General features: G+C 56.9%; 98 protein-coding genes, 5 tRNA genes, 1 other RNA gene and 1 pseudogene (1 of these 105 running past the window's edge). 44 read left to right on the forward strand and 61 right to left on the reverse strand.

Annotated elements, in window-relative coordinates; translation table 11 throughout:
- On the reverse strand, positions 1-64 hold the beginning of the coding sequence (gene grpE / locus ACWKV9_RS20690) for a nucleotide exchange factor GrpE (RefSeq protein WP_483837996.1). Its footprint begins 503 nt before the window's first position; only the first 64 of its 567 coding nucleotides appear in the window; the start codon lies at positions 62-64; its stop codon lies off the left edge, out of view.
- 264 nt (positions 65-328) lie between these two features.
- Between grpE and recN the strand changes: the two genes are divergently transcribed.
- Positions 329-2,002: a DNA repair protein RecN gene (gene recN, locus ACWKV9_RS20695; protein WP_483837997.1), complete on the forward strand. Its 1,674-nt coding sequence runs from the start codon at positions 329-331 to the stop codon at positions 2,000-2,002.
- A 61-nt stretch (positions 2,003-2,063) separates the two neighbouring features.
- Here the strand turns inward: recN and fur are convergent, their stop codons facing one another.
- Positions 2,064-2,471: a ferric iron uptake transcriptional regulator gene (gene fur / locus ACWKV9_RS20700; RefSeq protein ID WP_483837998.1), complete on the reverse strand. Its 408-nt coding sequence runs from the start codon at positions 2,469-2,471 to the stop codon at positions 2,064-2,066.
- A 98-nt stretch (positions 2,472-2,569) separates the two neighbouring features.
- Between fur and ACWKV9_RS20705 the strand changes: the two genes are divergently transcribed.
- Positions 2,570-3,094, forward strand: coding sequence for an outer membrane protein assembly factor BamE (locus ACWKV9_RS20705; protein ID WP_483837999.1), 525 nt, complete (start codon positions 2,570-2,572; stop codon positions 3,092-3,094).
- Positions 3,095-3,172: 78 nt separating this feature from the next.
- Here ACWKV9_RS20705 and ACWKV9_RS20710 read toward each other — a convergent pair whose 3' ends face one another.
- Genes ACWKV9_RS20710 through ACWKV9_RS20720 form a run of 3 tightly spaced genes read right to left on the reverse strand, consistent with a single transcriptional unit; the run spans position 3,173 to position 5,331 of the window.
- A complete protein-coding gene (locus ACWKV9_RS20710) occupies positions 3,173-3,481 on the reverse strand; it encodes an RnfH family protein (RefSeq protein ID WP_483838000.1) in 309 nt (102 codons plus the stop codon).
- Between the two features lie 4 nt (positions 3,482-3,485).
- Positions 3,486-3,920, reverse strand: coding sequence for a type II toxin-antitoxin system RatA family toxin (locus tag ACWKV9_RS20715; protein ID WP_483838001.1), 435 nt, complete (start codon positions 3,918-3,920; stop codon positions 3,486-3,488).
- A gap of 7 nt (positions 3,921-3,927) precedes the next feature.
- Positions 3,928-5,331: a sodium-dependent transporter gene (locus ACWKV9_RS20720; RefSeq protein ID WP_483838002.1), complete on the reverse strand. Its 1,404-nt coding sequence runs from the start codon at positions 5,329-5,331 to the stop codon at positions 3,928-3,930.
- A gap of 117 nt (positions 5,332-5,448) precedes the next feature.
- Between ACWKV9_RS20720 and smpB the strand changes: the two genes are divergently transcribed.
- A complete protein-coding gene (gene smpB / locus ACWKV9_RS20725) occupies positions 5,449-5,931 on the forward strand; it encodes an SsrA-binding protein SmpB (RefSeq protein WP_483838003.1) in 483 nt (160 codons plus the stop codon).
- Positions 5,932-6,043: 112 nt separating this feature from the next.
- Here smpB and ACWKV9_RS20730 read toward each other — a convergent pair whose 3' ends face one another.
- Positions 6,044-6,811, reverse strand: a complete 768-nt coding sequence (locus tag ACWKV9_RS20730; RefSeq protein WP_483838004.1) for a GntR family transcriptional regulator — start codon at positions 6,809-6,811, stop codon at positions 6,044-6,046.
- Positions 6,812-7,213: 402 nt separating this feature from the next.
- Between ACWKV9_RS20730 and ACWKV9_RS20735 the strand changes: the two genes are divergently transcribed.
- The 7 genes from ACWKV9_RS20735 (at position 7,214) to ACWKV9_RS20765 (ending at position 16,261) form a co-directional block, all read left to right on the forward strand.
- Entirely contained in the window at positions 7,214-8,914 is a 1,701-nt protein-coding gene (locus ACWKV9_RS20735; RefSeq protein ID WP_483838005.1) for a lactate permease LctP family transporter, read from the forward strand.
- Positions 8,915-8,983: 69 nt separating this feature from the next.
- On the forward strand, positions 8,984-10,129 hold the full coding sequence (lldD, locus tag ACWKV9_RS20740) for an FMN-dependent L-lactate dehydrogenase LldD (protein ID WP_483838006.1): 1,146 nt from the start codon (positions 8,984-8,986) through the stop codon (positions 10,127-10,129).
- A 65-nt stretch (positions 10,130-10,194) separates the two neighbouring features.
- Positions 10,195-13,005 (forward strand): FAD-binding and (Fe-S)-binding domain-containing protein, encoded by a 2,811-nt coding sequence (locus tag ACWKV9_RS20745; RefSeq protein ID WP_483838007.1) that lies wholly within the window; start codon positions 10,195-10,197, stop codon positions 13,003-13,005.
- Positions 13,006-13,214: 209 nt separating this feature from the next.
- A complete protein-coding gene (locus ACWKV9_RS20750; protein ID WP_483838008.1) occupies positions 13,215-13,499 on the forward strand; it encodes a hypothetical protein in 285 nt (94 codons plus the stop codon).
- Positions 13,500-13,611: 112 nt separating this feature from the next.
- Positions 13,612-14,003: a transfer-messenger RNA gene (ssrA, locus tag ACWKV9_RS20755) on the forward strand.
- A 134-nt stretch (positions 14,004-14,137) separates the two neighbouring features.
- Positions 14,138-14,650, forward strand: coding sequence for a hypothetical protein (locus tag ACWKV9_RS20760; protein ID WP_483838009.1), 513 nt, complete (start codon positions 14,138-14,140; stop codon positions 14,648-14,650).
- A 267-nt stretch (positions 14,651-14,917) separates the two neighbouring features.
- Positions 14,918-16,261 carry a site-specific DNA-methyltransferase gene (locus ACWKV9_RS20765; RefSeq protein WP_483838010.1) on the forward strand — a complete coding sequence of 448 codons (1,344 nt, stop codon included), beginning with the start codon at positions 14,918-14,920 and terminating at the stop codon, positions 16,259-16,261.
- On the opposite strand, the gene ACWKV9_RS20770 is transcribed toward ACWKV9_RS20765, so the two are convergent.
- The gene (locus ACWKV9_RS20770) at positions 16,247-17,158 is read right to left on the reverse strand and encodes a hypothetical protein (RefSeq protein ID WP_483838011.1); all 912 of its coding nucleotides are present in this window, start codon (positions 17,156-17,158) and stop codon (positions 16,247-16,249) included. The genes ACWKV9_RS20765 and ACWKV9_RS20770 overlap by 15 nt on opposite strands.
- Before the next feature lie 690 nt (positions 17,159-17,848).
- Here ACWKV9_RS20770 and ACWKV9_RS20775 point away from each other — a divergent pair.
- Positions 17,849-18,013, forward strand: a complete 165-nt coding sequence (locus tag ACWKV9_RS20775) for a DUF6124 family protein (protein ID WP_483838091.1) — start codon at positions 17,849-17,851, stop codon at positions 18,011-18,013.
- 290 nt (positions 18,014-18,303) lie between these two features.
- On the opposite strand, the gene ACWKV9_RS20780 is transcribed toward ACWKV9_RS20775, so the two are convergent.
- The 3 genes from ACWKV9_RS20780 to ACWKV9_RS20790 all read right to left on the reverse strand — a co-directional run bounded on the left by ACWKV9_RS20780 (position 18,304) and on the right by ACWKV9_RS20790 (position 21,601).
- The gene (locus ACWKV9_RS20780) at positions 18,304-19,257 is read right to left on the reverse strand and encodes a retron St85 family RNA-directed DNA polymerase (RefSeq protein ID WP_483838012.1); all 954 of its coding nucleotides are present in this window, start codon (positions 19,255-19,257) and stop codon (positions 18,304-18,306) included.
- Entirely contained in the window at positions 19,254-20,189 is a 936-nt protein-coding gene (locus tag ACWKV9_RS20785) for a retron St85 family effector protein (RefSeq protein WP_483838013.1), read from the reverse strand. The genes ACWKV9_RS20780 and ACWKV9_RS20785 overlap by 4 nt, the downstream gene beginning before the upstream one ends.
- Positions 20,190-21,139: 950 nt before the next feature.
- Complete coding sequence (locus ACWKV9_RS20790) at positions 21,140-21,601, reverse strand: hypothetical protein (protein ID WP_483838014.1); 462 nt, start codon at positions 21,599-21,601, stop codon at positions 21,140-21,142.
- 280 nt (positions 21,602-21,881) lie between these two features.
- On the opposite strand from ACWKV9_RS20790, the gene copM reads away from it, so the two are divergent.
- The 5 genes from copM (at position 21,882) to ACWKV9_RS20815 (ending at position 24,888) form a co-directional block, all read left to right on the forward strand.
- The gene (gene copM, locus ACWKV9_RS20795; RefSeq protein ID WP_483838015.1) at positions 21,882-22,226 is read left to right on the forward strand and encodes a CopM family metallochaperone; all 345 of its coding nucleotides are present in this window, start codon (positions 21,882-21,884) and stop codon (positions 22,224-22,226) included.
- A 272-nt stretch (positions 22,227-22,498) separates the two neighbouring features.
- The gene (locus tag ACWKV9_RS20800) at positions 22,499-23,680 is read left to right on the forward strand and encodes a sugar transporter (RefSeq protein WP_483838016.1); all 1,182 of its coding nucleotides are present in this window, start codon (positions 22,499-22,501) and stop codon (positions 23,678-23,680) included.
- Between the two features lie 195 nt (positions 23,681-23,875).
- Entirely contained in the window at positions 23,876-24,013 is a 138-nt protein-coding gene (locus ACWKV9_RS20805; RefSeq protein ID WP_483838017.1) for a hypothetical protein, read from the forward strand.
- A gap of 67 nt (positions 24,014-24,080) precedes the next feature.
- Entirely contained in the window at positions 24,081-24,359 is a 279-nt protein-coding gene (locus tag ACWKV9_RS20810; protein WP_483838018.1) for a hypothetical protein, read from the forward strand.
- Between the two features lie 256 nt (positions 24,360-24,615).
- Complete coding sequence (locus tag ACWKV9_RS20815; RefSeq protein ID WP_483838019.1) at positions 24,616-24,888, forward strand: hypothetical protein; 273 nt, start codon at positions 24,616-24,618, stop codon at positions 24,886-24,888.
- Between the two features lie 319 nt (positions 24,889-25,207).
- Here the strand turns inward: ACWKV9_RS20815 and ACWKV9_RS20820 are convergent, their stop codons facing one another.
- From ACWKV9_RS20820 to ACWKV9_RS20845, 6 genes are all read right to left on the reverse strand, one after another.
- Positions 25,208-25,522, reverse strand: coding sequence for an isochorismate lyase (locus ACWKV9_RS20820; protein WP_483838020.1), 315 nt, complete (start codon positions 25,520-25,522; stop codon positions 25,208-25,210).
- 501 nt (positions 25,523-26,023) lie between these two features.
- Positions 26,024-28,309, reverse strand: coding sequence for an Orn/Lys/Arg family decarboxylase (locus ACWKV9_RS20825; protein WP_483838021.1), 2,286 nt, complete (start codon positions 28,307-28,309; stop codon positions 26,024-26,026).
- The gene (gene potE / locus ACWKV9_RS20830) at positions 28,306-29,715 is read right to left on the reverse strand and encodes a putrescine-ornithine antiporter (RefSeq protein WP_483838022.1); all 1,410 of its coding nucleotides are present in this window, start codon (positions 29,713-29,715) and stop codon (positions 28,306-28,308) included. The genes ACWKV9_RS20825 and potE overlap by 4 nt, the downstream gene beginning before the upstream one ends.
- A 375-nt stretch (positions 29,716-30,090) precedes the next feature.
- Positions 30,091-30,927 carry a regulatory signaling modulator protein AmpE gene (gene ampE, locus ACWKV9_RS20835; protein ID WP_483838023.1) on the reverse strand — a complete coding sequence of 279 codons (837 nt, stop codon included), beginning with the start codon at positions 30,925-30,927 and terminating at the stop codon, positions 30,091-30,093.
- A 10-nt stretch (positions 30,928-30,937) separates the two neighbouring features.
- Positions 30,938-31,492 (reverse strand): 1,6-anhydro-N-acetylmuramyl-L-alanine amidase AmpD, encoded by a 555-nt coding sequence (gene ampD / locus ACWKV9_RS20840; protein ID WP_483838024.1) that lies wholly within the window; start codon positions 31,490-31,492, stop codon positions 30,938-30,940.
- 259 nt (positions 31,493-31,751) lie between these two features.
- Positions 31,752-33,995, reverse strand: a complete 2,244-nt coding sequence (locus tag ACWKV9_RS20845) for a DUF1631 domain-containing protein (protein WP_483838025.1) — start codon at positions 33,993-33,995, stop codon at positions 31,752-31,754.
- A gap of 372 nt (positions 33,996-34,367) precedes the next feature.
- Between ACWKV9_RS20845 and nadC the strand changes: the two genes are divergently transcribed.
- Positions 34,368-35,216 (forward strand): carboxylating nicotinate-nucleotide diphosphorylase, encoded by an 849-nt coding sequence (gene nadC / locus ACWKV9_RS20850; RefSeq protein ID WP_483838026.1) that lies wholly within the window; start codon positions 34,368-34,370, stop codon positions 35,214-35,216.
- Positions 35,217-35,551: 335 nt separating this feature from the next.
- Here nadC and ACWKV9_RS20855 read toward each other — a convergent pair.
- From ACWKV9_RS20855 to ACWKV9_RS20865, 3 genes are all read right to left on the reverse strand, one after another.
- Positions 35,552-35,627, reverse strand: a tRNA-Thr gene (locus ACWKV9_RS20855).
- Between the two features lie 42 nt (positions 35,628-35,669).
- Positions 35,670-37,091 carry an O-antigen ligase family protein gene (locus ACWKV9_RS20860; protein ID WP_483838027.1) on the reverse strand — a complete coding sequence of 474 codons (1,422 nt, stop codon included), beginning with the start codon at positions 37,089-37,091 and terminating at the stop codon, positions 35,670-35,672.
- A 73-nt stretch (positions 37,092-37,164) separates the two neighbouring features.
- Positions 37,165-37,608: a pilin gene (locus ACWKV9_RS20865; protein ID WP_483838028.1), complete on the reverse strand. Its 444-nt coding sequence runs from the start codon at positions 37,606-37,608 to the stop codon at positions 37,165-37,167.
- 224 nt (positions 37,609-37,832) lie between these two features.
- Between ACWKV9_RS20865 and pilB the strand changes: the two genes are divergently transcribed.
- From pilB to yacG, 5 genes are read left to right on the forward strand one after another with little or no spacing between them, the layout of a single operon-like run.
- Entirely contained in the window at positions 37,833-39,527 is a 1,695-nt protein-coding gene (gene pilB / locus ACWKV9_RS20870) for a type IV-A pilus assembly ATPase PilB (protein ID WP_483838029.1), read from the forward strand.
- A 2-nt stretch (positions 39,528-39,529) separates the two neighbouring features.
- Entirely contained in the window at positions 39,530-40,747 is a 1,218-nt protein-coding gene (locus tag ACWKV9_RS20875) for a type II secretion system F family protein (protein WP_483838030.1), read from the forward strand.
- A gap of 3 nt (positions 40,748-40,750) precedes the next feature.
- On the forward strand, positions 40,751-41,623 hold the full coding sequence (locus tag ACWKV9_RS20880) for a prepilin peptidase (RefSeq protein WP_483838031.1): 873 nt from the start codon (positions 40,751-40,753) through the stop codon (positions 41,621-41,623).
- Positions 41,620-42,243: a dephospho-CoA kinase gene (coaE, locus tag ACWKV9_RS20885; protein ID WP_483838032.1), complete on the forward strand. Its 624-nt coding sequence runs from the start codon at positions 41,620-41,622 to the stop codon at positions 42,241-42,243. The genes ACWKV9_RS20880 and coaE overlap by 4 nt, the downstream gene beginning before the upstream one ends.
- A complete protein-coding gene (yacG, locus tag ACWKV9_RS20890) occupies positions 42,240-42,443 on the forward strand; it encodes a DNA gyrase inhibitor YacG (RefSeq protein WP_483838033.1) in 204 nt (67 codons plus the stop codon). The genes coaE and yacG overlap by 4 nt, the downstream gene beginning before the upstream one ends.
- Before the next feature lie 29 nt (positions 42,444-42,472).
- Here yacG and ACWKV9_RS20895 read toward each other — a convergent pair whose 3' ends face one another.
- Positions 42,473-43,159: an energy-coupling factor ABC transporter permease gene (locus tag ACWKV9_RS20895; protein WP_483838092.1), complete on the reverse strand. Its 687-nt coding sequence runs from the start codon at positions 43,157-43,159 to the stop codon at positions 42,473-42,475.
- Between the two features lie 218 nt (positions 43,160-43,377).
- Entirely contained in the window at positions 43,378-44,022 is a 645-nt protein-coding gene (locus ACWKV9_RS20900; RefSeq protein ID WP_483838034.1) for a hydrolase, read from the reverse strand.
- A 153-nt stretch (positions 44,023-44,175) separates the two neighbouring features.
- On the opposite strand from ACWKV9_RS20900, the gene ACWKV9_RS20905 reads away from it, so the two are divergent.
- Positions 44,176-45,072, forward strand: coding sequence for a LysR family transcriptional regulator (locus tag ACWKV9_RS20905; RefSeq protein ID WP_483838035.1), 897 nt, complete (start codon positions 44,176-44,178; stop codon positions 45,070-45,072).
- Between the two features lie 128 nt (positions 45,073-45,200).
- Here the strand turns inward: ACWKV9_RS20905 and ACWKV9_RS20910 are convergent, their stop codons facing one another.
- The 4 genes from ACWKV9_RS20910 to ACWKV9_RS20925 form a co-directional block, all read right to left on the reverse strand.
- Complete coding sequence (locus ACWKV9_RS20910; protein WP_483838036.1) at positions 45,201-46,154, reverse strand: 2-hydroxyacid dehydrogenase; 954 nt, start codon at positions 46,152-46,154, stop codon at positions 45,201-45,203.
- Positions 46,155-46,184: 30 nt separating this feature from the next.
- Positions 46,185-46,949, reverse strand: a complete 765-nt coding sequence (locus ACWKV9_RS20915) for an SDR family oxidoreductase (protein WP_483838037.1) — start codon at positions 46,947-46,949, stop codon at positions 46,185-46,187.
- Positions 46,950-46,989: 40 nt separating this feature from the next.
- Entirely contained in the window at positions 46,990-47,685 is a 696-nt protein-coding gene (locus tag ACWKV9_RS20920; protein ID WP_483838038.1) for a fumarylacetoacetate hydrolase family protein, read from the reverse strand.
- A gap of 176 nt (positions 47,686-47,861) precedes the next feature.
- Entirely contained in the window at positions 47,862-49,205 is a 1,344-nt protein-coding gene (locus tag ACWKV9_RS20925; RefSeq protein WP_483838039.1) for an MFS transporter, read from the reverse strand.
- Between the two features lie 383 nt (positions 49,206-49,588).
- On the opposite strand from ACWKV9_RS20925, the gene ACWKV9_RS20930 reads away from it, so the two are divergent.
- From ACWKV9_RS20930 to ACWKV9_RS20945, 4 genes are all read left to right on the forward strand, one after another.
- Positions 49,589-50,491 carry a helix-turn-helix transcriptional regulator gene (locus ACWKV9_RS20930; protein WP_483838040.1) on the forward strand — a complete coding sequence of 301 codons (903 nt, stop codon included), beginning with the start codon at positions 49,589-49,591 and terminating at the stop codon, positions 50,489-50,491.
- Between the two features lie 701 nt (positions 50,492-51,192).
- Positions 51,193-51,822 carry a DUF1780 domain-containing protein gene (locus tag ACWKV9_RS20935; RefSeq protein WP_483838041.1) on the forward strand — a complete coding sequence of 210 codons (630 nt, stop codon included), beginning with the start codon at positions 51,193-51,195 and terminating at the stop codon, positions 51,820-51,822.
- Between the two features lie 55 nt (positions 51,823-51,877).
- Positions 51,878-52,051 carry a DUF3094 family protein gene (locus ACWKV9_RS20940; RefSeq protein WP_483838042.1) on the forward strand — a complete coding sequence of 58 codons (174 nt, stop codon included), beginning with the start codon at positions 51,878-51,880 and terminating at the stop codon, positions 52,049-52,051.
- A 63-nt stretch (positions 52,052-52,114) separates the two neighbouring features.
- Complete coding sequence (locus tag ACWKV9_RS20945; RefSeq protein ID WP_483838043.1) at positions 52,115-53,413, forward strand: NAD(P)/FAD-dependent oxidoreductase; 1,299 nt, start codon at positions 52,115-52,117, stop codon at positions 53,411-53,413.
- 173 nt (positions 53,414-53,586) lie between these two features.
- Here ACWKV9_RS20945 and ACWKV9_RS20950 read toward each other — a convergent pair whose 3' ends face one another.
- Together ACWKV9_RS20950 and ACWKV9_RS20955 are read right to left on the reverse strand one after the other, a co-directional pair.
- A complete protein-coding gene (locus ACWKV9_RS20950; protein ID WP_483838044.1) occupies positions 53,587-54,987 on the reverse strand; it encodes a diguanylate cyclase domain-containing protein in 1,401 nt (466 codons plus the stop codon).
- 156 nt (positions 54,988-55,143) lie between these two features.
- Positions 55,144-56,091, reverse strand: coding sequence for a LysR family transcriptional regulator (locus ACWKV9_RS20955; RefSeq protein WP_483838045.1), 948 nt, complete (start codon positions 56,089-56,091; stop codon positions 55,144-55,146).
- Positions 56,092-56,236: 145 nt separating this feature from the next.
- Here ACWKV9_RS20955 and ACWKV9_RS20960 point away from each other — a divergent pair, with 145 nt between their 5' ends.
- The 5 genes from ACWKV9_RS20960 (at position 56,237) to pstS (ending at position 62,276) form a co-directional block, all read left to right on the forward strand.
- Positions 56,237-57,535, forward strand: a complete 1,299-nt coding sequence (locus ACWKV9_RS20960) for an MFS transporter (protein ID WP_483838046.1) — start codon at positions 56,237-56,239, stop codon at positions 57,533-57,535.
- A gap of 31 nt (positions 57,536-57,566) precedes the next feature.
- Positions 57,567-58,751: an L-rhamnonate dehydratase gene (gene rhmD, locus ACWKV9_RS20965; RefSeq protein WP_483838047.1), complete on the forward strand. Its 1,185-nt coding sequence runs from the start codon at positions 57,567-57,569 to the stop codon at positions 58,749-58,751.
- A 13-nt stretch (positions 58,752-58,764) separates the two neighbouring features.
- Positions 58,765-59,565, forward strand: coding sequence for an aldolase/citrate lyase family protein (locus ACWKV9_RS20970; RefSeq protein ID WP_483838048.1), 801 nt, complete (start codon positions 58,765-58,767; stop codon positions 59,563-59,565).
- A gap of 30 nt (positions 59,566-59,595) precedes the next feature.
- On the forward strand, positions 59,596-61,029 hold the full coding sequence (aldA, locus tag ACWKV9_RS20975; protein WP_483838049.1) for an aldehyde dehydrogenase: 1,434 nt from the start codon (positions 59,596-59,598) through the stop codon (positions 61,027-61,029).
- Positions 61,030-61,238: 209 nt separating this feature from the next.
- On the forward strand, positions 61,239-62,276 hold the full coding sequence (gene pstS / locus ACWKV9_RS20980; RefSeq protein WP_483838050.1) for a phosphate ABC transporter substrate-binding protein PstS: 1,038 nt from the start codon (positions 61,239-61,241) through the stop codon (positions 62,274-62,276).
- A gap of 112 nt (positions 62,277-62,388) precedes the next feature.
- Here the strand turns inward: pstS and ACWKV9_RS20985 are convergent.
- From ACWKV9_RS20985 to rluD, 7 genes are all read right to left on the reverse strand, one after another.
- A tRNA-Pro gene (locus tag ACWKV9_RS20985) sits at positions 62,389-62,465 on the reverse strand.
- A 95-nt stretch (positions 62,466-62,560) separates the two neighbouring features.
- A tRNA-Lys gene (locus ACWKV9_RS20990) sits at positions 62,561-62,636 on the reverse strand.
- 7 nt (positions 62,637-62,643) lie between these two features.
- Positions 62,644-62,720: transfer RNA gene (locus ACWKV9_RS20995), tRNA-Pro, on the reverse strand.
- A 21-nt stretch (positions 62,721-62,741) separates the two neighbouring features.
- Positions 62,742-62,817, reverse strand: a tRNA-Asn gene (locus ACWKV9_RS21000).
- Between the two features lie 336 nt (positions 62,818-63,153).
- Positions 63,154-65,718 carry an ATP-dependent chaperone ClpB gene (gene clpB / locus ACWKV9_RS21005; RefSeq protein WP_483838051.1) on the reverse strand — a complete coding sequence of 855 codons (2,565 nt, stop codon included), beginning with the start codon at positions 65,716-65,718 and terminating at the stop codon, positions 63,154-63,156.
- A gap of 819 nt (positions 65,719-66,537) precedes the next feature.
- Complete coding sequence (gene pgeF / locus ACWKV9_RS21010; RefSeq protein ID WP_483838093.1) at positions 66,538-67,266, reverse strand: peptidoglycan editing factor PgeF; 729 nt, start codon at positions 67,264-67,266, stop codon at positions 66,538-66,540.
- An 8-nt stretch (positions 67,267-67,274) separates the two neighbouring features.
- Positions 67,275-68,237: a 23S rRNA pseudouridine(1911/1915/1917) synthase RluD gene (rluD, locus tag ACWKV9_RS21015; protein WP_483838052.1), complete on the reverse strand. Its 963-nt coding sequence runs from the start codon at positions 68,235-68,237 to the stop codon at positions 67,275-67,277.
- A gap of 151 nt (positions 68,238-68,388) precedes the next feature.
- Between rluD and bamD the strand changes: the two genes are divergently transcribed.
- From bamD to ACWKV9_RS21045, 6 genes and pseudogenes are all read left to right on the forward strand, one after another.
- Complete coding sequence (gene bamD / locus ACWKV9_RS21020; RefSeq protein WP_483838053.1) at positions 68,389-69,405, forward strand: outer membrane protein assembly factor BamD; 1,017 nt, start codon at positions 68,389-68,391, stop codon at positions 69,403-69,405.
- A gap of 137 nt (positions 69,406-69,542) precedes the next feature.
- Complete coding sequence (locus ACWKV9_RS21025) at positions 69,543-69,782, forward strand: PP0621 family protein (RefSeq protein ID WP_483838054.1); 240 nt, start codon at positions 69,543-69,545, stop codon at positions 69,780-69,782.
- Complete coding sequence (locus ACWKV9_RS21030; protein WP_483838055.1) at positions 69,772-71,364, forward strand: sensor histidine kinase; 1,593 nt, start codon at positions 69,772-69,774, stop codon at positions 71,362-71,364. The genes ACWKV9_RS21025 and ACWKV9_RS21030 overlap by 11 nt, the downstream gene beginning before the upstream one ends.
- Before the next feature lie 2 nt (positions 71,365-71,366).
- On the forward strand, positions 71,367-72,707 hold the full coding sequence (locus ACWKV9_RS21035; RefSeq protein WP_483838056.1) for a sigma-54-dependent transcriptional regulator: 1,341 nt from the start codon (positions 71,367-71,369) through the stop codon (positions 72,705-72,707).
- 78 nt (positions 72,708-72,785) lie between these two features.
- A complete protein-coding gene (locus ACWKV9_RS21040; RefSeq protein ID WP_483838057.1) occupies positions 72,786-73,382 on the forward strand; it encodes a nucleotidyltransferase domain-containing protein in 597 nt (198 codons plus the stop codon).
- Positions 73,369-73,783 (forward strand): annotated as a pseudogene (locus ACWKV9_RS21045) (hypothetical protein). Before ACWKV9_RS21040 ends, ACWKV9_RS21045 begins: the two are co-directional and overlap by 14 nt.
- Here ACWKV9_RS21045 and thiO read toward each other — a convergent pair.
- From thiO to pilV (ACWKV9_RS21100), 11 genes are all read right to left on the reverse strand, one after another.
- Complete coding sequence (thiO, locus tag ACWKV9_RS21050; protein WP_483838058.1) at positions 73,762-74,889, reverse strand: glycine oxidase ThiO; 1,128 nt, start codon at positions 74,887-74,889, stop codon at positions 73,762-73,764. The pseudogene ACWKV9_RS21045 and the gene thiO overlap by 22 nt on opposite strands.
- Positions 74,890-74,916: 27 nt before the next feature.
- Positions 74,917-75,345, reverse strand: a complete 429-nt coding sequence (locus ACWKV9_RS21055) for a type IV pilin protein (protein ID WP_483838059.1) — start codon at positions 75,343-75,345, stop codon at positions 74,917-74,919.
- 12 nt (positions 75,346-75,357) lie between these two features.
- On the reverse strand, positions 75,358-78,489 hold the full coding sequence (locus tag ACWKV9_RS21060) for a pilus assembly protein (protein WP_483838060.1): 3,132 nt from the start codon (positions 78,487-78,489) through the stop codon (positions 75,358-75,360).
- Positions 78,476-78,997: a pilus assembly PilX family protein gene (locus ACWKV9_RS21065; protein WP_483838061.1), complete on the reverse strand. Its 522-nt coding sequence runs from the start codon at positions 78,995-78,997 to the stop codon at positions 78,476-78,478. The genes ACWKV9_RS21060 and ACWKV9_RS21065 overlap by 14 nt, the downstream gene beginning before the upstream one ends.
- A gap of 14 nt (positions 78,998-79,011) precedes the next feature.
- Complete coding sequence (locus ACWKV9_RS21070; protein WP_483838062.1) at positions 79,012-79,716, reverse strand: PilW family protein; 705 nt, start codon at positions 79,714-79,716, stop codon at positions 79,012-79,014.
- A complete protein-coding gene (gene pilV, locus ACWKV9_RS21075; RefSeq protein ID WP_483838063.1) occupies positions 79,713-80,231 on the reverse strand; it encodes a type IV pilus modification protein PilV in 519 nt (172 codons plus the stop codon). Before pilV (ACWKV9_RS21075) ends, ACWKV9_RS21070 begins: the two co-directional genes overlap by 4 nt.
- Positions 80,231-80,701 (reverse strand): GspH/FimT family pseudopilin, encoded by a 471-nt coding sequence (locus tag ACWKV9_RS21080; protein ID WP_483838064.1) that lies wholly within the window; start codon positions 80,699-80,701, stop codon positions 80,231-80,233. Before ACWKV9_RS21080 ends, pilV (ACWKV9_RS21075) begins: the two co-directional genes overlap by 1 nt.
- 237 nt (positions 80,702-80,938) lie before the next feature.
- A complete protein-coding gene (locus ACWKV9_RS21085) occupies positions 80,939-81,373 on the reverse strand; it encodes a type IV pilin protein (protein WP_483838065.1) in 435 nt (144 codons plus the stop codon).
- Positions 81,370-81,891, reverse strand: coding sequence for a PilX N-terminal domain-containing pilus assembly protein (locus ACWKV9_RS21090; RefSeq protein ID WP_483838066.1), 522 nt, complete (start codon positions 81,889-81,891; stop codon positions 81,370-81,372). The genes ACWKV9_RS21085 and ACWKV9_RS21090 overlap by 4 nt, the downstream gene beginning before the upstream one ends.
- Complete coding sequence (locus ACWKV9_RS21095; protein ID WP_483838067.1) at positions 81,888-82,580, reverse strand: PilW family protein; 693 nt, start codon at positions 82,578-82,580, stop codon at positions 81,888-81,890. The genes ACWKV9_RS21090 and ACWKV9_RS21095 overlap by 4 nt, the downstream gene beginning before the upstream one ends.
- On the reverse strand, positions 82,577-83,020 hold the full coding sequence (gene pilV / locus ACWKV9_RS21100; RefSeq protein ID WP_483838068.1) for a type IV pilus modification protein PilV: 444 nt from the start codon (positions 83,018-83,020) through the stop codon (positions 82,577-82,579). The genes ACWKV9_RS21095 and pilV (ACWKV9_RS21100) overlap by 4 nt, the downstream gene beginning before the upstream one ends.
- Positions 83,021-83,254: 234 nt before the next feature.
- Between pilV (ACWKV9_RS21100) and ACWKV9_RS21105 the strand changes: the two genes are divergently transcribed.
- The gene (locus ACWKV9_RS21105) at positions 83,255-83,764 is read left to right on the forward strand and encodes a GspH/FimT family pseudopilin (RefSeq protein ID WP_483838069.1); all 510 of its coding nucleotides are present in this window, start codon (positions 83,255-83,257) and stop codon (positions 83,762-83,764) included.
- A 4-nt stretch (positions 83,765-83,768) separates the two neighbouring features.
- Here ACWKV9_RS21105 and ispH read toward each other — a convergent pair whose 3' ends face one another.
- The 6 genes from ispH to murJ all read right to left on the reverse strand — a co-directional run bounded on the left by ispH (position 83,769) and on the right by murJ (position 91,193).
- Complete coding sequence (gene ispH / locus ACWKV9_RS21110) at positions 83,769-84,716, reverse strand: 4-hydroxy-3-methylbut-2-enyl diphosphate reductase (RefSeq protein WP_483838070.1); 948 nt, start codon at positions 84,714-84,716, stop codon at positions 83,769-83,771.
- Between the two features lie 82 nt (positions 84,717-84,798).
- Positions 84,799-85,266 carry an FKBP-type peptidyl-prolyl cis-trans isomerase gene (locus ACWKV9_RS21115; protein WP_483838071.1) on the reverse strand — a complete coding sequence of 156 codons (468 nt, stop codon included), beginning with the start codon at positions 85,264-85,266 and terminating at the stop codon, positions 84,799-84,801.
- On the reverse strand, positions 85,259-85,765 hold the full coding sequence (gene lspA, locus ACWKV9_RS21120) for a signal peptidase II (protein ID WP_483838072.1): 507 nt from the start codon (positions 85,763-85,765) through the stop codon (positions 85,259-85,261). Before lspA ends, ACWKV9_RS21115 begins: the two co-directional genes overlap by 8 nt.
- Positions 85,758-88,589, reverse strand: a complete 2,832-nt coding sequence (gene ileS / locus ACWKV9_RS21125; RefSeq protein ID WP_483838073.1) for an isoleucine--tRNA ligase — start codon at positions 88,587-88,589, stop codon at positions 85,758-85,760. Before ileS ends, lspA begins: the two co-directional genes overlap by 8 nt.
- A complete protein-coding gene (gene ribF, locus ACWKV9_RS21130) occupies positions 88,586-89,536 on the reverse strand; it encodes a bifunctional riboflavin kinase/FAD synthetase (protein ID WP_483838074.1) in 951 nt (316 codons plus the stop codon). Before ribF ends, ileS begins: the two co-directional genes overlap by 4 nt.
- A gap of 118 nt (positions 89,537-89,654) precedes the next feature.
- A complete protein-coding gene (murJ, locus tag ACWKV9_RS21135; RefSeq protein WP_483838075.1) occupies positions 89,655-91,193 on the reverse strand; it encodes a murein biosynthesis integral membrane protein MurJ in 1,539 nt (512 codons plus the stop codon).
- Positions 91,194-91,444: 251 nt separating this feature from the next.
- Between murJ and rpsT the strand changes: the two genes are divergently transcribed.
- The gene (rpsT, locus tag ACWKV9_RS21140) at positions 91,445-91,723 is read left to right on the forward strand and encodes a 30S ribosomal protein S20 (protein ID WP_037015424.1); all 279 of its coding nucleotides are present in this window, start codon (positions 91,445-91,447) and stop codon (positions 91,721-91,723) included.
- Positions 91,724-91,913: 190 nt separating this feature from the next.
- Here rpsT and ACWKV9_RS21145 read toward each other — a convergent pair whose 3' ends face one another.
- From ACWKV9_RS21145 to rplU, 5 genes are all read right to left on the reverse strand, one after another.
- On the reverse strand, positions 91,914-92,384 hold the full coding sequence (locus tag ACWKV9_RS21145; protein ID WP_483838076.1) for a CreA family protein: 471 nt from the start codon (positions 92,382-92,384) through the stop codon (positions 91,914-91,916).
- Between the two features lie 29 nt (positions 92,385-92,413).
- Positions 92,414-93,532 carry a glutamate 5-kinase gene (gene proB / locus ACWKV9_RS21150; RefSeq protein ID WP_483838077.1) on the reverse strand — a complete coding sequence of 373 codons (1,119 nt, stop codon included), beginning with the start codon at positions 93,530-93,532 and terminating at the stop codon, positions 92,414-92,416.
- Between the two features lie 84 nt (positions 93,533-93,616).
- A complete protein-coding gene (gene cgtA, locus ACWKV9_RS21155; protein WP_483838078.1) occupies positions 93,617-94,840 on the reverse strand; it encodes an Obg family GTPase CgtA in 1,224 nt (407 codons plus the stop codon).
- A 273-nt stretch (positions 94,841-95,113) separates the two neighbouring features.
- A complete protein-coding gene (gene rpmA, locus ACWKV9_RS21160; RefSeq protein WP_268798113.1) occupies positions 95,114-95,386 on the reverse strand; it encodes a 50S ribosomal protein L27 in 273 nt (90 codons plus the stop codon).
- 36 nt (positions 95,387-95,422) lie between these two features.
- Positions 95,423-95,734, reverse strand: coding sequence for a 50S ribosomal protein L21 (rplU, locus tag ACWKV9_RS21165; RefSeq protein ID WP_483838079.1), 312 nt, complete (start codon positions 95,732-95,734; stop codon positions 95,423-95,425).
- Between the two features lie 242 nt (positions 95,735-95,976).
- On the opposite strand from rplU, the gene ACWKV9_RS21170 reads away from it, so the two are divergent.
- Together ACWKV9_RS21170 and ACWKV9_RS21175 are read left to right on the forward strand one after the other, a co-directional pair.
- A complete protein-coding gene (locus tag ACWKV9_RS21170) occupies positions 95,977-96,945 on the forward strand; it encodes a polyprenyl synthetase family protein (RefSeq protein WP_483838080.1) in 969 nt (322 codons plus the stop codon).
- 256 nt (positions 96,946-97,201) lie between these two features.
- Positions 97,202-97,444 carry a PA4570 family protein gene (locus ACWKV9_RS21175; protein WP_483838081.1) on the forward strand — a complete coding sequence of 81 codons (243 nt, stop codon included), beginning with the start codon at positions 97,202-97,204 and terminating at the stop codon, positions 97,442-97,444.
- 87 nt (positions 97,445-97,531) lie between these two features.
- On the opposite strand, the gene bamJ is transcribed toward ACWKV9_RS21175, so the two are convergent.
- The 5 genes from bamJ to ACWKV9_RS21200 form a co-directional block, all read right to left on the reverse strand.
- Positions 97,532-98,149, reverse strand: a complete 618-nt coding sequence (gene bamJ, locus ACWKV9_RS21180) for a BamJ family beta-barrel-assembly machinery protein (protein ID WP_483838082.1) — start codon at positions 98,147-98,149, stop codon at positions 97,532-97,534.
- A gap of 114 nt (positions 98,150-98,263) precedes the next feature.
- On the reverse strand, positions 98,264-98,572 hold the full coding sequence (locus ACWKV9_RS21185; protein ID WP_483838083.1) for a DUF6482 family protein: 309 nt from the start codon (positions 98,570-98,572) through the stop codon (positions 98,264-98,266).
- Between the two features lie 218 nt (positions 98,573-98,790).
- On the reverse strand, positions 98,791-99,279 hold the full coding sequence (locus tag ACWKV9_RS21190; RefSeq protein ID WP_349799603.1) for a TIGR00645 family protein: 489 nt from the start codon (positions 99,277-99,279) through the stop codon (positions 98,791-98,793).
- A gap of 183 nt (positions 99,280-99,462) precedes the next feature.
- The gene (locus ACWKV9_RS21195) at positions 99,463-99,795 is read right to left on the reverse strand and encodes a PA4575 family protein (protein ID WP_483838084.1); all 333 of its coding nucleotides are present in this window, start codon (positions 99,793-99,795) and stop codon (positions 99,463-99,465) included.
- A gap of 181 nt (positions 99,796-99,976) precedes the next feature.
- Positions 99,977-102,409 (reverse strand): Lon protease family protein, encoded by a 2,433-nt coding sequence (locus ACWKV9_RS21200; RefSeq protein WP_483838085.1) that lies wholly within the window; start codon positions 102,407-102,409, stop codon positions 99,977-99,979.
- Positions 102,410-102,686: 277 nt separating this feature from the next.
- Between ACWKV9_RS21200 and ACWKV9_RS21205 the strand changes: the two genes are divergently transcribed.
- On the forward strand, positions 102,687-103,175 hold the full coding sequence (locus ACWKV9_RS21205; RefSeq protein ID WP_483838086.1) for a DUF3015 domain-containing protein: 489 nt from the start codon (positions 102,687-102,689) through the stop codon (positions 103,173-103,175).
- Between the two features lie 75 nt (positions 103,176-103,250).
- Entirely contained in the window at positions 103,251-105,110 is a 1,860-nt protein-coding gene (locus ACWKV9_RS21210; RefSeq protein ID WP_483838087.1) for an Lnb N-terminal periplasmic domain-containing protein, read from the forward strand.
- The last annotated feature ends 205 nt before the right edge of the window (positions 105,111-105,315 follow it).

Here is a 105,315-nt window from a genome sequence, read left to right on the forward strand (position 1 = left end):
CGGACGTTCCAGCTTCACCAGCCTGATCCTGAGTCTGCGTATCCGAGTTCTGTTCGTCAGCCATAGGTCTCTCCTTCTAATAACGTCCGTGAGCTCAACTCACGCTTCTGTCGGCTATATGGGGCCGTAATTTTTCGCTTCAAGGGTTCAAGCCCCGGATGGGACGAATGTCCCTACAAATTTTCTGACATGGCTTTTTTTCGGTCACAACGTCCATCGGTGCTAAACAAGAGGTGACCGCTGATCGATTTGAGCCAACTTCGACCATTGTCAGCCCAATCAAAAACACTGTATAAATAACCAGACAAATCGCTTGGGAGCTGCCCTTATGCTGGTGCACCTGTCCGTACATAACTACGCCATCGTTGAACACCTCGATCTGGAACTGGATCGCGGCATGAGTGTGATCACGGGTGAAACCGGTGCGGGCAAGTCGATCATGCTCGACGCCCTCGGCCTTACCCTGGGTGATCGCGCCGACAGTGGCGTAGTCCGCCCAGGTGCCGACAAAGCCGATATCCTTGCAACTTTTGATCTGGTCGATATCCCGGAAGCGCGCACATGGCTTGCAGAGCGCGACCTCGATAACGACGGCCCCTGCATTTTGCGTCGCGTGATTACCGCCGAAGGCCGATCCCGCTCGTACATCAACGGTACGCCCTGCCCCCAGGGCGATCTGAAATCGCTGGGCGAACTGCTCATCGACATTCACAGCCAGCACGAACATCAATCGCTGCTCAAGACCGACACCCATCGCCGCCTGCTGGACGCTTACGCGGGCGCTAACGATCTGGCGCGTCAGGTTCAATTGGCCGCGCAACGCTGGCGTCAGACCCGCCAGGAGCTTGAGCGCCTGGCCAATTCCGGTGATGAACAACGTTCTAAACATCAGTTGCTCAGCTATCAACTCGAAGAGCTGGAAAGCCTGAGTCTGGGTGAGGACGAACTGACACATCTGGAACAGGAACAAAAAAACCTGACCAACGCCGAAAGCCTGCTGAGTATTTGTCGCCAAGTAGTGGAGCAGTGCAGTGAGAGCGACTCTGGCAACGTCTTGAACGCGCTGACGGCCAGCCTGAATCGTCTCAGCAGCGTGGACAACTCACCCGACGCCCTGAGCGAGGCAACCAATCTGCTGTCCAGCGCACAGATTCAGGTGGAGGAAGCGGTCGGCGAGATCAATCGCTTCCTGGATCGCTTCGATGCCGACCCCGCTCGATTGCAGCAAGTGGAAGAGCGTCTGGATGCGATTTATACGCTGGCTCGCAAGCACCGGGTTCAACCGACTGAAGTGTCAGCACTGCATCAGAAATTGCTGGACGAGATCGAAACGCTCAACGCCAATGATGAAGCGATCGAGCGCCTCGAAAATGAAGTGGCTTCTTATGCACGGCATTATCAGGAAAAAGCTCGCGAACTGAGTGATCTGCGTCACCGTGCAGCGCCTGAACTGGCGATGGCCGTCGAGCAAGAAATTCAGCGTTTGGGCATGCCAGGGGGGCGATTCAAGATCGAGTTGCGCCCCAACAGCGAAAAAGAGCTACTGCCTAACGGGCTGGAGCAGGTCGAACTGCTGGTAAGCGCCAACCCGGGGCAACCACTCAAAGCGCTGGCTAAAGTTGCATCAGGCGGTGAGTTGTCTCGCATCAGTCTCGCCATTCAGGTCATTACCGCCCAGACGTCTCGCGTGCCGACGCTGGTGTTTGACGAGGTCGACGTCGGCATCGGCGGGCCAACTGCGGAGATTGTCGGGCAGTTACTGCGTAGGCTTGGCGAACGAGGGCAAGTCATGACAGTGACTCACCTCCCCCAGGTCGCAGCTCAAGGGCATCAGCATTTATTCGTGCACAAGGTCCGCGAGCAGGATGCCACCCGCACGGCGGTATCCAAGCTCAGCAAAAACGAGCGCGTCGAGGAGGTAGCACGCATGCTGGGCGGTATCGACCTGACCAAGGAATCCTTGGCGCACGCCAAGAAGATGGTGGTCACGGCCAAGTCCTGACACTGGCCGGACACAATAAAGGCGACCCGAGGGTCGCCTTTATTTTGTACGGGAAAACGGCTTACGCCTTTTTCGTGCGCACGTAGAGCACCAGATTGTGGTCAACCAGCTCAAAGCCGTGCTTGACGACGATGGCCTTCTGCAGCTTCTCGATTTCTTCGTCGAAGAATTCGATAACTTCGCCATTCTCCACGTTGACCATGTGGTCGTGGTGGCCGCCGTCTGCCAGTTCAAACACAGCATGGCCGCCGTCGAAATTGTGGCGAACCACCAATCCGGCCGCTTCGAACTGCGTCAGAACACGGTAAACCGTCGCAAGACCGACGTCTTCGCTGGCCTCCATGAGTGCTTTGTAAACGTCTTCCGCACTCATGTGACGTTGCTCTGCAGAATCGAGCATTTGAAGGATTTTGACCCGCGGCAGGGTCACTTTAAGTCCAGCTTTGCGTAGTTCGCTATTTTCTACCATGGTCAGCTTTCTCGCAGACGCTGCTTCGCAGCTTCTCTTAATGCAGGTATGATCGGGGTTTACGTTGTCCCAGCCAAGATAGTGGAAGTCGCCCACCGATGCAAAACACCAAGCTCCTGCTAACCAGTTTCACCCTCGTGGGACTGCTCGCACTCGCCGGTTGTTCATTCCCCGGGGTTTACAAAATCGACATCCAGCAGGGAAATGTCGTCACGCAGGACATGATAGACCAGTTAAGGCCCGGAATGACCCGTCGGCAAGTGCGGTTTATCATGGGTAATCCTCTGCTGGTCGACACTTTCCACGCAGATCGCTGGGATTACCTCTACAGCCTGCAACCTGGAGGCGGTGAGCGCCAGCAGGAGCGAATTGCGCTTTTCTTCAATGGCAATGACCAGCTCGCCAGCCTGTCTGGTGACTTCAAGCCAGGAGTGAGTCGCGACGACGCCATCCTCGGGAAAGGCGCGGCCACCCCCGCAGCGCCCGAAAACCAAGGCGAGCAGCCTAAAGCCGAAGAGCCGCCAAAACCTGGCTCACTGCTTGAGCAGATTCAGAACGACGTCGACAAAGTTGAGACTGTTCCAGTCCCAACCCAGGAACCGCTCGACACGAATCCGCGCTAAAGCGCACGAAATCGCGTTACAAAAAAAGCCCGGCATGCCGGGCTTTTTTGCGTCTTCACTATCGCGTCGATGAAAAAATTACATCGCGCCTCGGTCCTTTTTTGCCTGCGCGGCCTTCGAGGCCCGCAATCGGCGTATTTCTTTCGGGTCGGCTAGCAGTGGACGATAAATCTCGATTCGGTCACCTTCGCCCAGTCCCTTTGTCTCCGGGCTACTTATGCTTCTGCCGAAAATCCCCACCGGACAGTGCTCTAAATCCAGCTCGGGAAAGTGCGCGCCGATCCCGCTAAGGGTCAAAGCCTGACGAACCGTTGCGTCGGATGGCACGTCAACCTTGAGCAGGACCTGCCGACTTACCGAGGCGTAGACGACTTCAATACTGATCATCGTTTCAGCCGTGCAGCTCTTTAGCCCGCTGGCAAAACGCATCTACCAAGGTGTTCGCTGCCTGATTGAACAACGGCCCAAGGGTCGCGCGAATGATCGGGCCAGCGTAATCGAACGACAGATCAAGGCTGATCTTGCAGGCCTTCTCGCCTAACGCCTTGAATGTCCAAACGCCGTGCAACTGGCTGAACGGGCCCTCTTCGAGATTCATCTCGATGGTCTGTCCGGGCGTCAGCGTGTTACGTGTCACGAAGTGCTGACTCAAGCCGCCTTTGGCAACTTCAACTCGAGCGCGCATTTGCGTGTCAGTGTCCTCAAGCACCGTGGTACCGGAGCACCAGGGGAGAAACTCAGAATAGCGGGACACGTCGTTGACCAGGTCATATAGAGCCTGAGCGGGGTACGGCAGCAAGGCCGAACGTTGAATATGCGTAGTCATGTCAGCGTTATTTCCAAAGCTGAGCGGCAAACACAACCAGAATGCCGATCGGCGCCACATAGCGCATCAAAAAGAACGTCAAAGCGAAAAGTACCGGACTGCGGATCGACAACTCGTCGCGCACAGCCTCCCGGCCCATCACCCAACCTGCGAAAACCACAAAGCACAAGCCACCCAGAGGCAACATGATGCGTGAAGTGAAGAAATCGATCACTCCAAAAAAGTCCAGGCCACCGGCCGCGCCCCATTGGTAGAGGTGAAACGCGCCGCCATCGTTCACGAAGAATTTGGCCTGCTGCCAGATGTTGAACGAGAACACAGTACCCAGTCCGACAAACCAGCAAATGAACGACAGCCAGAAGGTCACCCAACCGCGGCGCACTTTTGTGCGCTCCACGAGGTAGGCAACCATCGGCTCAAGCAACGAAATGGCTGAACTCCAGGCCGCCACCGCGACCAGTACAAAGAACACCACGCCCATCAATTGACCGAATGCCACATTGCCGAAAGCGAATGGCAGCGTGACGAACATCAGACCCGGCCCTTCCCCGGGGTTAAGCCCGGCGGCGAAGACAATCGGGAACAGCGCAAGCCCGGCCAGCAAGGAAACGAAGGTGTCGAGCAACGCCACACCGACGACGGTGGCACTGATCGAAGCGTCTTTAGTCATGTACGCGCCGTAGATCATGATCGACCCCACGCCCACGCTCAGCGAAAAGAAGGCATGCCCCATGGCTGGCAACAAACCGTCCAGCAGCTTCTCGGGCTTGAAGTCGAACATGAAATGCACGCCTTCCATAAAATGCCCGGTGGTCAGGCTATACCCCAGCAGAATTACCATCAGGATGAAAAGCAGCGGCATCAGAATCCGAAGACTGCGCTCGAGGCCTGCGTTCACGCCTTTGGCGATGGTGATCGCCGACAGCAGCATGAACAGCGTATGCCACCCCACCAGCCGCCACGGATCAGCGATCATCGCGCCAAAGAAGCCGCCCACCTGATCCGCCGTCACCCCCTGAAAGTCGCCCTTTCCTACATCAAGGATGTATTCCAGAGACCAACCGCCGACCACGCTGTAAAAAGAAAGAATCAGCAGCGCAGTGATCATTCCGGCGAAAGCACCCCACGACCACTTCGTCGAATGCCCTGCCTCGCGCGCCAACACTTTCAGTGCATTGGCCGGACTTTGCCGGGAGCGGCGACCGATCAGTGTCTCGGCGATCATGACCGGAATACCGATCAGCGCGATACACGCGAGAAAAACCAGCACAAATGCACCGCCGCCGTAGACGCCGACCATGTAGGGGAATTTCCATATACTGCCCAAACCTACCGCAGAGCCTGTGGCGGCCAGGATGAATACCCAGCGACTCGCCCAGCTACCGTGGACAGAAACCTTGTCCGTCGACATCGTTGACACGTCCAACACGCAAAAAAGATCGCGCATTGTCCGGGATTCAATCAACCTGCTCAAGCACGCAGGTTGACCGTAGCCGACAACGCAGCGAGTCCCTATAATGCGTCGCCTATGGCTAAGCTCAAGAAACATCCCACAGGGACCATCGCGCAAAATAAAAAGGCGCGTCACGATTACTTCATCGAACACAAGTTCGAGGCCGGTCTGGTCCTGGCTGGCTGGGAAGTAAAAAGCTTGCGTGCCAACAAGGTGCAGCTGGTGGACAGCTACGTGCTGCTCAAAGACGGCGAGGCATGGCTGATGGGTAGTCATATCTCACCGTTGACGACAGCCAGTACTCACGTCATCGCTGACCCGACACGCACCCGTAAACTGTTGCTCAACCAGCGGGAGCTCGAAAAGCTCACAACCTCGGTTCAGCAAAAAGGCTACGCCTGCGTCGCCCTCGCCCTTTACTGGAAGCAGCACTTGATCAAGTGCGAAATTGCTCTGGGCAAAGGCAAGAAGGAGTACGACAAGCGCCACACCGAACGCGAACGCGACTCGGACCGTGAGCTACAGCGTGCCGTGCGCAGCAAGGGCAAGGATGATTAAGCCCTGACTTGCTGCTCGATTCTGTAGAAGCGAACTTGTTGGCGAGGCGTTGCGTAAGACTCACCGCGTAACGCCTCTCGCTAACAAGTGGTCTCCTACAGAAGATGCGAACTCAAATCCCATTACGCCGCTCGGCTCTTGCCGTGCGCTGAACCTGCTGCCTGACCTCTTCTAACACCTCTTGCACGTACAGCAAGTGCCGGCTCGACACCTCACGCGCATCGTCCGCACGCCCCTCAATGATCGCCAGATACAACTCACGATGCTGACTGATCAGCATGTCGCGAGTTTCTGCGCGCTGCTTGTACATGCCGCCGATGTTGGTGACGACGTTGCGCGTCAGCAGATCGAACAAGCCGCGAATGGTGTGCAGCAGCACCGCGTTATGACTGGCTTCGGCAATCGCCAGATGAAAGCTCGCATCGGCGGCACCTTCCTCAGCGCGACTCACTTCATCGGCGCGGCTGTAGCAGTCCTGTAGCGCGTCGAACGCCTCACGCAGGCGAGCCCGGTCTACGTCGGTCGCACGGATGGCCGCGTAATAGGCGCACGACGCTTCAAGCGTATGGCGAAACTCCAGCAGGTCGCGCTGAGCCTCGGTGCTGCTTTCGAGTAAATGCATGAGGGGATCGCTGAACGTTGATCCCAAATTCTCGACCACATAATTGCCGCCACCCTGCCGGCTAATCAACAGTCCTTTTGCCGTGAGCTTCTGGATCGCTTCACGAAGAGAAGGCCGAGACACGCCGAATTGTTCAGCCAGCGTGCGCTCGGCAGGTAGGCGCTCACCCGCCCTGAGCGTGCCCTCCAGAATCATTCGTTCGAGCTGTTCAACGATATCGTCAGACAAACGCCGTTGGCGCACCTGATCAAAGCCCATAACCACTCCAAATCCCCGACAATTTTCGGGGGCGCATATTCTGGCTGATTGTGGCTATACATTCACCCGGCAGAGGCTGCGTAAAACAGCGATTCAGCAGAAAAGCCGCCCAACTGCGACAAAAGTTCTAGAGCCACAAATTGACACAACAACACCAAGGCTTTTAACCTAGCGCCTAGACATTGTAAATTGGTATTACCAATTTTTACGATGCCGGCGATTGGTGGTTATCAGCACCGCTCGCCGCAGGTCATTCGCGACGGCGTAAGACTTGAGCTGGTGAGCTGTGCGACTCGTTCGTCAGCGCCAGCAGGACGACAGCGCAGCTGGAGTCGCCTGCAGGAGCCGCGCACGTACGACATGGACACCGGGCCTAACCAACAACAATTAGGGGCCTCACACATGCAAACCTGGCAACAGCTCTACACACCGCTTGGCAGCCTGTGGCTTTCCGCCCTCGCCGCCCTTGTCCCCATCGTGTTTTTCTTCCTCGCTCTGGCCGTGTTCCGGCTCAAAGGGCACGTTGCCGGCACCATCACCCTCATCCTCGCGGTTCTGGTTGCCATCTTCGCGTTTCAAATGCCCGCCGGTATGGCCATCGCGTCTGCGCTCTATGGCTTTTGCTACGGCTTATGGCCTATTGCGTGGATCATTATCGCGGCCGTGTTCCTCTACAAACTGACGGTGAAAAGCGGGCAGTTCGAAATCATCCGCAGCTCGGTCATGTCCATCACCGATGACCAGCGCATCCAAGTGCTGTTGATCGGCTTCTGCTTCGGCGCGTTCCTTGAAGGGGCTGCCGGTTTTGGCGCACCGGTGGCGATCACTGCCGCCTTGCTCGTAGGCCTGGGACTCAACCCTCTGTACGCAGCGGGCTTGTGCCTGATCGCTAACACTGCGCCAGTGGCATTCGGTGCACTGGGGATTCCGATCATTGTCGCTGGGCAGGTGTCTGGGCTGGACGCGTTCAAGATCGGCGCGATGGCGGGCCGTCAATTGCCGCTGCTGTCGGTTTTCGTGCCGTTCTGGCTGATGTTCATGATGGATGGCGTTAAAGGCGTCAAGGAAACCTGGCCCGCAGCGCTGGTGGCTGGCGGTAGCTTCGCAGTCGTGCAGTTTCTGACATCCAACTACATTGGCCCGGAACTGCCGGACATCACCTCGGCGCTCGTCAGCCTGGTTTCGCTGACACTGTTCCTGAAAGTCTGGCAGCCAGCCCGCGCTGGCGAAACCCAAGTGGCGAGCACATCCGGCGGCGCAGCAGTCATCGTAGGCGGCGGACCTGGCGGTTTTGGCCAGCCACGTTCTACTCAGAAATCCCCTCACTCCATCGGCACTATATTCAAAGCGTGGTCTCCGTTCCTGATCCTCACGGTGATCGTGACGATCTGGACACTCAAGCCGTTCAAAGCGTTGTTTGCTGCCGGTGGGCCGCTTGAAGCGTGGACGATGAACATCGCGATTCCGCTTCTGGACAAGATGGTCATCAAAGGCGCGCCGATTGTCGCGACTCCGACTCCAATGCCTGCGGTGTACAAATTCGACCTGATCGCCGCATCCGGCAGCGCGATTCTGTTCTCAGCGCTCCTGGCGATGATCGTGCTGCGCATCACCCCTCGCATCGGTCTGACCACTTTCAAAGAAACGCTGATCGAGCTTCGCTGGGCCATTGTGTCCATCGGCATGGTGCTGGCATTCGCCTTCGTCATGAACTTCTCGGGCATGTCCTCGACGCTCGCACTGGTCCTGGCAGGCACTGGCGCGGCATTCCCGTTCTTCTCGCCGTTCCTTGGCTGGCTGGGCGTGTTTCTGACCGGCTCCGATACCTCGTCGAACGCCCTGTTCGGTTCGCTGCAAGCCACCACTGCTCACCAGGTGGGCGTCAGCGACATTTTGATGGTTGCGGCGAACTCCAGCGGCGGCGTGACGGGCAAGATGATTTCCCCGCAATCGATCGCAGTCGCCTGTGCGGCGACGGGTCTGGTAGGTAGAGAGTCCGACCTGTTCCGCTTCACGCTCAAGCACAGCATTTTCTTCGCCACCATCGTCGGCTGCATTACCTACGCCCAGGCCTACTGGTTCACGGGCATGTTGGTTCACTAATGAGACGAGCGCCGGGTGTGCTCATGCGCGCCCGGCTGCTGCCCCGCCCACTCAACGATGCGAGACCCCATGATCATTTCTGCCTCCACCGATTATCGTGCTGCGGCGCAACGCAAACTGCCGCCGTTTTTGTTCCACTACGCCGACGGTGGCGCCTACGCCGAGCACACCCTGCGCCACAATGTTTCGGATCTGGCCGGCATTGCCTTGCGTCAGCGCGTCCTGAAAAACATGTCCGAGCTCAGCCTGGAAACTTCGCTGTTTGGCGAAAAAATGAGCATGCCGATAGCGCTGGCGCCGATCGGGCTGTGCGGCATGTACGCCCGCCGTGGCGAAGTTCAAGCCGCGCGTGCCGCCGCAGCCAAGGGCATCCCCTTTACCTTGTCTACCGTTTCGGTCTGTCCGATCGAAGAAGTCGCGCCGGCCATCGACCGCCCCATCTGGTTTCAGTTGTACGTGCTCAAGGATCGCGGCTTCATGCGCAATGCCCTTGAGCGCGCCAAAGCCGCCGGGGTCAAAACCCTGGTGTTCACCGTCGACATGCCGGTCCCCGGCGCGCGTTATCGCGATGCCCACCACGGCATGAGCGGCGCAAACGGTCCGATGCGTCGCGTACTGCAAGCCATGACTCACCCGCAGTGGGCTTGGGACGTCGGCGTGAACGGCCGCCCACACGACCTCGGCAACATCTCGACCTACCGTGGCAACCCCACCGGCCTCGCCGATTACATTGGCTGGTTGGGGAACAATTTCGATCCGTCGATTTCCTGGAAAGACTTGGAGTGGATTCGCGAAGCGTGGGACGGCCCAATGCTAATCAAGGGCATCCTCGACCCCGAAGACGCGCGCGATGCAGTGACGTTCGGCGCCGACGGCATCATTGTTTCCAACCACGGCGGCCGGCAGCTTGACGGCGTGCTGTCCAGCGCCCGCGCACTGCCCGCCATCGCCGACGCAGTGAAAGGCGAACTGAAGATCCTCGCCGACTCCGGCATCCGCAGCGGCTTGGACGTGGTGCGGATGATCGCCCTGGGCGCTGATGCCGTGCTGATTGGGCGTGCGTTCATTTACGCCCTCGCGACCCACGGCGAAGCTGGCGTGAAAAACCTGCTGGACCTGTTCGAAAAGGAAATGCGCGTGGCGATGGTGCTGACCGGCGCCAAATCCATCAGCGAAATATCCCGCGATTCGCTGGTACGTGAACTGGGCGTCTGAGCCCGGAAAACTGAGCCACTACGTACGCGGCACGCCAGATGCCGCGGCGCCAAGAGGAAAACCGTATGAGCCTGCCCGCCTCCTTCCTGGCCGATGTCCAGCGGTTGATCCCGCAGAACCGCCGCTTCGATGATCCGCTGTCGACATTGGCGTTCGGTACCGACGCCAGTTTCTACCGACTGATCCCCAAGCTGGTGATTCGCGTTGAATCCGAAGATGAAGTGGTGGCCCTGCTCAAACTGGCGCAGGCCGACAGGGTGCCAGTTACCTTTCGCGCTGCCGGCACCAGCTTGTCCGGCCAGGCCATCAGCGATTCGGTGCTGATCGTGTTGGGCGATAACTGGAACGGGCGCGAAGTGCGCGGGGATGGTGGTCAAATTCGCTTGCAGCCCGGCGTGATCGGCGCGCAGGCCAATGCCTGGCTGGCGCCGTTCGGACGCAAGATCGGGCCCGATCCTGCGTCGATCAACGCGGCGAAAATCGGCGGCATCGTCGCCAATAACTCCAGCGGCATGTGCTGCGGCACCGCGCAAAACACTTACCACACCCTCGCTGGCATGCGAGTCGTACTGGCCGACGGCACACGGATTGACACGGAAGATGCAGCCAGCGTCGCAGCCTTGCGCACAAGCCACGCTGGTTTGCTTGAAAGCCTTGCCGTGCTGGGTCGCGACACTCGCGCCAATACCGAACTGGCAGCGAAGATCCGCCATAAATACCGTCTGAAAAACACCACGGGCCTGTCTCTGAACGCGCTGGTGGATTTCGAAGAACCGCTAGATATCCTCAGCCATTTGCTGGTGGGTTCTGAGGGCACGCTGGGTTTCATCAGCGCGGTGACCTACGACACAGTGGTGGATCACCCACACAAAGCGTCGGCGCTGATTGTGTTTCCAGACGTTGAGACCTGCTGCAACGCAGTGACCGTTCTCAAAACCCAACCGGTGTCCGCCGTCGAACTGCTTGACCGGCGCAGCATGCGTTCAGTCCAAAATAAGCCGGGCATGCCGCCGTTCGTGCGTGAGCTGTCGGAAAACGCCTGCGCGCTGCTGATCGAAGCCCGCGCCGCGACGCAACCGCTGCTGCATGAACAACTGACACAGATCATGGCGTCGATTGCGCACTTCCCGGTGGACAAGCAAATCGACTTCACCGAAGACCCGCTGGAAAATGCGCGCCTGTGGGCGATCCGCAAAGACACCTTCCCCGCCGTTGGTGCCGTGCGTGAAACCGGCACCACGGTGATCATCGAAGACGTGACCTTCCCCGTCGAGCAACTGGCCATGGGCGTACGACGGCTGATCGAGCTGTTCGACAAGCATCATTACGATGAGGCGATCCTGTTCGGCCACGCGCTGGAGGGCAATCTGCATTTCGTGTTCACTCAGGGCTTCAACGATCCGCAGGAAGTGGCGCGCTATCAGGCGTTCATGGAGGACGTCACGCAGTTGGTGGCCGTCGAATTCAACGGTTCGCTCAAGGCAGAGCACGGCACCGGGCGCAACATGGCGCCCTTCGTCGAGCTGGAATGGGGAACCGACGCCTATCGACTGATGTGGCAACTCAAGCGGCTGCTCGACCCCAACGGCATTCTCAATCCGGACGTGGTGCTGAGCGAAGATCCGCAGATCCACCTCAAGCATCTCAAGCCGATGCCTGCGGCTGACGAGATCGTCGACAAATGCATCGAATGTGGATTTTGCGAGCCAGTGTGTCCGTCGAAAGGCCTGACCCTGAGTCCGCGTCAGCGCATCGTTATCTGGCGCGACATTCAGTCGAAGAAACGCGCAGGCATCGATACTGCCGGGCTCGAAAAAGAATTCCACTATCAAGGCATCGACACCTGCGCGGCCACCGGATTGTGCGCGCAACGCTGCCCGGTCGGGATCAATACCGGCGAGCTGGTGAAGAAACTGCGCGCCCGCGAAGCCACCCACGACAAAGCCGCTGGCTGGCTCGCACAGCATTTCAATACTGCGCTGCAGGGCGCGCGCTTCACATTGCACGCGGCCAATGGCGCGCGGATGTTGCTGGGCGCACCGAGACTGGCGAAGTTTTCAGCGGCGCTGACAAAAGCGTCCGCCGGACGCGTCCCACAATGGACGTCCGCGATGCCGCAGCCAGAAAGCGCCATTCGCTTCACGCCGCCGGTTGAAGACCAGCGGCCGCGAGTGGTGTATCTGGCGGCATGCGTCTCTCGCGTCATGGGGCCTGCGGCGGGTGATCGCGAGCAAATGTCGCTGCTGGATAAAACTCGCGGCCTGCTGGAAAAAGCCGGGTATCAAGTGGTATTCCCTGAGGATCAAGAGAGCCTGTGCTGCGGCCAGCCTTTTGCGTCCAAAGGCTATGCCGAACAGGCTGAAGAGAAACGTCAGCAGTTGCTCGCGGCGCTGACCAAGGCCAGTCGCGGCGGCCTTGATCCGATCTATTGCGACACCAGCCCGTGTACGCTGCGGCTGGTTCAAGACCTAAAAGACACGCGCCTGGACCTTTACGATCCGGTGCGTTTCATCCGCACCCATCTTTTGGACAAACTGGTATTTACGCCACAGCAGCAAGCCATTGCGGTGCATGTCACCTGTAGCACCCAGCACCTCGGCGAAAGCCAGGCGCTGATTGAGCTGGCGCGGATGTGCAGCGTCAATGTCGTCATCCCCGAAGGCATTCATTGCTGCGGTTTCGCTGGGGATAAAGGCTTCACGACCCCCGAGCTGAATGCGCATTCGCTGCGCACATTGAAGCAAGCCGTGCAGTATTGCGATGAAGGTATATCCACCAGTCGCACCTGTGAAATTGGCCTGACGCAACATGGCGGGATCGATTATCACGGCCTGGTGTATCTGGTGGACAGGGTCACCCAGCCAAGAACCGCTTGATCGCGACGTATGGTTCGGAGTTCGCTGCTTTTTGTTACGTGATGTGTGATGTGGCTTTTTCACATTATTGCAAAAAAAAATAGAACCCCTGCGTTTGAGGACAGTCAGTTTGTTTAAGCCCCACGAACAACGACGAGGCTTACTAACACTCTCGGACATCGGCCCTACGAAGCGGCCATACCGAGTCCCCAGGCTAAAGGAGATACAACATGAAGCGCACTGCACTCACTGGTTTGTTCCTTACCGCTGCATTGATGGGTTCCCCGGTATTCGCGGCTGATGACCTCTGCGGCGCCAACCTGCAAACGCTCAAGGATGCTCAAACCTCTTCGAGCACCAACCTTAGCGCCGACACCAAAGCCGAACTGGAAAAAACCCAGGAAGCAGCCATGAAAGCCAAGGCTGCTGGCAACGACAAAGACTGTATTGAAATTACCACCAAAGCGATCACCCAGCTGAAAACCATCGGTTCGGGTAGCGAAGGCGCCAAGTAAGATGGGTGCGGACCAGTCAAAAGCTGGTCAACGCTCGCTGCTCAGCACGACGGTCGACGTATCCTATTGATTCGGGTACACTCCGCGACCTGACTGCTAGGGCAGCAGATCTGGGGCCGATTAGGATTCGACGCCGGTGATGAAACTCTAGGGGCATGCCGAGTTGGTAACAGAACTCGTAAATCCACTGTTGCAACTTTCTATAGTTGCCAATGACGAAACCTACGGGGAACAAGCTCTCGCCGCGTAAGCGGTGCTAGCCTTCCTTCTGGCAGCTTCGGCTCCAGCAATCATCAGGGGATGTCTGTAAACCCAAAATGATTGTCATATAGAACAGAATCGCCGTGCAGTACGCTGTGGACGAATCGGCTAAAACTTACACAGCTCGCCCAACGCACCCTGCCAATCGGGTCGCAGAGGGTTAACTTAATAGATCTGGCTAAGCATGTAGTCCCGAAAGCGGAGTACTGGCGGACGGGGGTTCAAATCCCCCCGGCTCCACCAAATTTGTTGTAAGTCGTTGATTTCTAAAGCTTTTTACCTCCCGGATGGTTCCTAGGAATACCAAAAGGGAGGCAAAAGGCGGCAGAAATGGGCGGCACGCCTCCCCGACGCACCCTTTCTGGAGTGTGTCTCTAATGCCCAATCACGTAGAGAAAAGTCGCCACGGTCTCTATTACCTGCGTCTCCCCAAACGCCTTGCCCACTTAAATGCTGACAAACGCATCTCACTTCACACTCACAGCAAACGACTTGCCATCCAGCGTGCCAAGCGGCATATAGGTAGCCTGGAAAACTGCATGAGTTTGACAGTGAACGAAAGCCCAAACGACGCCTCGACTGGATACCAAGCCCTCAAACAAGCCCTTGAGCGCGATTTCAGGGAAGAGAACGATAAGCTCGATGCGTTGCTCCGAAAAGCTGCCCCGCTGCCGGACTCCTCAGATGCTGTGCGGCTCACGCTAGAAGCGCGGCTGCGCAACGTTTTGCTTGAAGAAGCCATGGCCTACATCAGCCGCCAGCTGGAAACCTCCGCTGTAACGCCTAGCCAGCAATACAACATTTTGAATTCGCTGCTCAATTTCGCCGAGAATTTGGAGATTGACTTCTCGGGCGCTCGGCAACCGGATGGAGCATGCCGGGAACACTGACTATTTCAATACCGCAGGAGCCGTCTCACCGGCGCCTGTAGGCATGCTGCACTGAGCCAGACAAACTGGCTCGCCAGGGTGTTGCTATACGTCATAGAAAACACAACGGTTAGATTAGTCGTTTTTCGCTGATTTTAGCTGCAATTTTCCCCAACATTGCATCTTTTATCTAACACTCCAGAGTGTGAGAGAAATGCAGATTTACCATTTCATCCGGTAACCACATGGGTTACCCTGTGCGCCTCAATCAGGGGGAGAAGCACTCACATGGCTACTGGCATTTCAGGTCGCGAAAAACTATCGGCGGATGCACTGTTGGCATCCATACCAGGACGAGATCCTCATCCTCTGCCGGGCGCGTCTGCATTACCGGTTATGCATTATCCAAACCGTCTTTCGGAAAAAGAAGTGCGTGAATATCTGCCGTCGGATTTCATAATTCCTGGTCAGAAAGGGCTAGTCGACGCTTCTGGCCCTAACAACAAGCTTATATTATGTGACAACCTTTTTGGTCTTCATGAGCTTCTGAACAGTGGTCGCCGGGCAACTTTGATCTATCTGGACCCACCTTATAATACTGGAATGGAATTTCACTCCAGAGACTTATCACATGCATACAAAGATCAATTTGGAACCGCGCATTACGTAGAATTTATGCGACGCCGATTGATTTTAATGAGAGACCTCTTGACGGACGATGGATCTATTTATGTCCACATTGGACACCAAATGGTCTCGCACCTTAAAGTCATACTAGACGAAATATTTGGATCGCAAAATTTTAGAAATATAATAACTAGAAAAAAATGTAGCAGTAAGAATTTTACAAAACATTCGTTCTCCAACACTAATGATTATATTCTTTTTTATACCAAATCTGATAACTACAAATGGAACAAACCCGGCGAGAAGCCGGACGATGCTTGGATCGAAAAAGAGTATACAAAGGCTGACGCAAAAGGACGTTATAAACTGGTCCCTATCCACGCACCAGGTACACGAAGGGGCGAAACGGGTGAGGCATGGAGAGACATGATGCCACCGCCGGGGAAGCATTGGCAGTATGTTCCTTCGAAATTGGAAGCTCTTGATCAAGCAGGGGAAATCCACTGGTCTAGGAACGGCAATCCAAGAAGGAAACTTTACCTGACTGATGATAAGTTAATTTCGTATTCAGACTATTGGGATCGCTTCCGCGACGCTCATCACCAAAGCATCGCAATCACCGGCTATCCGACTGAAAAGAATTTCGATATGTTGAAGCTAATTGTTGGAGCAAGTAGCGATGAGGGCGATTTAGTAGTTGATCCGTTTTGCGGCTCAGGGACTACGCTAAATGCCGCTAGCGACCTCAAAAGGCAGTGGATTGGTTTAGATCAGTCCTTCGAGGCTATTAAAGCCACTATTACTCGCCTCCGACACGGTTCAAGCCCTATGGGTGACTTCGTCAAAAAACCTGAAAGGCCAGCGAAAATCGTTGATTTATTCGCGTCGATTGACGCTGAAAGCACTGTGACAAAATACCGAGCGTCGTCTAGTTTTGATTTTCTAGTTGACGCCCATGTTGCAGAAGACTTCTGCGATGAAATTAAGGCCTTAGGCGCTATTTGATATCGCGTCCAACAGCCATTCGCGGGTTACACGTGCACTAGCAGTTTTAAGCGTAGTAACCCGCACATTATCCCCCCAGGAGGAGTCAAGATTACAGGCCTCCATCCAAGTGTCTCTGTGCATGAGCCCTGGCCCATCTGAAAGAAATATTAACTTAATCAAATCTCCGGTAGTTTGGTTATACTCTTTAGCTTTCATCACTTTATTAGAGTTTCCTCCCGTACGATCATCCGACTGAGCACCTCCTCTTGTCGCATCATATCGGGCGAACCCCACGGCTAAGACTTCGCCGGTCGCACGGAGCCTAATTACGAAATCTAATGGGTACTGACCAACGAAGTTCGGAAAAATTGTGCTTAACTCTATATCCCTGCCAGCCCCCCTTGGACCTTCGATTATCATGTCGCGACCATGGCTTTCAGAAAACCAATTAAAAAATAGGTCGGTAAGTGCATAGCCAGACTGCCCCCGCGTATCATATTCACCAATTAAGACTGCAAGTGCACTCATTGTCGCGGGAGAAATGTTCGCAAATTGGCTTTGCAATTCATCAATTGGCTTGAATGTCGGTCCGTATGCCTCGACCAGCGCATAGGTCGATATAGTGTTGATTTTCTTTGTCGCTTCTGTATCGCAAACAGGGCTCACGCACCGTCTGAACATCTTTAGCAACGACATCCGCTGTTTTGCGCCGTAATTAGCAGATCTTATATAGCCGAGCAATTCTTCGGACGAAGATGACTGGAGCACTAAGTGTTGAAACAGATTGATATCGTCTCGATACTTTTCTAACAAAATGTCCAAAATTTCAGGAAATTTCACAGACGCATCAATTGGCGTCACGATTTTCTGTACGTCACCCAGCGGTATCTGACTGAAATAATTATCACCCCGCATTTCCTGCACCCTCCTTGATAAAAAGGGAACATTTTCGCCTGAATAGGTGGCCGAATGGTAGCAGCAATCTACCGAGTGCACGATTGCAGAAACACTGTGCCACTAGGCGATGGATACGGCTTAGGCCAGAATGCGTCCTTTCCCATGTGCGTCAAGGGCGGCAATAGGGGATGCTGAAGGGCGGCATAGTGAAACCTTTCGACCTGCAAGGTGTTGATTTTATTTGGTTTTTTACTAAATAATCCCTGCGGTTCGCCTCCCCCCGGCCCACCAAATCCTACAAAAAGCCTGCGTTTATCGCGGGCTTTTTGTTGTCCGGGATTTAGCAAGCGATACCTGTAGGAGCGCCCTGCCCGCGAAAGCGTCCCCAAAATATTCCCACACTTGCGACCCAACCCCCGCCTCGCTACCCTTGCGCTCGCCGCTGCCAAATCAGCGGCCTGGGCGTAGGAACCCGGAACTATCTAGGTGCGCATGTGCCAACCGTTTCCACTGCAAGCGTTTACTCGTTCCGCGGTGAGTCATGGTAGCTATGCGCGGGCACGCTTCGGCGTGGCCGGGTGCCTAGAGTTCCGGTATTCCTACCCCGCGCATAGCTGCCACCCAAAGCCCGTAGGAAGGCCTCTGGCAGCTCCACTACTCTAGACAACCGATCCTCAAATCACCGACCTCGAACAACAGATCAATGAAATTGACGAGCTACTTCGCTGTGCCTCGGCAACGGCCTATGAAAGCGCTGATGCGTTGCGCGGAAGCCAGCGTGACCATGCTTTTTCGGTTTTTCATTTGATTGAGATGGTAAGGGGAAAGGTGGAGCGGATGTCCCAGCAGCAGGCGCACCTTCCGCCACGCTGATAGCGCGATGATGGGTCGCTTGCCTTACTATCTAGCGGGAACGTATGGGCGGTTGATAACTGAGGATGAGGTGGGTCATTCATCGGGTGGTATCGGTCAGTAGATGTCCGAGCCTCCCCTGACCCTCCTCATAAATGAACAACCACTAAGTTGTCCAGGATGGAGTCGTACGATAGGTGGAAGTTGAGTGCAGATTGCGCAGGGTGCTATAGCGCAAATAGATCAGACACCTTTACCCCGTGTTCCACACACCACTTTGAAATTACACACTACGCCAAGATATTGGTCTATTAACCATTATATTTCGAGCGTTTTTGAAAAAGCTCCGAAATTGCCACTATTCCATATTTCCCCCTCATCCTTGATACAAAAAGCGGCTCTGCATCTTCAGCAAAACCAAGAAGCCCCTGAAGGTGCAGAACTTGCTCCTCTGACAATTTTCCACACGTATACCCATGAATCATGGCACTTATTAATCGCTTACGCTCTCGCCCCAAAGAGACTTGCCCTTCATTGTTCAATACCAAACCCGTAACACGGCGCTGGTCTTTCTTAGAAAGATGTATGGTTTTTTTAGCACTTAGCGACAATTTCGGATAAGGCAATGCTTCCAGCGCGGAAGACAAGAATGGCTCTATCTGAGTATAAAGACCTTTAACATTACTAGAGAAGGTGAGGTCATCAGCGTACCTAGTAAAAGTTATTTCCCGCTCGCGGCACCAATCAGAGACAAACTGATCGAACACCCACATAATTGAGTTCGACAAAACAGGCGAACTAGGCGCACCGATACTTAAACACAAGTCAGCCGCACTTTTATGCTTTATACAACTTACCCTTGATATATCTTTTACGGTTTGTGCAGATAGCTCTTCACCAAACACATTGATAAGATGCATATCAATGTCAGACTGCTTAATGGAGCCGAAGAAATTAGTAAAATCAAACTTTGAAATGTACTTGCTACCTTTATGCAGCTCAGCATTTTTCTTAATACTTGAGCCATCTTTGTACGCAGTTGCACAGTCATGTACTGGCAACCGAACAAACAACTCATTCATTAAAATTCGCTGTATATACTTTGTTTCTTTTGCAGGCTGGGCAATTAATCTTGTGCCGCCATTTTTTTTAGCTATCGTATAACTTTTATAAGTATGAGGCGCACGAATTATAAGCCTAAATATGTCGTGACTGGACATGAGCAAAGCGCTAGAGATACTTTTCCTGAAATCATAAACGCTCATTTATCAGCCCCTAATTTAGCATTTATAATTGCTCGAAGACGGTTTCGCTCTGACGGGGTTTCGTTGTAATAAGCCATACATTCTGCGCGGACTCGGAGAGGATCAATTGCCCCATCATCTTTTATAGCAAATCTGATCTTATGAAAAGAATCATTTCTGGATGCAAAAAAGGTTGAATCACTATATTTTATTGGCTGTACAAGCTGGAACTGTTCAAGTAGAAATATCTTTCTTCGTATAACGTCCTTTCTTACAACCCGACCGAGTTTTGCAATAGCTTCAATTAGCTCGCTTTCTTTCAAAGCTATAAAAATGGTAACAAGCTCATATATCAGCACAACAAGATGCACCTCACTATCCAAGTTGAATGATTGAATCTTATTGAGCCCCGCCAACTCGACTTTAATATCATCAATAGCATCACTTACTACGTGCGCATCTATATCCTTGGGCCTTGATATTACCCACGGATAACGCTTTACACCTTTATCATGGTCCCGCCGAATAAATCTAAGTATCCCTAAATTTATAAATGAATGCTCGTCCGCGAACTCATCGGAGACAATCACTATTAACTTCTTACTTAGATCTTTTAGCTGCGAAAAAGCACCCAGCTCAGCTATAGCTCCAGCACTTTCAAGAATGATTACGACCAAAGAGCATATACTGGCTAGATCGGACTCAAAGTCCATAAGATTTTTGAATACGCCGTCATCTTGCCAAGACTTTATTTCTTCCGGCCTAAAAGTCTCATACGGTGGGTGCTGCCGTGTAATGGCATCCCTGAGGGAGGCAATTTCAGGGTCAGAATCCGCAGGATGACTTTTTTCCGGAACGAACCCACCACACAGAAGTACGATGGGGCTTCCTGAGAATAAAACCTTGCTTTCATCGACATCGATGTCAGCAAGGATTCTTTGTCGCGGATCCATGCGAAATAGGACTCTTTACCAAGAATCAGCCGCAGAGAAAATCTGCGGACTGGAGGGAGCTTGCGACTGTAGGTCCGCGGATTTTCTCTGCGGAATAAATCCAAGCAATGCAGTTGAGTCTGGCGAAACGCCCGACTAAGCCTTAGCAGCAACGCTGTGAGGCTCTGTTCGCGTAAAGAGGATCGTTTTTTTAACGTAACGAGCTTGCCCCGTCAAGGTATCCGTATAGAAATCCTTGACCTACCTCATCGCCCCGCCGCAGGCTCGATGGCGCGCCCTCAGACCTAGCCACCAGCCCCCCCCGTGAAGTGTCCACGATAACCATCTGGCATTCTAAGCCCTGCTCGTCGATACTGAGCGCCCGCTAAACGAGTCAGAGCGGCAATTACGACATATAGGGGGCGGCACCGGGCGTTACAGTGGCAGCCTAAGTAATTGATTTTTATACCAAAAAACAAATTAATTTACGAGTTTCGCCTCCCCCCGGCTCCACCAAACAAGCGTTACAAATCAGGCACTTAGCGAATTTCGCAAGTGCGTTTTTTGTGCCCGAATGGTCTGTTTTGGCTTTATCAGTCACAGTAATGACTTCTTGCGTGGATAAAAAACTCGCTCGACGGCGGATCTCTCGGTTTAATCTATTCGTTTAAAGCATGGAGGCACTATGAATCGAACCCTCATTTTCTTAGCCTTGAGCTTGCTCGCCGGTTGCGCTTCTTATAACGAGCGCGGAACCGGGGAGGGAGGCAGGGAAATCACCAACAAAGGCTACACGGTCAGGTGTGATGCAACTCCGCCAAACCAGCCTGGTTGCTACTCTCCGCCCCCATCGTGGACCTGGTGGCCTACAGACAAATTCAAGTTCAGGATTGGGGCCAACTGAACTCAGCGGCGGGAATGCCAATAGGCCGTCGGCAAAGGTGGAGACGCCAAGCCAGGGGCATTCACCTTCATGCCCCTTTGCGGAAATGAACCATCGAATCAACGAAACGCTGGGCCTTGCTCTGTCCGTCGACTAACGAGCTGTTAAGTACAGATCCGGCAAGGTTGCGGGTGATCACTACCCAGCGGCCGCGCTTCGAATAAAGCGTGACTGTTCCTATCGAATTGAAATAGATGCGGGTTTGGAGTGACTTCGAACTAGTCGTCGATGAACCAGAAGCAAATGCGCCGTTGCCAATAGGAACGGCACTGGCGAACCCTTTGGTCTGCGAAACCACACCGTTTCCATATGCGATGTATTCGGTGGTGAAGGCCACTTGTTCAGGCCTGGTCTTCTGCGGTTGCTCCATCAAGACCTGCTCTATAACCGACCTAGCCTGCTCGTCAGATATCGTGGCTGGTTGATACTCAACAACTTTCGATGCACACCCGGTGAGGATTAGCGCCGACAACAGGACTGCCCACTTCATTTAAATCTCCCTGAAAGCATCTGCTGTGCGACCGGTTCTACCTAAGCCGCGCAAGGTGGGTTTATCTGCATCATAGAAGTCTGCTTCCGAAATCCGTGAGCGAAATTTCCGAACGTATCTGCACCGTGTTGTCGATGCACCCCATCGTCGGCAAGTCGGATTCCTACGCCCTCCGGGCAGAAGATAACAGTCGACATCAACCTTTCCCCATTGACATTCCCCCAATGGCAAGGATTAACGTAATCACCTCTACCTCTACGACATTGAGATGAATATCCCCATGAATAAGATCCTGGCATTTACCACGCTCGCTTTAAGCCTCACTTCGTCCGTGGTCATGGCCGCCGACGACAGCAACATCGACCAGATGCACAAGGACTACATGCAATCGATGGGCGGGATGAAGGACGACATGCATCACGGCGTCATGAGCAATGACCCGGACGTGGCGTTCGCTCAAGGGATGTTGCCGCATCACCAAGGCGCGGTGGATATGGCCAGGATTCAGCTCAAGTACGGCAAAGACCCGGAAATGCGCGCGCTGGCGGAGAACATCATCAAGGCGCAGGACGCCGAAATGGCGCAGATGAAGGCCTGGCTCAAGGCTCATCCAGAGAAGAAGTAAGAGTTGTGAACGAGGGCTGACGCGCTGTCGGCCGTTACCGCTCATCACCGCTCGTCACCTGTGGACCGCAGGCTAGAGCGGTGAGTTGTGACAACGTTAACAGCGGCGTAGAATCCGCGTCATCACGCTGCACTTCCTCATACTCATAATATTTTGCTCACCTCATGCACTGCCCAGGCACCAGCCTTCGGCGGCATTTTTGTGTGTGGGTCTTTTGAGATTGAGATTGTGTCAGTGGCCGTCGATATTTATGTGAGGCTAGTACGTCTTCAATGAACAGCACCCAGGATGTCCGCACCGGAAGTTGGCTGAGCGTCATCGCTCTGGCCCTCGCGGCTTTTATTTTCAACACCACTGAGTTTGTGCCCGTCGGCCTGTTGAGCGCGATCGGCCACAGCTTTGACATGACAACGGCCCAGGTCGGGCTGATGTTGACGGTGTACGCCTGGGTGGTTTCCCTGACTTCGCTGCCGATGATGCTGATGACCCGCAACATCGAGCGGCGCAAGTTGCTGACCTTCGTGTTCGTGGTGTTCATTGCTAGTCACATCATGTCGAGCATGGCGTCGAGCTTCTCCATGTTGCTGATCAGCCGCATCGGCATCGCGTTTGCGCATGCGGTGTTCTGGTCGATCACCGCATCGCTCGCCGTAAGGGTCGCGCCAGAAGGCAAGCAAGTGCAGGCCTTGGGTTTGCTCTCGACCGGGACGGCGCTGGCGATGGTGCTGGGTATTCCGTTGGGTCGGATTCTCGGCGAAGCGCTGGGCTGGCGCATGACGTTCCTGGCGATTGCCGCAGCCGCTGGGGTTACCGTGCTGTGCCTGCTCAAGTCGCTGCCGCTGTTGCCAAGCCAGAACTCGGGGTCGCTGCGCAGCTTGCCGATTCTGTTCAAACGCCCTGCCCTGATGTCGCTGTATTTGCTGACGGCGTTGGTGGTTACGGCGCAGTTCACGGCTTACAGCTACATCGAACCTTTCGCACAGAGCGTCGCGCACATGAGCGGCGAGATGACCACCGTGCTGTTGCTGCTGTTCGGCGGCGCGGGCACTCTCGGCTCGTTCGTATTCAGCCGTTACAACAATCGCTTCCCCCAAGGCTTACTGATCACGTCTATCGCTGCGCTGGCAACCAGTCTGCTGTTACTGCTGCCGCTGTCGGGTAGCTCATCAATGCTGGGCGGGTTGAGCATCATCTGGGGCATTGCGATCATGTGCTTCGGTCTGGTGATGCAGTCCAAAGTCCTGGCGATGGCGCCTGATGCGACCGACGTGGCGATGGCCCTGCACTCAGGGATTTACAACATCGGCATCGGCGGCGGCGCGCTTCTGGGCAGCATGGTGATCAGCCAGCTCGGCATCGCCAACATTGGCCTGGTCGGTGGCCTGCTGGCTAGTGGTGGCTTGCTGCTGTGCTGCCTGGCGACATACCGGTTCCGCGAGACCTTGCGCGCCTGAGGGTTGCAGGCCATCAGTTGAGAAGGCGCCGGCAGCGAAAGCTGCGGCGCCTTTTTCATGTCTGATACGCACGAAATGAAGTTCCAGCGGCGAACATCATTCCTGTCGATATTCACCATTCGCGCTTATGCCTTCCGCTCAAATCTCATGGGCGTACCATCGCCTCACACCCAAACACGAACTGAGGGCTAGAACATGTTGATTCATTTGCTTACTTGCCTGGCTCTGTCGGCGTTTACCACTTACGTCGTCGCCCTCAAGTTTTTCGACTTGGCCACGGTTTTGATACCCGCCAACGAAGATGAAAATCGTGTCATGGCACCGGCCAACTAAAGGCCAAGTAGCTGACACTTATCAGCACCTTGTTTAACAACTTTCACTGCACTGCGGAGCACTAGACATGACCCGAGAAGTAAGCTTGCACGTCAGCTTCCCCAAGTTTGGCAATAACTACTACTCACAACATGTCATCGCCCGCAAAAAAGAAATGCTGATCAGCGACAACCGTTTTGTTGGGTTTCTGATGCCAGCGGCCGCTCACCACTTCAGTAACGAGGTGATTGGCCTGACGGATCAGTTTCGCTTCCTCAACGACGTCCTGGCCGAGCATCTGCTGGAAGTTGAAAGCAGCAGGCCAGCGCGGAATATCCGGCGCAGCTCGCAGAGCAATAGAATCTGAAGTGGCTGTACTGACTCAAAACAATAAGGGCCTGAACGGGCCCTTATTCATTTCTGAAGATAAAATCCCGTTGCCCGCTTCCCCCTCGCTTCATTCCTCCAACATATTCCCGACTGCTCAAGCGCACGCGTTGCTTTGTAGGATGTACTGCCAACCGAGCGCGACGATAGGCGTAGCAAAAAGTCGCATTTCGCTGTCTCATGGTGACGTCGCGTGATAGCGGCACCCCACTGTCAAACCCACGCGGAAAACAATAATGAAACATGTCCTGCTCGCCAGCCTCATCCTGACCGCTGCCGCCCTGCCACTGTCTGCGTTCGCCAACAATGACGACAGCCAGTGCCAGATGAACCTGAGCAAAATCCGCGACGCCAAAGTCGCCCGACCCAATCTGAGCGATGCCGTCAAAAGCGATATCGACACCACCGTCCACCGCGCCGAATCCGCCCGCGCCCGTCACAACGACGACGGAGCCCGCGAGTGCGTGACTCTCACGCAACAGGCGCTGCAGAAAGTCCAGAGCAACTGAGTCGGTAGCCCAGACGCCGAGGTTTGGCTGAGTAAACGAATATCCTGTGAGAGCGGACCTGTCCGCGAATGCAGTGGTACGGACGACCGATACACTGCGGGTGGGCCGGCCTTTTCGCGGACAGGTCCGCTCCCACGGGGTTTGCGTCTGGCGTGGACTTTGTATGTGGAGAGAATCCAGCTTCTGCCCGCAGGGCGTAGGACTCCGGCTTGCCGACGAAGCTGAGACCTCGGCTTGTCCTGACACTGCGCGTCGTTGGCTTCGCGGGCAAGCCTCGCTCCAACAGGTCGTATATTTGAGCAAGTTGAACAACCAGCTCTCACGAACCTGCACCCGTCCAACGACGCATCTCCTCTTCGATAAAATATGTGACCAGGTCCCGGTACATTTTCTCGATTGCGTCGGCGTTCAGGCCGTCCTGCTCTGCCCAGCTTCGGCGCTGTAATAGCATCGCTTTGAAACGCTCGGGGGCTCTAACTGATGCCTCCGACGTCTTGAATTTAGATGCAGCCTTCACGTACTCAAAGCGCTCGGCTAGAAGCGAAATCACGATTTTATCGATCCGATCAATTTCAGTCCGAATCTCTTCCATACTGGAGCAGGCGCTTGGGCTTATAGGGGTATGAGAGGTCATCCTTGTCATCCTTGTCATCCTTGTCTGATCGTTATCTGCAGCTGCAGCGTCAGCAGAAGTCCGCAATGTACCGATATTAACCATAATGGGAAAACGACTTGCTGCAGGCTCCTGGCAAAAAATGCGTTACGTAACGCTCAAACGCCGCATTTTGGGAGCAAATAAAGATTTCGTGAGAGCGGACCTGTCCGCGAATGCAGTGGTACGGACGACCGATACACTGCGGGTGGGCCGGCCTTTTCGCGGACAGGTCCGCTCCCACGGGGTTTGCGTCTGGCGTGGACTTTGTATGTGGAGAGAATCCAGCTTCTGCCCGCAGGGCGTAGGACTCCGGCTTGCCGACGATGGGCCGGGGTCGCGTCCGACTGCGAAGCGGCCTGAAACCAGACGGCTCAGTGCATCAGGCGCACCTCATCTGCAGGTTTTGCTGCCGCTTCGTGGCAGATAGCGAGCAAGCAGCTCCCACGGCCTCCGGCCAGAATCAGCAAAGCGATCGCAATCTCACTTCAACACCAACAACCGATACTCGCCCGCCTCGCTTTCGATTCCGTGGGTGTCGTGGGTGAAACCGGGGAAGGATTTGTCGAAGTTTTCCAGGGCTCGCAGATACGCCAGCAGCGGTCCATCGGCGGGTCCTGCGTTTTCGCCGGGCATCAACAGCGGGATGCCAGGCGGATACGGCACGATGCCGGTGGCGACGATACGCCCTGCCGCTTGTTCAAGGTTTACCTGCTCAACCTGATTCTTGACCAGCTTTTCATAGGCCTCCACAGGGCTGAATTCCGCTTGCGGCAACATGCCGAACGCTTTGGCCATGGTCGAGGTGGTCTTGTTTTTCTTCATCGCGGCGAAGATGTCCTGAGCCAAATCCTTGAGGCCCATCCCGGCATAGCGCTGTTGATTGGCGGTCAGCAAATCCGGCAGGCACAGTTCCAGCTCTAGGTTGGTGTCGTAGTCGCGTTTGAAGTCCAGCAGCGCATTGACCAGCGTGCCCCATTTGCCTTTGGTGATGCCGATCGAGAACAGGAACAAGATCGTGAAATCAGTGGTTTTCTCAACCACGATCCCTTGTCGTCCCAGGTACGCGCTGAGTACACACGCCGGAATCCCGAAGTCGAGCAATTCGCCGTCGTCCCCCATCCCAGGACTCAGCACCGAGACCTTGATCGGGTCGAGCATGCAGTAGCCTTCTTCGATATCGCCAAACCCGTGCCACACTTCGTTGGGGTGCAACACCCAGCAATTGGGGTCGGTCTTGAGGGTCAACGGATCAGCCTGATGAAATGGCACCACCTCCCCGTCCACTTTCACCGACGGCGGCTGCCAGCACGAGAAGAACCAGTCGTCGTGGCCGAGCATTTCGCTCTTCATGCGCGAAATGACCTGGCGAAACGCGATGGCCTCTTCAATCGATTCGTTGGTCAGAATCTGCCCACTGGGCGCTTCCATCATGGCTGAGCTGACGTCGCACGAGGCCATGATCGCGTAGTTGGGCGAGGTCGAGGCGTGCATCATGAACGACTCGTTAAAGCGCCCGTGTGGAATGGGGTTGCGCCCATTGCGCACGTGAATCATGGATGCTTGGGACAACGCTGCCAGCAGCTTATGAGTCGATTGCGTCGCGAATACAGTCGGGCGTGACTCATCGTGATCAGCGGGATTGCCGTGCATCGCGAAACGGTCTTTGTACAGCGGATTGAATCGCGCGTAGCCGTACCACGCCTCGTCGAAATGCAGGCGATCGACGCTCTGGCCGAGCAGTTCTTCAACGCGGGTGACGTTATAGGTCAGGCCGTCATACGTGGAGTTGGTGACGATGGCGTGGATCGGTGTGGGGTCGATGCCATCCTTGACCAACGGGTTGTTGGCAATAGCAGCCTTCACCGCTTCGGAGCTCAAGGTTTGCGGCAGGATCGGGCCGATGATCCCGTAGCGATTTCGCGTCGGCACCAGATAGGTCGGAATCGCGCCGGACAAGGTCATCGCGTGCTCGGCGGACTTGTGGCAATTGCGGTCGCACAGGGCAATTTGATCGCGCGTGACGCTGGCCATGAGGATGACGCGATTGGAGGTCGATGAGCCATTGGTGACGTAATACGTGCGATGGGCGCCAAACACCTTGGCCGCGTAGCGTTCGCCCTGACCGATGGGGCCGCTGTGATCGAGCAACGAGCCCAACTCGCCGACCGATATCGATAGGTCGGAGCGCAGCAGGTTTTCCCCAAAGAATTCGTAAAACGCCCTCCCCGCCGTGCTTTTCAAAAAAGCCGTACCGCCCGCGTGCCCCGGCGTATGCCACGAATACTCATAGGAGCGCGCGAACTTCAGCAGCGCGCCAAACATCGGCGGCAAGACCGCCTGACGATAGCGCTCGATGGCCGCCATGATCCGCCCACTTAAGAAGCGGCTGGTGTCCTCGGGCAGCCAGATAAAGTCATCGGCGTGCTGCATGACCACCAGCGGAATGCTCGACGCGGTGCTGCGGTCGCTGATCAGAAACACCGGCACCCGCGTGTTGCGCTCGCGCAGATTGGTCAGCAGCTTGATGCACTCCTCGTGCCCCTCGCTTTTGTCCATTTCCCAGCTCAGCAGCACGCACTGAATGGCCGGATCGGAATGCAGAATCGAAGTCGCGTCGCTCAGGCTTTCCGAAACCAACACGCTGATGGAGCGTTCCTCGACATCGTTGATCAGTTGGTTCAAGGCACGACCGAATACGGTGCGTTTGTCCGGCGGGCTGCTGATCAATAGCGCCAGCATGCCAAGCAGGTGTCTGTTTTCCGTCATGGTCGAAGCTCCAGAGTGGCTGAATTCAAGTCGTTCACCGGGGTGGCTGAACCCTCGATGTGCTGCGCGCTGACGGTTTGCACCGGCACGCTGTTATTGAGTGCTTCGAGGCGTATCAGGCGATTGTTGACGAAGCCGAATAGCGTGTAGCCGAAGATGGTCGCCACCCCGCCGAGCATCAGCGCCTGCTCGCCGGAGCTGTAAAGTGCGAGGTAGCTGTAGGCCGCAGCGATCCAGGCGATGACGTTGGTGACTAACGCTTTGCCAGCCGGGACGTTGGAGACCTTCTGCATGGTCATCAACGCGGCCATCGACAGGATGTACGGCACCAGATTAGTCACCACCGCCAGATTCACGAGTATGTCGAACTGCTTGCTTAGGTCCGGGCTGATCGTCAGGAACCCAAGCGCGGTCTGGCCCGCGAGCAAAATCAGCATGCCGACAATCGGAGTACCCGCCTTGTTGGCCTTGGCGAAGATCGGCAGAAAGTACCCCGTGTCCGCTGAGCTTTTGAACACTTGGGCGATGGTGAACTGCCAACCCAGCAACGAGCCGATGCAGGCAAGTACCATCAAGCCCATCACGATGCTGCCGACCATGGGGTTGAACATTTTGGCGAACACCAGCCCAAACGGCGCAGTGGATGCGACCAGCTCGGGGTTGCTGACAATGCCGGCGATGACGTTGGTCGAGACGATGTAAATCACTGCCGCGCCCAAGGTGCCACCGAGGACCGCGATGGGTACGTTTTTCTCGGGGTTTTCCACCGCATCGGTGTTGGCGCACGCCGACTCAAGCCCCAGAAACGCCCACAGCGTAATCGCCACAGAAGCGCCCGCCGCTTCGAACCAGCCTTTGTCATGAGGGTTCCAGCCAGCGGCATAAACGCTGCTGTCGAACCAGAACCAGCCGATAGTCGAAACCAGCAACACCGGGGCGATGACACCCCAAACAGTGATTGCGCCAATCTTGCCGGTGATACTCGCGCCACCGAAGTTTGCGAACGTCGTCAGCCACAATAACCCGATGGTTGCCAGGCCTACTTGCAGGGAGTTCAGCTGCACATCGAACAGCACCTGGATATAACCGACGGCCGTAATACTGATCGCCACATTGGCAATCAATAACGACACGCCGTAAGTGTAATTAGTAATGTAGTTGCCGCTCTTACCGAACGTGTATTCGGCATATCCGCCCATGCCGCCGGTCTTTCGGCTGAGCATGCCACAGCGCGCGAAGGCGTATGCCAGAGCCAGCGAGCCGGTAGCCGTGATGATCCAGGACAGTATCGAAATAGCGCCGACTTCGGCGAGTTTGGACGGTAGCAACACGATGCCTGAGCCCAACATATTGACTGCGGTTAACATCGTCAGCTGCCCCACACTCATTTTCTTTGCGACTGACATTCCGTTGCCTCATTGATGCCGTGAGAGAGAGTGTTAGCTATAGCAAAAGATAGGAATGTGGCAAGAAATGAGGAGCAGACCAACTGCTAGCCTACCGCCATCTTTCTGAAGAATTAAGCTTATTATATGGCGCCGCCGGCACACTAAAATGAGCAAACGCTGCCGCAGCATCTAAGCGCAGAAACATGACTGATCGAAGATAAGTTTATCCGGGCGACAACTACTGATTTAAATCATAAAAGATGCAAATCAGCAGGATTTTTCACTGAAAGTGATTCTATAGGAGCGCGCTTGCCCGCGATTGCGGCATGTCAGTCGAACACACTGGCGCAGGTGGATCGAGTTCGCGGGCAAGCGCGCTCCTACATAAGATGCTTAAACCAATAAGGTCCACAACGCGAACCCGGCATACCAGACAATCGCCGCACGGATCAGCAATTCCCACAGCACGTCCAGACTGCTGACACCTTCGACGCCCATCACTGGCGCTGGCACTTCACCCGCGACGCAGCCGACTTTGGTGATCAAGTTGGCTGCGCTGATGTTCCAGTTCAGCAGCTCATGCAACATCACGCGGCTGACCGCGACGAAATTACCCACCAGTGCAAAGCTTGCCGCCAGCAGCCGAACCGGAATCCAGTCAAACGCATGACGCAGCTGCGACGCGCGCTCAACTAACGCAGGTGTCTTACCGTGCTCGGCGGCCAGCGCGAGCAGCCGATAGCTGAGCGCAGCGACCGGGCCGAGCAGGAAATACCAAAAGATCACAGCAAAAAAGCCCTGATAAATCTGCCACAGCAGAAAACTCTGCACGCCCTGCAAAAGTTGCTCGCTGTTGTCTGCCTCAACACCCAGATCACGCTCGGCCACCAATACCGCAGCTTCCTGATCGCCTCGACGGCAGGCATCACGAAACGGTCCAAGATCGCCTTTCACATCGCCTCGGCCCAGGCTGTAAATCAACACCAGCAAATGAATCGGCAATGCCAGCCAGCCATAAGCAACTGAACCCAGTACCACCAGAATCAGCGCCAATACCAAAACCGGCACCAGCACCATCAGCGCCAACATCATCCATGGCTGCCTGGCAGTGCGCGGACTGGATTCAAGCCGACCCAGCTGACGCAACCAGGGGCCGTCGCGCTGAACACGTTGGCGCAGGGCGGAAAACTTTTCGATCCACACGGCCAACAGCAACACCAGAAAACTCATTCACTTTTCCTCATTTACAAATCTTCAAAGCCGTACGAAACCGCGCCCAGTCAAAGCATGGACCCGGATCGGTCTTACGTCCCGGCGCAATGTCACTGTGCCCGCAAATCCGATGCGCTGTGATCGCGGGATAAGCAGTCTGCAACTGCTGGGTCAGATGAATCAGGGCGGTGTATTGGGCGTCGGTGAAGGGCTGATCATCCGTGCCCTCTAGCTCAATGCCGATAGAGAAATCGTTGCACGTCTCACGCCCTTCGAAACTCGACACACCGGCATGCCAGGCGCGGTCGAGACAGGAGACGAATTGCGTCAGCTCGCCATCGCGCTCAATCAAAAAATGCGCGGAGACGCGTAGGTCAGCGATGCAATCAAAGTAGGGATGTTCGGTGACGTCCAGTGTGTTTTGAAAAAACGCCTGGACCTTGCCGGTCTTGAATTGGGCGGGGGGCAAGCTGATGTTATGAATCACCAGCAGCGAGATTTCGGCGTCAGGCCGTGTATTGAAATTGGGCGAAGGGCAATGATGCGCGCCGTGGCACCAGCCTGTGGCGGAGTCCAATCGCATGAAGGTTCCTTGAACGGTCTATCGACAGCCGCCAGTATGCCCGCGATGGGAAGAATTGTGGGGAGGGAATCCTGAATCGCCGATTCTGGCCGGAGGCCGTAGGAGCTCTCGGAGGTGACGACGGCAGCGATGGGGCGCGAAGCGGCCCTGAATCGGCCAACCGTTAAATACCTGAAACCCTTGTTGGACAGAGTTTACTGCCGGTTCCCGGCAGATCGTCGGCAAGCCTGACTCCTACGCCTTCGGCAGAAGCCCGGACTTACGTGTTCTTGAGCTTACGCAAATTCCCCAGCACCGAATCCAGCGCCCGGTCGAACAACAGCGCATCGTCCAGCACGCGGATAGAGCCGCGACGGAACTCCACCGCCAAGCCCATGCGGGTCTTTTCCAGCACTTTCATGCCGGTACGATTGACGAACACGTAGCGCCCACTCGGCTCGACAATCGCGGCCAGCTTGCAGCGCAATTTGTGCTCTTCGTCTTCCTGGATTTCGATCCAGCAACCCAAGCGCAGCGTGTCAACCTGCAACAGGCCCGGATCATCGGCGGGCAATTGCAAAGCAGGTTCGCTGAGCATTTGCTCACCAGGGGCAATCAGTACGATCTCTTCAACCACCGCCATCATCGGCAGACCGGCGGGTGCCTCAGACTTCGTGGTTTCAGCGTTCTCGTCAGAAGCCCGGGTAACATGATGGAACGCCTGAACATGCAGCGCCTCAAGCTGACTGAAGAAGTCGCTCGTCGCGAACGGGTCGAACGCCGCGCTACTCAGGCCATCACGCAGAGACTTCAACAACCCCGGCACCAGATCGAGTAATCGCTGACGGGCCTCGGGCTCATCGTGGGCCTCGACGCTCCAGATCAGATCATCCATCGCGATCAAACCGGCCTGCCATTCAGCCGATTCGTAGCCATGCTTGAGGCAAGTGAGCAAGAGCACTTTGCTCCACGCTTCCTGCAACAGACGCACGACCACTTCGGGCAGCGTTTTGCCCAGCAGGCGCTCATTCAGCGCCTGTTGCACCCGCTGCCTGGCCATCTCTGCCAGCGCGCGGCCTTCTTCGGCATCGCGGGTCCGCTGTTCGAGCAATTCGCTGCGACGTCGCTCATCACCGGTGAAGGCGAGGAAATCTACCAGCAGCTCGGTGAATATTTGCGGGTCATCGACAAAGTCATGCAGCAGCCGCTGCACGATCTGATCGATACGCGAGTAAAGAGAGTCTCGCTGGCTGTCGTCACGCCCGCCCCAGCCCAATGCCGCCGAAGCAATTTCGTTGAGCAAGCGCCGCGCCGGATGACTGCCGCGGCTGAAAAAACTCTTGTCGATGACCGCGATTTTCAACATCGGGATCTGCAAACGACCAATCAGCGCGCGCAGCGAACTGGGCAGATTTCGATCATCGAGGATGAACTCAAACAGCATCGCGATCAGGTTGATCACGTCCTCGTCCACCACGCCCACGACGCGAAATTTTCCGCTCCTGACGCTGACCCGGGTGATCAACTGCTCCAGCTGCGTACGCAAATCGAAGTCGTCGGGCGTATCGGACGTGGGGACGTATTGCTGCAAGTGAGACAGCAGCCGCAACAGGTCGGGGCTGGAAATCGGGCGGGCTTCGCCGTTGGTGTCTTTGCGCGTCGTCAGATTGCCACGCACATGCACCAACAACTCCTGAAGCGCGCCAAATACTTCCTGCACGCTCTTATCGAGACTGGCCGTCGCCTGCGTCAGTTCTGCGGTTTCAGCACGCTGACCTTCTGGCGCACGCGCAGTCGAAGTCGAGCGATCGGTTGAACGACGCGATGGCAAAACCTTCAGCTCGGGTAATACCCCGGCAGCGATCAGCAGTTGGTTAGCCTCTTCGTACAATTGGTCAGCGTTGGTGAGTGCGTATTTTTCAAACAGCTTGAGGATGATCAGCTTGACCTTGATCTCGACCCCAAGGTTTTGGCCCGCTTGCAGAAAGCATTCGCACAGACGCAACGGGCCCAGTGGATTGGACTCATCAGTCAGCGGCTGTGGGATCAACTCATTGAGGCGAGTCGTGACCTGACTCAAGGCGACACCATCGCGACTCAAGACCTTGGTGACCATGGCGTCCACGGCGACGGTTCGTTCCAGATCGTCGTTATGTACCAGCGCCAGTTTGTCGAAGGATACGGGCTCTGCCAGAGTCGGCTCGGCAACCTGATACTGGCCCAGACGCAGGAAGGATTCGAAGAACTTGTCGAGGAAATTGCGCTCGATGCTTTTGCGCTTCAGACGCAGATCACGCATGGCCTCGAAGAAGATGTTTTGCTCGGTGTTGTTGTGCGCCCGGTCGGCCATTTCGAACAGCGTGTCGTCGGCGTTATCGAACAGGGTCTGCAGGCTCTCTTTGAGCTGCTGGGCCGCCTTGTCACGCACTTGCAGAAGAACGACTGGCAGCCGAGCAACTGGCGAAGGCCCCGTATGTTCAGGACCCGCCTTGCTTAAGGGCACCACTTTACCGTCGTTCTGCATCAAGGCCTCCTCTCTGCTACTGCACACACATCTAATACGAACGCTGAGCAATGGACGCATGGGCGCGCCATTCGCTGATAGATTTCGAGGTCCATGGGATAAATCGGGCAAAACGTCAAAGCTATGACGTCAAAACAAGGGGAGTATCTTCGAAAGTCTTTCCGTTCGCCATCACGCGCTTCTCCCCACTGGGATGAATATAGAGGCGAAAAGCTACATGTGTTGCGATAGACCGCGAAAATCGCGTTCTGTCGCACCAGCGGTGAAAAAACCGACCAACTGTCGTCAAACCTTCTGAATGACAGGCGCGGGCAAGGTGGCTGCCCACGGCGATGGCCTTATACTCGCGGCACTTAGTAAGTGGAGTCCGATATGCCCAATCTTCATCTCGCCGCGCTGACCGCAGAAATCGAAGCCAACGTACGCCGTGCGTTGCTTGAGGATGTAGGCACTGGCGACATCACCGCTCAGCTGATTCCTGCCGAACGGCTCGCCGCCGCTACCGTTATCTCCCGAGATGAAGCGGTGATCGCGGGTACCTCTTGGGTCGACAGTGTTTTTCGGCAATTGGATCAGCGCGTCGCCGTCCACTGGCAAGTCAGCGACGGTGACCGGGTCAAACCTGACCAGCCGCTGTTTCATTTAGAAGGACCCGCTCGCTCCTTGCTCACCGGCGAACGCAGCGCTTTGAACTTCCTGCAGCTGCTGTCAGGCGTCGCCACCCGCGCCCGGCATTACGCCGATATGGTTGCCGACACCCAGGTCAAACTGCTCGACACACGCAAAACCTTACCCGGCCTGCGCCTCGCGCAAAAATATGCCGTCACCTGCGGCGGTTGCCACAACCATCGCATCGGTCTGCACGATGCTTTTCTGATCAAGGAAAACCACATCGCAGCCTGCGGCGGCATCGCTGAAGCCATCACCGCCGCCCACAAAATCGCGCCCGGCAAACCGGTTGAAGTCGAAGTCGAAAGCCTCAGCGAATTGCAACAAGCACTGGACGCCGGCGCCGACATCATCATGCTCGACGAACTGAGTCTGGACGACATGCGCGAAGCCGTCCGCCTCACAGCAGGCCGAGCGAAGCTTGAAGCCAGCGGCGGTATCAACGAAACGACCCTGCGCACCATTGCCGAGACGGGCGTGGACTACATCTCGATCGGCACGTTGACCAAAGATGTGAAGGCGGTGGATTTGTCGATGCGGTTGAGGATTTGACGAGATCGCGGCCCCTGTAGGAGCGAACTTGTTCGCGAGGCAAGCGCGAAAGCCGAGAGGGAGCTTGCTGGATCTGTAGCCCGGCTAATGCCTGAGCACGAACTTGCTCGCGAAGAAAACATAAACCTTGTGGGAGCGGACCCGTCCGCGAAGAGGCCAGCAGGCCCACCACAGTTTTTTGTCTCAGGCTTATCTTGGCGTCTTCAAGGCCCGGCCGACACACCGCATTGACCGCCTCGCCAACAAGTTGGCTCCTACAGGGCCCGCGTCGTGGCGGTACCTACTACCATAGAAACGAAAAAGCCCGGTCTTGAGGACCGGGGTTTTCGTGTTTCTGGTGCCGAAAATAGGAATCGAACCTACGACCTTCGCGTTACGAGTGCGCTGCTCTACCGACTGAGCTATTTCGGCGCTCATGTGGCAACGCTAGCAGCGAACATAGCGCTCAGCAAGCTACTCAGTTTTTACCCCGATGAAGCCCTGTAGCCAGAAACGAGGCTGCAAATTTCCGCCAAAATCATGGCCGTATTGCTGCTCCCGCTCATCCAGATGGGGGAAGTCGCGGGCGACAACGTACATCAGAAATCCGACCGCCAATATCATTGTCGCCATCCACCCCCATCGCAGGACCGGCCCACTTGGTTCAGGCGTGACAGACCACTCATGAATGCCCATTAGCCAACCCACCACAATCGCCAACCAGAGTTGCGAATACGGCATGACGATCACGCCATCGACCATCGATTGCGCTAATGCGCCCAGCAAACTGGCGAACAGACAAATACGTAGTAGATCGACTGGCTCGCTAGAAGCTGCGTTCTTTCGGATCAGCATAAGTGTCGCAAGCAGCCCTCGGGCCGCCAGCCATCCAACCAACAACGTCGACGGCACGCCCCATTCACACGCCCATTGCAAAATCGCTTGATGAGGATGGGCTGCAACCGGGTTGTGAATGTCCGCGAAATGCATGGGACCGAAACCCAGCAGTGGACGCTCTTTGATCATCTCCCATGCCTGGTGCCAGATGACCTCTCGGGCAGACAAACTGGTAGTCAGCCGGTCACCAGCAAAGTTGAGCATCTCGATACCAAGAAAACTGGGGAGCAGGCTGAACAAACACCAGAACAGCACTAAGCCAACTGCCGTGGCACCAAGTTGCCAGGAGCACCAGCGTCGGCCATGCGGCCCACAGAGAAAAAGGACCGCCGCCGCGCATCCCATACCTAGCCATGTACCGCGTGTTCCGCCACAGATGGCGATCATCCACCAGCATGCGAGCAACGCGAATATCCAGGTTTTGGTCGAGGGCTTAGATGTATTTAACAGCAGAGGGGCCGCCAGGAGCGGGAGGGTGAAGGTTTGGAACTGGCCGTAGAAGCGAGGGTTGGAAAACCCCTCGAGCAATAGAAGGGTATTGAACGTCGCAAGCCCACTGGTGAACGCAGCAGTCGTGGCAGCAATAAACTGCACGCTTTTGATGGTGCACAGTAGCAAGACGAATGAAATCACTAAGCGATCAAAACTCGCCCCTCGATTTCTACGTTCGAGCGCCACTGCGCAGGCAATACAACAGCTGGCGGTGAGTAAGGAAAACTCCACGAAAGCCCATGTCGTTTGATGGGCGTTCATCACCGAAAGCATAGCGAGACAGAAGATCAGTATTCCCGGCACTCGTTGACGTTGATTCAGTACGGCGGTATTTGGATTATTTGCGAAAAATAGAATGATCGCCAACAAGCAAAGCAGGGCAATCACGCATTGGGAGACACGCTGCCAATTATTTCCCGATATCGAGTTGAAAACCACCGGTGCGAAAAGTAAAAAAAGAAATCCTCCCCCGTAAAACTTGGAAGTTGATGACGTGAAAAAACTCATAGCGCCCTGCCACAGGAGTCGATTACTGAAAATAAAAAAGGCGCCGTTAAGCGCCTTTTTATCAACCGTTAAATCAAGAACCAGCTGCTTTACATAGGATTGGAGTAGTACCTTGTGCTGCCAAGCAGCCGCCGCCCACTGTCCAATTGGTGGCACCAGCCGTGACGACTGGGGTCAGCGTGTAAGTTGATGCGGCAGAAATACCACCGGTTGCTTTCGGCGTAACAGTAATCACACCATCGGCAACCCCGACACTCGCGACGTACGCAGTGGAAGTTGTTGCCGGAATGTCATTCGTACCCAGAGCGCAACCTGTTGGCGTGTTCAACGACGAGATGCACATAGCAACCGCAGTTTTATACGCATCAGCAACAGACGTTACTTCGCTGTAACGAGCTTTCAAAGTGTAGTTCTGGTAAGCAGGAAGTGCTACTGCCGCCAAGATACCGATGATCGCGACTACGATCATCAGTTCGATCAGGGTGAAGCCCTTCTGTACGTTCATCTTCACATTCATATCCATCTCTCCAGGCGTCAATAAAGTGTGCCTTGTATAAGCGAGAGCACATGCCATGCCAAGTTCTGATCTATGCCAACGCCGATGGTCCTACTCAATTTCCAACCTGAAAACTGCCCCCCTTGCGACAGTAACTGACAATTTTTGTCATAAGACCTGTCTACATTTGGCAGCAAAGCCCGACTGCGCTATAAACCACCTATTGTCTGCGTCTGGTGGCTGTAATGACTGATGTCGTCCTAACCGGTTTGGCCAAGCAACTCGTTGTTGCCGAACTGCTCAATGAAAAAACTGCCCAGCAGGCCTACCAACAGTCCCGTCGCGACAAGGTTTCGCTGGTCAATTACCTGGTTCAGAACAAGCTGGTCAAAAGCCTGACGCTGGCCGAGGTGGCGTCGGACCAGTTCGGCATTCCTTTTCTTGACCTCAGCGTGCTGGATAAAGAAAGCCAACCAAGGGGGTTAGTGAGCGAAAAGCTCGTGCGCCAGCACAGCGCCCTGCCTTTATGGCGACGTGGCAACAAGCTGTTCGTAGGCATCTCAGACCCAACGAATCATCAAGCCATTACCGACATCCAGTTCAGCACTGGTTTGACAACGGAAGCAATCCTGGTTGAAGACGACAAGCTTACCAGCGCCATCGATAAGTTTTTCGACAGTCACACCGGGATGGGCGACTTGGCTGACGTCGATCTGGGGCTGGAAATCGAAGCGGTCGATGAAAGCAAAGAAAGCTCTATTGGTGGACAGGATGCAGACGATGCGCCGGTTGTGCGCTTCGTCAACAAGATGCTGATGGATGCGATCCGTCTGGGCTCTTCTGACCTGCACTTCGAGCCGTATGAAAAAATCTTCCGCGTGCGGCTGCGAACCGACGGAATTCTGCACGAAGTGGCGAAGCCACCCATTCATTTGGCGGGACGCATCGCCGCGCGCCTGAAAGTCATGGCGAGTCTGGATATCTCCGAGCGCCGCAAGCCGCAGGACGGCCGGATCAAGCTGCGCATCTCGAAAAACCGCGCGATCGATTTCCGGGTTAACACCCTGCCGACGTTGTGGGGCGAGAAGATCGTGATGCGGATTCTTGACCCGACCACCGCACAAATGGGCATCGATGCGCTGGGCTACGAGCCGGAGCAAAAAGCGCTTTATCTGGAAGCGCTGCGCCAGCCGCAAGGCATGATTCTTGTGACCGGTCCCACCGGCTCCGGTAAAACCGTTTCGCTGTATACCGGCCTAAATATTCTGAACACCGTGGACATCAACATCTCCACAGCCGAAGACCCAGTGGAAATTAACCTGGAAGGCATCAACCAGGTAAACGTTAACCCACGTCAGGGCATGGACTTTTCTCAGGCGCTCAGAGCATTTCTGCGTCAGGACCCGGATGTGATCATGGTGGGCGAGATTCGAGATTTGGAAACGGCTGAGATTGCGATTAAAGCTTCGCAAACCGGTCACATGGTGCTTTCAACACTCCACACCAACAGCGCGGCAGAAACCCTGACGCGGTTACATCACATGGGCGTCGCCGCATTCAACATTGCCACTGCAATCAACCTGATCATCGCTCAGCGGCTGGCCCGAAAACTGTGCCCCCACTGCAAAAAAGAGGCTGACATCCCTCGTGAGGCTTTAATTGCAGAAGGTTTCCCGGAGTCGAAAATCGGCGAGTTCAAGCTTTACTCTCCCGTAGGCTGCGAACACTGCAACGGCGGCTACAAAGGCCGCGTCGGTATTTACGAGGTCGTGAAAAGCACACCGGCACTGGAACGCATCATCATGGAAGAAGGCAACTCCATCGAGATTTCCGAGCAGATGCGCAAGGACGGATACAATGATCTGCGCACCTCTGGCTTGATGAAGGCCATGCAAGGCGTGACCAGCCTTGAGGAAATCAACCGGGTGACCAAGGATTAAGCATGGCGACCAAGGCAGTAAAAGTCAGCGTTTTCACCTGGGAAGGGCTAGATAAAAAGGGAACCAAGGTTAGTGGTGAAATAAGTGGCCACAACCCGCCGCTGGTCAAAGCGCAGCTCCGTAAACAGGGAATCAACCCCACCAAGGTGCGGAAGAAATCCGTTTCGATTTTTGGCAAGGGCAAGAAGATAAAACCGTTGGACATTGCCTTCTTCAGCCGCCAGATGGCGACGATGATGAAGGCTGGCGTACCGCTGCTCCAGTCGTTCGATATCATCATCGAGGGAACCGATAACCCGAACATGCGGGCGCTTGTGGACGACGTAAAGCAGCAGGTTGCTTCAGGGCATAGCTTCGCTACTGCTCTTCGTCAAAAACCTCAATATTTCGACGATCTGTTTTGCAGCCTGGTGGACGCCGGTGAGCAAGCAGGTGCGCTTGAGTCTCTGCTTGACAGGGTCGCGACTTATAAAGAAAAAACTGAGATTTTGAAGGCAAAAATCAAGAAGGCCATGACGTACCCAATCGCAGTTGTCGTGGTCGCATTCATTGTCACCGGGATTCTGCTAATCAAAGTGGTCCCACAGTTCCAGTCAGTATTTGCGGGATTTGGTGCAAAACTCCCAGCGTTTACACTGATGGTGATCGGTCTGTCAGAGGCCGTTCAGGCTTATTGGTACATGTTCCTGTTTGCAATATTTTTCGCCTTTTGGGCTTTCAAACGTGCGCATAAAACATCCGAAAAATTTCGCAACGGTGTAGACCGCGCGCTTCTCAAACTCCCCATCATCGGCCCACTTTTGTACAAGTCCGCAGTAGCGCGCTATGCCCGGACGCTATCAACAACCTTCGCCGCTGGCGTCCCGCTGGTCGAAGCGCTGGACTCAGTAGCAGGCGCAACCGGCAACGTCGTGTTCCGAAACGCCGTACACCAAGTCAAACAAGACGTCTCCACTGGCATGCAACTCAACTTCTCCATGCGCAGCACTGGCGTTTTCCCGATGCTCGCGGTACAGATGACCGCCATCGGCGAAGAATCGGGCGCCCTGGACAATATGCTCGACAAAGTCGCCACCTATTACGAAGACGAAGTCGACAACCTCGTCGACAGCCTCACCAGCCTCATGGAACCCATGATCATGGCCTTCCTCGGCGTCATCGTCGGCGGGCTTGTGATCGCCATGTACCTCCCCATTTTCCAACTCGGAAACGTCGTCTAACCCATGCCCCTCTTCGATTTCCTGGCCAGCTCCCCGCTGGCCTTCATTGTGTGCACGCTTGTCTTGGGCCTTTTGGTTGGCAGCTTCCTGAACGTGGTTGTTTATCGCCTTCCCATCATGCTAATCCGCGACTGGAAAACCCAATCCCGCGAAATGCTGGAACTGCCGCCCGAACCACCTACTGAAACCTTCAATCTGCTGCTCCCCCACTCCCGCTGCCCCCATTGCTCGCACAAGATCCGCCCGTGGGAAAACCTGCCGGTGATCAGTTATCTGGCACTTGGCGGCAAGTGCTCCAGCTGCAAAGCGCCGATCAGCAAACGCTATCCGCTGGTGGAGCTTACGTGCGGGCTGTTGTCAGCGTTCATCGCCTGGCACTTCGGGTTTGGCTGGCAGGCCGGGGCGATGCTGGTGTTGAGTTGGGGTTTGCTGGCGATGAGTCTGATCGACGCCGATCACCAATTGCTGCCGGACGCCATCGTGCTGCCACTGTTGTGGCTGGGTTTGATCGTCAACGCCTTTGGCCTTCTCACCTCGCTGACTGACGCGCTGTGGGGTGCAGTCGCCGGGTATCTGGTGCTGTGGCTGGTGTTTTGGCTGTTCAAGCTGGTGACTGGCAAAGAAGGTATGGGGTACGGCGATTTCAAGTTGCTGGCAATGCTTGGCGCGTGGGGAGGCTGGCAGATTCTGCCGCTGACGATTCTGCTGTCGTCGCTGGTGGGTGCCGTCTTGGGCCTGATCATGCTGCGCTTGCGCAACGTCGAGACCAGCACGCCGATCCCCTTTGGTCCTTATCTGGCGATTGCGGGGTGGATCGCTTTGCTCTGGGGTGATCAAATAACCGCCTCTTACTTGCAGATCGCCGGTTTCAGATGACCCACGTTGTTTCTCAACCCTGGATTCTTGGCCTGACGGGCGGCATCGGCAGCGGCAAAAGTGCTGCCGCGCAGGTCTTCGTCGACCTGGGCATTCATCTGGTAGACGCCGATCAAGCGGCGCGCTGGGTGGTTGAGCCGGGCCGCCCTGCCCTCGCGCGGATCGCCGAGCATTTCGGCTTTGGCGTCTTGCAAGATGACGGCACGCTGAATCGCACTGCGTTGCGCGATCTGATTTTCAAAGAGCCCGAGCAACGCGTCTGGCTCGAAGGCCTATTGCACCCGCTGATTCGCGAGGAAATCACTGCGTATCTGGCCAAGGCTCAGTCGCCCTACGCGATTCTGGTGTCGCCGCTGTTGCTGGAAACCACCCAGCACAAGATGGTGAAACGGGTGCTGGTGATCGATGTGCCTGAGGCGATTCAAATTCGACGCACGGTGGCGCGGGACAACAGCAACGCCGAGCAAGTCCAGGCGATTCTAAAGGCACAGGCCACGCGGGAGTACCGCTTGAGCCACGCCGATGACGTGATCGTCAATGACCGCGACCCGGCCTGGCTGAAAAGCGAAGTCGAGCGACTGCATCACTTTTATCTAACTTTGTGTGGAGGCCAATCATGAGCCAACCAATGACCGTCGATTGCCCAACCTGTGGAGCGCCGGTGGAATGGAAGCCCGAGAGCACCTTCCGGCCGTTCTGTTCTGATCGCTGCAAATTGATCGACCTGGGCGCTTGGGCGTCGGAAGAGCATGCGATTCCGGTAGCGCCGGATGCTGAAGACGAGCTGTTTTCCGGCGACTTGGACCCCCGCCAGCACTGATCGAACGCAGCGCCTGATGCAGCAAAACGTCAGGCGCTGCCATCGTCTTTCCACGGCGCCGACAGGTAGCGCGTGCGGTTGAAGGTTTCCAGCCATTCCGGACAAAACACCACCAGTGCCGTGATCACCATTCCGTTGATGAACGCCTCAGGAAAGATGATCAGCCACAGATAGCCGACAAAATCCTCCAGCCATTCAGGCATCGCAAACAGCCCCTCGAACCACAGCAACCCGATGGCTGACAGCAGACACATCAAGGCGGCCAATGCCGCTGCAAAGAATCCTGAGCAGAAGATGTAAACGAACGGGTTTTTCGGCTGCGCGCGTTCAACAACGATTGAGCAGGCTTCGGTGATCAACACTGGTAACGCGATAAACAGCAGACCGTTGACACCTAGCGCCGCAAGATCCTGACGACCCAACGCTAGCAAACCCAACTGCGCGATACAACCACCGACCAGCGCCAGCGGCCAGTCCAGTACCAGCGTAACGGCGGTCATGCCGATGAAGTGATACGAGACGCCAGTGTCGAAATCACGCCGCACCAACCACAGCAGAAACAGCGCGAACACGGTGCCAAACAGCAAGTGCTGGCGTCGGCTGTCAGTAAACAACTCGACCCACGGCGAGCGCCACACCGCCCAGCACAACACTGGCACATAACAAAGCCAGGCGAGGGTCATGGTGAGTGGGGTGAGCACGTCGGCGCCGATCATGGTATTGGTTTTGTTGGGTTCGGGTCTCAAGAGTTTAGACCCAGAAACGGTTTTGGATTCGTGACGCGGTCAATGTGGGAGCTGCCGAGGCACGAAGGCTGCGATGGCGGTCGTCCGGCAACATTTTCGTTGCCTGGCACTCCGTGATCGCAGCCTTCGGCGGCTCGTCAGCTCCTACAGAATCACGCGGCGTTTTGAGCCGCGCGTCGTGTCAGGTATCAACCCACTTTCCGCTGCGGTGCGCCGTGGACCATGGTGTAGGCGTAATCAACGCCGATGCCGTAGGCGCCGCTGTGTTCACGAACCAGTTCCATCACTGCTTCGTAAGTGTCTTTGTGAGCCCAGTCGCGCTGGAATTCGAGCAACACCTGTTGCCAGGTCACTGGCACCGCGCCAGCTTGAATCATGCGCAGCACCGACATGTCGTGAGCTTCTTTGGTGGTGCCGCCCGAAGCGTCGGTGACGATGTACACCTCATACCCTTCAGCCAGTGCATCGAGCGTCGGGAAGTTCAGGCAGACCTCGGTCCACAATGCAGCGATGATCAGTTTTTTGCGCCCCGTCGCCTTGACCGCTTCCACCAGGGCTTTGTCTTCCCAAGAGTTCATCGAAGTACGTTCGATCGGCTGTTGATCCGGGAAAACGCCCAACACTTCTGGCCAGATGAAACCGCTGAAGCTCTTGGTTTCGACCGAGGTGAGAATGGTCGGCACGTTGAAAATCTTCGCTGCCTTGGCCAGACCGACCGTGTTGTTCTTCAGGGTCTGGCGATCAATCGACTGCACGCCGAAGGCCATTTGCGGCTGGTGGTCGATGAGGATCAGGGCAGAGTTGGTTGGGTTCAGCAGTTCGCGGATAGACATGGGATGTTCCTTCAAGTGATGAGTGCGTAATGGATTAGCCGTTCAGCTCGCTGAGCTGTTTGCTTGCTGGCTTGGGAGTAAAATGTACGGGCTGGCAGATATCGAAACAATTCCCTAAACTTGAGACTCATTGGTTCTTTTTTGGGGACGTAGATGGATCGCATTGATTGCATGCGTACTTTCGTGACCACGGTGAACGAAAACGGGTTTGCCGCCGCGGCCCGTGCGCTGGACGTGCCACGGTCGAAAGTCAGCAAACAGATTCAGGCGCTGGAAGAAGCCATCGGTGTGCAATTGCTGCAACGCACCACGCGCAGCCTGCATCTGACAGAAGCTGGCGCGGAATACTACGAAGCCTGTCGTGACGTGATTGCTTCGGTGGACGAAGCCGAGCAGCGTGCGCGTACCGGACTGGGAGAGATTCGAGGGGTGTTGCGGGTCAACGCGCCGATGTCATTCGGGTTAAGCCGCCTGGGTCCGCTGATTCCAAAATTTCACGATTTGCATCCCGATGTGGAGCTGCAACTGGTGTTCAGCGATCAGCAGGTGGACCCCGTGAAAGGCGGATTCGACGTGACGATCCGCATCGCCAGCCTGCCGGACTCATCAATGGTGGCGCGCTCGCTGGCCCCGGCGCCGAGGGTCATGGTGGCATCGCCTGAATATCTGGCGCGCGAAGGCACGCCGCAGACGCCCAAGGACTTGTCGTCACACAAATGCCTGAGCTACGGCTACCTGCAAAGCGGGGTCAGCCTGCAACTTTGCAACGGCAAGGAGACCCAGCGGGTGCACGTGACCGGGCCCTTGCACGCCAACAACGGCGACATTCTGTGTCAGGCGGCGGAAGCAGGAATGGGCATTGCGCTGTTGCCGGACTTCATCATCGAAAAGGCCTTGGCTGCCGGACGCCTGGTGCCGTTGCTGTGTGAGTGGAAAGCGCCAGCGATTACCATCAATGCGGTGTATCCATCGGCCAGACGCGTGCCGTTGAAGACCCGCGCGTTCATTGATTTTCTGGTGATGGAGTTGGCGGTGGATTCACCGGCCTGACGCTGGCGAGCAATGGATTCTGTAGGAGCGAATTCATTCGCGAAGGGCGTTTCGGGCCCACAGAGATGGGTCCGACCTGCTGGCCTCTCGCAAATAGATTCGCTCCTACAGAGTTACCGTGAAGATCGCTATTGAACCGCAGCGCTTGGCCGTTCCCCCGCCAACCCCTGCGCCAGACTCGCCAGCACCATTTCACCCATGCGCGTGCGGGTCTGCACGGTGGCGCTGGCGCGGTGCGGCTGCAGGATCACGGTTTCCAGGTCGAACAGCTCGGTCGGCACGTTAGGCTCATCGACGAACACATCCAGCCCGGCGCCAGCAATCGAGCCGGTCTTGAGCGCCGCCACCAGATCCGCCTCATTGACCAGACTGCCGCGCGCGACATTGATCAAATAACCCTCCGTCCCCAACGCTGCCAACACCTGGGCGTTGATGATCCCTTTGGCCTTGTCAGCCGCCGCCGCAACGATCAGTGCATCGCTGTTGCGCGCGAGCTCCACCAGATCAGCAACGAACGAATAAGGCACGTCGTCCATGGCGCGCAAATCGGTGTAACTGATCGGACAGCCAAACGCTGCAGCGCGAGTGGCGACGGCGCGCCCTACCCGGCCCAGCCCGACAATACCAATACGCATGCCGCTGAACTGCCGCGCCAGCGGAATCGGGGCCAATGGCGTAGGGCTTTTAGGCCACGCGCCGCTGCGCACATAACGATCGCCGGTGCCCAAGCCGCGCGTGGCAGAAATCAGCAGACCGATGGCCAGATCCGCCACGTCTTCGGTCAGTGCGCCAATGGTCGCCGTGACATGAATTCCCCGGTCCCGCGCATAGGCCAGGTCCACCGCATCGGTGCCCACGCCATTGACCGCGATCACTTCCACGGCGGGCAGCTGCTCCATCACCTCACGGGTGATGCCGGTGTGGCCGCCAGTCACCACGCCACGAATGTTGGCGCCATGCTCGCGCAAGTAAGCGGCTTTGTCCGCTTGCTGGAAATACGGGCGCACGGTGTACAGCTCGTTCAGCCGGGCGTTGATCTCGGGGATCAGGATGGGGCTCAGTTGCAGGATTTCAGGTTTCATCGCGATCTCGCTTATTCAGAAGTGAAGCAATCAGCCACGGCCCACGAACGGCATGTTGGTTGCCATGACGGTCATGTTCAGCACGTTGGCCGACAGCGGTAGATTGGCGATATAGCGCACGGCATCGGCGATGTGTTTCACGTCGATCATCGGCTCTACGGCTGTCTCGCCATTGGCCTGGCGCACACCCTTGGTCATGCGCACCGACAGCTCGGTCAGGGCGTTGCCGATGTCGATCTGGCTACAGGCGATGTTGAATTCCCGGCCATCCAGCGCGATTGCTTTGGTGATGCCGGAAACAGCGTGTTTGCTGGCGGTGTACGGCGCGGTAAACGGGCGCGGGGTGTGCGCGGAAATCGAACCGTTGTTGATGATGCGACCGCCCTGGGGCGACTGTTTGCGCATCAGGCCAAACGCGCCACGGCTGCACAGAAACACGCCTGTGACGTTGGTTTCGATCACGCTCAGCCATTTCTCGACCGGCAGCTCATCCATCGGCACGGCAGGCGCATTGACGCCCGCGTTGTTGAACACCACATCGACGCGGCCGTAGACCTCTTCAATCGTTGCGAACAACGCCTCGACGCTGGCCGGATCGCGCACATCGGTGGACACCGGCAGCACTTCGCCGCCTTGTTCTTTGGCAAGCGCCGCCAGCTCTTGCAGCGGCTCGATACGCCGACCCGTCGCGACGACTTTGTAGCCGTCAGCCAACAAGCCAAGGGCGACCGCACGACCAATGCCACTACCGGCACCGGTGACCAAGGCGACTTTCAGGAGGGAGTTGTCAGTCATTGTTATGTCTCCGTTTCATGGATATCGAGGGTGTCGGGCGTCAGCTTGCGCGACGGCTGCCGACTGTTACTTCAAATTGACCGATGCCTGCGATGCCCGCGGTGATCACGTCGCCCGATTGCAGGGAATCAACGCCCGGTGGCGTGCCGGTCATAATCAGGTCGCCTGCGGTGAGGCGGATGGAGCGAGAGAGGCGGCTGACAATTTCGGCCACCGACCAAATCTGGCTTTCCAGGTCCGAGCGCTGGCGCTCCACGCCATTGACGCTCAACCACAGCGCACCCTGTGACGGGTGCCCCAACTGGCTGGCCGGTTGAATCGGGCTGATCGGCGCAGAACCATCGAACGCCTTGGCGGCTTCCCAAGGTTGGCCGACGGCTTTGGCGGCCATCTGCAAGTCACGTCGCGTCAGGTCCAGGCCTGCGGCGTAACCCCAGACGTGATCCAGCGCGTCTTCTTCTGAAATCTCGAAACCGTCCTTGCCGATGGCAACCACCAGCTCGATTTCGTGGCAAAACTGTTCGGTCAGCGGCGGGAAATCCAGCTCGCCGCTGGCATCGATGACCGAGGACGCAGGCTTCATGAAGAACGCCGGCATCTCACGCGCTTCGTTCAACGAGTCGCCCCAGTGATAATTGCGTCCGAGGCAAAATACCCGGGCCACTGGGAATCGTGCGTCACTGTCAGTGACTGGCAGGCTGCGGACGAGGCCCGGCTCGAACACGTAATTGATCATGATGGCTCCTGGAAAAGATGAATCCTTAGCGACCAGCGTACGGGATCGTCAGCGGCCAAAGTTGGACAAAGCGGTGTTCCAACTGGAGTAAAAACGGACATCGCAGCGCATAAAAAAGGCGTACTTGCGTACGCCTTTGCCCATGGGGGCATAAGGTCACACACACCCGTTTTGCGTTACTGGGCTTTCAATTCGATCCGGTAGATCTTGCCCAACAACAGCGAATAAGAGAGCGTCCCGAGCAGTGCCACGCCGCCGATGAACCAGAAGGCGTAGGCGAATGTTCCGGTGACATGGAGGATTTGTCCGATGACGATCGGCGTGACGATCCCGCCAATGTTCGCCGCCAGACTGGTGACGCCACCGGTCAACCCGATCAGCTCTTTCGGCGCGATTTCAGACACGGCGGCCCATGAGGACGACGCGATACCTTGGGCGAAGAAAGCGATGGTCAGCAACGCGATGCAGACTTCGTTTGAGTCGGTGAAGTTGACCAGCATGATCGACATGCCCAGCGCCGAGCCCACCACCAATGGCAGCTTGCGAGAGAACGACAGCGAGAAGCCGCGACGGATCATCCAGTCCGCAATGAAGCCTGCCAGCAGCACGCCAACCGTTGCGCCAATGAAAGGCAGCACGGCGAAGATGCCCACTTTGACCATCGTCAGATGACGTTCCTCGATCAGGTACGTCGGGAACCAGGTCAGGAAGAAGTACAGCGCAGAGGTGCTGGCAAATTTCCCGATGCAGATCGCCCAGATCTGCCGATACTTCAAGAGCTCGGCAATCTGTGCCCACTTGAATTTGTTTTTGTCCTTGCTGCTTTTGACCAGACCACCGCCGTCTTCGATGTAAGCCAGCTCTTCTTTGCTGACCTTCTTGCAGAACAGCGGATCGCGGTACAGATAGAGCCAGGCAACCCCGAACACGATGCCGACGATGCCGGTGCTGTAGAACACGTGCCGCCAGTCGTAAGTGGTCGCAAGCCACAGCAATGCGCCGGTGAACAGCGCCGTGCCCAGGTACTGACCGCACACATAAATACTGCTCGCCATGCCGCGCTCCTTGGCGGGAAACCACACTGTCACGGCGCGACTGTTGGCCGGGAATGCCGGTGCTTCCATGGCGCCGATGGCCAGACGCAAACCGAACAATGAGGCAAAGCCGCCCGCCATGCCTTGGCAGACTGTTACGGCAGACCATGAGATCAGCGAAGCGCCGTAAGTGAGTCGAGAGCCGAAGCGGTCGGCAAGGAAGCCGGCCGGCACCAACGCAAAGGCGTAGGTCCAGGCGAAGGCGGAGAAGATGAGGCCCATCTCGACTTTGTCCAGACCAAGGTCCTTGGCCATGAACGGTGCGGCGATGGAGATGTTCACGCGGTCTACGTAGTTGATGATCGTGGCAATCAGCAACAGCGAAAGCATGAACCAGCGACGGCGGGTAGGAAGGTGAGCCGGTGCGGCTGCAGCGGGTGCGGCGACACGAGCGTCGACCGCCTGAATGTCAGGGGTGCTCGACATGAGAGTTCCTCATTGTTTTTATTGGTATCGGAGAAGCCAGTCCAAGTTATCGTACAACCACTCAAATACAATGGAACGCTTAGAACGTTTTTGGATTTCAACGCGGCGCGCTTAACATTTGTCCAAGAAATTCAGCATGCTTGGGAGGGTCATGGATTTCCAGAAAATATGGGGCTTACCTGCGGAATAGAGCGCTTGAGAAGGTTTTCCGCCTCAGCAGTTTTTTTGGACAGCGCCAGAGTCTTTCCGCAAAAAATCTTCATGATTTAAGTGGTAGGACAACTGATAATTCCGGGGCTCCCAAGGCAAAAGTTTGCGCTATGCATGGGTTGGGAAAACAAACGACACTGCCGGCGGCCAGGTTTGAAAGAGGTAACCGATTGATGGATTCAGCGACTCAAGTGCCGACCTACGGCATGCAGCAACGCAGCGAAAGGCCTGACTTTTACATTCGTGACAAGAGCGCCCGGAGTGCAGAAACCGGTCCGCACCGACATGAGTATTTTCAGATTCAAATCAATCTGGGCGGCGACACGGTGCAGCACATTGGCGGTGTGATCCGGCCATTTCCACGTCACGCGCTGGCGTTCATCCTGCCGCACAAACTGCACCTGATTCCTCATCCAGACGATGGCAATTTCCTGCTGATCAACTTTGCCCAGACCTTTCTGTTGCCGCAGTTGCAGTGCGACCCGCTGGACCTGGAAGACGTGCCTATTGCCTTGGCGCCGGAGTTATCGCCCTTTCGCTTTCAGGAAAGTCTGGATTACATCTTGGGTGACGCAGACTTTGCCGAGATTCACACGCTGTTGCAGCGCATGCGCACGCTGGATCAACAGCGCCAGTTCGGAACGCGGGAGATTCTCAAGGGCTGTCTATTGCAGTTGATCGGCACAGTGTGCGAGCGCTTCGCCGAACCGATCAAAACCCTGGCCGACGACAACGCAGCCGAGCGCAGCCGCCGTGATGCGCTGGCGCGGATGTCTGAGTACGTACGCAAGAATCTCAGCGACCCGGATTTGAATCTCAAGAAGGCGGCCTCGGCGGCGTTTTTGTCGCCCAATTACCTGACGCACTGGCTGCGCAAGGAAGTGGGCAAAACCTTCAGCGAACTGGTGCTCGAACGCAGAATGCACCTGGCGCGCACGCTCCTGCTCAATGGCACCAAACCGGTGGGCGAGATAGCGCGGCTGTGCGGCTTCGCCGACGAAGCCTACTTCTCCCGCCGCTTCCGCAACGCCCACGGCATGCCGCCGGGGCAGTTTCGCAAGCAACGGGATTTGTAAGCCGGTCGCCGTCTGTAGGAGCCAACTTGTTGGCGAGACGAGCAACGCGGTGTGTCAGTCATAACGCTTCGCGAACGAGTTCGCTCCTACAGAGATCCGACCAAGGCAGCCGTGATCTGTATAGATCGAAGCGCGCCGTCTGTAGGAGCCAACTTGTTGGCGAGGCAGTCAACGCGGTGTGTCAGTCATAACGCTTCGCGAACAAGTTCGCTCCTACAGAGATCCGATCAAGGCAGCCGTAATAGATCGAAGCGCGCCGTCTGAAGGAGCCAACGTGTTGGCGAGGCAGTCAACGCGGTGTGTCAGTCATAACGCCTCGCGAACAAGTTCGCTCCTACAGAGATCCGACCAAGGCAGCCGTGATAGATCGAAGCGCGCCGTCTGTAGGAGCCAACTTGTTGGCGAGGCAGTCAACGCGGTGTGTCAGTCATAACGCTTCGCGAACAAGTTCGCTCCTGCAGAGATCCGATCAAGGCAGCCGTAATAGATCGAAGCGCGCCGTCTGAAGGAGCCAACTTGTTGGCGAGACGAGCAACGCGGTGTGTCAGTCATAACGCCTCGCGAACAAGTTCGCTCCTGCAGAGATCCGGGCGAGGCAGCCGGGATTTGTAAAGATCGAAACGTGCCGCGTAAATAGGGGCATTAGGATTTATCTATTCGGATAGCTTTTTTCTGCGCCATAGAACGCTAAGCTTGGGCTCATGGATGATTCCGACTACCTGCGTCTTTTGACGATCCAAGCCGAACAGGCCAACGCGTTCCTTTCCAATGCGCGCAAGTGGGAGCGTGAGCGTTGGGTTTGTCAGCGTCTGCTGCAAGGCCTGAACATTCCCCATCGCAACGAAGACTTTCTGCCCGCGGGGCAAGAGCCGCCAGACGTGCTGTTTCGCGAAGCCTGTTTTGAGGTGTTTTTCGTGCTTGATGAAGGCCGTCGACTGAACGATGAATGGCGCGAAGAATTGCAACGTCGACGCAGCGCGTTTTCCCTGAGCCAACTCGTTCGTCGAGAAGCTAAACCCAAGCGCATCCCTGCCTCCGAGCTACTACACCGCTTGGCGCCGACCCTGCGCAAGAAAGCCCACAACTACAAAGAGCGCGGCTTGGATCTGAGTGAGCTGGACATCATTGCCTTCGCCAGCCTCAAGCGCGAGGTGCTTGATCTCAACAGCCATTTCCCGCCGCCCACCGAGTACTTGCGCCAAGGCTGGCGCTCTTTATCACTGGTCGGCCCGACCTTCGCCCGCGTGTTGTTTGCCCATCCCGACGCACCGGATTTCCTAAGGACCAACCTGGGGCGCAGCGTGGTGTTCGACGTAGGTATCAGCTTGTGAAATCATCTTTTCCTGTAGCTTTCTGACCGCACTCAACGTCCATGAAGAGGCTCACATGACCAGCCGCCTGAACCCTGACGACCAAAGACGTGTCGAAGAGTACCTTCAAGCACCCCAGCATCGAGTCGAGCGCCGGGCTTTTCGGCCGTGGACGCTCCTTGTGGTGGTGATTGCAGTGGTGGTCGGGCTGGGCCTGTTGAGCCGTTTACTGAGTTATCTGACGCTATGAGCTGCCTGGCGCTCGCGCGGATAAACCGCCCAAAGAATTCCTTAAGCCTTATGAGATATCCCCATGACTCATCGTATTGTGATTGTCGGCGGAGGCGCCGGTGGTCTGGAGCTGGCTACCCGTCTGGGTAAAACCCTCGGCAAGAAAGGCACCGCCAGCGTGGTGCTGGTCGACGCCAACTTGACCCACATCTGGAAACCCCTGTTGCATGAAGTGGCCGCCGGCTCGCTGAATTCCTACGAAGACGAGCTGAACTACGTAGCGCAAGCCAAGTGGAACAACTTCACCTTTCAGCTGGGCCGCATGACCGGGCTCGATCGCGAGGCCAAGCAGATTCATCTGTCGGCCACACTGGACGAAAACGGCGCCGAACTGGTCCCCGAACGCAGCCTGGATTACGACTCGCTGGTGATTGCCGTCGGCAGCACCACTAACGATTTCGGCACCAAAGGCGCGGCGGAACATTGCCTGTTTCTCGACACACGCAAGCAGGCAGAGCGCTTCCATCAGCAATTGCTCAATCGCTACCTGCGCGCACACGCCAGCCAGACCGATGTCGTTGAAGAAATCAACGTCGCCATCGTCGGTGCCGGTGCCACAGGGGTCGAGCTTGCGGCAGAGCTGCACAACGCGGCGCAAGAGCTGGCGGCTTACGGGCTGGGCCAGATCAAACCGGAAAACTTGCGTATCACAGTGATCGAGGCCGGACCTCGAGTATTGCCAGCACTGCCAGAACGCATCGGTGGCCCTGTGCATAAGACCCTGGAGAAACTTGGCGTGACTGTGCTGACCAATTCGGCGGTGAGTGAAGTGACCGCCGATGCATTGATCACAGCATCGGGCCAGGTGATCCCGGCGACATTGAAAGTCTGGGCGGCGGGCATTCGTGCTCCGGCTTTTTTGCAGGACATTGCAGGACTGGAAACCAACCGGATCAATCAGCTGCAAGTGCGTCCGACGCTGCAAACCACCCGTGATGACAACATTTTTGCCTTCGGCGATTGCGCCTCGTGCCCCATGAAAGGCACAGACCGAAACGTACCGCCGCGCGCTCAAGCGGCGCATCAGCAGGCGTCGTTGCTGGTGAAGTCGTTGAAGCTGCGCATCGAAGGCCAAAGCCTGCCGGAGTACAGCTACAAGGACTACGGATCGCTGATTTCGCTGTCGAAGTTTTCGGCGGTGGGTAACTTGATGGGCAACCTGACCGGCAGCGTTATGCTCGAAGGTTGGCTGGCGCGGATGTTTTACGTGTCGCTGTATCGCATGCACCAGATGGCGTTGTACGGGGTGTTCCGCACGGCAATGCTGATGCTCGGCAGCCGGATTGGACGCGGGACAGAGCCGAGGATGAAGTTGCACTGATCCTCGCCTCCCCACAATCCGGATCAAACGCGGACTAACCGTGGGAGCGGACCTGTCCGCGAAGAGGGCTGCACAGACGCTACATTTTTAGCGCCTGCCAGTCAGTCTTCGCGGACAGGTCCGTTCCCACGAATCCAGGCAAGTACCTTAAATCGCACGCCAGCCCAAAACCTTCACGGCAACACCTGGCCCTTGCCCGAATGCTTGGCCTTGTACATCCACCGGTCCGCCTCGCGAATCAGCTCATCCGGCGCCTTGCCCGAGTCGGGTTCATAAATCGAAAAACCGATGCTCGCCTGCGTGGTGATGGAATGACCCTTGATGGTCATCGGCTCCGCGATTGCTGCCAGCAGCTTGTTCGCAACCTCCCGCACCTCGTTGGCACCGGGCACGATGCCTTCCAGAATCACGATGAACTCATCTCCCGCCAGACGAATCAGGCTGTCGGTGCGCCTGACGCTGGCTTTCAACCGCTGAGATATCGTGCGCAGCAACTCGTCGCCTGCATCATGGCCGTAGGTGTCGTTGATGCCTTTGAAGCCATCCAGATCCAGAAACATCAGTGCCAGCAGCTTTTTCGAACGATCTGCCCGGGCCTGGGCGATGGGCAGCAGCGAGTCCAGCGCCCGTCGATTAAGCAACCCGGTCAGTGCATCGTGCTTGGCTTCCTGCTCAAGCTCTTTACGGCCCTGAATGTTCTGAATGATCGAGATGAAATACTCCAGCTCGCCGTCTGCCGACAGCTTTTTGGTCACACTCAAGTCGGCCCACACTGCTTTGCCGTTTTTATGCAGGTAGCGCTTTTCGAGCTGGTAATGATCGATATCGCCCGCGACCAGTTGCTGTAACAAGCCCATGTCGGTGTTGAGGTCGTCGGGGAAAGTAATATCCTGAAACGTCAGGCCCTTGAGTTCCTGCACGCTGTAGCCGACCAGATCACACAGCGCCTGATTGACGCTGATCCAGTTGCCGTCCGGGGCCACCAACGCGATACCCACCGAGGCCAACTCGAACATTGACCGATAAGCCGCCTCGCTGGCTTCAAACAGGTCATCGGTTTTCTTCGCTTGCGTGCGGACCAGCATCAGGTTTTCGCGCAACTGCATCTCGCGGCTGACCATGTCGGCCAGATCACTCAAAGTGGATAGCTCTTCCTGGGTCAATACCCGCGGCCGTTCATCAATGGCGCACAGCGTGCCGACGGCATGACCTTGGCTGGTGCGAATCGGCACGCCGGCGTAAAAGCGGATATGCGGGGCCTGGGTGACAAAGAGGTTGTCGCTGAAGCGCGCGTCCCGCGTCGCATCCGGCACTACCATTGGTTCGCTTTGCAGGATCGCGTGCGCGCAGAACGCATCGTCGCGGGAGGTTTCCAGGATTTCGATGCCAACCCGGGATTTGAACCACTGGCGCTTTTCGTCAACCAGTGTGACCAGCGCAATTGGCACATTCAGTACTCTGGCGACCAGTCGGGTGATCCGGTCCAGAGAGGCTTCGGCGGGTGTATCCAGAATTTCAAGCGTGTGAAGCGCTTGAAGCCGTTCAGTTTCGTAAAGCGCAATGGGTGCTTTCATAAGACCGACCGAGACTGACAGTACAACCCGAAGTCTATACCGCGTGCCGCCTGACGCCCACCTTTCAGACGACGCCGAATCTGTAGGAGCCAACTTGTTGGCGAGACCGTCAACGCGGTGTGTCGGCCAAATAAAGCCTCGCGAACAAGTTCGCTCCTACAGAGGTTCCTGAGTGCTTCTTGTGCGCAGCAGCTCAATAAACTGCGCCAACTCCCGGCTCATCGCCTCGCCCCTGCGCGTCAGTAGCCCGAACGGCGCCATACGTTCTTCGATCTGCACCGGCAGCGCCTTGACCAGGCCCATCTTCAGATAATCGCGCAGTGCTGACTCGGACAGCACCATGATCGCGTCAGTCAGTTGTACCAATTGCTGCATCGAATACACTGAGCTGCATTCGATGATGTCTGCCGGCAACGGCAACGCCAGACGCTCAAGCGCCTGATCAAAAGCGATGCGCGCCGGGCTGCTTTCCGGTTGCAGGATCCACGGCCAGTCGCTGACCAGCTCGGCCCAGTCCAGCTTGCGTCGCTTGGCAAGCGGATGGCCCTGATGCACCACCACCATCAAGCGCTCATTACCCAGCGGCTCGAAGGCGTAGTGCTCGCGGTCAGTCGACGCGTTGCGACGGGCGATGGCCAGATCGATGCGCCCCTGCTCAAGTAACTGAATCACTTGGTCACTGGTATCGCCCATGATCCGGATGCGCAACTGCGGATTAAGCGCCTTGATCTCGGCCACGGCGTTCATCACCAGGTCCGGCGCGGCGCCCATGATGGTGCCGATGGCCAGATAACCATAGCCGCCCTGCTGGCGCGCCTGCATGTCGGCGGCGCAGCGATCGAGACCGCTGAGCGCTGACTCGGCAAACCGTAGCAGCTCTTTGCCCAGCGCAGTCGGGCGCATGCCTCGTGGCAGGCGTTCGAACAGCTCGCAGCCAAACATGTCTTCTATCTCGCGCAACATCCGCGTCGCCGCCGGCTGCGACATGTGCATGTTCATGGAGGCGCGGTGCAGGTTCATGCTAGATCCCAGCACCACCAGCATTTGCAGATGCTTGTAACGCAGACGACTGAACAGGTGATGGGCCGAGCTGTTTTCGGACATGGGAAACTTCCTGCAAGCGATACCGTAAGGGTATCGATCTTAATCTAAAAACGATTGGTCACGCATCGTTAGACGGCAGTACATTCCCCCTCACTCCAGCGCTACGCTGGGTGACGCAGTCAATAATTCCAAAAAGGAAACTGCCGTGAACACAGTCCCCGCGTCCCTGCTCGCCAAGGTTTCATGGCGTCTTCTCCCTTTCCTGCTGCTGATGTACATCATGGCGTTTCTCGACCGCGCCAACGTCGGCTTCGCCAAACAGGCCTTTCAAGCCGACACCGGTATTGGCGATGCTGCCTTTGCGTTCGGTGCTGGCGTGTTCTTCGTGGGCTACGCCCTGCTCGAAGTGCCGAGCAACCTGATCATGCACAAGATCGGCGCTCGCCTGTGGATGTGCCGGATCATGGTGACCTGGGGCCTGGTGTCCGCCGCGATGGTGTTCGCCCATACCGAAACCACTTTTTACGTCCTGCGCTTTTTACTGGGCGTGGCCGAGGCGGGATTCTTCCCAGGTGTCATCCTCTATCTCACCTATTGGTTCCCCCAAGCTGCCCGCGGCAAGGCCATGGGCTTCTTTTATTTCGGTGCGCCACTGGCGTTTATTTTCGGCAGCCCACTGTCCGGCTTACTGCTTGAGCTGGACGGCGTACTCGGCAGCCACGGCTGGCAATGGCTGTTTGCTGTTGAAGGGTTGATGGCGACCGTGGTGGGCGTCTGGGCTTACTTTTATCTGGACAACCGCCCCGCCGATGCCAAATGGCTGAGCGTCGAGGAGCGCCAGCAACTGCAGGCGGTCCTCGACGAAGAAGATGCCAGCAAGCAAGGCCACGGCAGCGTGCTCAAGGCCATGTGCCAACCGGCCGTACTTTATCTGTGCGTGATTTACCTGCTGATTCAAGCCAGCGTCTACGGGGTGGTGTTTTATCTGCCAACTCAAGTGGCCGGGTTGTTGGGCAGCAAGGTCGGTCTGATGGTCGGGCTGGTCAGCGCAATTCCGTGGATCTGCGCGTTGATCGCCGCGTGGCGTGTGCCTGCCATTGCTGATCGCACCGGGCAACGCCGTCTGGTCGCAGCGCTGACATTGGTGGTGTCGAGCATCGGCATTGCCGCCTCGGTCACCTTCGCCAATCCCCTGCTGGGCATTCTCGCGCTGTGCTTCGCAGCCTCAGGCTTCATCGCTGTGCAACCAGTGTTCTGGACCTTTCCGGGCAGCTTCCTGGCTGGCAGTGCCGCAGCGGGCGCGATTGCGCTAATCAATTCGTTCGGCGCACTGGGCGGATTCATCGCGCCAATTCTCAAGAACTGGGCCGAAGGCGCTTTTCACTCCCCGACTGCCGGCTTGTACCTGCTGGCCTGCACGACGCTGATCGCCGCCGCGCTAGTGATGGGCATCCGACCGCCGAAGCAGGCAACCCCCCACAAGCTGCCGACTTTTCAGCACTGATTTCAGAATTTACGACGCAAAGGAGTTCTCCATGAGCACGCCCACCATCAAACACGTCCGCGCTTTCGTTTTGCGGGGCGGCGGCGCCGACTATCACGACCAGGGCGATGGCCACTGGATTGACGATCACATCTCCACGCCGATGGCCAAATATCCGGAATACCGCCAGAGCCGTCGCAGCTTCGGCATCAACGTGCTCGGCACGCTGGTGGTGGAAATCGAGGACTCGGCAGGCAATGTCGGCTTCTCGGTCACGACAGGGGGCGAACCGGCGGCGTACATCGTCGAGAAACATCTGGCGCGTTTTCTTGAGGGCGCCAAGGTCACCGACATCGAAAAAATCTGGGACCAGATGTACCTGTCGTCCCAGTATTACGGGCGCAAGGGCCTGGTGATCAACACCATTTCCGGCATCGACCTGGCGCTGTGGGACTTGCTCGGCAAAGTCCGCCAGGAGCCGGTTCACCAATTACTCGGCGGCGCAGTACGTGACGAGTTGCAGTTCTACGCCACCGGCGCGCGTCCCGATCTGGCGCAGAAAATGGGTTTCATTGGCGGCAAGCTGCCGCTGCACCACAGCCCGTCTGAAGGTGAAGAAGGCCTGCGCAAAAATCTGGAGGAACTGGCGGTGATGCGCGAGCGGGTCGGCAAAGACTTCTGGCTGATGCTCGATTGCTGGATGAGCCTGGACCTGAACTACGCCACAAAACTAGCCCATGGCGCCCACGAGTTTGGGCTTAAGTGGATCGAAGAAGCGCTGTCCCCCGACGATTACTGGGGCTACGCCGACCTGCGTAAGAACGTGCCCAAGGGCATGCTGGTCACCACCGGCGAACACGAAGCCACGCGCTGGGGCTTTCGCATGCTGCTGGAAATGGGTTGCTGCGACATCATTCAGCCGGATGTCGGCTGGTGCGGCGGGATCACCGAGCTGATCAAGATTTCGGCGCTGGCCGACGCGCACAACGCGATGGTCGTGCCCCACGGGTCCTCAGTCTACAGTTATCACTTTGTCGCCACGCGCACCAACAGCCCGTTCGCGGAGTTTTTGATGATGGCCCCCAAAGCCGACGAAGTGGTGCCGATGTTCCACCCGCAACTGCTGGGTGAGCCGGTCCCGGAGAACGGCCGCATGCGCCTGTCCAAACTCGATCAACCGGGCTTTGGCGTGACGCTCAATCCAGAATGTCAGCTACACCGTCCGTACACGCACTGACAGGAATCCGTTTATGAAAATGCCCCACAACGCGTTCAAAGCCGCGCTGGCGAAGAACGAGCCGCAGTATGGAATCTGGGCCGGTTTCGCCACCGGTTACGCCTCAGAAATCGTCGCCGGACTGGGTTATGACTGGATGCTGATCGACGGAGAGCATGCGCCCAATACCGTGCCAAGCATCTTGTCTCAGCTGCAAGCGGTCGCACCTTACGCCACTGCGCCGGTGGTTCGCGCTGTGACGGGGGATGCGGTGCTGATCAAGCAATTGCTGGACGTTGGCGTGCAAACGCTGATGGTGCCGATGGTCGAAACCGCCGAGCAGGCCCGCGCGCTGGTGCAAGCCATGCGCTACCCGCCCCACGGCATTCGCGGAGTCGGCGGCGGACTGACACGCGCTACCCGCTGGGACGCCGTTCCGGATTACCTGAACACTGCACACGAAGAACTGTGCTTGATCGTCCAGGTTGAATCGCGCAAGGGCGTCGAAAATGTCGAGGCCATCGCCGCCGTCGAGGGCGTGCATGCGGTGTTCATCGGCCCGGCGGACTTATCCACAGGGCTGGGCCATATCAACAACCCCTCGCATCCCGAAGTGCAGGCGCAGATTCGACACGCAGTGGACGCTACGCTGGCGGCCGGCAAGGTCTGCGGCATCCTCGCCCCCGCCGAAGAAGACGCTCGCCGTTACCTGAGCTGGGGCTGCCAGTTCGTAGCGGTGGGCATCGACATCAGCCTGTTGCGCCAGGCCGCAAAAGCCAATCTGGCGCTCTACCGCGACACCCCGAACGCACCCGCGCCTTCGCGCACGTATTGATTGCTCGTTAACAATAAAAAGGAGCCTGCCATGTCCTCCATCCCGGTTTATCAGAACTATATAAACGGCCAGTTCGCCCCCAGCGCCGAGCATTTCGAGGTGACCAACCCCGCCAGCGGCGCGGTGCTGTCGAAAGTACCGGCCAGCGACAGCAATGAAGTCGACCGCGCCTTGGCATCGGCCCGTGCCGCTCAACAGGACTGGGCGCGCAAACCGGCCATCGAGCGCGCCGGTTACTTGCGCAAAATGGCCAACAAACTGCGTGAAAACGTCGCCCATCTGGCCCGCACCATTACATTGGAGCAGGGCAAGATCAGCGGGCTGGCGGAAGTCGAAGTGAATTTCACCGCTGATTATCTGGATTACATGGCCGAGTGGGCGCGCCGCATAGAAGGCGAAATCATCACCAGCGACCGCCCCGGCGAAAACATTTTTCTGTTTCGCAAACCGTTGGGCGTGGTCGCGGGCATTCTGCCGTGGAATTTTCCGTTCTTTTTGATCGCACGCAAAATGGCGCCCGCACTGATCACCGGTAACACCATCGTGATCAAACCGAGCGAAGAAACTCCGAACAACTGCTTTGAGTTCGCCAAGTTGGTGGCCGAAATCGACCTGCCTCCCGGCGTGTTCAACGTGGTCAGCGGCGACGGGCGGGTTGGTGCCGCGTTGAGCGCTCACAAGCAGGTGAACATGATCAGTTTCACCGGCAGCGTCGAAACCGGATCACGAATCATGGCCGCCGCTGCCAGCAATATCACCAAACTCAATCTGGAGCTGGGAGGCAAGGCGCCTGCCATTGTGCTCGGGGACGCTGACATCGATCTGGCGGTTAAGGCGATCAGGGATTCCCGGATCATCAACACCGGGCAAGTGTGCAATTGCGCTGAGCGGGTATACGTGGAGCGACGTGTGGCTGATGAATTCATCAGCAAAATCACGGCGGCGATGGCGGGGACTCGATACGGAGACCCGCTGGCGCAAACTGATGTCGAGATGGGACCGCTGATCAATCGTCAGGGCCTGGACAGTGTGGCGGCAAAGGTCAAGACCGCGCTGGCCCAAGGTGCCGAATTGCTAACTGGAGGATCTATCGCGGACCTCAAGCAGGGTTTCCACTATGAGCCAACGGTATTGACCGGCTGCCGCGCGGACATGGAAATCATGCGTAAGGAAATCTTCGGGCCGGTGCTGCCAATTCAGATCATCGACGACCTGGACGAAGCCATCACGCTGGCCAACGACTGCGAGTACGGGCTGACGTCCTCGATCTACACCCGCGACCTGGGCAAGGCGATGCAGGCTATTCGCGAGATTGATTTTGGCGAAACCTACGTCAACCGCGAGAACTTCGAAGCGATGCAGGGGTTCCATGCCGGTGTGCGTAAATCCGGCGTCGGCGGCGCGGACGGCAAGCACGGGCTGTATGAGTACACCCATACCCATGCGGTTTACATACAAAGCTGAAGGAGCCCGTGACCTGTAGGAGCGAATTCATTCGCGAGCAACGGTTCAGACGACCCGATTTAATCGCCTGATAGATCGCATCGCGAATGAATTCGCTCCTAGAGATATTGCCAGCACCTATGTTCACTTCCTGTCACAAAAACGTGCTGATTCCTGTGATTTCATAAGCGCATCACACTCGATGTCGCTCGATCACAGGAAGTCACTCCATGCTTCAGCTTTCCCGAATGATGCTCAGCGCCGGTCTGGGTATTGCGCTAAATCTGTCGATTTTCACCACTGCCAGCGCGGCCACCACGGAGGTAACCGGCGCGGGCTCGACCTTCGTGTACCCAGTGCTGTTCAAGTGGGCAACAGCGTACAACCAGAAGACCGGCATCCGCGTTAACTACCAGTCCATCGGCTCTGGCGCCGGCATTGCGCAGATCAAGGAAGCCGCCGTAGATTTCGGCGCCAGCGACATGCCGATGAAGTCAGCAGAATTGCAATCTCTGGGCTTGCAGCAGTTTCCGTCGGTCATCGGCGGCGTAGTGCCGGTGATCAACGTGGCAAATGTGGCGCCTGGCAGCATGAAGTTCAGCGGACCACTGCTGGCCGATATCTTCATGGGCAACATCAGCAAGTGGAATGACCCGGCGATCGTCGCCCTTAATCCGGGCCAGAAGTTGCCTGATGCAAAAATTAACGTGGTTTACCGGTCTGAGGACTCAGGCACCACGTTCAACTTCACCAGCTACTTGTCTCGTGTCAGCCCGCAATGGAAAACCAAACTGGGCGAAGGCACGTCGGTGAAATGGCCTGTGGGACTGGGTAGCAAAGGCAGTGAGGGCGTGGCGTCGTACGTGAAGCAGATGCCCAATTCGATCGGCTACGTCGAATACGCCTACGTCAAACAGCAAAAGCTCAACTTCGGGTTGCTGCAGAACGCATCCGGCAACTTCGTGGCGCCGAGTACTGAGAGCTTCCAGGCTGCGGCTGCAACAGCTGACTGGAAAAACGCCAAGGACTTTGATCTGTCGATGCTCAATGCACCTGGCGAGCAGGCTTATCCGATCACGGCGGCGACTTTTATCATCATGTATCGCCAAGCCAAGGACGCCGATCGCCAGAAAGCCGTGCAGGACTTTTTCCGCTGGACGCTGGAAAACGGTCAGGAGCACGCCCGCTCGCTGGATTTCGCGCCGATTCCGATGGACTTGAAAAACCAGATCGAAGCGTCGTGGGGTGATGCGCCGAAAGCGCAGTAGCAGGAAATAGACACAAACAAAAAAGGCGTCCCGAAGGACGCCTTTTTCATTTGCTTCAACGCTGTTGGCGTTGAAGCCAGTCTTCAGCCCATTTACAACACTGGACAGAAAATGGTCGGGGTAAGGGGATTCGAACTCCTGACATCCTGCTCCCAAAGCAGGCGCGCTACCGGACTGCGCTATACCCCGATAAAACAAGAATGCACCTCGTAAGGCGCATTCTAAGCGGGTGACGCGACTGGCGTCACTCCCTAAGATTCAACCCGATGAAGCCGGGCAGAAAATGGTGGGTCGTGTGGGATTCGAACCTACGACCAATTGGTTAAAAGCCAACTGCTCTACCAACTGAGCTAACGACCCAAAATAGTGGTCGGGGTAAGGGGATTCGAACTCCTGACATCCTGCTCCCAAAGCAGGCGCGCTACCGGACTGCGCTATACCCCGACAATGCTGCATTCTGGAAATTGGCTCCGTGACCAGGACTCGAACCTGGGACCCAATGATTAACAGTCATTTGCTCTACCGACTGAGCTATCACGGAACTATTCAATTTCAGATGCAACTTACAACGCTTCCAACACAACAAACCCAGTACATCCATACAAAACAATGTCTTGCACTTACTACCCTGAATCTCCTGCATTTTCAGCCTCTTCGACCTGTTCGCATCGCTGCGTTCACGTCTCTGAGGCGCGCTATTCTACATTTCCATAAACACCTGTCAACCCTCTAAATTGCTTTTAAGACAATGATTTGCGACTTTCCTGAAGATCGCCCTTCAACCGCCGCCAATCCACGTTCTCGCGCAAATCACCCGCGAAAAAAAAGGGCCTCCACGCGGGAAGCCCTTATGCCCTCTATATAAGCAGCGGCCAGATCAGCTGAAAACGATCTCGTCGCCTTCGACACGGCCGGTGATGCTGCTGCCAGGCATGAACTCGCCCGACAGGATCAAGGTCGCCAGCGGGTTTTCGATCCAGCGCTGAATCCCGCGCTTCAAAGGCCGCGCGCCATAGACAGGGTCGTAACCCACAGCGATCAACTTATCCATCGCCTCAGGTGTCAGCTCAAGCGCCAGATCACGCTCTGCCAGACGTTTACGAAGACGCCCCAGCTGAATGTCGGCAATACCGGCAATCTGATCACGCGCCAGTGGCTCAAACACCACCACTTCGTCGATCCGGTTTACAAACTCCGGACGGAAATGTGAGCTGACCGCATCCATCACTGCCGCACGTTGTGCCTCGCGGTCCCCTTCCAGCTCCTGAATTCGCGCTGAGCCGAGGTTCGAGGTCATGACGATTACGGTGTTGCGGAAATCAACCGTACGGCCGTGGCTGTCCGTCAGACGCCCGTCTTCGAGCACTTGCAGCAGCACGTTGAACACGTCCGGATGGGCCTTCTCGACTTCGTCCAGCAAAATCACCGAGTACGGCTTGCGACGTACGGCCTCGGTCAGGTAACCACCCTCCTCGTAACCGACATAGCCCGGCGGCGCGCCGATCAGCCGAGCCACAGAGTGTTTCTCCATGAACTCGGACATATCGATCCGCACCATCGCCTCTTCGGTATCGAACAGGAATTCGGCAAGCGCCTTGCACAGCTCTGTCTTACCCACCCCGGTCGGGCCGAGGAACATGAACGAGCCGCTTGGCCGATTAGGATCAGACAACCCCGCACGCGAACGGCGCACGGCATTTGCCACGGCCACCACCGCTTCGTTCTGACCGATCACGCGCTGATGCAGCAGGCTTTCCATCTTCATCAATTTGTCGCGCTCGCCTTCGAGCATTTTCGACACAGGAATGCCGGTCCATTTGGAAACGACCTCAGCGATCTCTTCCTCAGTAACCTTACTGCGCAGCAACTGATTCTCAGGCTTGCCGTGCTGATCGACCATCTGCAGGCTGCGCTCCAGATCCGGGATGATCCCGTACTGCAACTCGGCCATGCGGTTCAGATCTCCTTTACGGCGCGCAGCCTCCAGTTCCTGGCGCGACTGCTCGATCTTTTGCTGGATCTGCGCAGAACCGGTGACTTCGGCTTTTTCCGAGGTCCAGATTTCTTCCAGATCGGCGTACTCGCGCTCCAGACGAATGATTTCTTCCTGCAGCTTTTCAAGACGCTTAATGGCAGCTTCGTCGTCTTCTTTCTTCAGCGCCTGGGCTTCGACCTTGAGCTGAATCAAACGCCGCTCAAGACGGTCGAGGACTTCGGGCTTGGAGTCGATCTCCATGCGAATGCGGCTGGCGGCTTCGTCAATCAGGTCGATCGCCTTGTCGGGCAACTGGCGATCGGTGATGTAACGATGGCTGAGTTTGGCCGCCGCGATGATTGCACCGTCGGTGATCGCTACTTTATGGTGAACTTCATAGCGCTCTTTCAGGCCGCGCAGAATGGCGATGGTGTCCTCTTCGCTCGGTTCTTCCACCAACACTTTCTGGAAGCGACGCTCCAAGGCGGCATCTTTCTCGATGTACTGGCGATATTCATTGAGCGTGGTCGCGCCGACGCAGTGCAGCTCGCCCCGCGCCAACGCAGGTTTGAGCATGTTGCCAGCGTCCATTGAGCCTTCGGCCTTACCGGCGCCAACCATAGTGTGCAGTTCGTCGATGAACAGGATGATCTGGCCTTCCTGCTTGGACAGCTCATTGAGAAGCCCTTTGAGGCGCTCTTCGAATTCACCGCGGAACTTGGCGCCAGCAATCAACGCGCCCATGTCCAGAGAGAGCAAACGCTTGCCCTTCAGACCGTCCGGCACTTCGCCGTTGATGATGCGCTGCGCCAGGCCTTCGGCAATGGCGGTTTTACCGACGCCAGGTTCGCCAATCAGCACCGGGTTGTTTTTGGTCCGGCGTTGCAGCACCTGAATCGTGCGACGGATTTCGTCGTCACGCCCGATGACCGGGTCCAGCTTGCCCTCTTCGGCGCGCTTGGTCAGGTCGACGGTGTATTTGTCCAACGCCTGGCGCGACTCTTCCACGTTGGCGTCATTGACCGCGCCGCCGCCACGCAGGTTGATAATCGCGTTTTCAAGCGCTTTCTTGCTGACGCCCTGACCGAGAAGCAGTTTGCCGAGCTTGCTGTTCTCGTCCATGGCGGCGAGCAGTACCAGTTCGCTGGAAATGAACTGATCACTTTTTTGCTGGGCAAGGCGGTCGGCTTGATTGAGCAGACGCGCCAAGTCCTGCGACATATTCACGTCGCCGGTCGGGTTCTGGATTTTTGGCAGTTGGTCAAGCTCTTTGCTCAACTCTTTACGCAGGCTGTTGACGTCAAAGCCCACTTGCAACAGCAGTGGTTTGATTGAACCGCCCTGCTGCTCAAGCAAGGCCTGCATCAAGTGCGCCGGCTCGATAGCCGGATGGTCCAGGCCCACTGCGAGAGATTGGGCGTCGGATAAAGCCAACTGTAATTTGCTGGTTAAACGATCGATACGCATTAGTCACCTTCCTATATAGCCAGGCCGGAGCAATGAACACACCTGATAAAGAAAACCTGGCAGATGGTCCGTTAGATGCGGGCAATTGTTCAGGATTCAAGCGGTGGTTGATTGATGTGGATCAACGATAGCTGTCGCGAGCCAGTTTGATGCAGTAGTGAGGGACATCTGATTATGATTTTTGCCTGGAGCGAAAATGCGGAACGCCTCTAATTGCTTCAAAACCGAGGTCGGAGGCAATAGGGCCGCTACGCAACCCATCGTCGGCAAGCCGGACTCCTACGCCCTTCGGGCAGAAGCAGACCAGTTACGCTACACCGCTTTTGATTCTGCCCGGAGCGGGAATTCGGCGCGCCGCGAATCGCTTTTTTGATTCTGCCCGGAGCGCGTAGGAGCGCAGCTTGCTCGCGATCTGGCGCGAAGCGGCAGTAAAACCGGCGCATGGGGTGGGTCAGACAAAGCCGAGGTCCATCGCATTGGGGCTGCTGCGCAACCCATCGTCGGCAAGCCGGACTCCTACGCCCTTCGGGCAGAAGCAGACCAGCAAAGCTATAACGCCTTTGATTCTGCCCGGAACGGGAATTCGGCGCGCCGCGAATCGCTTTTGATTCTGCCCGGAGGGCGTAGGAGCGCAGCTTGCTCGCGATCTGGCGCGAAGCGGCAGTAAAACCGGCGCATGGGGTGGGTCAGACAAAGCCGAGGTCCATCGCATTGGGGCTGCTACGCAACCCATCGTCGGCAAGCCGGACTCCTACGCCCTTCGGGCAGAAACGGAGATCGCACGTGCCGGTCATGTTGGAAAGTCTGGGCAGAAGCGGGTCAGGCGTGTTCGATCCAGATCAAGGAGGCGAAACGCCCGGTGCGGGCGCTTCGGCGGTAGGAGTAAAAGCGTGGATCGTTGTAGGTCGAAAATCCGCCGCCGTAGACCGCTGTCACCCCGTAAGCCGCCAGGCGCAAGCGCGCCAGCTGATAGATGTTGGCCATGAACTTGCCGTCGTTGACACTCGGTACGAAGGCATCGACCGTCGATGGGTGCGTGGCGATGAATGCCTCTCGCACTTCTGGCCCGACCTCGAACGCGTCCGGTCCGATGGCAGGACCCAACCAGACCATGACATCGGCTGGATCGTTGGAAAAACTGCTCACCGCCGCTTCCAGCACCCCCGCCGCCAGCCCTCGCCAACCGGCATGGGCCGCAGCGACCCTGTCGCCCGCGCGATTGCAGAACAGCGCTGGCAAACAATCGGCGGTCATGATGGTGCAGGCAATTCCCGGGGTGGACGTCCAACTGGCGTCGGCTTCCATCACTTCGGTGGTCGTGGCTTCAACAACTGAGACGCCATGTACCTGACGCAGCCAGGCTGGTTGGATTAGGAGCCGGGAGGTCAGCGCAAGGCGATTACTGCTGACAGCTTGAGAATCATCATCGACATGATCCCCAAGATTGAAACTGTCGAACGGCGCCAGACTCACGCCGCCCGCTCGCGTGGTGACGCATGACCTAACCCCGGCTGGCGCAGGCCAGTCGGGAATGAGCCAGTCCGCCACAAAATCACTCATCCAACAAACGCTTCGCGGTCCTGCTTGAGCAGCGACAGCAACCAGACAAAGTCGTCTGGAAGAGGCGATTCCCAGCTCATGCGCTGACCGGTCGTCGGGTGATCCAGCTCAAGGAAGCGGGCATGCAACGCCTGACGCGGGAAGTGCTTGAGCGATTCGACCATCGTCACACTGGCCGCTGGAGGTATGCGGAAGCGACCGCCGTAGGCTGGATCGCCCACCAGCGGGAAGTTGATGTGCGACATGTGCACACGAATCTGATGCGTACGGCCAGTTTCGAGCTTGACCCGGACGTGGGTGTGGGAGCGAAAACGCTCCAGCACACGATAATGACTGACCGCGGGCTTGCCGCCTTCCATCACTGCCATACGCTGGCGTTGCTGGCCATGACGTCCGATCGGCGCGTTGATCTTGCCACCGGCTGTCACGACACCGATCACGATGCACTCATAAATACGGCTGACGCTACGGTTCTGCAGCTGGGTAACCAGCTGCGTTTGCGCCTGAATGGTCTTGGCCACCACCATCAAACCGGTGGTGTCCTTGTCCAGGCGATGCACGATACCGGCACGCGGAACATTGACGATGTCCGGTATGTGATGCAACAAAGCGTTCAACAATGTGCCATCGGCATGGCCTGCGGCGGGGTGTACGACCAAACCGGCAGGTTTGTTGATGACCAGGATCTGGTCGTCTTCATAGACGATGTCCAGTTCGATGTCCTGGGCGATCCACTCGCCCTGGGCTTCCTGTTCGGCGACCAAAGCCAGCACGGCGCCGCCATGCACGATGTCACGCGGGCGCAGAACGCCTCCGTCCACAGTCAGGCGGCCGTCTTTGATCCAGGCGGAAAGGCGCGAGCGTGAGTGCTCAGCGAAGAGTTGGGCGGCGACTTGGTCGAGGCGTTGACCGCCCAATTCGGACGGCACCTCTGCGCGGAGTTCTATGATCTCAGACATGCTCAAACTAGGAGGTGGCACTGGCCTTTGGTTTCGGCTGCGCGCTTGTGGTTAAATACGGCGTCTTTTGTCCCGGGGGTTCCACGGGGCGCTCATCATAACAGGACGGTCCTGCGCAAGACAGCAGGCCGTTATAGGGACGCAAGCCGCCATGCAAGTGAAACACCTGCTGCTGATCGCCATCCTCGCACTCACCGCTGCTTGTTCTTCGAAGAAAGAAGTCGTCGATGAAAACCTCAGCGAAGTCGAGCTGTACCAGCAGGCGCAGGCCGATCTGGACAACAACAGCTACAACAGCGCCACTGAAAAACTCAAGGCGCTGGAGTCACGCTATCCGTTCGGTCGTTACGCAGATCAAGCCCAATTGGAGCTGATCTACGCCAACTACAAGAATGGCGAGCCTGAGGCTGCAAAATCCGCTGCCGAGCGTTTTATACGCTTGCATCCCCAGCATCCGAACGTTGACTACGCCTATTACTTGAAAGGCCTGACCTCGTTTGACCAGGACGTCGGCCTGTTGGCGCGCTTCCTGCCGCTGGACCAGACCAAGCGTGACCCTGGCGCAGCGCGTGACTCCTACAATGAGTTCGCCCAACTGACCAGCCGCTACCCCAACAGCCGCTATGCCCCCGACGCCAAGCAGCGCATGATTTACCTGCGCAACCTGCTGGCTGCGTATGAAATCCACGTCGCTGACTACTACCTGACCCGTCAGGCCTACGTCGCCGCTGCCAACCGTGGTCGCTACGTTGTAGAAAACTTCCAGGAAACCCCAGCCGTCGGCGATGGTCTGGCCGTGATGGTCGAAGCCTATCAGCGCCTGCATCTGGACGACCTGGCCGACACCAGCCTTGAAGTGCTCAAGGCCAACTATCCGGACCACCCACAACTGGCCGATGGCAAGTTCGAACCAAGAGAGTCCGAAGCAGACAACCGCTCGTGGCTGTCCAAAGCGACATTGGGCCTGATCGAAAGCCGTCCGCCGCTGCCGCCTGGCCAGACTCGCGCCAACCAGGACGTGATCAAGCAGTACGAAGACGCCAAGGAAGCCATCCCTGCTGACCTCCTGCCAGAAAACCAGGCAGAGCTCGACGAACAGGAACACGAAGCCGAAGGCAACAACGACCGCTCCTGGTTCAGCTACGCGACATTCGGCGTATTTGACTGAATACACCGCTGTCACAAGAAAAGAGGTCCTTCGGGGCCTCTTTTTTATGCCCGGACACTTTATAAGCGCGCGCATCACTGTCCGGGCGGCAGCGCCTTGGCTACACTGCGAAATCTTCACTCACTAAGCTGGTAAACATGATTCGTTTGATTATGTGGATCGCCCTGATCATGGCGGCCATTTGGTTGTTCAAACGCCTTAAACGAGGCCCTGCTCCACGCCCCAAGGCACAACCACCGGAAATTGCGGCGGCGCCGATGGTCCGTTGCGCACAATGTGGCGTCCATGTTCCGCAGGATCGAGCGCTCAGTTCTGGTCAGCAATGGTATTGCAGCGAGCCGCATCGGCTTCAGGGCCCTGCGACACGTGACCGCTGAGACCCTGTCTCTCGCGACCCCCCAGGCGCAGCGCATTCTTCGGCTGTACCACCTTTATCGACTGACCATCGGTGTGATGCTGGTGCTGCTGATTTCCAGCAGCCTGGACGCCGAACTGCTCGAACTGGCCGACATCGACCTGTTCCGCACCGGATGCTGGCTGTATCTGGTGTTCAACATCTTGATCGTCGTGCTACTGGAACGCCCCACCAGTCAGGGTCAGCTGTTTCTGCTGGCGGTCGGCGACGCCTTTATGCTCTCGGCATTGTTCTACGCCGGCGGCGGTGCTCCCAGCGGCATCGGTAACCTGATCATCGCCTCGGTAGCAATCAGCAACGTGCTGCTGCGCAAGCGCCCCGGTTTGCTGATCGCGGCGATTTCGGCCATCGGTATCATTTATCTGACGTTTTACATCAGCTACCACAAGCCGTCGGCCGCCAATCACTACGTGCAGGCGGGCTCGCTGGGAGCGCTATGCTTTGCCGCAGCGTTGCTCGTTCAAGCGCTGGTGCGGCGACTGCAGGTCAGCGAAGACATCGCCGAGCAGCGTGCGGCAGATGTGAATAACCTCGAAGAGCTCAACGCGTTAATCCTGCAGCGCATGCGCACCGGCATTCTGGTGCTGGACGCCAAGCGCACCGTGCTGCTGGCTAATCAAAGCGCGCTAACGCTGCTGGGGCACGAAGAGCTGCTGGGACGAAACATTGATGATTATTCGTTGCCACTGGTCGATCGGCTGCGCCAGTGGCAGGTCAACCCGACACTGGCGCCGCGCAGCATTTCCACGTCTGCCATCGGGCCGGTGCTGCGCGCGGGGTTCATCGCGCTGACTCGCGGCAATCATCGCCACACGCTGGTTTTCCTCGAAGACCTCTCGCAAATCTCGCAACAGGCGCAGCAACTGAAACTCGCTGCGCTAGGCCGATTGACTGCCGGCATCGCCCACGAAATCCGCAATCCGCTGGGCGCCATCAGTCATGCGGCGCAGTTGCTGGGAGAGTCCGAGGAACTGGACGCCGCCGATCGGCGTCTCAGTCAAATCATCCAGGACCAGTCACGACGGATGAATCTGGTGATCGAGAACGTCTTGCAGCTGTCCCGCCGACGTCAGACCGAAGCCAATCTGCTCGACCTAAAGCAGTGGCTTGAACACTTCGTCAGTGAGCTTGGCCACTCCTTGACCGCCGATCAGCAGGTTCATCTTCAAACCGGCCCCGGCCTGCTCACAACCCGAATGGACGCCGAACAACTGCAGCAGGTCATGACCAATCTGGTGCAAAACGGCCTTCGCTACAGCGCGCAATACAACGAACGCGCGAACGTGTGGCTCAGGTTGTTTCATAACCCCATGAGCGAACTGCCGACGCTGGAAGTGCTGGATGACGGCCCCGGCGTTGCGCAGGAACACCTGACCAAGATCTTCGAACCGTTTTTCACCACAGAAAGTAATGGAACTGGCTTGGGCCTCTACCTCTCGCGTGAGTTGTGCGAAAGCAATCAGGCCAATCTGGATTACTCACCACGGGAAGGTGGCGGCAGCTGCATGCGGATTACCTTCGCCCATCCGTTCAAATTGAGTTGAACATGAGCCAACGGCAAAAGATCCTGATCGTCGACGATGAGCCCGACATCCGCGAACTGCTGGAGATCACTCTGGGGCGGATGAAGCTCGATACCCGCAGCGCGCGCAACGTCAAGGAAGCCCACGAGTGGCTGGCGCGCGAGCCGTTCGACCTGTGCCTCACTGACATGCGCCTGCCAGACGGCAACGGGCTGGAACTGGTTCAGCACATCCAGCAGCGTCACGCTCAGGTGCCGGTGGCCATGATCACGGCCCATGGCAGCCTCGATACAGCAATCCACGCCCTAAAGGCGGGGGCTTTTGACTTTCTGACCAAGCCGGTGGATCTGGGTCGGTTGCGCGAGTTAGTGAGCAGCGCCCTGCGCCTGCGTTTGCCGCCGTCCAGTGAGGTACGTCTGGACAGGCGGCTCCTGGGTAGCTCGCCGCCAATGGAAGCGTTGCGCAAGCAGATCAGCAAGCTGGCACGCAGCCAGGCGCCGATCTACATCAGCGGCGAATCTGGCAGCGGTAAGGAATTGGTGGCGCGCCTGATTCATGATCAAGGCCCTAGGGGCGATCAACCGTTCGTGCCGGTGAACTGCGGAGCAATCCCGTCTGATCTGATGGAAAGCGAGTTCTTCGGCCACCGTAAAGGGAGTTTCACCGGCGCCCATGAAGACAAGCCAGGCCTGTTTCAGGCGGCTAATGGCGGAACCTTGTTCCTCGATGAAGTGGCAGACCTGCCCTTGGCAATGCAGGTCAAACTGCTGCGTGCCATACAGGAAAAATCCGTGCGAGCCATTGGCGGCCAGCAGGAAGTCGTGGTGGACGTGCGCGTGCTCTGCGCCACCCACAAGGACCTGAGCGCAGAAGTAGCCGCCGGCCGGTTTCGCCAGGATTTGTACTACCGGCTAAACGTGATTGAACTGCGTGTGCCTTCGCTGCGCGAGCGGCGGGAAGACATCGAAGAGTTGGCCAACAGCGTGCTAAAGCGGCTAAGCATTAATAACGTCCAACCCCCCGCTCGCTTGCAGCCCAAAGCACTCGACGCGCTAAAGAACTATCGCTTCCCCGGCAATGTGCGCGAACTGGAAAACATGCTCGAACGCGCCTACACGCTGTGCGACAACGACCAGATCAATGCCGACGATCTGCGCCTGGCCGAGCCCATCAACACCCATGAACAGGGCGATCCCAACCTGGCGGACATCGACAATCTCGAGGACTACCTGGAAAGCATCGAACGCAAACTGATCTTGCAGGCGCTCGAAGAAACCCGATGGAACAGAACAGCGGCGGCCCAGCGATTGAACCTGTCGTTTCGTTCGATGCGTTATCGGTTGAAGAAGTTGGGGCTGGATTAAAGCTTTCCAGTGACCGGGGCTTTATAAGTCCCAAATAGGGTCTTATCGCTCCCTTTTTGGGACCCTAAGGATGCTGTCATGTCACTGGCCAACGCGCTTTTTACTACTACCCAGCAAAGGCTGTTGGGCCTCTTGTACGGCAATCCGGACCGAAGCTATTTCACTAATGAAATCGCTCGCTGGGCTCAGGTCGGTAAAGGAAGTCTCGTGCGTGAGCTTACCCGTCTGCAGGGTGCAGGGATCATCAGCATCAGGCCCATCGGCAATCAGACTCATTACCAAGCTAACCCCGAATGCCCTATCTTTAGCGAGCTGGTCGCCATCGTTCGAAAAACCTTCGGCATCGCAGATCACATTCGCGCAGAGCTGGCGCCATTTTCATGCAGAATTTGCTGGGCCTTCATTTACGGGTCGATCGCAAAAGGCAACGCGCACACGTCCAGTGACATTGATCTCATGCTGATTGGGGACGGCCTCAGCTATAGCGAAGTGATGGAGCGTATGATCCTCCTCGAAGCGCGTCTGGCGCGGACGATAAATCCGACGCTTTACACGACCGCCGACTGGCTGGCCAAGCTGGATGCCGGTAACAGCTTCGTGCAGCGAGTCTGGCAGCAGGAAAAAATCCAAATCATTGGCAGTGACCCAAGAGAACCCAAGGATGGGCAATCATGACAACCTCGACAACCTGGTACGTAGCGGCGGACTCAAAGTCGAACCGCCTGATCAAAGGGAATGCAAGGGTTTGACTGAGTCCGCAAAGGATCGCCTGCATGACGCCCGCAACCCGACGCTTTCCTTTGCAAGCCGTTTCGATCTCGCCTACAGCGCTGCACATGCTCTGGCTTTGGCAGCCTTAAGATTGCGCGGGTACCGCTCAGACCGACGCTATTTGGTCTTCCAATGCCTTTCACACAGCCAGCGTCACCCACGTACAGATGAGGCTTTTCGCTCTCTGCCATGAGCGGCGAAACCTTGCGGAATATGAAGGCTATATGGATGTGGACGAGTCATTGCTTGCGGAGCGGATTGTTAATACCGAAAAACTAAAGGACTACCTCGATAACGCGCTGTAATGCTGGTTTGAGATCCGCCCCCGAACCGAATACAGCGCTGGATCAATGATCGGCGCCTGCCCCAACAGCAGGTCCGTCAGCAACTGACACGACGCCGGCGCCAGCACCAGACCGTTTCGGTAATGCCCGCAGTTCAGCCATAACCCTTCGAAACCCGGCACGGGCCCGATAAAGGGGATGCCTTCAGGTGAGCCCGGCCGCAGGCCCGCCCAATGCGCTACCACTTGGGCATCGGCCAACGAGGGAATTAGCTCGACGGCGGACGCTTTCAGGCTCTCCAGCGCATTTTCGGTGGGTGTCTTGTCGAAACCCTCATGCTCCAGCGTACTGCCGATGAGGATGTGACCATCGCGGCGCGGGATCGCGTAACGGCCTTTGGCAAGAACCATGCTCGGTAAGAAATCCGACGCGCACTTATAGAGAATCATCTGGCCTTTTACTGGCTCAACCGGCAGATCCAGGCCTAGCGACGCCAGCAGTTCTCCGCTCCAGGCACCCGCCGCCAAGACCACTCGATCACCCAAAACATCGCCCGCCGCCGTGCTAACGCCGAGGACTCGATCGCCTTCGCGCAGAAACCCGGTCACGGCCGACTGCTCATGAATCGTCACATTCGGCAGCGCCAGCAAAGCGGCTTTCAGCGATTTGACCAGCCGGGGATTGCGCACGTTGGCAATATTGGCCATGTGAATTGCGCGCCGATATCCGCCGCCCAACGCCGGCACTGCGTCATACACCGATGAGATATCCACAGCACTCAACGGACGGTTCTGTTTGGCAGCCCAGGCCAACGCGTCGGTTTCGTCGTCCAGATCCAGCCAGTACAAACCGGTTTTGTGAACTTCAGGATCAATCCCTGTGGCAGCGAACAGGCGCTGCGCCAACTGCGGATAAAAATCTTGGGACCAATGCGCCAGCGCCGTCACGGCGGGGCTGTATCGCCACGGGTAAAGCGGCGAAACGATCCCGCCTCCAGCCCATGAAGACTCCTGCCCGACGGCTGAGCGGTCGAGCAAGACCACACTCACGCCCGCTGACGCGAGGTTGAAGGCGGTGAGCAGGCCTATGACGCCGCCGCCGATGATGATGACTTGCTGCTTGGACATAAGATGCTCAATGCGGAAATTGAAGACTTACCGGCTCCAGCATGTGGTCGTCGTTGCGCCCCCTGTCAGGCCGGTATTGCTGCGCTTACCTGTGTTATCGATAACGAAACTGCCGCACTTATCCCCGACCATCGTGGCAGTCGGCGTCGCGGTAAGGGTAAATGCCTGGGCGTTGGTGCGGTCGGCAGCGATCGTATAGAAGCCATTACTCGCTGGGATGGAGAGCGTCACGGCGGGCACCGATCCTGCTGCAGCGACATCCGCATAGGTCCCGTTTCGGGAATAAAACCGTTCGAGGCTTTGAGTGACTTCGGACAGCAGCCCGGCGATTTCCGAACGATGGGTGCGCCTGACGTATTCGGTGTAGCTGGGATAGGCAATCGCCGCAAGGATGCCGATGATCGCAACTACGATCATCAGCTCAATGAGGGTGAAACCTTTTGATCTCTCAAACATGACTCGTCGTCCCTACTGAATTTGTCGCCACATGATCCGTTGATACGTATTGGCGGTCCCGCCCTTCTCAAGAATCTTGAGCGGCGCACCCCCACTGGAATCGAGCAGGTACTTATTATCGTTGGCGCCGGAAGTACCAGAAATTATGGAGGCCAGCGTCGGGATACCGGTATTGACCGCCAGTCCGCTGACCAGAGTGTCAGCGATGGAAATGTCGTTGTCGCCGTTGGTATCAAGCACCTGGTAGTTGAGCATCCCGCCTTTGGCGGCGTCCAGCTCGAACAATCGACCGGTGCCCGTACTTTCGCACGGGTCCGATGAGTTGACCGACGCAGTGGTGAAGATGATACGGCCACGACTGGTCTGGGCGGGATAGATAATCCGCTCCCCAAGGTAAGGACTTGCTGTCGCGAGCGGCATGTACCAGCCTTTCTTGCTGGACCAATCGACATCATTGGTGGTGCTGGTGAAGTAAGTATTGCCGTTGCCGGTGACACTGCCCGTGACTTGTTGCACCTGCAGCCCGGTTTCAACAATATTTCCCGCGCCCTGATCGGCATCCCAGATCGCATAGAAATCTTGCTGAGCAGTGGTTTGCTTATCGGCAGTTTCGAGGAATTTCCCGGTGCCGAAATACACCAGTTTTCCGTTAAGCGGATGATCGAGCAGCAACGGCTGCACCGTAATCGGTTGGTCCGCACCACGGGGTGCCGTGAATAACGGCTTATTGCTGAAAGCGACCTTCCAGGTATCAGCGGTAGCGCCACTGAGATCGAACTTCCATAGCCGACCTTTCAGATCCCCGGCATAAGCGGCAACTACAACATTCTGAGCATTGACTCGCAATTTCACCGACGACAAGCCGTTATCGCTCTCTCCGGTGGCAGTCGGTAACGGAGGGATAGGGATTTTCTTGATCAGCTTTCCTGTCTTGATATTGACTACGAAGAGTGCGGCTGACCCGCTGTAACTCCCGTATCCATTACCCAAAACGGCGATACCGGTGCCGTCCGCCATTCGCGCCACATCCGGCTTGGAATAGGCATAACCCAGATCATTGAAATCATTAGCAGGGGTATTGGCGTCAGGCGCCTTGATTTCCCATAGAGCGTTGATTGTGTTGTTGATTGTATTGGTTGTCCCGGAAGCGACCTGGGCGGCCAGCTGTATTGCGTAATACGCCTTGCCCCCTGCGCCTGTGCCGCCTAGAGCGACGGTTTGCCAGTTCCCTCCGGCATCAAGCTGGGTATCGAAAATGCTGATCTGCCCGTCCAGGGTGAATTTGTGCATCCCCTGTCCGTAGTCCGGGTCGGATACCGTGATCAGAGAAGGCAATACGGTAGACGGCATGTACGCATATCGCTGGGTGCCATCATCGGGGTTGATGACATGCATGAACCCATCGTTGGCGTTGACCAGCAGGTTGGAGTTCATGCCGGCCGCCTTCGTCGTCAGATAGCTCGTATACGTGGCATCACCGACCAGATCGGCCGCCGTCTGATTGGAAGGAAGCGCTGCCGCCAGAGGCGAGCTGACGATGTCGCCCAATAACCGGGTTCTAGGCCTGAGACCGTTCTTGGCCGTGCCCTTGGCCCAATTGATCAGATCTGTTCCGGTGATGCCGTATTGCAGCGCGGTCCCCGCCGGTATGGTTTGCGTCAGCGACAATTGCTGCGCCGCAGAGAAGTTGGTGTAGTTCAACGTGATAGGCAAGGACGTTGCCGTATTGAACGACTGATAAACGGGCGCAGTTGCCGTATTAACGATCTTGGTGTCTGTCGTCCAGACCGCAGCACTCAGATTTCCTGAACTGTCCAGGTTGTAAGCCCTGACTGTGCCGTGCCAGTCCGACGGATCGTATAACGTTTGGTAAAAGCGGGAGCCAGTCGTCAGCGTCGTTGAGTTCGCCGCCCCGCCACCGCCAGAGCCAGCCTTGGCGTTGATGTCGCTCAAAGCGCCGTTCAATGCGTCCGTCAGTCCTGCAGAATCGTTAGCCTGATAGTACTGACCATGGCCGTATGCAGCCGCATCGATGAGCATCTGGTTCGAGACAGTGAACCCGACGGTATAAGTGGTCATGTTCTGTTGTACGAAGCCTGTGGCATCCCAGCTTTTGCTCGCCAGATCCAGCGATGGCGTACTGGTGGGTTTCCGCATATCGATGTCGTAGGCGAACTTGGCAAGGTCATCCAGATACAGCGTATCGCCGTCCGCGTTGGAGCCGGTTCGGGGCCCGTCATTATTGATACCGTCCCAGTTGGGTAACTTGCCTGCGGCATCGGTGTCATCGGACTGCGGAAAACTACGGTCAACCGAGGGAAGACCGTCCGTGACAACTACGCCATAGTTTTTCTGACAGCGATATTGAATCGGACTTGTGTAGTTGACCCGGGTGGCATAAGCCGATGACATTCCGCGAAAATACCGAGTGATCTCATAATAAGTCTGGGCCAAAGGAGTGCCGCCATCTGGATCAAGCGAGGTAATTGCCGCCTGCAACGCGTCGTAGTTGGCTTTGACCGTAATGTCGCTGACCGCCCTGACAATTTTGTTGCCGTTGGAGGGGTTTAACGCGGCCAACCCAATGCGAATCGCCTGATTATTCAGGACAACGTTGGCAGCTACCGATTTGGCAACGCCCATTCGATAGGTCAGCGGAATGCTGCCAGTGGTGTAATCCCTATAGCTTCCGCCTGCGTTTTTCACCAGCCAGGACAGATATTTGGCGGTGTAATAAGTATTCCTGCCGCCAACAGGGTCTGGAAGCTTTAAACAGACAGAGTTGCCAGTGGAGACGTTGTAAAACAGGTACGAGCTTGAATTGAAGTTGTTACAACTCGCGTTGTATAGGTTTCCCAACAACACGTTATCTGCCGTAACGACCTGACATCCGAATAAACCAAGCTGGCAGTTATAGATGGCGGGCAGCGTTGTATCAGTAGGGTCGAAACTTGAAGCCCAAATGATGTTATTCATACTGCCGGAGTCATCCACCAGCAACATCAGGTTCGGCGGCACTGCGGCTGCGCTCAACAACGGAACCTGAGCCGGGGTAAATGCATAGACAGGGGCACACAAATACAACGAGATCAGGATGCCGTAGACGTACTTCATAAAACGACCACGGACATCAGCAGTTCGCATAAATGCTCTCCAGTACCGTCTTGGAATTGCCCCGGTTGCCGACGCCGGTCACCCGATACAGCGTAACGGATGAACTTGAAGAACAGTTCGGCGGGCGATTGATCGGCGCAGTCGTTGTTCCAAGATTTTGAATCCCGTAAAAGCCGTTGGCGACAGTCACCCAATTAACACCTGTCGTTCCATTAGTACCTGCGCTGAGGACAGTGGAGATCGACTCCGGAGGGGGTGCGCACTTTGGCTTATCTACTTTATTACACGGGGCTAATGCGAATCCTGTCGCCTGAATCGAGGCCTCCCCTAATCGCAGCGCCGCCTCTGCCGCTTGAAATGAAACATTGCGCATCATCACGCTGCTCGCCATTTTTTCCTGCAATGTCGCGTTCTGCATGGAGGAAACACCAAGCAGGGTCAGCAACAGCAGAAAAACCAGACTCACCAGTAACACAGCGCCGCGCTGAGTGCGCCCGAAAGATTCGACTGGTGAGGCACCGCTAAGTATTGTCGTCATACCGTTCAGCCCGTTCAAAATCGATTTCGCAGAGTGGCGACTGCGTTATATGTCTGATCCCGGACTTTGTTATCCGGGTCGCTCAACGTCAGGGTCAGGCGCACACTTCTTACGTCGGCAGCATTTGCCGTGGTGATATTCGATGTATAACTCATCGGGCTTCCAACCATGCCGAAAGAAACCGCAAATGCTTTTACGTTGTTGACCACGGATGCAGCCGCGGGCGCCCCCGCAGTCACCAACTGCATGCGCAAATCGGTTCCCACCAGGCTATAAATTAGCTGTCGTAACGGAAAACTGGTTAGATCATTTACGTTTCTTGTACCGGTATACAGTTGAGCCGTCGTCTGGCAATCAGAGACAATCGTCCAAGTAGGTACGCCACCGTTAAGTCCAATATCAGCCGTAACCAACGTCAGCACTTTATTAGTGTTATCCCAAAGAATCGGATTATTCATGGCAGCAGGTTGAGCGATCGCCGGCGCTACAATATTCGAATCCAGCTTAAGGCAACCGTACATGCCGGTCATACGAATTTCCTGGATCAGCTTGCTCAGTATGAAGCGCGCATCCTCTTGCATCCTCGCGGACGAGTTTTGTGTCAGATACGTCCCGCGTGACGCGGTAAATATCTGAATGATGCCCAAGGTAACGATAAGCCCCAAGACCAAAGCAACCATGATTTCTATCAGGCCGAAGCCTTTTGAGCGCTGCATCATGGACTCACCACTGGATTGCCAATGCGCGAACTTAAAACAAAGGATTGGGCCGTTACGGCCGTAGCGCCGGTTGCGACTCCGCTAGCACTGCCAGCCCGCGTGTCATCCCAAGTGATGGTGATTGTGACTATTGGCTTTGCAACAACAATGCTGCTATTTGCGCCGGAAGCACCTGCAAAGTTAGTGACGTTGGTCCTGAAATCGAAGAGGTCCTGATCCCTGGCCACATTAAGGTTAGCGGCGGGCGCAGCCGACAAATTGGCAAGACTATAAGTAGCAAGCACATCGGTCGTACCATTGGCAGTTGCGTTACCGTCCACGTTCGCCCGAATCCTGTCCAGCATGTCGTATGCGATAAAGCTGGCCTGGCTGGTCATAGTCGAACTGTCGGTGTACTTCAGCGCATTGAGCTGAAGTGCCGCCGCCCCCAACAGTCCAATGGCAAGAATCAGCACCGAGATCAGAACTTCGATTAGCGTCATCCCTGATTGATGATGTCTGCTGTCCCGGCGCATCAGCATCCTCCACCCAAAACAATTCGCCCATTCAGGCAAACGTTGATGGTTTTGGTATTGCTACCCAAAGCATACGCGATAGCCACCGAAGTGCTGGGAGTAACCAGCCCCCCGAGGTTATTGAACTCTATGTAAGTCACACTTGGAATCGTAACGGTGGCGCCGCTACTCATGGGGGCAACGATGCGTATCGGGACCGAACTTGCGCTATTAGGTGACAGCACGACTCTTAACTCCGTGTTCCATGCCGCGTTGGCTGTGCTGGGGCGCAACTGAACGTTCACGCCACGATTGATCGCCTCCAGCCTCGTGAAGTTAAGAGCGCGCTGAAGGTCACTCACCTCTGTATCTGCTTTGGAGTTTCTAATAGCGGAGCTGAAATTGGGAATTGCGACAGCCGCAAGGATTCCCAGCAATGAAACCGCGACTAACAATTCGACGAGGCTGAAAGCCTTGGACAGATGGCGCATTGAGTGTCTCCTGGACGGCCTGACTATAGGGCAGCACTCGTCGCCAAAAATCCACGGCGGGATATACGGTAGTTTTGTCTGGATGAATGCCCTGATGGAACTCAGGGCACTACTTGAGCCGGAAGATTACAGGAACGGGAGGCAGTTGGCGCTGGTCATGCCGCGGTTGCTGCGCAAGATTTTGTTCATTGCCGCAGGCCGGTTTCAGGCTTGATGAGGCTCAGAGAGGATCACCCCTCACCGCCCCCAACACCCCAAAACACTGGCATCGCCCGACATCCCCACATTGTCGCGCTTGCCAGTGTTTTCCAGGACAAACCCTCCACATTTATCACCCTCCATCATCGCTGTAGAGGCAATGGCCGTCAGGACGAAAGTCTGCTCTGTCCTCTGCACGGTGAGTGTGTAAAACGCGTTGCCCGGGGAGACCTGATGATCGCGTGGCGGGGGGCCGACGGAGTCGGTGTATTGACCGGTCTTCGAGTAGAACCGCTCAAGCCGTTGTGCCTCTTGCGTCAGCAAGGCGGCAATTTCCGAGCGGCGGGTTTTCTTCACGTACTCGCTGTAATTGGGGTAGCCGACGGCAGCCAGGATGCCAATCACGCCGACGACGATCATCAGCTCTATCAATGTGAATCCGCCGTTACGCTTCAACCGCGCGCTTGCCATCATTGACGTTGGCGCCAGAGGATTCTGCGTTGCTCGGTGTGTACGCTTTCCAACACGGTTCGGGCGTCACCCTGAATAGCGACGGCGGTGACTCGGTACAAGGTCCATTCGGTTTTGTCGCCCACCGGCCTGACGTTCACCGGATCGTCGGTTTTGGCGAAATGCTGTAGCGCATAAAAGCCGCCCTCCACCGCGACCCACTTCACACCGGAACCTCCTGCCGCCCCGGCACCCGACACTGAAAACGCCTCGGGAGGCGGCGCGCATGCAGTAGCAGACCCGCAAACAGGGAGCGTAAACCCCGTCGCCTTGACCTGCGCCTCCCCTGCTCGAAGCACGCTTTCCGCCGAATGAAACGCCGCCTGGCGCAGGTTCAGGCTGCCCGCCATTTTTTCCTGCAGCGTCGCGTTTTGCAGAGAAGAAAGGCCCAGCATGCTCAGCAATAACAGGAACACGAGGCTAACGATCAATACCGTGCCGCGCTGGGCTTTCGCCTTATGAACTCGCTTGGATCTGCTCATGGAAGGCGATTGCGCAAGGCGGAGACGACGCTGTATGTCTGCTCTTTCACGCGGCCTGCTGGATCGGCAAGCACCAGGTTGACTCGCACGCTGCGTATCAAGGCGGGATCACCGGGATTTTCCACGTAGCGAGCAATGGCCGATTCGAACCGTCCGGAAGCGACGCCGAACAGCACGTTGAAGTCGCTGACGTGACTGATCAATGCACGGTTATTCAGTGTCAGCTCTGCCCTGCGAGCGTTGTAGGCATAGACCTGCTGATGCACGGGAAATCTCAGCTCGCCAGTCCCTTTATCCTGGGAAAAGGCCTCTGCGAACGAAGAGCAATCCGTCTGGACCGTCCAGGTCGGTTCGCCTTGTAGCCTGTCGACGGGAGCGGTGATCAACGTCAACGAGCGAGACCCTGGCTGCCAAGTGATAGGCGCCTTGAACGCGGCAGCGAAATCGCCTTTATCGCTGACGTCCGTCACTGCCGCCAGACAACCAAACGTTCCAACCATGCGCACGTCCTGCGCTACTTTGTTGAGTACAAAACGCGCGTCCTCCTGCAGATTGGCGGACGCCGTCTGACTCAGGTAGGTGTCTTTCGAACTGATGAACAGTTGGACGAGCGCCAACGACATCAACAAACCAAGCGTCATCGCGACCATCAACTCGATCAAGCCAAAGCCGTTGCAGTCGTACTTCATGGCCGATCGCCCGCGTCTGCGGAGACGATGCTGCTCAGGGTGAATGTTTCGGTGTGATCTTCCTCTTGAGCGCCCCGGGCATCATTCCAATCGATCTCGACGGTGACGGCGTTGCCTGTGACGAAAATACGACTTTCGGCGCCATCCCCAGCAAAGTGCTTTACGTTGATCGCAAAATCGAACAGATCTTGCTGACGAGGGTTGTCGTGATTGCTGGAGGTCGGTGCCTGGCTCAGTGAGCCCAGCGAGTAATTAGCGTCGGGATTGGCCCGCATGCGCTCGATCATGTCGTGGGCGATGAAGCTCGCCTGGGTGTTGCGCAAAGCGCTGTCGGTGAATTTAAGCGCGTTGAGTTGAACGGCTGCCGCACCCAGAACCCCCACAGATAAGATCAACAACGCGACCATGACTTCGATCAACGTCATCCCTGACTCGCGCACTCCTTGTGATCGTGTCGTCAATGCCCTGCCCCCAAGTCCATTTGCTTACCCCATTGAAGCCGAGGATTTCGAGATTGCTCGCAGCGACTGGCATTGGTGTGTAACGCCCGTTTTCCGACATAACGACTCACACACGCGGCGCGCAGATCGCCTTGTTCATGGATCTGAAACAGTGTCTGCTCTGCCCTGCGTCGCAGGACCGTCGACGGCAAACTCTGCTCAAGGAGGCGAGCGTTGAAGCAGCGAGGATTTACCTTGGTGGAGTTATTGGTGGTGCTGGTGTTGATTGCAATCATGACGGGCATTGCGCTACCGGCGTTTAAACACTTGATCGAATCACAGCGTCGGCAGGATGCCGCTCAACAATTGGTCAGCGGGATACGCATGGCCAGAGCCGAAGCCATCGTGCGCAATCAGGTGGTGGTCATTGCCCCCATAAAAAGCGACTGGAGCAACGGCTGGCGCACGTTCGTCGACGCCAATCTCAATGGATTGAAAGACGACGACGAAACCATACTGCTGGAAAGGGCGGGTTATCGCGGGGTAAAAGTGGTTGGGAACAGCAAGGTCCGGCAGTCGATCCCGTTTGACAGCACAGGCGGATCAACCACTGGCGGTACGGGCAATGGCACCTTGTTCATCTGTGAAAAAGGCCGGGCGGCGAGCCAGTATCGCGTGATACTGGCCCCATCAGGACGCGCCAGGATTGCTCGCGACGAGGTGGCCACTGGGCTTTGCGGCTAAGACGTTAAAGCAGCGATTTGACGCGCAGTTCTTTGGGCATCGAGAACGTGATGTTCTCTTCACGGCCCGCCAGCTCATCGGCACCCACGGCACCCCACGTCTGCAGTTGTTGAATCACGCCGCGCACCAGCACTTCCGGTGCCGAGGCGCCCGCCGTGATACCGATCCGCTCAACGCCATCGAACCAACTGCGCTGCATGTCTTCGGCGCCGTCGATCAAATAGGCCGGGGTGGCCATGCGCTCAGCCAATTCGCGCAAGCGATTGGAGTTCGAACTGTTCGGGCTGCCAACCACCAGCACCACGTCGCACTCATCGGCCAGTTGTTTGACCGCATCCTGCCGGTTTTGAGTGGCGTAACAGATGTCGTCTTTGCGCGGACCGCCGATGCTGGGGAAGCGCGAACGTAGGGCGTCGATCACGCGGCTAGTGTCATCCATGGACAGCGTCGTCTGAGTGACGAAAGCGAGCTTTTCCGGATTGACCACCTGGAGGTTGGCGACGTCGTTCTCGTCCTCAACCAGATAGATCGCGCCGCCATTGCTGGCGTCATATTGCCCCATGGTGCCTTCGACCTCAGGGTGACCAGCGTGGCCGATCAGGATGCACTCACGACCATCACGGCTGTAGCGCGCGACCTCGATGTGCACTTTGGTCACCAGCGGGCAAGTGGCGTCGAACACCTTCAAGCCGCGCCCGGCAGCCTCGGTGCGTACGGCTTGGGAAACGCCGTGAGCACTGAAAATCACGATGACGTCGTCCGGCACTTGATCAAGTTCTTCGACGAAAATCGCGCCACGGGCACGCAGGTCCTCCACGACAAATTTGTTGTGAACCACTTCGTGGCGCACATAAATCGGCGGACCAAACACTTCCAGTGCGCGGTTGACGATTTCGATCGCGCGGTCGACCCCGGCGCAGAAGCCTCGTGGGTTGGCGAGCTTGATTTGCATGATGTGCCTCGTCTTTACGCGCAATGAAACATATAAACGAAAAGGCCCCGGCCGAAGCCGAGGCCAGATGCGCCCCGACTAATCAGAGCGCTTTGACCTCGAAAATTTCTACGTCGAAGGTCAACGTCTTACCGGACAGCGGGTGGTTAAAGTCGATGGTCACTTGATCATCGTCAAACGTCTTCACAACCCCTGGCAGCTCGGTGTTGGCAGCGTCGTTGAAAATGACCAGCAAGCCTTCCGAAAGCTCCATGCCCTGAAACTGCGAACGCGCAATGATCTGCACGTTTTGCGGATTCGGCTGACCGAAAGCATTCTCCGGCGGCACTTCCAGGCTGCGCTTGTCACCAGCCTTGAAGCCGAACAGCAGAGCCTCAAAGCCAGGCAACAAGTTACCGTCGCCGACCTTGAAGGTCGCGGGTGCCTTGTCGAACGTGCTATCGACAGTGTCGCCGTTCTCCAGACGCAGGGCGAAATGCAGGGTGACTTCCGTGTTCTGACCGATGCGTTGTTCCTGTGCAGCGGCGTCGGTCAATACCTGGTCAGTCATGAACGGTTTCTCCGGTTTTCTTGCTTTTGAACATATCCAGCGCAAGCATGATGGCGCCTACGGTGATGGCACTGTCGGCGACGTTGAAGGCCGGGAAGCCGTGTTCCTTCCAGTGTACGAAGATAAAGTCGATCACATGGCCAATGGCGATGCGATCGTACAGATTACCCAGCGCACCGCCCAATACCAGAGCCAGTGCAATCGCCAGCCAGGTTTCGCCACGCCCCAGACGCTTGAGCCAGACCACCAGCACAGCGCTGACCACGATAGCGATCAGCGCGAACAACCAACGCTGCCAACCCGAGCTGTCGGCCAGAAAGCTGAATGCCGCACCCGTGTTGTAAGCCAGCATCCAGCTGAAATAATCAGGGATGATCACTATTTGCTCGTACAAATCCAGACGGTTCTCGAAGTAGTACTTGCTGGTCTGATCGATGATCAAAACCAGCACGCTCAGCCACAACCAGCCCAGACGACCAAATCGACTTGCATTAGGCATAGTGACGAACCTCGCCTTCGCCGTAGATGTTGTCTACGCAGCGACCGCAGATTTCCGGATGCTCGGGATTGACACCGACGTCCTCGCGGTGATGCCAGCAGCGGGCGCACTTGGCGTGACCGGATTTGACGACCTTCAGCTTCAGGCCAGCGACTTCAGTCACCACCGCATCGGCAGGTGCGCTGAGGAACGGCGCTACGCTGGCGGTGGATGTGATCAGTACGAAGCGCAGCTCGTTGCCCAGTTTCGAGAGATCGGCCACCAACTCATCTTCAGCGTAAAGCGTCACTTCAGCCTGCAGGTTACCGCCGATGGCTTTCGCCGCCCGCAGGTTTTCCATTTCCTTGTTGACCGCAACCTTGACCGCCATGATCCGCTCCCAGTAGGCGCGGTCCAGCTCGAAGCCTTCAGGCAACTCGCTCAGGCCTTCATACCAAGTGTTGAGCATGACTGATTCGTTACGCTCGCCCGGCAGGTACTGCCACAGCTCGTCGGCGGTGAACGCCAGAATCGGCGCCATCCAGCGCACCAGTGCTTCGGAGATGTGGAACAGCGCGGTCTGGCAAGAACGACGCGCCTTGCTGTCCGCGCCAGTGGTGTACTGGCGATCTTTGATGATATCGAGGTAGAACCCACCCAATTCCTGCACACAGAAATTGTGTACTTTGGAATAGACGTTCCAGAAGCGGTACTCGCCGTAATGCTCTTCCAGCTCACGTTGCAGCAACAACGCGCGATCCACCGCCCAACGATCCAGCGCAAGCATTTCTTCGGCTGGCAAGATGTCAGTGGCCGGGTTGAAACCGGTCAGATTGGAAAGCAGGAAGCGCGCGGTGTTACGGATGCGACGATAGGCATCAGCGCTGCGCTGGAGGATGGTTTCCGAGACAGCCATCTCGCCGGAATAGTCGGTGGCCGAAACCCACAGACGCATGATGTCTGCGCCCAGGGTGTCGTTGACCTTCTGCGGCGCGATGACGTTGCCCAGCGACTTTGACATCTTGCGGCCGTTCTCATCGACCGTGAAACCATGAGTCAGCAACTCACGGTAAGGCGCGTGATCATCGAGCATGCAACCGGTCAGCAATGAGGAATGGAACCAGCCGCGATGCTGGTCCGAACCTTCAAGGTACAGATCGGCACGCGGGCCGCTTTCGTGGCCCATCGGGTGCGAACCGCGCAGCACATGCCAGTGCGTAGTGCCTGAGTCGAACCAGACGTCGAGCGTGTCGGAGATCTTGTCGTACTTGGGCGCTTCGTCACCGAGCAGTTCGGCGGCGTCCATCTTGAACCAGGCTTCGATGCCTTCTTTCTCGACGCGCAGCGCGACTTCTTCCATCAGCTCGACGGTACGTGGGTGCAGCTCACCGCTTTCCTTATGCAGGAAAAACGGGATCGGCACGCCCCAGTTGCGCTGACGGGAGATGCACCAGTCAGGACGGTTGGCGATCATTGAGTGCAGACGCGCCTGACCCCAAGTCGGCACGAACTTGGTGTCTTCGATGGCTTTGACGGCGCGTTCGCGAAGGGTATCGCCCGACGTCGGCTGCTTGTCCATGCCGACGAACCACTGCGCCGTGGCGCGGTAGATCAGCGGAGTCTTGTGGCGCCAGCAGTGCATGTAGCTATGGGTGATGACCTCGGTGTCCATCAGGGCACCGACTTCTTTGAGCTTGTCGATGATGTTCTGGTTGGCTTTGAAGATGAACTGGCCGCCAAAGAACTCCAGCGATTCGACATACACGCCGTTGCTTTGAACCGGGCTGATGATGTCGTCGTTGGTCAGGCCGTAGCTTTTGCTGATCACGAAGTCGTCAACGCCATAGGCCGGCGAGCAGTGAACCACGCCAGTCCCAGCGCCCAGCTCGACATAATCCGCCAGGTAAACCGGCGACAGACGATCGTAGAACGGGTGACGGAAATTGATCAGTTCGAGCGCGGAGCCCGGCGCAGTAGCGATGACCGAGCCTTCAAGGTTGTAGCGCTTGAGGCAGGCCTCGACCAGCTCTTCAGCCAGCAACAGCACGCGATCACCAACATCGACCAGCGCGTAGGTGAATTCCGGGTGAACGTTGAGCGCCTGGTTGGCCGGGATGGTCCACGGGGTGGTGGTCCAGATCACAACGGCGGTCGGTTTGCTCAGCGAAGACAGACCAAAAGCCGCTGCGAGCTTGTCTTCATCAGCGATGGGGAACGCCACGTCGATGGTGGAAGATTTTTTGTCCTGGTATTCGACTTCCGCTTCAGCCAGAGCCGAGCCGCAATCGAAACACCAGTTCACAGGCTTGAGGCCCTTGAACACGAAACCGCCCTTGACCATTTCTGCCAGCGCGCGGATTTCCCCGGCTTCGTTGGCGAAGTCCATGGTGCGGTACGGATTGGCCCAATCGCCCAGAACCCCAAGGCGGATGAATTCCGATTTCTGGCCTTCAATCTGCTCAGCGGCGTACGCACGGCACAGCTCGCGGGTCTTGTCGGCGGGCAGATTTTTGCCGTGAGTGACTTCGACCTTGTGCTCGATTGGCAGGCCATGACAGTCCCAGCCTGGCACGTAAGGTGCGTCGAAGCCGGACAGCGTCTTGGAGCGGACGATCATGTCCTTGAGGATCTTGTTGACCGCGTGACCGATGTGAATATTGCCGTTGGCGTACGGAGGGCCGTCGTGCAGGACGAACTTTGGACGATCCTTACCAATTTCACGCAGCTTCTGGTACAGGCCAATGCTGTCCCAGCGCTGCAGAGTTTGCGGCTCGCGCTGGGGCAGGCCGGCCTTCATTGGGAAGGCGGTGTCCGGAAGGTTTAGCGTGGCTTTGTAGTCGGTCATTTCAGGCTCGTTGTTAGCGGTTGGCCATGCCAGTGGGCACGGGCGGCGGCGACATCCGCATTGATCGCCGTCTTAAGCGCCTCAAGAGAGGCGAAACGCTGCTCATCACGCAGCTTGTGGTGAAACACCACGGTCAAGCGCCGGCCGTAAAGATCGCCGGTAAAATCCAGAAAATGCACTTCGAGGTGAGGACTGCCATCACCTGCAACAGTTGGACGCACACCAATGTTCGCAACGCCTGGCCATGACTTGCCATCAAGCTGAGCGCTGACTAGATAAACGCCGGTCAGCGGAGCACGGCGACGTTTGAGTTGCACATTCGCCGTGGGCGTACCCAATTGGCGAGCCAGCTTCTGACCATGCAAGACGCGTCCGGATATCTCGAAGGGGCGTCCCAACAACCGTTCCGCAAGCTCAAAATTTGCGGCTGCGAGGGCACTGCGTATCTTGGTGCTGCTGACGCGCGAGCCGTCTATTTCAACGGTTTGTGCCGCCTCGACCGTAAACCCGAGGGAAGCGCCGGCTTGCTGCAAAAAGTCGAAATCCCCGACGCGGTCGCAGCCGAAGCGGAAATCATCTCCTACTTCCAGGTGCTTCACGCTCAGGCCCTCGATCAGCACGGTGTCGACAAATTCGGCGGCGCTCAACTTGCACAGCCGCTGGTTGAACGCCAGGCACAACACCTGATCAACGCCCTCGCCAGCGAGCAATTCAAGCTTGTCACGCAGTCGTGCCAGCCGCGCGGGCGCGGTTTCCGGGGCGAAGAACTCACGCGGCTGCGGCTCGAATATCACCACGCAACTGGGCAAGCCCAACTCGACCGCCCGTTCACGCAGACGCGCCAGGATAGCCTGGTGGCCGCGGTGAACACCGTCGAAATTGCCAATAGTGGCGACGCAGCCCCGATGCTGGGGGCGCAGATTGTGAAGGCCTCGAACCAGCTGCATAACGCGCTTCTTGCTCATAAAGTGGCCGATTATAACCACACACCGCCCTCAACGACAGGCGACACATTCAGGCAAAACTCAACAATCGGCGTTAACCGCCAAAAACCGCCGATTGTTCCTACAGGATCGCGCTACGGGCGAAATCTTTCAGACGAAACCCCAGTAACAGCAACATGGCAAAATAAGTCACCACCCCCGCCACAACCAGACCACCCAGGCGAACCAGCCGCTCCAGCATCTGCCCGTCACTCCACGCGGGCATAAAGTGCATCAAACCCAGCAGAACGACGGACATTACCGCTACCGCAGCAATTAGCTTCAACAAAAACACCGTCCAACCCGGTTGCGGCTGAAACAAGTCTTGCTTGCGCAACTGCCAGAACAAAAGGCAGGCGTTAATGCAGGCCCCCACACTGATCGCCAGCGCCAGTCCCGCATGCTGCAACGAGCCAATGAAGGCCAGGTTCAGCAGTTGGGTAACAATGAGGGTGAAGATCGCGATTTTCACCGGGGTGCGAATATTTTGTTGAGCATAAAAGCCCGGCGCGAGGACCTTGATGACGATGATGCCCAGCAGCCCGACTGAATAAGCGATCAGGGCGCGCTGGGTCATCGCTGCGTCTATGGCATCGAACTTACCATATTGAAACAGAGAGACTGTGAGCGGCTCCGAGAGCAACCCCAGCGCCAGAGTGCAAGGCAGAACCAGCACGAAACACAGGCGCAGGCCCCAGTCGAGGATCCGGGAGTACTCATGCCGATCCTTGCTGGCATAGGTTTTGGACAGGATCGGCAGCAAAATCGTACCCAGCGCCACACCCAAGACACCGGACGGAAGCTCCATCAAACGGTCGGCGTAGTACATCCACGACACTGACCCGGCGACAAGGAACGAGGCGAAAATCGTGTTGATAATCAGAGAAATCTGACTCACAGAGACGCCAAGGATGGCAGGTAGCATCTGCTTCATTACTCGCCAGACCCCGCGATCGCGCAAACTCAGGCGCGGCAGGACGAGCATTCCGATCTTCTTCAGATGCGGCAGTTGATACAGCAATTGCAGAAGCCCGCCCGCCAATACCGCCCACCCCAGAGCCATGACCGGCGGATGAAAGTAAGGAGTGAGAAACAGCGCAAAGAAAATCATCGCCAGATTGAGCAGCGTCGGCACGAACGCCGGGACCGAGAACCTGTTCCAGGTGTTGAGGATCGCGCCAGCCAGCGAAGAAAGCGAAATCAGCAATATATAAGGAAAGGTCACGCGCAGGAGATCAGACGTCAGCTGGAATTTTTCCGGCGTGTCGGCAAAGCCCGGCGCGGTGGCCCAGATTACCCAAGGCGCGAAAATGATCCCCAGCAACGTCACCAGTGCCAGCGCAAGGGTCAGCAATCCGGTGACATACGCGACGAAGGTCCGGGTGGCCTCCGCGCCTTGCTGGCTCTTGTATTCCGCAAGAATCGGCACGAACGCTTGAGAGAACGCTCCTTCGGCAAATATCCGGCGCAGCAGATTGGGCAATTTGAACGCGATGAAAAAGGCGTCAGTGGCCATTCCTGCACCAAAAGTGCGTGCAATGATGGTATCGCGAACGAACCCCAGAACCCTTGAAAGCATTGTGATAGAGCTTACGGCGGCCAGCGATTTAAGTAGATTCATCGAGAGGTTGTGCGCTCAGACTAAAGGATGCGAGATAACGCGATCCATTTATGCGATACTCCGCGCCGCAAAACAGCTCAGAGCCAAAGCCCGCGAGTTTACAGGTCGCACGCCGGAAAGAAATATCCACGGCGACACACTGTGACCACTCAGCGGAACGCATCAACTGCCCTTGACAAGACTTCAACTCATCGGCATGATTCGCGGCCTATTTTGTTAGCTATTTCCCAAGTCTTTCGAGGAGCTCGACGGTGGCCAACACACCTTCCGCCAAAAAACGTGCAAAACAGGCTGAGAAGCGTCGCAGCCACAACGCCAGCATGCGTTCCATGGTTCGTACCTACATCAAGAACGTAGTGAAAGCCATCGACGCTAAAGACGCTGAAAAAGCGCAAGCTGCTTATGTTCTGGCCGTGCCAGTTATCGACCGTATGGCCGATAAAGGCATCATCCACAAGAACAAAGCTGCTCGCCATAAAGGTCGCCTGAACGGCCACATCAAGGCTCTGAACCTTGCTGCTGCAGCCTAAGCGACACGCTTGTTAAAAAACCGACCTCAGGGTCGGTTTTTTATTGCCTGCGATTTGACGCACTGACACCTGCAGGAACGTGCTTGCTCGCAAACAGGCTAGCTACCCAGCCAACCGCTAGCACTGCGTGAACAGCTTCGCGGGCAAGCCTCGCTCCAATGGAATCAAGACCGCCCGCGACATCAACGCACTACGGTGCCGGAGCAGGTGCCCATGGCAGGATCGGGATTGCGGTCACGGCGTTCTGCGGACTGCCTTCGACAACGCGGTCGCTATAGACCAGATACACCAATGCATTTCTCTTCTTGTCGAAGAAGCGCACCACCTGCATGGTCTTGAATACCAGCGACGTGCGCTCCTTGAACACCTCGTCACCGTCCTTGAGCTGCTCCTTGAAATGGATCGGCCCTACCTGACGACAGGCAATGGACGCCTCAGCGCGATCTTCCGCCAAGCCCAAGCCACCTTTCACCCCACCCGTCTTAGCTCGGGACAGGTAACAGGTCACCCCATCAACCTTCGGATCATCAAAAGCCTCCACCACGATCCGATCATTCGGGCCCACAAACTTGAACACCGTCGAGACTTCGCCAATCTGCTCTGCAGAAGCCAACAGGGGCAGCATCGCAAGCGCGCCCAATATTCCTCTCACGACTCGCATCGCAGTTTTCCTTAATGAATGACTGAAGCTCAGACCAGAATCAAATTATCCCGATGCACCAACTCAGGTTCAGCCATGTATCCCAGCGCCTTCACGATGGCATCCGAAGGCTGACCGATAATTTTCTGAGCCTCCAAAGCGCTGTAGTTGCTCAGGCCACGAGCGATCTCTCGACCGTCCGGCCCGACACATACGACCATCTCGCCACGACGAAAGCTCCCCTGCACCACTTTGACACCGACCGGCAACAGACTTTTGTGCCCCTCAGACAGGGCCTTTACAGCACCATCGTCCAGGACCAGCGTGCCTCTGGTTTGAAGATGCCCGGCAAGCCACTGCTTTCTCGCCGCAAGCATTTCGCGCTCAGGGGATAAAAGCGTACCCAGCCGCTCACCCGCCTTGAGCCTCGCCAGCACGCGCTCGATGCGACCACCGACGATCACGGTATGAGCGCCGGAACGAGCCGCCAACCGAGCCGCGCGCAGTTTGGTTTGCATACCACCGCGCCCTAAAGCCCCACCCGTGCCGCCAGCCACAGCGTCTAGCGCTGGATCGTCAGCACGCGCTTCATAGATCAACTGAGCTTCGGGATTGTTGCGCGGGTCGGCATCGAACATTCCGTCGCGGTCGGTGAGGATTACGAGAAGATCAGCCTCCACCAGATTCGCCACTAACGCTGCGAGGGTGTCGTTGTCACCGAAACGAATTTCATCGGTCACCACGGTGTCGTTTTCATTAATGACCGGGACCACCCCCAACTCAACCAGCGTTCGCAGCGTACTGCGCGCGTTGAGGTAACGCTTGCGGTCAGACAGATCATCATGGGTCAGCAGAATCTGTGCGGTATGGCGGCCATGCTCGGCGAAGCTTGACTCCCACGCCTGCACCAACCCCATCTGACCGATAGCGGCCGCCGCTTGCAGCTCATGCATGGCACTCGGTCGCGCAGTCCAGCCCAGGCGGCTCATACCGGCCGCAACCGCGCCGGACGACACCAGAACCAGTTCGACGCCCGCTTCATGCAGCGCCACCATCTGCTCGACCCAAACACCCATTGCGTTGCGATCAAGACCCTTGCCATCCGCCGTCAGCAGCGCACTTCCGATCTTAATCACCCAACGCTGGGCACCTGTCACCTTGCTCCGCATGCTCTTAAACCCTAAGCCAGAAAAGTACGAATTCAACATACTAAAACGCCGCTGTTAAGCGGCGCTGTAGTTTACTTCAGTGGATCAGTCTCGGACGTAAATGATTTCCGGACCATCTTCGTCGTCCACATCCTCTTCATCCCAGTCATCATCACCGATGTCGTGGACGCTCTTCACGCCACTACGGCGCAATGCGCGCTGATCATCGAGTGCCTGCAACTGCGCACGCGCCTCGTCTTCGATGTTCTGATCCAGCTCAGCCAATGCCGCAGCGAATGCCGGGTCGTTAGCAAGGCGGTCAGCGCGATCTTCGAGATAACGCATAATGTCCCGGGTCAGCTGCTCAGTGCCCTCTTTGGCAATGGCCGAAATCACGTACACAGGGCCAGTCCACTCCAGGCGATCGATGATCTCCTGCTTGCGAGCTTCGTGCTCCTCTTCGAGAATCTGATCGCACTTGTTCAATATCAACCAGCGATCACGCTCAGCCAGGGAAGGACTGAATTTCTCAAGCTCGCTGACAATCACTTCCGCCGCATCCGGGGCGCTGGTTTCATCCAGCGGCGCCATATCAACGAGATGCAGCAACAGACGCGTACGCGCCAAGTGCTTGAGGAAGCGGATACCCAGGCCGGCGCCGTCAGAAGCACCTTCGATCAGACCGGGGATATCTGCAATCACGAAGCTTTTCCAGCGATCGACACTGACCACACCCAGGTTTGGCACCAAGGTAGTAAATGGATAGTCAGCAACTTTCGGCTTGGCGGCAGACACCGAACGAATGAACGTACTTTTGCCTGCGTTAGGCAGACCGAGCAGACCGACGTCCGCGAGGACCTTCAGCTCCAGCTTCAGATCACGCTGCTCCCCCGGCTTGCCAGGAGTCGTCTGACGCGGCGCACGGTTGGTGCTCGACTTGAAACGGGTGTTGCCCAGACCATGCCAACCGCCATGAACCACCAGCAGGCGCTGGCCAGCCTTGGTCAGGTCGCCGATGATTTCCTGGGTGCCAGCGTCAATCACCGTAGTACCCACCGGTACACGCAATACCAGCTCTTCACCCTTTTTGCCGGTGCAGTCGGCGCTGCCGCCATTGGAACCGCGCTCGGCATCGAAGTGACGGGTGTAGCGGTAGTCGACCAGGGTATTGAGGTTTTCGTCGGCGATCATATAGATCGAGCCGCCGTCGCCACCATCACCACCGTTAGGGCCGCCATTTTCGATGAATTTTTCGCGACGGAAGCTCATGCAACCGTTGCCACCGTCACCGGCTTTTACTCGAATGGATACTTCATCAACAAATTTCATAACACACGCCTCCCGTCACGAAGACGAGCAGAACAACAAAAATTCATAAGGCTCTTGCAAAGATGAGCGTTGCGATACCGATCAAAAACCAGCGACCTCAAAGGTCCACATCACAACGGCTCACACAAACAGCTTTGCAAGAGACTCACCAAAACAGATCCATCTGCAAACCGACTCATTCACAAACAAAAAGGCCCTGTCGCGAGACAGGGCCTTTCGAGCTCAGACAGCATGAAAACGAATCGCCCTCACACAGACTGAGCTGCTGCGAGATTATGCCGCGACTTCAGTCTTTGGCACGATGCTCACGTAACGGCGGTTGAAAGCGCCCTTAACCTGGAACTTGATCACGCCTTCCACTTTCGCGAACAGGGTGTGATCTTTGCCCATGCCAACGCCGTAACCGGCGTGGAACTGGGTACCGCGCTGACGCACGATGATGTTACCTGGGATGATGGCCTGGCCGCCGTACATCTTCACGCCAAGACGTTTGGCTTCTGAGTCGCGACCGTTACGGGTACTACCACCAGCTTTTTTGTGTGCCATGAGTTCAATACTCCTATTGGGCTAGCAGGCTGAAATTCAGGCCTGAATAGCGGTGATTTTGATCTCGGTGAACCACTGGCGGTGGCCCATACGCTTCATGTGGTGCTTACGACGACGGAACTTGATGATGCGGATTTTATCGTGACGGCCCTGGGCGATCACTTCAGCAACAACGGTAGCGCCGGCTACGACTGGAGCACCGATATTGACGGTTTCGCCATCGGCGACCAGCAATACGCGGTCAAAAGTCACGGATTCGCCAGTGGCGATTTCCAGTTTTTCGATTTTCAGGTATTCACCTGGGGCGACTTTGTACTGCTTGCCACCGGTAACAATTACTGCGTACATGGGTATTTCTCCGAAAATCCTGCTCACCCAGCTCTTTATAAGTAAGAGTATCGGCTGGCATGGCTGCATGAGGCTGGAACGGCTCACATGCAATTGCGTAAGGCAGGTGCTGCCCAGGAAAGTTAGGGTGCGCGATTGTACGCAAGCCATGGGGAGCTTGCAAGCGGCGTAATGTCATACCTTGACAGGGTGGGGCCTGCAACCTAGCATGCCGCGCAACCCTTCTGGAGCACGTCTCGCTGATGCAACCTCAAGCCTTCTACCGCGCTGTGGCGGACGACTTTACTGCCGTCGACCACATTATCAAGAAGCAGCTGACGTCGCGCGTGCCGCTGGTCTCGAAAATCGGCGATTACATCACTTCTGCTGGCGGAAAACGCCTACGCCCGCTGCTGGTCCTGCTGTGCGGCAAGGCACTGGGCAAAGATGGCGAAGATCTGCGCCTGCTGGCGGCAACCATCGAGTTTTTGCACACCGCCACGCTGCTGCATGACGACGTAGTCGACATGTCCGGCATGCGCCGCGGCCGTTCGACCGCCAATGCAATGTGGGGCAACGCGCCGAGCGTTCTGGTTGGCGACTTCCTTTATTCTCGCTCGTTCGAAATGATGGTCGAGCTCGGCTCCATGCCGGTCATGAAGATTCTCTCCAAAGCGACTCGCATCATTGCTGAAGGCGAAGTCTTGCAGCTTTCAAAGATTCGCGACGCCAGCACCACTGAAGAGACCTACATGGAAGTGATTCGCGGCAAGACAGCCATGCTGTTCGAAGCCTCGACCCACAGTGCTGCGGCGCTGGCCGAAGCCTCCCATGAGCAAAGCGAAGCGCTGCGCACGTTTGGGGATCATCTCGGCATCGCCTTCCAGTTGGTTGATGACCTGCTCGATTATCGCGGTGACGCCGAAACCCTCGGAAAAAACGTCGGCGATGATCTGGCAGAAGGCAAACCGACGTTGCCGCTGATCTACGCCATGCGCGAAGGCACGCCTGAACAGGCCGCACTGGTGCGACAAGCGATTCAAAAAGGCGGTCTCGAAGACCTCGAAAGCATCCGCGAAGCCGTTGAAAGCGCGGGCGCCCTGGATTACACCGCGCAGTTGGCCCGTGATTACGCTGCCCGCGCCATCGCTTGCCTGGACGCGCTGCCAGCGAGCGAATACAAGGATGCCTTGATCGAGTTGAGCGAATTCGCCGTGGCGCGTACCCACTGATCAGCGCCCTGCACTGCAGAAGCCCGTCCTTGTGACGGGCTTTTTTGTGGCTGGCGATCTGTAGGAGCCAACTTGTTGGCGAGGGACAAAAAACCGGTGTCAAATCCGACGCCTCGCGAACAAGCTCGCTCCTACAGAGAGGCCGTGAATATGACGCAGATCAACCGATCATCTCAAATGCGAACAAATCTCAAATAGATCCTTGCTATTTGATGGATAGGAATTATTCTCATTGAACCCATCAAGGAGAACGAACATGACCTATCTCATCGACGCATGGCTGGATCGACCACACCCTTATCTGCGAATCCTGCACCGCGAAACCGGTGAAGTGTGTGCCGTGCTGCATGAAGATGCGCTGGACGAGTTGATGGATCAGGGGGATCTGGACGTAAACAGCCTTAGCTCATGCGAGCCAGGTGTTCAGAAGGAGATGGTGCGCAATTTGTTTCTGTTCTGCTACGCCCGGGCATTGCGCCCAGGACTGGAACTGCACTGACTGCAAGCTGCAAGCTGCAAGCTGCAAGCTGCAAGCTGCAAGCTGCAAGCAAAGAGCCTGAAGCTTGAAGCTTACCGCTGCAAAGCCTTACAAAACTTCCAGCAACTCTACGTCAAACACCAGCACGCTGTGCGGCGGGATGCTGCCAACGCCTTGGGCGCCGTAAGCCAGTTCGCTCGGCACGTGCAGGCGCCATTTGCTGCCAGCGTTCATCAGTTGCAGGGCTTCGGTCCAGCCAGGGATCACGCCGCCAACCGGAAACTCAGCAGGCTCGCCACGCTCGTAAGAGCTATCGAACACAGTCCCGTCGGTCAGAGTGCCGTGGTAGTGAGTGCGCACTTGGCTTTCGCGCGTTGGCTTGGCGCCTTCGCCTGAGGTCAGTACTTCAAATTGCAGACCGGATGGCAGCGTGGTCACGCCTTCGCGTTTGCCGTTCTCGGCCAGATAAGCCAGGCCTGCGCCTGCAGCCGCTTCCGCCTTGGAAGCCGCTTCGGCCTGCATGATTTCGCGGATAACTTTGAAGCTGGCAGCCATTTCTTCCTGGCTGACACGGCTTGGTTTGCCGGCGAAGGCGTCGGTCAGGCCTGCCAGAATGGCGTCCAGGCTGACACCCGGTGGCGGGTTGTCGCGCAGTTGGTCGCCCAGCTGACGGCCAATACCGTAGCTGACGCGGGTTTCGTCGGTGGACAGATTGACTTCGGACATAACACTGCTCCGCTTATAGAGCGCCCGCAGGCGCCCCGAACCAAAAGGCCGAGCAGCCTAGCACAATTGGTCAAACGGCCCTAGACAGGCCAACGCACCAGGCGATGAGGGTACTCACGACCACGCCGAGCGAATCGACATAGGGACGCGTACCGTCTGTTCTTCACTGCTGTGCAGGCCGCACATTTCGTCATGCACCACGGCGTGGACCAAATGGAATGGTAGCGGCGGCAAGGTATGCAGCAGGTCCCGCGCATGCTCGACCGAGCGCAGGTGCAAGGTTTTACCCTGGGCATCGCGCAGTGGGTGAGCGGCCCCATGCATGCGAGCTTCGAGCAGGTAGATACCGCCTTCGATGGAGATCAGGTTCAGTTCGTCAATCAGTCCTGCGGTGGCGTGGGTGTTCAGTTCCTGCAAGTTCATGAGCGCATCCTCAACGATCTTGTGCAGCGATGGGCGAGTTACAAGTCTCGCTGATGAACGCTCAACTACAAGCCGAAAGCCTGCCGCTGGTCTGTTTGATGGTGGCCGAACCCCGATTTGTAGGAGCGCGCTTGCCCGCGAAGGTGCCTATGACTGGACCAATCGTCATGAGACAGAACGCCATCGCGGACAAGCGCGCTCCTACGAAGGAACGGGCATCAGTGCTTGGTCAGCTTATCCAGATAACCCATCGCAAACGCCGAAACCACGAACGTCATGTGGATGATCACGTACCACATCAGATATTGCGGTTCGATGTTCTTGGCGTCCATGAACACGCGCAGCAAGTGGATCGAGGAAATGGCGACGATGGACGCAGCGACTTTCATCTTCAGCGACGTAGAGTCCATCTTGCCCAGCCAGTTGAGCTTTTCCTTGTCGTCATCGATGTCGAGTTGCGAGACGAAGTTTTCGTACCCGGAAATCATCACCATGACCAACAAGCCACCCACCAGCGCCATGTCGATCAGCGACAGCAAGACCAGAATCAGGTCTGATTCGGCCAACGCAAAGACATTGGGAATAACGTGGAATATCTCCTGAAAGAACTTCAGCGCGAGCGCCAGCAGCCCCAGAGACAAACCGAAATAGATTGGCGCCAGCAACCAGCGCGACGCATACATGGCATTTTCGAAAAAGCGTTCCATTGAAACTCACAGGTCATTAACAAGCCCGCGAGTATAGGGCGTAGCCCTTGGCAGGCAACAAGCGTGGACACTTATTGAAACAATTAAGCGGGGCCTGATACAAATAAGACACCAGCACCGCACGACAACCCTGAGAACAGGAAAACACGTGCGGAGCATCGGTGAGAGGCGTTAAGTGTCAGGTTAGCTCGATGGAGACGATCGCTGACTTTGCCCTGCACCCCCGTTGATCCTTCGCAATTCACCTTGCAGGTGAAGACTCCAGATAGGGATTTCTTCAGCGGTTTGATAGCCATGCAGCGTCAGGCTTTCGGCAATCGCATCCAGAACCGACTCGGCAGCGACAGGACCATGAAACGGTCCCTGAGCCTTGAGCGCGGTGGGTTGTTCTCCAGCCATTCCGGCAGCGAACAATAAAGTCCACATACCGTTATCGCCAGAAAGCGGGCGGATCACACATTCGATTCGGGTCACCAGACCCAGGCATTGGCGAGTAAGACAGAGGCTGCGCGGCATGGCGAAGCTCCTCGGTAGCTACAGTGTTCGCCTCCTACTGCGAAAGAGACGCGTCAGTCCTTTTGACAACTGTGGTATCGAGACAATATAGAAGAAATACCCTCCTCGAAAAGGCCGAAAACAAAATGGGCGCCGAATGGTCATTTAGCCATCACGCGCCCATTTTGTTGACGTCAAAGCCTCAGCTTTTCAGCTCTGGCTGTAATTGTGGCGGCTCTTTTTCCAGCTCTTTGAGGTCCTCTTCGCTGAGCATTTCGGCGATGTCGCGCAGCCGCTCCACCACCCTGCCGTTTACGCTGTCGTCCGGGAATTGTCCGTCTTCATCGGCCTCGCCCACCGGTTGCCCCACTAGCAAACTCAGTGCCTCGTCCACTTGGCGCACGGCATAGACGTGGAATTTCCCATCACGCACTGCTTGCAGCACCTTTTCATCCAGCATCAGCGTCGTGACGTTAGCGTGGGGAATGATTGCGCCCTGCTCGCCTGTCAGACCGCGCGCTTCGCACAGTCGGAAGAAGCCTTCGATCTTCTCGTTGACGCCGCCCACCGCCTGCACTTCACCGAACTGGTTGATAGAACCGGTGATGGCGAAACATTGTTTAAGTGGCGTCTTGGACAGGGCGGAAATCAGTGTGCAAACCTCGCCCAGCGACGCACTGTCGCCGTCTACATAACCGTAGGATTGCTCTAGCGCGATGCTGGCCGAAATCGCCAGCGGAAATTCCTGTGCGTAACGGCTGCCGAGGTAGCCAGTCAAAATCATCACGCCCTTGGAGTGAATCGGCTGACCCAGGTTGACCTCACGCTCGATATCGACAATGCCGCTGCCGCCTGGATAAACCGTTGCCGAGATGCGCGCCGGTACACCGAACGCCGAGTCTCCTACTTCAAGCACCGTCAGACCATTGCACTTGCCGACCGCCGCGCCTGCGGTGTCGATCAGAATGATGCCAGCGAGCATGTCATCGAGAATCCGCGCCGACACCCGCCCGGTACGCGTGGCCTTGGCCTTCAGTGCGCGTTCGATATGACCGGCATCAGTGCGCTCATCGTTGGCCAGACTGCGAATGAAATCCGCTTCGCTGACCAGTTGAAACAGATCACCGATACGCGCCGACAAACGCCCTTGGTGTTCAGCCAGCCGGGCGCTGTAAGTTGCCAGGCGTGCCACCGCATCAGCGGTCAAAGGCGCCATGCCCTCTTCCGAAGTACGGGTCTTCAACAGCTGGGCGAACTGCTCCAGGCTTTCGTCGACCATCGGGATGTCTTCGTCGAAATCCACCAGCACCCGGAACATTTCCTGGAAGTCCGGATCAAGGTCCTGCAGCGTGTAATACAGCGAACGCGCGCCGATGATGATGACTTTGACTGCCAGCGGAATCACTTGCGGCGTCAGTGTGACGGTTGCCAGACGCCCCAACTCGCCCAGCGGCGATTCCATTTTCAGCTTGCGCGATTGCAGGGCGCGTTTGAGCGCATCCCACACGAACGGCTCACTGAGCATTTTTTCCGCTTCAAGCACCAGAAAGCCACCGTTAGCGCGATGGAATGCGCCTGGACGCAGCTGGCGATAGGTGGTGTACAGCGCGCCTTGATCGGTGCTGTATTCGATACGACCAAACAGATTGTCGTAAGTCGGGTGCGGCTCAAACACCACCGGCGCGCCGCCACTAGCGGAGTGTCCGACAACCAGGCTCGGCACGTACTGCTCTTCCAGCATGATGCGGGCCTGAGCGTCAGGCTTGCTGTCGTCGACCATTTGCTCGACCACTGTCTTGAGCAAATTGACCTGCATCGCCTGCAGATAGGCGCAGACCGCAGCGTTTTCTGCGTAGTGCTCGGACAGCGGCGCCAGCAGTGGCTGCAAAGCCAGGGTGATGGTCTCCTCATTGAGTTGACGCATCTGATTGCTGGATTCGCGCTTCCATTGCGGCAGGCTGGCGAGCTCTTCGTTCAGGCGCTCTTCAAGGGATGAAATGTCTTCGTGAAAACGCTCGCGCTCGGCTTCAGGCAGTTGCGAGAACTCCGCCTCGTCCAGCGCCTTGCCGTCGGCCATCGGGGTGAAGGCAATGTTGGTGCTGTCGCGATACAGCGCAATGCCTTTCTCCAGCGCCAGACGTTCGATCACATCGAGCGCGCGGTCGTAGCGCTGGTTGAAGGCGCGGTCGATGGAGCTTTTCTTTTGCTGGTAGGACGGGTGTTCGAATACGGCCGGAAATGTCGCCAGCAAGTTGTCGACCAACCCGTTGATGTCGGTGATAAACGCGCTGGCGCTGCCAGGTGGCAACTCAAGCGCTTTAGGCTCGCGCGGCTCATCGAAGTTATTAACGTAGACCCAGTCGCACGGGGTCTGCATGCGCTTGCCTTCGGCCTTGAGGTAGCGCTTTACGAACGAAAACCGGCCAGTGCCGGGCTCGCCCATGACAAATACGTTGTAACCGGGGCGTGGCATGGCCACACCGAACTGTAGAGCCTCAACCGCTCGTTCCTGGCCGAGCACGCCGCGAAAGGGTTCAAGATCGTTGGTTGTCGTGAAGCTGAACTGTTCAGCGGAAAAGGGACGGGTCAGCGCTTCGGGCGCAAGTCGCAAGCTGGCAGCAACAGAATCGGGCATCGGACATCCTTACGTCAGGCGGGGCAGATGGGCGCATTCTGGCGCTCGTCGCACCACACTGGCAAGGCAGGAAAAGCCTGAATGTTGTTTCGTCCGGAGAACCTGTCTTTTGTCTCTATTCACGCAGCTGACAGGGAACTTTCTGTAATAAACCACGGAACGTTCCTACTGTGCCTAAACTCCAACTTGCGCGGACGGTAAACAAATAACTGACCCGCCCTGGTGCAGTCATCGGCCAGGATCCGACCCTTGGTTGAATACAAAAGAGAACAAAGCTATGAAACGGATTCTTCTTGGTACTCTCTTCGCCGCTGTGTCCATCAACGCCATGGCTCAAGCGCCAGGCGGCCCGGACTGTGGCTGGGGCAACATGCTGTTTGAAGGTCAACGTGGCACACCGGCTCACTTCCTTGCATCCACCACAAACGGTACCTCGGGTAACGCCACTTTTGGTATGACCTCCGGCACCAACGGCTGCTCCACCAACGCTGCGCTGACCTACGGCGGCAAATCCTGGCTGGCCATGAATGGCATGATGGATGAGCTGTCAAAAGACATGGCAATGGGTCAAGGCGAAGCGCTGACGACTTACGCGGTCGTGTTGGGCGTTGCACCGGAAGACCGTGCGCATTTCGCCGCAGTCACCCATGAGCACTATCAGCAAATCTTCACCAAGGCAGATGCCACGGCGCAAGATGTCCATGACAACACCGTCAACGTACTGAGGAACGATCCGGCTCTGGCGAAATACGCTTCCCAGGCTTAAAGTCGGCACGCCTGCTCTCCGCTCGGGGGGCAGGCATTCAACGCATTCCGTCTATTTCTGACTAGTTGCCTATCTATGCTCAAACGCCTTGCCTGGCTGGTGCTCTGTGTGTGCGCCCCGCTGTCCGCCGCGCCCCATGTCGACAACAATCGTTTGCAGCAATTGGCCAATACGCCGTTCTGGATTTCCGTAGGCCACTACACGCCCGGCAAGTTCGGCGGGTGGCGCAGCTACGTCGACGATCAGAAATTCTTTCTTGCGAAAAATGGCGAGCATGATCCGGCCGCCGAGCTTGGCGCTACGCTCGATGCGATCTACAAGCCGGTCATCGCAGGCCAGGAAAACGCCCACGCTCAATGCGTTTACCCCTCCCGCACTCGCTGGTTGAAGAATCAGCTGCAGCTAACCGATTTGCCTGCCGTGGACTGCAAGGAATTCAAGCAGTGGTTCAAGGACGTGGCACCGGACAGTACCGTGCTGATCTTCCCTGCCGCGTATCTGAACAGCCCTTCCTCGATGTTTGGCCACACGTTGTTGCGCGTCGATCAGGCTGGCGTGCAAGCCAACAAGACGGCGTTATTGAGTTACGCGATCAACTTCGGCGCTTATATCGAAGGCTCGGACAACAGCATTCTTTACGCCTGGAAAGGTTTGATGGGCGGCTATCCAGGTCTCTTTGCGCTGGTGCCGTATCAAGACAAACTCTCCGAATACCGTAGCCTTGAGAACCGCGATCTGTGGGAATACCGACTGAATCTGACACCAGTCGAGACCCAGCGCATGGTCGAGCACGTGTGGGAATTGAAACAGATCCGCTTCGGGTATTTCTTCTTCGACGAAAACTGCTCGTATCGACTTCTTGAGTTGCTGCAAGTCGCTCGCCCCGGCCTGGACCTGACCAGTAAATTTCAGCTGACCGCCATTCCGACCGACACCGTACGCGCCATCCAGGACGCAGGTTTGGTTGAAAAGATCGATTATCGCCCTTCCCGCGAGCGCGAATTGCTCAGCCGCGCCGAGCCGCTCAACGGCGACGAGAAGCAGTGGGTGCTGAAGGTCAGCGCCGATCAAAAGCAATTGCAGACGCCTGATTACCTGGCATTGCCCAAAGAGCGGCGAGCGTTGATTCAGGACGCTGCATATCGCCTGGAACGCTACCGCGCCAATGGCCAGGAGCGTGACCCGGTTGCGTCGCAGCGCAGCTTCGACTTGCTGCGCTCGATCAGCAAGAACCCGCCGCCACCGCTGGACATCGAACGACCGGGCTTGCCAGAAGACGGTCACGAATCCCGGACCTGGCAGCTCGGAGCGGGCAGCCGTGACGGCAAAGCGTTCGGCGAATATGGCCTGCGCATGGCGTATCACGACCTGAACGACAACGCGTACGGCTTTCCGCTGGGTGCGCAGATCGAAATTCTTCAGCTGAAACTGCGTCAATACGAAGGCAACCGTTGGCAGGTTCAGCAACTGGATCTGGCGACCATTCGCTCCCTCACCCCACGCAATGAGCTGCTGCAACCTTGGTCATGGCAAGTACGCGGCGGCCTGGAACGGGTGTTGGGCAAGCATGGCGACGAGAATCTGGTCAGTCATGTGAATGGCGGCGCGGGCGGGACCTGGCAGCTGGGCGAAGATGTGCTCGGGTTTGCACTGGGCACCGTGCGGGTTGAGCACAACAATGATTTCTCGGCACTGGTGTCGCCGGCGGCGGGCTTCAATACCGGGGTGCTGTGGCGCAATCCATTGGGTAATTTGAGCCTGGAAACCAAGGGGGATTACTTCACCAACGGCGAGATCCGTCGCAACATCAGCCTCAACCAGCAGTGGGAATTATCGCGCAACCTCGGTTTGCGTCTGAGCGCGCAACGGGAATTCAGCCAGATGACCTCTCCGGTGAATGAAGTGATGCTCGAATTGAAGTGGTATCACTACTAGCCAATACGCGGACTTGTAGGAGCTGCCGAGAAACGCGAGGCTCCGACAGGGGATGTGGGATCACCAAATATTAGTCGGTGAACACAAAACCCGTGGGAGCGGACCTGTAAACCCGTGGGAGCGGACCTGTCCGGGTACAAACCGGGGACATCCTTTACGTTTTAAACCGGAGACATCGTTTACGTTTTAAACCGGAGACATCGTT

Source organism: Pseudomonas corni, assembly GCF_057128765.1.

Excerpts from the sequence above, each read along its gene's own strand:
- ACWKV9_RS21185 (WP_483838083.1), bottom strand. The coding sequence starts at position 98,572 with ATGAACTTGCAGGAACTGAACACCCACGCCACCGCAGGACTGATTGAC.
- ACWKV9_RS20720 (WP_483838002.1), bottom strand. The coding sequence starts at position 5,331 with ATGTCGACGGACAAGGTTTCTGTCCACGGTAGCTGGGCGAGTCGCTGG.
- ACWKV9_RS20745 (WP_483838007.1), top strand. The coding sequence starts at position 10,195 with ATGAGCCTGCCCGCCTCCTTCCTGGCCGATGTCCAGCGGTTGATCCCG.
- coaE (WP_483838032.1), top strand. The coding sequence starts at position 41,620 with ATGACCCACGTTGTTTCTCAACCCTGGATTCTTGGCCTGACGGGCGGC.
- ACWKV9_RS20920 (WP_483838038.1), bottom strand. The coding sequence starts at position 47,685 with ATGATCAATTACGTGTTCGAGCCGGGCCTCGTCCGCAGCCTGCCAGTC.
- ampD (WP_483838024.1), bottom strand. The coding sequence starts at position 31,492 with ATGCGATTGGACTCCGCCACAGGCTGGTGCCACGGCGCGCATCATTGC.
- ACWKV9_RS20905 (WP_483838035.1), top strand. The coding sequence starts at position 44,176 with ATGGATCGCATTGATTGCATGCGTACTTTCGTGACCACGGTGAACGAA.
- ACWKV9_RS20940 (WP_483838042.1), top strand. The coding sequence starts at position 51,878 with ATGACCAGCCGCCTGAACCCTGACGACCAAAGACGTGTCGAAGAGTAC.
- rhmD (WP_483838047.1), top strand. The coding sequence starts at position 57,567 with ATGAGCACGCCCACCATCAAACACGTCCGCGCTTTCGTTTTGCGGGGC.
- copM (WP_483838015.1), top strand. The coding sequence starts at position 21,882 with ATGAATAAGATCCTGGCATTTACCACGCTCGCTTTAAGCCTCACTTCG.
- ACWKV9_RS21210 (WP_483838087.1), top strand. The coding sequence starts at position 103,251 with ATGCTCAAACGCCTTGCCTGGCTGGTGCTCTGTGTGTGCGCCCCGCTG.
- ACWKV9_RS21190 (WP_349799603.1), bottom strand. The coding sequence starts at position 99,279 with ATGGAACGCTTTTTCGAAAATGCCATGTATGCGTCGCGCTGGTTGCTG.
- ispH (WP_483838070.1), bottom strand. The coding sequence starts at position 84,716 with ATGCAAATCAAGCTCGCCAACCCACGAGGCTTCTGCGCCGGGGTCGAC.
- pilV (WP_483838063.1), bottom strand. The coding sequence starts at position 80,231 with ATGCGCCGGGACAGCAGACATCATCAATCAGGGATGACGCTAATCGAA.
- ACWKV9_RS20770 (WP_483838011.1), bottom strand. The coding sequence starts at position 17,158 with ATGCGGGGTGATAATTATTTCAGTCAGATACCGCTGGGTGACGTACAG.
- ACWKV9_RS20915 (WP_483838037.1), bottom strand. The coding sequence starts at position 46,949 with ATGACTGACAACTCCCTCCTGAAAGTCGCCTTGGTCACCGGTGCCGGT.
- yacG (WP_483838033.1), top strand. The coding sequence starts at position 42,240 with ATGAGCCAACCAATGACCGTCGATTGCCCAACCTGTGGAGCGCCGGTG.
- ACWKV9_RS20875 (WP_483838030.1), top strand. The coding sequence starts at position 39,530 with ATGGCGACCAAGGCAGTAAAAGTCAGCGTTTTCACCTGGGAAGGGCTA.
- ACWKV9_RS20790 (WP_483838014.1), bottom strand. The coding sequence starts at position 21,601 with ATGAAGTGGGCAGTCCTGTTGTCGGCGCTAATCCTCACCGGGTGTGCA.
- ACWKV9_RS21170 (WP_483838080.1), top strand. The coding sequence starts at position 95,977 with ATGCAACCTCAAGCCTTCTACCGCGCTGTGGCGGACGACTTTACTGCC.
- ACWKV9_RS21205 (WP_483838086.1), top strand. The coding sequence starts at position 102,687 with ATGAAACGGATTCTTCTTGGTACTCTCTTCGCCGCTGTGTCCATCAAC.
- aldA (WP_483838049.1), top strand. The coding sequence starts at position 59,596 with ATGTCCTCCATCCCGGTTTATCAGAACTATATAAACGGCCAGTTCGCC.
- ACWKV9_RS20860 (WP_483838027.1), bottom strand. The coding sequence starts at position 37,091 with ATGAGTTTTTTCACGTCATCAACTTCCAAGTTTTACGGGGGAGGATTT.
- ACWKV9_RS21085 (WP_483838065.1), bottom strand. The coding sequence starts at position 81,373 with ATGATGGCAAGCGCGCGGTTGAAGCGTAACGGCGGATTCACATTGATA.
- ACWKV9_RS20735 (WP_483838005.1), top strand. The coding sequence starts at position 7,214 with ATGCAAACCTGGCAACAGCTCTACACACCGCTTGGCAGCCTGTGGCTT.
- ACWKV9_RS21200 (WP_483838085.1), bottom strand. The coding sequence starts at position 102,409 with ATGCCCGATTCTGTTGCTGCCAGCTTGCGACTTGCGCCCGAAGCGCTG.
- rplU (WP_483838079.1), bottom strand. The coding sequence starts at position 95,734 with ATGTACGCAGTAATTGTTACCGGTGGCAAGCAGTACAAAGTCGCCCCA.
- pilB (WP_483838029.1), top strand. The coding sequence starts at position 37,833 with ATGACTGATGTCGTCCTAACCGGTTTGGCCAAGCAACTCGTTGTTGCC.
- recN (WP_483837997.1), top strand. The coding sequence starts at position 329 with ATGCTGGTGCACCTGTCCGTACATAACTACGCCATCGTTGAACACCTC.
- rluD (WP_483838052.1), bottom strand. The coding sequence starts at position 68,237 with ATGTCTGAGATCATAGAACTCCGCGCAGAGGTGCCGTCCGAATTGGGC.
- ACWKV9_RS20925 (WP_483838039.1), bottom strand. The coding sequence starts at position 49,205 with ATGTCGAGCACCCCTGACATTCAGGCGGTCGACGCTCGTGTCGCCGCA.
- ACWKV9_RS21090 (WP_483838066.1), bottom strand. The coding sequence starts at position 81,891 with ATGAGCAGATCCAAGCGAGTTCATAAGGCGAAAGCCCAGCGCGGCACG.
- ACWKV9_RS20765 (WP_483838010.1), top strand. The coding sequence starts at position 14,918 with ATGGCTACTGGCATTTCAGGTCGCGAAAAACTATCGGCGGATGCACTG.
- nadC (WP_483838026.1), top strand. The coding sequence starts at position 34,368 with ATGCCCAATCTTCATCTCGCCGCGCTGACCGCAGAAATCGAAGCCAAC.
- bamD (WP_483838053.1), top strand. The coding sequence starts at position 68,389 with ATGCAAGTGAAACACCTGCTGCTGATCGCCATCCTCGCACTCACCGCT.
- ACWKV9_RS21080 (WP_483838064.1), bottom strand. The coding sequence starts at position 80,701 with ATGCGCCATCTGTCCAAGGCTTTCAGCCTCGTCGAATTGTTAGTCGCG.
- ACWKV9_RS20910 (WP_483838036.1), bottom strand. The coding sequence starts at position 46,154 with ATGAAACCTGAAATCCTGCAACTGAGCCCCATCCTGATCCCCGAGATC.
- ACWKV9_RS20810 (WP_483838018.1), top strand. The coding sequence starts at position 24,081 with ATGACCCGAGAAGTAAGCTTGCACGTCAGCTTCCCCAAGTTTGGCAAT.
- ACWKV9_RS21175 (WP_483838081.1), top strand. The coding sequence starts at position 97,202 with ATGACCTATCTCATCGACGCATGGCTGGATCGACCACACCCTTATCTG.
- ACWKV9_RS20955 (WP_483838045.1), bottom strand. The coding sequence starts at position 56,091 with ATGTCCGAAAACAGCTCGGCCCATCACCTGTTCAGTCGTCTGCGTTAC.
- ACWKV9_RS20900 (WP_483838034.1), bottom strand. The coding sequence starts at position 44,022 with ATGTCTATCCGCGAACTGCTGAACCCAACCAACTCTGCCCTGATCCTC.
- ACWKV9_RS20785 (WP_483838013.1), bottom strand. The coding sequence starts at position 20,189 with ATGGATCCGCGACAAAGAATCCTTGCTGACATCGATGTCGATGAAAGC.
- proB (WP_483838077.1), bottom strand. The coding sequence starts at position 93,532 with ATGCGGAGCAAGGTGACAGGTGCCCAGCGTTGGGTGATTAAGATCGGA.
- ACWKV9_RS20880 (WP_483838031.1), top strand. The coding sequence starts at position 40,751 with ATGCCCCTCTTCGATTTCCTGGCCAGCTCCCCGCTGGCCTTCATTGTG.
- ileS (WP_483838073.1), bottom strand. The coding sequence starts at position 88,589 with ATGACCGACTACAAAGCCACGCTAAACCTTCCGGACACCGCCTTCCCA.
- ACWKV9_RS20760 (WP_483838009.1), top strand. The coding sequence starts at position 14,138 with ATGCCCAATCACGTAGAGAAAAGTCGCCACGGTCTCTATTACCTGCGT.
- ACWKV9_RS20945 (WP_483838043.1), top strand. The coding sequence starts at position 52,115 with ATGACTCATCGTATTGTGATTGTCGGCGGAGGCGCCGGTGGTCTGGAG.
- ACWKV9_RS21070 (WP_483838062.1), bottom strand. The coding sequence starts at position 79,716 with ATGATGCAGCGCTCAAAAGGCTTCGGCCTGATAGAAATCATGGTTGCT.
- ACWKV9_RS20865 (WP_483838028.1), bottom strand. The coding sequence starts at position 37,608 with ATGAATGTGAAGATGAACGTACAGAAGGGCTTCACCCTGATCGAACTG.
- ACWKV9_RS21060 (WP_483838060.1), bottom strand. The coding sequence starts at position 78,489 with ATGCGAACTGCTGATGTCCGTGGTCGTTTTATGAAGTACGTCTACGGC.
- fur (WP_483837998.1), bottom strand. The coding sequence starts at position 2,471 with ATGGTAGAAAATAGCGAACTACGCAAAGCTGGACTTAAAGTGACCCTG.
- ACWKV9_RS21065 (WP_483838061.1), bottom strand. The coding sequence starts at position 78,997 with ATGACGACAATACTTAGCGGTGCCTCACCAGTCGAATCTTTCGGGCGC.
- ACWKV9_RS21095 (WP_483838067.1), bottom strand. The coding sequence starts at position 82,580 with ATGAAGTACGACTGCAACGGCTTTGGCTTGATCGAGTTGATGGTCGCG.
- rpmA (WP_268798113.1), bottom strand. The coding sequence starts at position 95,386 with ATGGCACACAAAAAAGCTGGTGGTAGTACCCGTAACGGTCGCGACTCA.
- ACWKV9_RS20970 (WP_483838048.1), top strand. The coding sequence starts at position 58,765 with ATGAAAATGCCCCACAACGCGTTCAAAGCCGCGCTGGCGAAGAACGAG.
- clpB (WP_483838051.1), bottom strand. The coding sequence starts at position 65,718 with ATGCGTATCGATCGTTTAACCAGCAAATTACAGTTGGCTTTATCCGAC.
- ACWKV9_RS21055 (WP_483838059.1), bottom strand. The coding sequence starts at position 75,345 with ATGTTTGAGAGATCAAAAGGTTTCACCCTCATTGAGCTGATGATCGTA.
- ACWKV9_RS21145 (WP_483838076.1), bottom strand. The coding sequence starts at position 92,384 with ATGCGAGTCGTGAGAGGAATATTGGGCGCGCTTGCGATGCTGCCCCTG.
- ACWKV9_RS20895 (WP_483838092.1), bottom strand. The coding sequence starts at position 43,159 with ATGATCGGCGCCGACGTGCTCACCCCACTCACCATGACCCTCGCCTGG.
- cgtA (WP_483838078.1), bottom strand. The coding sequence starts at position 94,840 with ATGAAATTTGTTGATGAAGTATCCATTCGAGTAAAAGCCGGTGACGGT.
- ACWKV9_RS20825 (WP_483838021.1), bottom strand. The coding sequence starts at position 28,309 with ATGACGGAAAACAGACACCTGCTTGGCATGCTGGCGCTATTGATCAGC.
- murJ (WP_483838075.1), bottom strand. The coding sequence starts at position 91,193 with ATGAATCTACTTAAATCGCTGGCCGCCGTAAGCTCTATCACAATGCTT.
- ACWKV9_RS20815 (WP_483838019.1), top strand. The coding sequence starts at position 24,616 with ATGAAACATGTCCTGCTCGCCAGCCTCATCCTGACCGCTGCCGCCCTG.
- ACWKV9_RS21040 (WP_483838057.1), top strand. The coding sequence starts at position 72,786 with ATGTCACTGGCCAACGCGCTTTTTACTACTACCCAGCAAAGGCTGTTG.
- ACWKV9_RS20800 (WP_483838016.1), top strand. The coding sequence starts at position 22,499 with ATGAACAGCACCCAGGATGTCCGCACCGGAAGTTGGCTGAGCGTCATC.
- ACWKV9_RS20710 (WP_483838000.1), bottom strand. The coding sequence starts at position 3,481 with ATGATCAGTATTGAAGTCGTCTACGCCTCGGTAAGTCGGCAGGTCCTG.
- ACWKV9_RS21035 (WP_483838056.1), top strand. The coding sequence starts at position 71,367 with ATGAGCCAACGGCAAAAGATCCTGATCGTCGACGATGAGCCCGACATC.
- ACWKV9_RS20950 (WP_483838044.1), bottom strand. The coding sequence starts at position 54,987 with ATGAAAGCACCCATTGCGCTTTACGAAACTGAACGGCTTCAAGCGCTT.
- ACWKV9_RS21115 (WP_483838071.1), bottom strand. The coding sequence starts at position 85,266 with ATGACTGACCAGGTATTGACCGACGCCGCTGCACAGGAACAACGCATC.
- bamJ (WP_483838082.1), bottom strand. The coding sequence starts at position 98,149 with ATGTCCGAAGTCAATCTGTCCACCGACGAAACCCGCGTCAGCTACGGT.
- ampE (WP_483838023.1), bottom strand. The coding sequence starts at position 30,927 with ATGAGTTTTCTGGTGTTGCTGTTGGCCGTGTGGATCGAAAAGTTTTCC.
- potE (WP_483838022.1), bottom strand. The coding sequence starts at position 29,715 with ATGTCAGTCGCAAAGAAAATGAGTGTGGGGCAGCTGACGATGTTAACC.
- smpB (WP_483838003.1), top strand. The coding sequence starts at position 5,449 with ATGGCTAAGCTCAAGAAACATCCCACAGGGACCATCGCGCAAAATAAA.
- ACWKV9_RS20845 (WP_483838025.1), bottom strand. The coding sequence starts at position 33,995 with ATGCAGAACGACGGTAAAGTGGTGCCCTTAAGCAAGGCGGGTCCTGAA.
- ACWKV9_RS21195 (WP_483838084.1), bottom strand. The coding sequence starts at position 99,795 with ATGCCGCGCAGCCTCTGTCTTACTCGCCAATGCCTGGGTCTGGTGACC.
- ribF (WP_483838074.1), bottom strand. The coding sequence starts at position 89,536 with ATGCAGCTGGTTCGAGGCCTTCACAATCTGCGCCCCCAGCATCGGGGC.
- lldD (WP_483838006.1), top strand. The coding sequence starts at position 8,984 with ATGATCATTTCTGCCTCCACCGATTATCGTGCTGCGGCGCAACGCAAA.
- ACWKV9_RS20730 (WP_483838004.1), bottom strand. The coding sequence starts at position 6,811 with ATGGGCTTTGATCAGGTGCGCCAACGGCGTTTGTCTGACGATATCGTT.
- ACWKV9_RS20750 (WP_483838008.1), top strand. The coding sequence starts at position 13,215 with ATGAAGCGCACTGCACTCACTGGTTTGTTCCTTACCGCTGCATTGATG.
- lspA (WP_483838072.1), bottom strand. The coding sequence starts at position 85,765 with ATGCCTAATGCAAGTCGATTTGGTCGTCTGGGCTGGTTGTGGCTGAGC.
- ACWKV9_RS20930 (WP_483838040.1), top strand. The coding sequence starts at position 49,589 with ATGGATTCAGCGACTCAAGTGCCGACCTACGGCATGCAGCAACGCAGC.
- ACWKV9_RS20715 (WP_483838001.1), bottom strand. The coding sequence starts at position 3,920 with ATGACTACGCATATTCAACGTTCGGCCTTGCTGCCGTACCCCGCTCAG.
- ACWKV9_RS20705 (WP_483837999.1), top strand. The coding sequence starts at position 2,570 with ATGCAAAACACCAAGCTCCTGCTAACCAGTTTCACCCTCGTGGGACTG.
- ACWKV9_RS20935 (WP_483838041.1), top strand. The coding sequence starts at position 51,193 with ATGGATGATTCCGACTACCTGCGTCTTTTGACGATCCAAGCCGAACAG.
- pstS (WP_483838050.1), top strand. The coding sequence starts at position 61,239 with ATGCTTCAGCTTTCCCGAATGATGCTCAGCGCCGGTCTGGGTATTGCG.
- ACWKV9_RS20820 (WP_483838020.1), bottom strand. The coding sequence starts at position 25,522 with ATGACCTCTCATACCCCTATAAGCCCAAGCGCCTGCTCCAGTATGGAA.
- ACWKV9_RS21025 (WP_483838054.1), top strand. The coding sequence starts at position 69,543 with ATGATTCGTTTGATTATGTGGATCGCCCTGATCATGGCGGCCATTTGG.
- thiO (WP_483838058.1), bottom strand. The coding sequence starts at position 74,889 with ATGTCCAAGCAGCAAGTCATCATCATCGGCGGCGGCGTCATAGGCCTG.
- ACWKV9_RS20805 (WP_483838017.1), top strand. The coding sequence starts at position 23,876 with ATGTTGATTCATTTGCTTACTTGCCTGGCTCTGTCGGCGTTTACCACT.
- ACWKV9_RS20780 (WP_483838012.1), bottom strand. The coding sequence starts at position 19,257 with ATGAGCGTTTATGATTTCAGGAAAAGTATCTCTAGCGCTTTGCTCATG.